Origin of the sequence: Streptomyces endocoffeicus (assembly GCF_016741935.1) — a bacterium.
GTDB lineage: Bacteria > Actinomycetota > Actinomycetes > Streptomycetales > Streptomycetaceae > Streptomyces > Streptomyces endocoffeicus.
In genome coordinates, this window is sequence record NZ_JAERRG010000034.1 from 1 (window position 1) to 83,884 (window position 83,884).

The following is an 83,884-nucleotide window of genomic DNA, read 5'->3' on the forward strand; positions in this document are numbered from 1 at the left end:
TCGCCCTGCTGGAACGACTGCTGCTCCCGTGAGTCCTGGAGATCACCGGCTGACCGGACTCCACCCATAGTTCCACCCGTGGGTCCAGGCGCGTACGGGCCCGTGCCAGCAGGCTCGAGGCATGACAACGACTGACTGGATCACCGACATCGCCCTCCTCCTCGTCGTCTTCCGGCAGCTACGGGAGGGCCGCCTCGACGCCAAGTCGTACGTGATCCCCCTGGGGATCGTGGCCTTCGTCGCGCACAGCTACCTGAACAACGTGCCCACGGCCGGCAACGACCTGGTGCTGATCGGCGCGCTCGTCGCCATCGGCGCGGCCCTCGGCGTCGCGGGCGGCGTCTACACCCGTATACGCAAGGTCGGCGCGCGTCTCTTCATCAAGGCGGGCGCGGTCTCCGCGACCCTGTGGGTGGTGGGCATGGGGGCGCGGATGGGCTTCCAGCTATGGGTCGACCACGGCGGCGCCGACGACGTGGCCCGCTTCAGCCTGGCTCATCAGATCACCACGGGGGACGCGTGGGTGGCCGCGTTCATGTTGATGGCACTCACCGAGGTGGTCACGCGGCTGGGCACCATATTTCTCCGCGGCCGCGTGGCCACCCGGGAGCAGCGGCAGCCGGCCGCGGACGGACGGGTCGCGGCGGTCGCCGCGGACCGGACGGTCTGAGTACGGGTTATCGTCGCGCCGTGTCCGCTTCCGACAATCCCCCAGCCCCCGGGCCGGCTTCCGAACGGGAGCCCGGCCCTCGGGTCGTGCTCCGGCACGACGCCGCTCTCCAGTGGGCCGTCACCCTGCTGATCATCGCCATCGCGGTCATTACCGTCCGGCCGGTGGGCGTCAGCGGCCGCGGCCTGGCCGTGGTCGCCCTGCTGGTGGTCAACTCCGTCGCCCTGCTGGCCAGACATCTGCCGCCCGCCTTCCCACGCCGGGCCGCGCTGGTCTGGCTGACCGCCGGTGTCGTGGCGTCCGCCGGCCTGCTGGAGGTGAGCAACAGCGGCTCCGGCTACCTCTTCGCCTACTTCCTCGTCGGCCACGCCGGCTACCGCCTCGCGCTCAAGCCGTCCCTGGCGGTCGCTGCCCTGTCCAGTCTGCTGTGCGGCGCTGTCTTCTATTTCTACGTCGGCCCCGATCACCAGGTGCTCACCTGGACCTTCGGCCTCAGCACCGGCATCCCGGTCGTGGCCGGAATCCTGGGCCGCGGCAGGCAACAGGCAGTGGAGGCGAGGCTCCAGGCCGCCGAGTCCGCCGAGCGGGCCGCGCGGGCCGAGGCACGAACGGCCGTGCTCACCGAACGCGGCCGCATCGCCCGCGACGTCCACGATGTGCTGGCGCACTCGCTGGCCGGGATCAACATGCACCTGGAGCTGGCGGACGCCTTGATGGACACCGGCGACCTGGAGAAGGTCCGCGCGGCGCACAACAAGGCGCAGCGCCTTGTCAGGGAGAGCCTGAAGCAGGCCCAGTGGACCGTGCACGCGCTGCGCGAGGACTCCCTTCCGCTGCTCGAGAGCCTGACCGCCATGATCGAGTCCTCCGGCCACCGCGAGGTGCTCACCGTCACCGGGGCCGTCCGAGAGCTGCCGGCACAGGTCACCCAGAACGTGCTGCGCATCGCGCAGGAGGCGCTGACCAACGCGGCCCGGCACGCTCCCGGGGCCGAGATCGCGGTGGAGCTGACGTTCGACGCCGCCTCGACCAGCCTTGCCGTCCGCAACGGGCCCGCGACCGGTGAGGCGACCGCGGGTGTCGGCAGCGGCATGGGACTGATAGGAATGCGCGAACGCGTCGCCCTGCTGGGCGGCACCCTCACCGCGGGTCCGCTCACCGAGGGACCGGACCGGGGCGGCTGGCAGGTGGAGGCAGTGATCCGAGGATGACGACGAACGAACCGGCCCAGGAGCCACGGAACCCGCAGGACCCGCTGACCGAGCGCTCGCTGAAGGTGATCGTCGCCGACGACCAGGCCACCGTCCGCGAGCCCTTGGCCGCGGTGCTCGACATGACCGAGGACATCGACGTCGTGGCCGCCGCCGCGGACGGTGCCGAGGTGCTCGCCGCCGTGGCCGCCACACCGGTCGACGTCGTCCTGATGGACCTGCGCATGCCTGTCATGGACGGCACCGAGGCCACCCGCCGGCTGAGCGAGGAACACCCGGGAACGGCCGTGGTCGTGCTGACCACCTTCGCCGACGACGACTCGATCCTGGCCGCCCTGAGCGCCGGCGCCCGCGGCTATCTGACGAAGAACGCGGGGCGCCAGGACATCGTCCGCGCGATCCGGGCCGCCGCCGCGGGACAGTCCGTTCTCGACCACGAGGTGCAGAACCGCCTCCTGGCCACCGTCCGCACGCGCCCGCCGGTCGACGCGCAGCCGCTCCCCCCTGACCTCACCCGCCGCGAACGCGAGGTGCTCACCCTTATCGGCCAGGGCCTGCCCAACCAGGCCATCGCCGAGAAACTCTTCATCAGCGAGGCCACGGTCAAGACCCACATCAACAACCTGTTCGCCAAAGCCGGCATCCGGGACCGCGTCGACGCCGTCCGCCGCGCCATCGCGGCCGGCCTGGCATGACCCGGGCCCCGGTTCGGGCGGTCAGGCCGTCCGTGCGTTTAGCCGGTGGCCGGTGGCCGGCCGCCGGACGAGGCGGGCGGGCTTCGGTCTCGGCGAGGGTGGTGGTGAGCCAATCAACGTCACCCGCTCCCGCCGGGGACGACTCGTTCGCCAGGCACTCCTCGAACGCCCCGGACGCGGCGGCTATCAGAAACAAACTTGACGCCCTCTCAGGGATTGGGCAGGGGCGCGGGGTGGTCGCCGGAGGCTGACACGGAGGCAGGAACGACCCCCGGTGATCATGAGGTGTGGAGTCCCTGATCACCACGACGGAAGACCGTGCCTGCCCGTTCGTCCTCGCTCATCCCGGGCCCTTTGGGTCAACTCACCGACGCCGTACCGCCCGTCTTGGATGACCTCCCCAACCTGCTGACCTGCCTGGCCCGGGTACCCGATCCCCGCCGGGACCACGGGTGCCGTCAACGAACGTGCCATGAGCCCCAAATATGGTTGAACCTTGATGAGTTCCCCAACCTGACCGGCTCCGATCCGGCATCATCGGCGCCCATGGCGCGCCAGGCGGTAGGGATGGATGAGCTGGTCGAGCACTGGACGGTGCTCGATGACGAGACCGACGTCATCGCCGGCAAGCGAGGCGGGACGCGGCTCGGGTTCGCCCCGCTGCTGAAGCACTACACCCGCCACGGCCGGTTCCCCCGCGGGCGTGGAGACATCTCGGATGAGGCGGTCGCCTTCGTCGCCCGGCAGAGGGGCATCCCGGCAGCGGAGTTCGACTCCTACCAGTGGGCCGGCAGCACGATCGAGTACCACCGCGCCCAAATTCGCGAGCACCTGGGCTTTCGAACCTGCTCGGTCGCTGACGCGGAGAAGCTGACTGCGTGGCTGGCCGCGAACGTCGCGCACGCCGAGCGGCATGCCGGCCAGGTCCGGGAGGAGCTGCTCAAGCACTGCCGGGAGGAGGCCATCGAGCCGCCGTCGCCGGACCGGGTCACTCGCATGGTGCGCTCCGCCCTGCACACCGCGGAGGAGTCCTGGTTCACCGCGGTCGCGGCCCGGCTGCCGCAGGAGGTGCGCGAGGCGCATCCTCGGCCTGGTCGCCCCGGCCGACGATCCCGAAGAAGGCGGGGGTGGGGAAACCGGGGAGGCGCGTGACGGGGAGTCGGTGCTGGCCCGGATCAAGGCGATGCCGGGGAATGTGAGTCTGGAGTCGATGCTGCGGGAGATCGCCATGCCGGAGGCGATCCGCGCTGTGAGGCTGCCGGGAGATCTGTTCGCGGATGTGGCGCCGAAGGTACTGGCCTCCTGGCGGCAGCGCGCCGCCGTCGAATCGCCTTCCCACCTGCGTCGGCGCTCGCCGCAGACGGCCCTGACGCTGCTGGCGGCGCTGCTGGCGGAGTGCGAGCGGGAGGTGACCGATGCCCTGGTGGACCTTTTGATCGCCACCGTGCACCGGATCGGCGCCCGCGCCGAGCGGAAGGTGACCAACGAGTTGGTCAACGCCTTCAAGAAGGTGTCGGGCAAGGAGAACCTGCTGTTCGCCATCGCCGAGGCGTCGCTGGCCGAACCCGACGGCGAGGTGCGCGAGGTCGTCTACCCGGCGGTGCGCGGCGGCGAGCAGACCCTGAAGGAGCTGGTACACGAGTACAAGACGAAGGGCCCGGTCTACCGGCGCACGGCGCAGACGACGCTGAAGGCGTCCTGCACCAACCACTACCGGCGCGGCCTGATCGGGCCGCTGAACGTGCTGTCGTTTCGGTCCAACAACGCTGCGCACCGGCCGGTGGTCGACGCCGTGGAGCTGATCAAGCGGTACGCCAGGGCCGGGAACACCACCTACTACCCGCTCGGCGAGCACGTGCCGCAGCATCGGGGCACCACCGGGCAGTGGGCGGAGCTGGTGCACCGCGCCGACAAGCGCGGCCGGGCCCGGACGGTGCGCATGGTGTACCAGGTGGTCACCTTCCAGGCGCTGCGCGAGCAACTGCGCTGCAAGGAGGTGTGGGTCGCCGGCGCCGGGCGGTGGCGCGACCCGGACCAGGACCTGCCCGGCGACTTCGAGGTCCGCCGCACCGAGCACTGCGGCGAGCTGCGCAAACCGCTGGATGCCGGCGAGTTCGTCGCGGACCTGCGCGGGGAGATGGCCGCGGCCCTGGCCGCCTTGGACGCCGACCTGCCCGGCCTGGACTGGGTGGAGATCGCCGAGCGGAAGGCCGGGGCGATCAAGTTCACCGCCCCCGAGGCGGCCGAGGAGCCGGGCTGTGGGGCGGCGGGTCGACCGCGGTGGCCTCCGACTCCACCCACTTCCGCTCGTGGGATCAAACCTGTTCACCGAGTGGCACTCGCGCTGCGGCGGGCGCGGGATCCTGGTGTACTGGCACGTCGAGCGGGGCTCGGTGGTGGTGCACTCCCAGACGCTGCGCGCCTCGGCCTCGGAGGTCGCGGCGATGGTCGAGGGCGCCATCCGGCACGGCACCGCCAGGCAGGTCGAGGGCAACTATGTCGACTCCCACGGGCAGAGCGAAATCGGATTCGGCGTCACCAGGCTCTTGAACGTGGACCTGCTGCCGCGGATCAAGCAGATCAACCGGGTGCGGCTGTACCGGCCGGTCGCCGGGGAGCCGGACGCCTTCCCGAATCTGCGCCCCGCGCTGACCCGACCGATCCGCTGGGACGTGATCGCCGACAACGACGACCAGGTCATCAAGTACGCCACCGCGATCCGCACCGGCACCGCGTCCGCTGAGGCGATCCTGGCCCGCTTCACCCGCGCCGCCTCTCACCCCGCCTACCGGGCCATGCTGGAGATCGGCCGCGCCCAACGCACCCTGTTCGTCGCCCGCTACCTGCACTCCCCCGACCTGCAGCGGGAGATCGAGGAGGGGCTGAACGTGGTGGAAGCCTGGAACGCGGCGAACGCGGCGATCTACTACGGCAGGGGCGGGGAGATCTCCTCCAACCGGCGCGAGGAGGTGGAGATGGCGGCGCTGTGCCTGCGGATCCTCCAGGCGTCCCTGGTGTTCGTCAACACCTTGATGCTCCAGGACGTGCTGGCCGAGCCACGGTGGTCGGCGCTGCTGGCCCCGGCCGACCGGCGCGGGCTCACGCCGTTGTTCTGGCACCACATGCGCCCCTATGGCGAAGTCCGACTCGATCTCGGCGACCGCCTGCGCAGCGGCGTCGCCGAGCAGCCGGGCCCGTCCGCGGACAAGGCGGGGCCCCGGTAGTACCGCGGCACGTGTGTCGGCAGCCGTCGGCCGCTCGCCACTCGATCGAGTGCCCTGGTGCCCGGCGCACCCCGCGGCGCCAGGGCTGTTCGTTTTTCGGCGTGGGGCCGTACCCTTCGACCTGCATCGATGTGGGGTCTCAGTAGTACTCGCCGAAAAAACAACGGAGTAGTCCCTGACCTGGACCGTTTCCATGATGTCGGCGACTCGTTGAGCTGAACGGGTGAATCCGGTGGCGGGAGGGGTGGGCGATGGCGACGCGGGTGTTCTCCGAGGAGGAGCTGGAGGCCCTGCGTACGTTCCCGGCGATCGGGAAGGACCAGCTGATCCGCTACTTCACCCTCACCTCGGCGGATGAGGCGTTCTTGCGGAAGTTCCCGCGTCCCCAGACGGTGCTGGGGGCGGCGGTGCAGTTGCGCACGCTGCCGTGGCTGGGGTTCGTGCCGGACGATATGCCGTCGGCTCCGCGTGCGGCGGTGGGGCGGCTGGCGCGGCAGCTTGGCCTGCCGGTGGAGGTACTGCACGGCTACGGTGCGGCCCGGGGGCAGACGCGGACGGATCATCTGCGGCAGGTGGCGGAGTATCTGGGGTGGCGGTCGGCGAAGTCGCTGGAGCTGAAGGAGCTGGATGAGTTCCTGCTGGCGCGGGCGATGGAGCATGATTCGCCGTCGCTGCTGTTCCGGCTGGGCTGTGAATACCCCCGCTCGGCGAAGGTGATCCGCCCCGGTGTGGTCACGCTGCTGGAGAGGGTCGGCACGGCCCGGCAGGCCGCCGAGCGGGAGACTCACCGCCCGCGTGGCGCACCTGCTGACCCAGGAGCGGGCCCGCGGCTTGGACGAGCTGCTGGTTGTCGCTCCGGAGCTGAAGTCCACGCGCTTGAACTGGCTGGTGACCGGGCCGGTGCAGGCGTCGCCCAACAGCGTGGGCGGCGAGGTGGAGAAGCTGTGGTTCCTGCGGGGCCTGGACGCCGACACGCTCGATGTGTCCGCGCTGCCGGCCGAGCGGCGCCGCCACCTGGCCCAGATCGGGCGCCGCCTGACCGCGCAGGCCCTGGTGCGGCGGGAGCCGAACCGGCGCTATCCGATCCTGCTCACGCTGCTGGCGCAGTCCGCGGTCGATGTCCTCGACTCCGTCGTGCAGCCTTTCGACCAGACCCTGTCGGGCTCGGAGTCGCGCGCCCGGGTCAAGCTGCGCGACGAGCTGGCCGAGCGGGCGAAGGCGTCGGAGGACCGGCTCGGTCTGCTGGAGGAGATTCTGCCTGTCCTGGCCGATGTCGGGATCGCGGATGAGGACGTGGGGGTGCTGCCGCGGGAGAAGATCGGCGTGGACCGGATCCGCGCCCCGCACGCCGCCACCACGCCGCGGCTGCCGCGGGACCACGGGCATCTGCGGCTGCCGGAGGGCTCCTACGTCTACATCCGGCAGTTCACGCCGAAGGTGCTGGAGACCGTGCGGTTCGTGGGCGGCACCGAGGCGAAGCCGCTGATCGAGGCGCTGGGCGTCCTGCGGGAGTTGAACGCCACCGGCGCCCGCAATGTCCCCGACGGTGCCCCGACCGCGTTCGTGCCGGCCCGCTGGCAGGGCTACCTGGATGAGGCCGCGGCGAAGGGAGACGCGACCGCCTTCCGGCACTACTGGGAGTTGTGCACGCTGCTCACGCTGCGCGACTCGCTGCGCTCGGGGGATGTGTACGTGCCCGGCTCGCGCCGCTACGACAACCCCGCCGCCTACCTGTTCACCCCCGCCCAGTGGGAGGACCACCGTACGGAGTTCTGCCGCCTGGTCGGCGAGAGCCCCGAGGCCGGCGAGGCCCTCGCGCTGGTGCGGGACGAACTGGATGGGGCGTTGAACGGCCTGGAGGAGACCCTGGAGAAGGGCGACGGGCCGGTCCGCCTGAACGAGCAGGGTGAGCTGGTTATCTCTCCGCTGAGTGCGGAGGACATTCCCGGCGAGGCCGACGAGCTGCACGCCGAGCTGGAGCGGATGCTGCCGAATGCGCCGATCACCTCGGTGCTGGTGGAGATGGACCGGCACACCGGATTTCTGGATTGCTTCACTCACGCCGGCGGCAAGCAGGCCCGCTCCCCGCAGCTGAAGAGGAAACTGATCGCCTGCCTGATCGGGCTCTCCACGCACCTCGGGCTGCACGGGATGGCCTCCTCCTGTGGCATCCCGTACGACGTGCTGGCGTGGACGGCGGAGTGGTACATCCGCGAGGAGACGCTGCGCGAGGCGAACATCTGCCTGGTCAACTACCATCACCAGCTGCCCATGACAGCCATGTTCGGCTCCGGCACCCTGTCGTCCTCCGACGGGCAGCGCTCCCCCACCCGGGGTAAGTCGATCACCGCACGGCATCTGAACAAGTACTTCGTCTCCGAGGGCATCTCCACCTACACCCACGTCAGCGGTCAGCACTCGACGTTCGGCGAGCAGGCGCTCGAAGCGGGCCGGCCTCTGCTGGCTGCGGCCCAGGACGCCGGCGAGATCCGCGGCGACCTCACGCTGGAGCGGATCTTCGACATGATCGTCGCCATTGCCCGGATCCACGGCTCACCGGACTACCTGGAGCCGCGCTAGGTCTTTCACCTGCTGCGGAGCTGACGAGGCGTATGTCGGGCCGAGCCGGGCAACGTTTGCCCATCGCACCGCCCCACAACGTGATGTGCCGGTAACCCGGGGGACTGACAGGACCATCCCCTGGACGCGGGCTTCCCAGGGGTGGCACGGACAGTCAGCGGAACAGGCGGAAGAACCCGCGCACCTGCTTGACCAGCGACTCCGGCTGCTCCAACGCGGCGAAGTGGCCGCCACGCGGCAGCTCCTCGAACCAGCGCAGGTCGGTGAACCGCAGCTCGGCCTCCCGCCTCGACGGGCGGGTTATGTCGCGCGGGTAGACCGACAGCCCGGATGGCGCGGTCACCTTGTCCCGGAAGTTGGCGAAGCTCTCCCAGTACAGGCGCGCCGACGACGTGGCCGACGCGGTGAACCAATAGACCGAGATCTCGTCGAGGATCGTCTGCCGCGACAACGCGTCCTCGGGATGGCCGTCGTTGTCCGTCCACGCCCAGAACTTCTCGGCGATCCAGGCGGCCTGCCCCGCCGGGGAGTCGGTGAGGCCGTAGCCGAGCGTCTGCGGCCGGGTCGCCTGGATCGCCGAGTACCCCCGGCCGGTGCGCTGCATCTCCTTCTCGGCCTCGAGATTCGCCAGCTCCGCGGGCGTCGGGTCATCGAACGTGCCCGCCGCCACGGATCCCAGGTTCAGGTGCACGCCGGCGACCCGCTCGGGCGCCACCTCGCCCAGCAGCGCGGACACCGCCGAACCCCAGTCACCACCCTGCGCGCCGTACCGTTCGTAACCCAGCGAGAACATCAATGTGTCCCAGGCGCGCGCGGTTCGAGTGATGCCCCACCCGGTCGTCGACGGTTTGTCGCTCCAGCCGTACCCGGGCAATGACGGCGCGACCACGTGGAACGCGTCCGCCGGGTCACCGCCGTGCGCGCGCGGGTCGGTCAGCGGGCCGAGGACCTCCAGGAATTCGAGCACCGAACCCGGCCACCCGTGCGTGAGCACGAGCGGGAACGCGTCCGGCTCCGGCGAGCGGACGTGCAGGAAGTGGATGCCCAGCCCGTCGATGGTGTCGCGGTACTGCGGGAACACGTTCAGCCGCTCGGCGAACCCGAAGTCGTAGTCCTCGGCCCAGCTGCGGCAAAGCTCCTGCGTATACGCCAGCGGCAGCCCCTGTGACCAGTCGTCCACCGGCTCGCGCTCGGGCCACCGTGTCCGTCGCAATCGTTCACGCAGGTCCGCGATCTCGGCTTCGGTGATGCTGACCTCGAATGGCTCGGCGGACATGGCAAGGCTCCTTGCTGGTCAAGGCGTTATCGGATCAGATGCAGGTGGACTGTCAGCGCGGGCTCCCACGCGCGGCGTCGGGTTCGGGGCGGCCGTCGGCGGTAGGGCGCCGGGTCAGGCTGAGGACGAGTCCGGCCAGGGGGAGTGCCGCGAGCACGGCGAGGGCCATCGGCGCCGGCACGATACCGGACAGACCCGCGACAGCGGCCGGACCGATCCCGCCGCCCAGGGCGTTCATGAAGTTGAGCAGGCCCTGTGCGGTGTGGCGGTCGTCCGCGGCGACCAGGTCCGGCGCGAGGCTCACCAGTACGGCTTGGGCGCCGGCGAACCCGCACACGGTCAAGGCCGTGCCGATGACGATCGGGATCGGCCCGGTGGAGATCGCGACCACGAGCACGCCGATGACGGTGAGTGCCGCAAGCCCGGCCGACACCTGCCAGCCGGTGAACCGGTCGGTCAAGGTGCCGACCAGCCGCCCGGCCAGCACCGAGCAGGCGGCGGCCGGGACCAAGAGCACGCCGGCTTCCAGGGGGCCACCGCCCGTGGCCTGCTCGATCAGGGACGGGGCGCGGAACAGCACCCCGTAATAGCCGGCGAAGACGGTCCCGCCGATGAGCCCGGCCGCCAGGAAGCCGCGGGAGGCGATCACCCGCCGAGGCACGAACCCGTCGGGCGTGCTTCGCACGCGCCGCCACAGCCCCACGGCGGCGAGCGCCCCGGCGGCAGCCACGACGAGCGTGATCGGAGCGGGCAGGCCGACCGAGTGTGCCTGCAGCAACGTGATCAACGAGCCGGCGAATACCGACAGCACGGCCGCGCCGACGATATCGAGTGGCCCGGTCGAGCCGTTTCGCTCGCCGCTACCGCTCCGCGTCAGCGCGCGCCTACTCGGCAATGCGGCCAGCAGGAGGGGCAGGGCGAGGACCGGGATCGCGAGCACGGCACGCCACCCGAGCCATGCGGTCACCGCCCCGCCCAACAGTGTCCCGCACCCCGACGCCGTCGCGCTGGCGGCCGCGATGATTCCCAGGGCGCGGATCCGTTGCCGCCCGGGAAGGGCGGTGGCCGCGGCAAAGACGGCGATCACGGTCGCGCCCGCCCCGGCGCCGCCGATCAGTCGGCCGACGATCACGACGGACAGTGTCGGCCCGGCTCCGGCGAGCACGGAGCCCGCGGCGAGCGCCACGACCCCGGCGACGAGGACCTGGATGGGGCTCCAGCGGACCAGCAGCCGACCCGCGACCGGCATCGCGAGCGCGGAGGTCAGCGACCACGCGGCGAGAATCCATGCGGTGGCCCCGAACGGCACCGCCAGTGCGCGGCCGATGGCCGGCAGGGCCACCGACGGCGCTCCCAGTGCCACGTACATCGGCAGCACCAGCATCCCCAGAGTCAGCCCCAGCCGACGCCCGTCCGGGGCGTCGATTCGCTCCGGTGCCGGGGCCCCTGCAGACGGGATCGTCTGCGGCGTCGTCCCCTGCCGAGTATGTCGTGACATGCTAAAGCTCCTTTGGGTGTAACGTTACGGAGCAGTTAGGAGATACGTCAAATGCGGGATGCGTATCACAGCCCATTGGTGGTCCAGACGCCATTGGTGGTCCAGACGGCCGTCGACCTGGCCAACACCTTGAGGCCGATCAAGGGAGAGGACGCGCTCGAGACCGTGGAGCAGCTCCGGGACTTCCTTGACGACCATCCCGCGGCCCAGCCTCCGAGTTCGGCCGCGAACCAAGGGACCGGTCCGCGGCATCTCACCCGCGCCGACCTGGCGGAAGTCCGCGCGTTGCGCGAAACGGTGCGTGAGGTGCTCGAACGGGCGAACGCGGACGCGGTCGAAGCTGCGGCTCTGATCAACGACGGTCTGCGTCGCAGCCGCGCCACCCCGGTACTGCGCCACGAGGACGACCGCTGGTGGACTGAGGTGACGTCCGATACCGACCGCTGCTCGGCGCACCTTGCCGCGACTACGCTCAGCGCACTGGCCTCCGTGATCGCCACGCTCGGTGCCGCTCGTCTCGGCGTATGTGCCGGGCCGACCTGCCGGGCCACCTTCGTGGACCTCTCGCGCAACGGCTCGAAGCAGTACTGCACCCGAACCTGCGCACATCGGGCCAGCGTCGCGGCCTACCGGAGCCGGCGCAGCCCGCGTTGATACCCCAGTCCGAGAACGGGGTTGTCACGCCGCGTAGGCGCGTTGGCGGCGGCAGTGAGTGGCAGTCCCGGGCTCGGGCCTGATGCCGTCTGCGCCACTGCGACCAGGCCGGCCGGTGCGACGCGACGATGACCGGTGCGAACAGCAGCACCGCAACCACGCCGAACCTCACTGACCGTCAACGGGATCATGTCCTCCGGAGGTGGGGGGCGGCCCTCGACGGCGGCGGTGACCGCGAGAACGGCCAGCGCCGCCATGGCGAGAGTGACCCACCGGTGGGGGTCCCAGCAGTACTCGCGACAAAAACAACAGAGTAGGCCCTGACCTGGGGTTCTGATCTCCCCCGAGTTGTGGTGGCCATGCGGCGATGCGCCGGCGGCGGGATCGTGGCGGTGCTGATCACGGCCGAGGGACGGGAGCGGCTTGGTCGTCGTGCTCGCGGAGCATGCGCAACACGGTGGCAGGTGAGGGGTGCTCGCCCTTCTTCTTGCCGGTGGTGATGATGAGCTTGGCGGCGGTGTCGCGCAGGCTTAGGCCCTGCGCGCGCAGGCGGAGGGCGGTCTCCAGCATGTCCGGGTCGGTGACGGCGGCGTCGCCGATGGTCTTGCCGCGTTCGCGGGCGGATTCGTGGCCGTCGAGGGTACGGTCGCGGATGTATTCGCGTTCCATGCCGGACAGCGCGGCGAGTACGGTGAAGACAACGCCGGAGGGGTCGTGCGAGCCTTTCAGCTCACCGGCGAGGAACTCCAGGCCGATGTCGCCGGCCTTCAGCTCCTCGGCGGGCATCACGAGTTCGATGCCGCGGCCGAGCCGCTTGTGCTCGTGGACGACGAGGGTGACGTTGATGCCGGAGGTGCGCATCTGCCGGGCGAGGGTGACGGCGGCCTCTAGCCCGGGGCGCGTGCGGGCGCGGGTGGAGATCTTCTCGGAGAAGATGCGGGTGACCCCGGCCTCGGCGAGCGCGTCGAGCCGGGAGTCCAGGGACTGGCGGGCGGTGGAGGCGCGTGCGCAGCCGATGCGGGGGTGCCCGGTCGGCTCGGCGCCGGTGGTGCGGGGCCGCGGTAGCTCGATCGGGGGTTGCTCACGCTGCCGGACGGGGACGGGCGACCTTGCCTGGACCCGGACGATGCCCGGGCGAAGCCCTACGGCGACGTTGACGAACCGGCGGCCACGCTCGCGGTGGAGTTGCCGCGTCCGGAACCTCCGTCGATCTTCGACGCCACACCTACTCGCGTGAGTTGGCGGGACACCTCGTCGATCTACCTTCGCGGGCAGCAAGACCGGACCATCGCGACTCCACTTCCGGACCGCTTCGCCGGGCGTTGCTCTCGCACGGTGGCGGCCCCGGAGTCCGAGGGATGCGGGGGCGGAGGCGGTCACGGCGGGCGCAGTTCACCGAGGGCGACGGTCCGGAGGCCGGGCACTGCAGACGCACGGCTCCTCTGCTGTCAGGACCCTGCTTGGTTTTGAGGTAGTGCGGCTCGCGGGCGGTGATGTGGTCGGTGAGCCGCTGGTTGTCGTGGATTTCGCGTACGGCTTTGTCATCCGGTTGGTGGGTGGTGTGGACGAGCGTGGCGGGCATGTGGGGGCAGGCGAGGAATCCGTCGATGAGTAGGGCGCCTCGCCAGCTGCCTTGCTCGCCGCGGTCGTTGACCTTGTAGTCGAGGGCGCGGCGGTAGCCGAGGCGGCGTACGGGGATCTGGAAGTGCTCGGGAGAGCAGCCGGTGTAGGCGCGGTCGGCCGCGCAGGTGCCTGTCGGCAGCCCGAGCTTGGCCAGTTCTTCCAGGGCGAGGATGGCGTTGCGGCCCGTCTTCCCGTACGCGGCAAGACCGCCACGATGACGCACTGCTGATGATCTCGTTGTTCCCCACCGTCGCGCTCGCCGCACCCCTGTATGTCCTCATGCGCGATATCGGCTGGCTCACCAGCTACCAGGGACTGATCGTGGTCTACACCGCGCTCAACTTGCCCTTTGCCATCTGGATCCTGCGCAACTACATGCTGTCCATCCCCAGGAAATGGAAGAGGTCGCCTGGCTGGACGGCGCCAACCCACTGCGTACGGTGATCAGCATCATCCTTCCCCAAGCCGCGCCCGGCATTTTCACCGCCGGCATCTTCACGTTCGTCGCCTGCTGGGCCGAGTTCCTCATGGCACTCACCCTCGACAACGACGACCAGCACCGCACCATCCCGGTCGGCATGGCCCTGTTCGGCGGCCAGTTCACCACCCCCTACGGCACCGTCTTCGCCGCCGTTACCGTCGCCGTGCTGCCCATCGCCCTCATCGTCCTCGTCTTTCGCCGGGCCATCGTCTCTGGGCTGACCGCAGGCGCATCGCTCGAGCGGCACCTCCTCGATCGGTTCATCGCACTGGTCCGGTTTGCATCGCCTGTGTGCCCACGACGGTCATCAGCGCGAGCTTCTCGGCGGTGTCGGTCCCGGCGCGTGGGGTGAACCAGAGCAACCGCTGGCGGCCGTCCTCGCTGAAGAGGCTGAGGCAGTTGAGGTCGAGCATGCCAACAGTGGGGTGGACGATCCGCTTGCGCTCGTCTCTGCGCACCTCCACGTCCTGGTCGGCCCAAAGCGCCTGGAACTCCGGCGACTGCTGCAGCAGCTCGTCCACCAGCTTGGTCGCCTCGGCGTCGCCTGGGCTGCGTCGCCCGACTGCCGCGCGCAGGTCGGCAACGAACGAGCGTGACTGCGGGGCGAGGTCCTCCTGCGGGTAGATCTGCCGCGAGGCGGGGTCAGTGAACCATCGGTAGATGAAGCTCGCCGCGCGGCCGTGGTGCACGGACAGGTCGCCGAGCATCGCGATGGCGAGCGGGTTCTGGACCAGAACGGTGTGCAGGTCGGTGCTCACCATCGCCGGGGTCCCGTCGATTCGTGTCAGCAGGTCGAGCATCGCGGGGTGGACGTGTGACGCCGTCCCGCCCTGGTGCGGGATCAGGCGGTTCGCCAACCGGTAAAGATGGTCGCGTTCGTCGCGACTGAGGCGCAGGGCACGGGCGAGCGCGGCGAGCATCTGGTCGGAGGGCTGCGAGCCGGCACCGCGCTCGAGCTCGGTGTAGTACTCCACCGAGGCGCCGGCCAGAACGGCGACCTCGTCGCGACGCAGACCGGGGACGCGGCGCGGCGGATCCGCTCGCGTCGCGAACGCAGGAAGCCACCGAGTTCGGAGTACCTCGTGTTCGACATGGGCACAGCCTCCCTGGGCGGCGCCGTTGGCGCCAGGGGATGTCGTCCCCACCTTCGCAAGCAACTGTCGCGGGCCCGCGCCGCGCCACAGAGTGGACGCCATGAACACCTCACTCACTGACACACTCACTGACTCCGGCGCATCGCCGGTCGCTGGAAAGACGGTCCTGATCACCGGTGGCACGAGCGGGATCGGCGCCGCGACCGCTCGGCTCCTGCTCGTGCGTGGCCACCGGGTCGCCGTCACCGGGCGCGACCCTGGTCGGCTCAAGGCCTTCCTCGACGAAGTCGGCCACGCGGACCGCGTCCTGGGCCTGGTAGCAGATGCCTCCGACTGGGACTCCACGAACACGGCGGTCACCAGCACGGTGGAGCGCTTCGGGTCGCTCGACGCGGCAATCGCGAACGCAGGCGGCGCGTCCGCGGATCACTTCCGGACGGGCGGTGCCGGCGTCATCGACGGCGGCGATCCGGAGCTGTGGGCACCGATGGTACTCGCCAACGTGCTCGGCCCGGCTCTGCTGGCCAAGGCGACCCTGCCCCACCTCGAGCAGTCCCGCGGCCGGCTGGTGCTCATCGGCAGCGTGGCCGGAATCAAGAACAGCCCGGGCAACCTCTACTCCGCCACGAAGTGGGCAGTGGTCGGCTTCGCCGAGAACCTCCGCCTGCACGCCACGACCCGCGGTATCGGAGTCACGGTCGTGAACCCAGGCATGATCGACACCGCGTTCTGGCACGGCCAGGCTCCCCCCATCGCGATGAGCCCGGATTCGGTGGCCGAGGCGATCGGCTTCGCGCTCGACCAGCCGGCAGGCGTCGACCTCAACGCGGTGACGATCCGTCCGATCGGCCAGCCCGTCTGACTCCAGGCGGGCAGCGTCGGTGGCCGGCTAAAGGTCGAGGCCTCCCGATGATGAAGGTCCTACACGCCTCATCCAGAAGACCTCGAATTGTCCGGCCCTACTTTCGCCCGCCCTGACCTGACCACGTTCTGCCGCCTGGACGAACTCGGGCTGGTCGTGACCGGCCAGCGCCTTGACCCTGGCCGTGCGGTACTGGCTTGCAAGGGCGTCGAGCCGGACGACTGGTGCCGCCGCTGCGGCAGCCAAGGCGTACCGCGCGACTCGGCGACCCGACGGCTTGCGCACGAGCCGTTCGGTTGGCGACCGACGACGCTGCTGCTCACGATCCGCCGCTACCGCTGCGCCGGCTGCGGGCACGTGTGGCGGCAGGACACCAGTCGCGCGGCCGAGCCGAGGGCGAAGCTGTTTCGTCGCGGGTTGCGGTGGGCACTGGAGGCGATCGTGGTGCAGCACCTGACCGTGGTCCGGATCGCCGAGGCGCTGGCGGTCGCGAGGAGCACCGCGAACGACGCCGTGTTGGCCGAGGGCAAGCGGGTGCTGATCAACGACCCGGCCCGGTTCGACGGCGTGAAGGTCATGGGGATCGATGAGCACGTCTGGCGGCACACCCGCAAGGGCGACAAGTACGTGACCGTCATCATCGACCTGACCGCGATCCGTGACGACACAGGCCCTTCTCGGTTGTTGGACATGATCGACGGCCGGTCCAAGCAGGCGTTCAAGACCTGGCTGGCCGACCTCGACCCGGCGTTCCGGGACGCGGTCGAGGTGGTCGCGAAGCACGGCTTCACCGGCTTCAAGACCGCCACCACCGAGGAACTACCACACGCGGTCGCGATCATGGACCCGTTCCACGTCGTCCGCCTCGCCGGCGACGCACTGGACCGCTGCCGACGCCGGATCCAGCTCGCCACCTGCGGACACCGCGGCCGAGCCAGCGATCCGCTCTACAAGTCCCGACGCACGCTGCACACCGGCGCCGACCCGCTCACCGACAAACAGAAGACCCGCCTCGAGGAGCTGTTCGCCAACGAGGACCACCTGCGGGTCGAAGCCACCTGGGGCATCTACCAGCGGATGATCACCGCCTACCGCGAACCCGACCGCAGCGCCGGCCGCAAGCTTATGCAGCAACTGATCACCTCGCTCAGCAGCGGTGTTCCTCGCGCGCTGACCGGGCTGGTCACGCTCGGCCGGACATTCAAAAAAGCGGGCCGCCGACGTGCTCGCCCACTTCGACCGACCCGGCACGTCCAACGGTCCGACGGAGGCGATCAACGGACGGCTGGAACACCTACGCGGCTCGGCGCTCGGCTTCCGGAATCTGACCAACTGCATCGCCAGATCGCTGCTGGAGACCGGCGAGTTCAGACCGCGACTACACCCTCGAATGGGATGAGCCCCTTGAGGCCTCGGCCGCCCTGCCCGGCGCCGTGCACGACTCAAGGCCGCCCGAACCCACGGCATCATCGACGCCCTCACCGAGGCGGGCCCGGCCTGCTGGGCGGACAAATTGAGGTTGGCAAAGGCTCAATGAAGGACATCCAGGGCCATACAGCCTGCGGAGTGATCGCCGGTTACCGCCCGGCGAGGTCCTTCTCCTCCAGGATCTTCCGGTCGAGCAGGACCCGTCTGATCCGCTCACTGATGTTGAGGCCAAGACGATTGTCGAGCGTCTCGTACGTTTCGAGGAGGTAGAGTCCCTCGTCGCGAGATTCCACCAGAAACTCAACCCCCGGAAGCATGATGGCCCTCACGCCTTTGGTAAGGCGTGCTGCACCCCCAGCGCCTTTGGTCGATTCAATGAAGCCCGAGTGATACGCGTGCGCTCCTGAGCTCGCGCGTTGGCGTCAGGAACGTAGGGTGCGCAGGCCGGTGCGGATTTCGCTGACCAGGATCTCGGGCTGTTCCAAGGCCGCGAAGTGCCCGCCCTTGTCGGCCTCGCCGTAGTGGATCAGATTGCTGTAGGCGTCTTCGATCCAGCTTCGTGGCAGGCGTGGGATGTCCCTCGGGAAGACGGTCACCGCGACCGGAAGCGTCAGCTTCGGGCCGGCGAGAGTAGCCGATTTGTTCTCCCAGTAGATGCGGCCGGACGACGCCGCGCTGTTGGTGAACCAGTAGAGGGATATCGCGTCGAGCATGTCGTCCATGCTGAGGGCGTCCTCGGCGAGCCCGTGGTTGTCGGTCTTGGACTGGAACTTCTCGTAGATCCAGGCTGCCTGACCAGCGGGTGAGTCCGCCAGGGCGAATCCGACAGTCTCCGGCTTCGTGCGCTGAAGGTGGTTCGACCCACCGAGATCGCCGGTGTAGAGGGCGAGGGTACCCACGGCGTAGCGCTGTTCGGGCGACAAGGTGTCGGGTATCTGTGCGGGAAAGGCGTACTGGGTGTTCAGATGAATTCCGAGAAGCCCCTCAGGTTGCATTGCCCCGAGGGCAGTGGTGACGACGGCACCCCAATCGCCGCCTTGCGCGGCCCATCTCGGGTAGCCGAGACGCTTCATCAGCTCCACCCACGCGCTTGCGATGCGCGATACAGTCCACCCAGTCTCCGTGGGCTTCTGGGAGAACCCGAACCCGGGGAGCGACGGGACGACGACGTCGAATGAATCGGCGGCGTCTCCTCCGAACGAAACCGGATCGGTCAGCGGGCCGATCAGCTTCAGGAACTCGACGATCGAGCCCGGCCATCCGTGCGTGAGTATCAGCGGTATCGCGTTGGGATTCTTGGACCTGACGTGGATGAAATGGATGTCCAGCCCATCAATCTCGGTCAGGAATTGAGGGAAGCGATTGAGCTCGGACTCGAAGCGCCGCCAGTCGTAGCCGCGCTCCCAGTAGTCGATCAGAGATCTGGCGTTCTCTACGCGAACCCCTTGCGACCAGTCGCCCACCGTTTCCGGATCCGGCCATCGAGTCCTGGCCAGTCGCTGCTTCACGTCGTCGATCTCCGAATCCGGGATCGAGACGGTGAACGGGCGGACGAGGGCCGAGGTCGGCGGCGTCGGTGCGGTCATTGCCTTCTTCTCCTGGGCTTCGAAGGACAGCGCAACTCTCCGTTGCACACCAGTGTGCAATCTACTTCACTGCACACTGGTGTGCAACAATGGTGTCGTGCCCACCGAGTCCTCCCGTGTGCGCTCGATGAACGAGACACGCGATCGCATCCTCGACGTCGCCCTCGACATGCTGGGAGAGAACCCCGACGTCGGCATGGGCGACATCGCCTCCGCTGCCGGCGTCGTCCGTCGCACCGTCTATGGCCATTTCCCCTCGCGCCTCGACCTGGTTCGGACTCTCACCGAACGGGCCGTCACCGAGATGACAGCCGTGCTCACCGAAATCAACGCCTCCGGCGCAGGAGCGGACGCGGCGTGGGCCGAATTCGTCGCCCGCCTCTGGCCGGTGGCGCACCGGTACCGAGTGCTGTTGGCGCTGCGCCGTGGCGAGTACGGCGAGGCGATCCACGGCCTGCTCGGGCCAGCCGACGAGCTCCTCGCCGACCTCGTGAAACAGGGCCAGGACAGCGACGTGTTCGCACAGCACCTGCCGGCGGGCATTCTGAGCCAGGTTGCCTACGGCGTCGTGTTCGCCATCGCGGACAGCGACCTGTCGAACGGGACCCTCGGCGCCCGAGCAGCGACGATCACGAGCCTGCTGATGCTGGGAGTTCCCGAGACGCGCGCAATCGCTCTCGTGGGCGACCAGCCCTGACCCGCAGCACTCGAGCGGAGCCGCGGATCGTCCTGCTCCGGACACGGTATCGACACCGCACCCCGCCAAGAATCCGGTGAGAACCGTGTGATCGCGGTTCAGGCTCGACGTTGTGCCTCGACGAGGCGATCGCCATACAGGAGCGTGCCTGCCTGCTTGACATGTCGCAGCACAGGTGAGACTTCCATGCTCTGCAGGCCGGTCAGGGACCCCATGCGGTCCGTGGTGAACTCGAACAGTTCGTCAAGGTCGCGGCAGTGCGCGACGGCATGGATGTTGTAGGTGCCGGACACGGCCGCAGCAAAGGCGATCTCGGGTTCCTGCGCAAGTGTGCGTCCGACGCTCTTAACGGCCGACGGATGTACGCGCAGCCACAGGTTCGCCCGCGTGTGATAGCCCAGTGCGGCTGCGGCGATCTCGACGTCGAGGTGCACGACGCGACGCTCCAGCAGAGCCTGAAGGCGACGTGATACCCGACCTGGAGTGGAGTCCGCCGCCGCGGCGAGGTCGACGAGACTGGCGCGACCGTCTGCGGCGAGAGAGCCGAGGATTTTCTCGTCCTCTGCGGTGAGGCGCACGGGATCGCGGGCGACGACCGGGGCTTCAGTGAAAGGCGGACCTTCACTGCCCAGCATGGCTTCCTGCTCCGGAGACAGGACGCCGTGCAGCGCGGCCCAGTAGTGGCCGCGGCCTCCCATGAACTGACGGAGCATCGCGAAGGCGTTGACGTCGAGTACGGCCGCGGTACGCGGAAGCCGCTTTCCGAGCAGGTCTTCGCGCTGCTCACGGGTCCGTGACTGAGTCGCGCAGGTGATTTCGCAGCCGGCCGCGCTCAAGGCGACCCAGTTGACATCGTCACGCTTGGCGAGTGCGTCGGCGATCGCCGAGACGCTGCCGGGGCGGCAGCGCAGTCGCACCAGCCACCTGCTCTGCCCCAGCGCGCCTGGATTCACCATGCCTGCGACGCGGAGCCCGACCACCTGGCGCCCCTGCATGAACGCCTCGCCCACCGCCAACTCGACCTGCTCTTCGTCAACGCCGGCACCACGAACAACGAGCAGACCCCGATCGGGGCGGTTCCGACATCGGACTTCGTCCAGGTGATGATCACCAACGCCCTCAGTCCCATGCGCGTGATCGAAGCGCTCGAAGACCTCGTATCCCCCACCGGACTGATCGGCGCGATGTCGTCCGGGCAGGGCAGCATCACGAACAACACGACCGCTGGCCGCGAGGTCTACCGCGGCAGCAAAGCGGCCCTGAACATGTTCATGCGCAGCTTCGCGACCCGGCAGTCCGAGACGCAGCGCACCTTCGCCCTCCTGGCACCAGGCTGGATCCGCACCGCCCTGGGTGGGCCGGACGCACCGTTCACCGTCGAGGAAAGCGTCCCCCTGCTCGTGGACGTCCTGCTGTCCAGGCTAGGCATACCCGGTCTGGCATATCTGGACCGATCAGGTCAGACCGTGCCCTGGTGAACCAACCGATCACCACGCCGGGCGGCCTGACGAGAACGCCTCAGTCGGCGCTGCACGCCGGATCCGTCCAGGCGTCACCCGATGCCACCTGATATGGCCGCCCCCGCAGAACACACAAACGAAGAGGCCATGCCGCTCATCGCGATCGAAGAACACTGGATCATGCCCGACGTGACATCCGCGCTGCGCGCCGCGCCACTCAGCGACGAAAGTCTCGCCTTCAACGAGATGGGCGACAACCAGCAACGCCTGGAAGACCTGGCGGCCGGCCGCACCGCGGCCATGGACGCTCAAGGGGTCGACCTGTCCGTCCTCGCCCTCACCCCACCCGGAACCCATCCGCTGTCGCCCGAGAAGGCCCTGAGGCTGAGCCGCGCCGCGAACGATGTGGCCGCCGAAGCCGTCTCCCGCAACCCGACCCGGTTTCGGTCACTGTCCAGTCAGTGCGCGCATGGCTGGCTGGCCGCGCATGAACCTGGCTCCACTCATCAGGACCCAGTTGGAATCGATCATCTAGGGAACCGGGAGGCGCTCTACGGGCGGATCGCCGAGATCAGTCCGCCGGGCCGTTCCTCGCGCTGCGGAGGGGTGCTGATCGGGCGGCCGTAGGCGGCAGCGCGCTCGCGCAGGGTGTGGCTGGCGGCCTCCCAGCCGTGCCCGGCCAGCCAGCCCACCGGATCGTCGGGCATCTCCGAGACCCACATGGACGCCGCCGATCCCGGCACGGCGTCCGCGCCGAAGCGCTCGATCACGCCGCGCGAGCCCAATGTCAGCCCCATCCAACTGCCTGCCGCCGACTCCGCGCTGATCCGGGCCAGCAGCAGCTCCACCGCGTCCTCGGGCAGATAGATCAGCAGTCCTTCGGCGATCCACGCGGTCGGCACGGCCGGGTCGTGCCCTGCGGCGGCCAGCGCAGCTGGCCAGTCCTCACTCAGATCCACCGTGACGGGGATCCGCTCGCAGCGTGCGACGGCCCGCTCCTGGCGCAGCACCGAAGCCTTGAAGTCCAGTGGCGCGGCGGTGTCGACCTCGAACAGTCGGGTGCCCTCGGGCCAGTCGATCCGGAAGGCCCGGCTGTCCATGCCGGCGCCGAGCAGCACGACCTGCCGGACCCCGGACTCAGAGGCCTGCTGCAACAGGTCGTCGAGGAACTTCGTCCTGATGACAATGGAGAACGACACGGCCAGCCGGCGGCGGCGCGCGGCCTCGTCATCGGGCAGCGGCGGCGAGGAGGGCCACAGGCCGCCGGCGGTGGCGAAGGCCCGTGCCAGTGGGTCGCGGAACAGCGCGTTCTCCCGCTCGGTCTCCAGCGCCCGCACCCTGGCCACCCCCACCGCCGTGGCCCACACTCCCGACGGCTGCACCCGCTCCTGCTCATCAGTCACCACGCCAGCCTAGATGATTGATTTCAAGGGGACTGATGAGTGGAGCCAGGTTCATGCGCGGCCAGCCAGTCATGCGCGCACTGACCGACTACGACCACCAAAACCACCATTAGGCGAAGATCAACAGTCACCCTGTGTACGCGACCACACAAAGTGGACCAGAGCCCCACTTCGGGAAGCTCTGCGGTCAGCGGCTGTTCGATTTCTGTGACGCCGATCGACAGTTGGCCATCGCACCGCTTCGACTGCCCAAGGCAGGCCCAAACGCCTGTCGGAGCCAACCGCTCGTCTGAGTTCGGTGACCCGCGTCACATTCTGCTCCTGTCAGCAATCGGGGTGCCGTCTCGTTCAAGGGGCACGCGAACGAGACAGGAGCATCGCCATGAAGTACCGCATCGTCGTACTCGGCGCCGGATACGCCGGGTCCTTCGCCGCCGGAAACCTGGCCCGTCGGCTCTCCCCCGCCGACACCGAGATCACCGTCGTCAACGCCGTGCCCGACTTCGTTGAGCGGATGCGGCTCCACCAGCTCGCGATCGGCCAGGACCTCGCGTTCCGCAAGCTCACCGACGTATTCGCGGGCACTGGGGTGCGGCTGCGCCTGGCGCGCGTCACCGGCGTCGACCCCGAGCGCAGGACCGTCGCCGTGACCGGCGAGCACGGCGACGGCGAGCTCACGCATGACACTCTTCTCCACGCGCTCGGCAGCTCGGTCGCCCACCATGGCGTGCCCGGCGTGGCCGAGTACACCTTCGATGTGACCGGCCGCGGCTCGTCGGCCAGCCTTTCACCGGCGACGGTGACGCGGCTGACCGCGCAGCGGCAGACCGACCACACGGCGTTTATGGACCGTGACCTGTCCGCCGGCGACTGCGTGTACGTCTGGGCTGACGGGGTTCACCTGCGGATACGCCTTCAGGAGACGAAGGCCGCAGTCCTGGTGCTGATGGGAGTGAGGGCCGACGGCACGAAAGAACCAATCGCGATGGCAGATGGCTACCGCGAGTCGTCCGAGGCGTGGGCGGGACTGCTGCGGGACTGCGCCCGCCGGGGCATGCGGGCTCCGGTCCTGGCCGTCGGCGACGGCGCACTCGGCTTTTGGAACGCACTGAGCGAAGTGTTTCCCGACACCCGTCATCAAAGGTGCTGGGTGCACAAGACGGCCAACGTTTGGGACGCGCTTCCCAAGTCAGCCCAGCCCGCGACCAAGCGGGCCATCCAGGAGATCTACAACGCCGAGGACAAGGAGCGCGCGGCCAAGGCGGTCCGCGACTTCGAGCGGGCCCCTACGGGGCGAAAAGCCCCAGGGTCGTCAAGCGGATCACGAACGACGAGGACGATCTCCTGGCATTCTTCGACTACCCTGCCGAGCACTGGATCCACCTACGGACCACCAACCCGATCCGGCGCCTCGCCCAAGCCGTGACCCGGCTGCGCGTCGGCAACGGTGCCGACCACTCCACCCACGTGGGTCCGCTGGTGACCGAGGCCCAGCGCAGGCGCGTCCAGGACTACATCGACCTCGGGATCGCCGAAGGCGCCACGCTCGCCGCCCAGGCCGACCTGCCCACCGACCCGGCACTCGCCGGCGGCTACTACGTGCGTCCCACCCTGTTCGCGGACGTAATGCGCGACATGCGCATCGCCAGCGAAGAGATCGGCCCCGTCGTGGCCCTCATCCCCTTCGACGACGAGGACGAAGCGGTCAGCATCGCCAACGCCACCGACTTCGGACTCGTCGCCGGCGTCTTCACCCGCGACTCCGAGCGCGCCCTGGGCGTCAGCCGCAGGATCACCGCCGGGATGGTCTTCGTCAACAACTACAACCGTGCATTCACCGGAACGCCCTTCGGCGGCGTCGGCCACAGTGGCTACGGCCGTGAGCACGCCCTGGAGACACTCCACGAGTTCGGCTACAGCAAGAGCCTGCGCCTGAACTCCGGGCTGAGCGAGGTGGCCCGCTGGAGTCCGTCCACCGAAGTCTTCGACACCTCTCCGACCGGGGGAGAGCAATGACAGAGAGAGCCTCCGCCAACTTGAAGGCACAGGTCAAAGGGTTGGCGTGACGGTCTCCCGAGGTTCTCACGCTGGTCGGAGGCGGCAGTCTCCGGAGTAGATCGTCTGTCAGCGGTTGACTTCAAGATTCGTCAGGACGAGCAGTGCGCGCAGGAGGTGGGTGGCGCGGGTGGTCTCCGTGCTCACTCGCAAGTCCAGTGCGTCGCGCAGTAGTTCCGGTCAGGAACCCGAGCTGCCGCAGCATCGTCATCCTTCCGCCATCCCGACGGCGGCATCTGCCTCGGCGACGCTCTCCCAGCCCTTCTGCTTGAGTACAAACGCGGCGACGAGGGCGGCGACCACCAAGAAGGCGGCGGAGATGTGGAACGCCGTCTGGACCACACGGTCACCGGGCCCGACGGCGGCTACCGTCTCGACGTGCCGGGCCCCGCCTCGTACGTCCTGATCACCTCGGCCGGAGGTTCCGCCGACGCCAGTAGCGGCAGCGGTTCTCCTGTCCGGGACCGGTCTCGATGTTCTGCCCGTTCTGTTCTTCAGGGCCGGTGACCCGGCACCGCCGGTCTCAGGACCAGGCGATCTCGCCATGGCGGTCGATGAAGCGTCCGGTGCCGGCACCGGGCCCCTCGGTGGCGAGGGCGACGATCGCGTCCGTGCCCTCGGTGACGGTCTGGGAGCCGCTGTGACCGTTTATGTCGGTCGCGGTGTAGCCGGGGTCGGCGGCGTTGACGCGAATGCCCTCGAGCCCTTTGGCGTACTGCGTGGTCAACATCGTCAGCGCCGCCTTCGAGGAGGCGTACAGCGGCACGACGACGCGCGACTCGGACCGGCCGGGGTCGTGGGTGAAGGCGAGGGAGCCCATGCCGCTGCTGACGTTGATGATCACGGGGTCGTCCGAACGGCGCAGCAGCGGCAGGAACGCGGTGGTGGTGCGGACCACGCCGATGACGTTGACGTCGAGGACGGCGCGGGCGTCGGCGGCGGTGAGGTCGCCGGGATCACCGAAGGGACCCTGGACCCCCGCGTTGTTGATCAGGACATCGATCCTGCCCTCGTGCTCGGCGACGTCCGCGGCGGCGGCGGCCACGGACGCGTCGTCGGTCACGTCGACGGGGACGAAGCGTGCGCCCAGCGCGGCGGCTGCCTCCTCACCCCGCTCACGGTCGCGGGCTCCCAGGAGAACGGTGTGACCGCACGCGATGAGGCGGCGGGCGGTCTCGCGGCCGATGCCCTTGTTGGCTCCGGTGATGAAAGTGATCGTCATGCCTTCGATAGTCGCCTTGACGAGGGAGCCGGACCAGGGACACTTCGACGGTGGGAAGACCAGTACCACCCTCGCGCCCCCGCATGTGATCGGGGACGCGGGAGGATGGAGAGCATGACGACGACACCCCCCGGAGCTGGACTGGGCGCGATGATCCGCACGTGGCGGAACCGGCTGCCCCCGTCAGCCGCTGGGCTGCCGGTCGTCCGCAAGCGCCGGGCTGTCGGGCTGCGGCGCGAGGAACTGGCCGACCTGGCCGGAGTGTCGGTCGACTACGTCGTGCGCCTGGAGCAGGGGCGGGCCACGACACCCTCGGCGTCGGTGGTGGCGTCCCTGGCGCGCGCTCTCCAACTGTCCACCGCCGAGCGGGACCACCTCTACCGGCTGGCCCAGATCGTGCCGCCGGCGGACGGCACGATCTGCGACCATCTCCCGCCCGGTATGCAACGGGTACTCGTCCGCCTCGGAGACGTACCGGTGGCCGTGTTCGCGGCGGACTGGCAACTGGTGTGGTGGAACCACGGGTGGGCCGCCCTGCTGGGAGACCCCTTGGCCTCGCCGCCGCGGATGCGCAACTTCGCCCGCGACAGGTTCCCGGTGGACGTCGATCACACCCCCCTCGCGCTGTGGCCGGTCACCGAGACGGACCCCGACACCGCCGACGCCGCCCTCGTCTCCGATCTGCGCCGCGCCACCGGCCGCTTCCCCCGGGACAGCCGCCTGGCCGCGCTGGTCCGCGACCTGAACGCAGGCAACGAGAGGTTCGCCGAGCTGTGGGCGACGGGAGAGGTGACCGCGAACCGCGAGGTCCACAAGAGGGTCGATCACCCGTCGGTGGGCCCGGTCACGGTGGACTGCGATGTCCTGACCGACGGCGACACGGAGCTCAAGATTGTCATCATGACCGCCGCGCCGGGCAGTGAGGACGAGACCAAACTCCAGCTCACCACCGTCGTCGGCCCACCGGCCGGCACGCGCAACTGACCCGCCCCGCCCATCAGCCCACCGACGGCTCACGGTTTTCGTGACGCACCAAACCGTTGCACACGCACCGACGGGTGATCAGGACGGCCCACTGGCGGACTGCCCGGACAGCGCCCTCGTTCCGCCTGGCCACGAACCGCGGTGCCCTGTTGACATCACCCTCGCCGCGCTGGGTGGTCGGTGGACGCCGCTGGTAGTCCGCGAGTTTGGACCGCGTCAACATGGGTACCGCCGCCCTGACCATGAACACCGACCTCGGGCTGAGCGGCGCCGCCTTCGGTTTCGCCACCGGCATCTACTCCGCCGGCTACATCGCCCTCCAGATACCCAGCAACCTGGCCCTGCACCGGTTCGGCCCCCGCCGCTGGCTGACCCTGCTTATGATGTGCTGGGGCGTCATCGCCACCTGCAACGGCTTCGTCCAGGGCGAGGGCTCCCTGATCACCGCGAGGATCCTCCTGGGGGCCGCCGAATCCGGCTTCCTGCCGGGCATGCTCCTCTACCTCACCTTCTGGTTCGCCCCGTCCCGGCGCGGCATGATCAGTGTCCTGGCCAGCCTGCCGCTCTACGGCATCATCGGCACCCCACTGTCCGCGATCACCGACTCCCCGGCGCAGGCCCATTGGCTGACCGACGAGGAACGTTCCGCCGTCCAGGACGCTGTGGGCACCGCCCCACCACCTCCCGTCGGCCCCGCATCCGGCTGACCGACTTCACCGAACGCCTCCGCGACGCACGGCTGCTCACCTTCGCGGTGGCTGTCGGACTGCTCTGGGTGAGATTCGCGGCCCTGACCGCCTTCCTGCCTCTCATCATCGCCGGGTTCGCCACCCGCTACCACACCCACCTCAGCCTGGTGCAGACCGGGCTGCTCGCCTCCGTCGTCTACGTGCCCGCCGTGGCCGTCGCCCTGCTGTGTGGGCCCGCAGTTCCGACCGCCGTGGCGAACGGGTCCTGCACTCCGCGGCCGGCGCCCTGCTCTCCGCTCTCGGCACCGTGATCGCCATCAACGGCGACGGCCTCACCGTCACCCTGATCGGCACCATCATGCTCGCCGCAGGCATCTACGCCAGCCTCAACCTGATGTGGCAACTGCCCATCGGACACCTGGTACCCGGCGCCGCAACCGCGGTCCACGTCGCCATCACCACCACCCTCGGCAACCTGGCCAGCTTCGCCAGTCCCTACGGAAGGTCTCTGATCCATGCTCACGATCGACCACATCTCACTCGGCACCCAGAACCTCTACGAGGGCACTGAACGGCTCTGCCGCGAGACCGGGCTCGGACAGTACGAAGGCGGATGGTTCCCGGGCCTCGGCATCGCCAACCGCATCGTCCCCCTCGGTCCGGACCAGTACATCGAGGTCGAGAGCGTCATCGACGCGTACTCGCCGCAGCGCAACCCCGTCGACAAGTGGTTCTACGACCAGATAGCCGACGGCGACGTGTACATCGGCTGGTGCCTGCGGGTCGACACCCGCGAGGAACTCGAAGCCGTCGCCGCCCGGCGCGGAACCGAGATCTTCGAGACCGGCATCCGCAAGCGGACCGACGGCACCATGACGGCGCCCGCACATACACCGGACACCGTCTACTGCTGGCAACGCGGCCTGCCCAACGTCTTCCACGTCCCCGACATGGCGACACACGCCGCCCGCCAGCCCTGCGAGCAGCCGACAGCTCCCAGGGGGATCACCTGGATGGAAGTGGGCGGGAAAGAAGAGGACATGGTGCACTGGGTGGGCGACGAGGCCAGGAACCTGCCACTCGCCTACAACGGCGAACGCCCTGGCCTGTACGCCGTCGCGATCGGCACCCCCCAGGGGGAGATCGTGATCCGGCGGCCCGCGGTCACGCCCTGGTCCGAACCCGCACCGGCGGTGTGAAAGCCAAGCGCCGATCCAGTGATTGTGCTATGGGGCTGTAACAGGCGCTGACTGGATGGTCGTGCGCGTCAAGGTCGTTGCTGCCGCCGGTGATCGCGTCATTTCCCGCAGCACGTTGAGAAGGAGAGGCATGAGCGAGGTATTCCCTGGTGACGGCGACGTGAAAGTGATTTTCGCGGCCGCCTTTCTGAAGGGCGGTCCGGGCCAGTCGGTGGGATCCCCGACCGGGTCGACGCCGAACTGCGACGCCCCCGCGACGCCCGGGCGCATCAAGTACCGCACATACGGCTGGCGGCAATCGGCGATGTGGCTGTTCTCACGGGCGCGGCCCAACTACGCCCAGGCGCCGGTCGTCTGGGCGGAACTCGAAACGATCGCGCAGGCCAAGCAGTGTGGTCGCCACGATCCCGGTACCGACGACCTGCTGCTGGCCGTCCTGGCCGCCTATGAGGTTGCCCAGCAGTACCCGCACCTGGCACGTCCGCCGGGCGACGGTTACAACGGCGGACGGCTGCTCGCCGAGGCCGACGTCCGCTACCACGACGCACACCACCTTGCCCAGCTCACTGACCTCGGACTCGACCCACATCACCTGCGCTGGTACGTGCCCACGCTGCCCGACGACACCGCAGCGATGCTGCGCAGCGTGTTCCCCGGGCCAGACAACCGTGCCACTCGCCTACTGACCACAGTCAGCGTCGATGTGAGCCAGCTGCGCGGGGATTGAATTGGCTGATCTGTGCAGAGCTTGAATTGGCCTTCTCCTACGGCTACTTCGAAGTGGTACGCAACCTCGCCGCCACTCTGGACTGCGGCATCACCACCGTGCTCGACGCCGGCGGTGCCGACCTCGGCGTCCGCCAAGCCGTGGAGGACGGGCTGATCGAGGGCCTGGCTGCGCATCGCGATCACGATCCTCAGTCAGACCGGCGGGCGCAACGACGGGTGGTCGCCTTCCGGGACCTACGTCGCGTCCTTCGCCGCTCCCCGGGTCGGCCGGAGGGTGTTGTGGACGGTCCGGAGGAGATGCGCAAACGGGCCCGCGAGGTCATCCGGGCCGGAGCCGACGTGCTCAGGGTCTGCACCGCCGGCGGGGTTCTCTCGCCCCGCGACACCGCACGCCACGCGCACTTCCGCCCCGGCCGCGGCGCTTCTGGCGGTGACCGGTGGCGCGGCCTCAGGGCCGGGGCCTGGGGGCACCCCTTGGGGCTGCGGTTCGGTCACCGAGCCCGCCACCATGGAGCCAACCGCCGGCGGTCCCAGTGCTGCTCGGGGATCGAGCCGTCGTCCGCCGATGCGTGAAGCGCAGTTCCTTGCGCCGGAGCCCTACCAATGGACGGTCGACGGGACGCTGGACTACATGGATCGCGCGGGTGTCGCGATGCAGTTGTTGAGCAACATCCCCAAGACCCCGGACGCCCTTCGGGCGTCCAACGACTACGGAGCGTCGGTCGTGGCGGACCATCCGGCGAGGTTCGGTCTGCTCGCGGCCCTGCCCACCGACGACCCTGCCGTCGCCCTCGCCGAAATCGAGCGAGCCTCCAGCGAACTACACGCGGACGGGTTCGCGGTGACCTGCCACTACAACGGGGTCTACCTGGGCGATGCGAGTCTGGAACCGGTCTGGGCCGAACTCGATCGCCGAGGTGCGACCGTGTTCGCCCACCCGGACGCCTACGCCCCGGCGTCCATGGGGCGGCCCAGCCCCTTGCTGGAAGTCGCCTTCGAAACCGCCCGTACGGTCATCGACATGCTCTACGCGGGCATCTTCCGCAGGTTCCCGAACATGCGGCTGATCGTCGCGCACTGCGGCGGTGCGCTGCCTGCCTTGTCCGGCCGCCTGCATCTGCTGGGCACCGAGGCATGGGTGCCGAACCCGAACGGACTCACCCAGAGCGAGATACGGGACCACCTCGCCCGGCTGTATCTGGACACCGCCGCCACCGGCACCATCCACACCCTCGCACCAGCCCTGGCCATGACATCACCCGAGCACATCGTGTACGGCTCGGACTCCGGCGTTCCTTGCAGCACGGAGCACACACTGGAAACCAACCGGCACGCCGTGGTGGACTTCACCGGGCTACCCCGTGATCAACTCGAAGCCATCGGCCGCAATGCGCTGCCTTTGTTCCCGCGAGCCGCAGCCCGAGTCGGCCGACAGGTCACGACGGCCTGAAGATCGCTGCCTTGGAGACCCGAGCCCATGCACTGCCGGCCGCCGCAGTGCCGGCTCTGCTGCGCGCGGGGTGAGCCGGGGCGGGGCAGGCTGGTGGCCAGGAACCAGGTGGAGTTCTCGGACAGTGTGGCCGGGTCAGTGGTGGCCACGAACAGCCCAGGGTCTTCCGACGGCGGGCGGCCATCATCTGGGCCCAGGCGGGCTTGAGGGCCTGCCCCCGGACGGTCAGGTCTTTGAGGTGCCGAAATGTGGTGCACTTCGACACCGTCGTGCGACCCGCACATCTCGCAGGTGTCGGCGAGCAGGGGCAGTCCGCTTATGGCTCCGCCCGTGATCCGTCGGATGGAGCTCAGGGGTGCATGACGATCTTTCCCACGTGCCCCCTGCGGGAGAGTTCTTCCTGCGCCTGAGCAGCCTGGTTCAGTGGGAAAGTCGCGGCGATGACGGGCTGGACCTCGGCCCGACGGGCCAGGTCCATGAGCAGGTCGAAGTGTGTGGGCGTGTGCATCGCGGACCCGATGACCTGGGCGTTGTGCAGATAGAGACGGCGTACGTCAAAGGTCACGTCGTAGCCACCGAGTGCGCCGGCGATGACCCACCGGCCCCCTTCGCGCAGTAGCGGCAGCCCCTCACTCACCAGCTCGCCGGCCACGACGTCGAGTGCGACGTCGATGCCCTCCGGGGCGGCAGTGCGGATCTGCTCGGCGACGTCTCCTGCGCGATCGATGACTTCGTGCGCGCCTGCTTCGCGCACCGCATCGATCTTGGGTCCGCTGCTGATGGCGAGCACCCTTGCGCCGCGCGCACGGGCGATCTGCATCAGCGCGAGGCCGACGCCGCCGGACGCTCCCGAGACCAGGGCGGTTTCTCCCTTCTGCAGTCGGCCTCGCTCGATCATGCCCAGCGCCGTGCCGTACGCGGTCGGCAACGTCGCGAGCTGCTCGTCCGTGAGCGGGGATACCGTCACATCATGTACACGCTCCACCGGCGCTGTCACATACTCGGCGTATCCCCCGTCGCGTTCGCTCCCCATCAGGCCCACCGGGTGGGCGTCCGGCCCTTCGGTCTCGTAGATCGCGGGGTCGACGACCACTCGGCGTCCGACGAGGCCCCCCTCCACTCCGGTCCCGACGGCCACGACGCGGCCGGCCACGTCGGCGCCCTGGGTACGCGGGAAGTCGATCGGGCCGCGCCAGCCCGACATCGCCTTCGGGTCTCCTGGACGGCCGTAGGCGCCCTCCCGAGTCCACAGGTCGGTGTTGTTCAGGGCTACTGCACTGACCTGGACCAGCACCTCCCCTGCCTGAGGGGCGGGGACGGCGACCTCCGTCAACTCAAGGACCTCCGGTCCTCCGTGCCTGGTGATGCGCACCGCTCGCATGAAATCGGACACACCCATCGCTTGAACCTCCTCGCAGGTATACTGATCTGTGAACATCTCCCACCGTACACCGATCAGTGAAGGGGCCCGCAGTGCAGGAAGCGCGGTCTATGACGCCGGCCGGCCGCCGCATCGTGGCGGCCGCAGAGGAGTTGTTCTACAACCGCGGAATCACAGCGGTCGGCGTGGATCTGATTGCTGAGCACTCAGGGGTAACCAAGCGGACCCTGTACAACCAGTTCGGTTCGAAAGACCACCTCGTGGCGACTTATCTCACGGAGCGCGACCAGCGCTGGCGGTCACTCGTCCGTGCCGCCGTCGACGCCAGCGACACTCCCGCCGAGGCCGTCACCGCACCCTTCGAGGCACTGCGGACCTGGAGCGAAACCAACACCCGCGGATGCGCCTTCATCAACGCACTCGCCGAACTCCCGGACTCCTCACATCCCGCGCACCGCATCGCCGCGAACCAGAAGCTCTGGCTGCTGAACCTGTTCAAGGAACTCGCCGTCACAGCGGGCTGCTCACACCCAGCCACCCTCGCTACCCAGCTCCTCGTGCTGCATGAGGGTGCTGTCGCCACGCGGCCCCTCTCGCTCGACAGCCTTCCGGAGAGCACTGACCTGGCACGAGCCCTGGTCCAAACCGGCACATCGCCCCGCCACTAGTAGATTGTCGCGGCTCATTTTTGCTGTGTGGCTGGGTAGAGGTGGCGCAGTTTCACGCGTGCGTCGTCGGTGGTGGAGTGCCAGTCGACTTGGCGCTGGTTACTGTTGGTGCTGCTGCCAGGCGGCGAGTTCGGTGTTGAGCACGGCGAGGTCGTCGATGCGGCGGTCCAGGCACTGGCGGGTGAGGGCGGAGAGCTCGATCTCGGCGGTGTTGAGCCAGGACCCGTGTTTGGGGATGTGGTGGATCTCCAGGCGCTGGGCCAGCGCGAAGGCCTTCCCCGGGTCGAACGCCTCGTAGCGCACCGATGAGTTTCCCGCGCCGCGCTGGTCTATACGCCCGACACCGACGGACGGAAGGCTGAGCCATGCGGAAACTGATCTACGGCATGAACCTGACCGCACGCTCGGCGTCCGGTCGCGGCCTGCGCGATCGGGTCCATATGCCCCCTGCTCCCAGCATGTGGCCGACGAGATGGCCCATGGAGTCCACGACGGAGAGCGACTGCCCGGAGACCGCGGTGGCGGATGCCCCGCGGGCGGCGTCCACCACCGCGGTCTCCGGCGCCACCGCCAGCACCTCGCCCGCCGGGGCCACGACCGCCGCCCAGCCCCCGTACTCCCGCGCCAGCTCCCGCGTGGTGCCCCGCACCGCGCCCAGCTCCAGCGCCGCGGCGGTGAGCCGCGGGTAGAGGTGCAGAGCGCGGTGCAGAGCGGAGCGTTCTTCACTCGCGATCCGGCTGGCCAAGGCCTGGGCGAGCGCCACGAACGGGGTCGTGTACGGCACCACGAGCACCGGCAAACCGGTCTCCTCGCCGACCCGCACGACCTCCGGCGGCACGTCGTCGTAGACGAGGTCGACGGCGATCCCGATGCCCGCCGCCCCCGTCTCGGCGAGTCGGCGGGCCGTCGCGGCCACGGATTCGGGCCCCGGGCGCCCTATGCCGGTGGTGAGCACCAGAGAACCGGCCTCCAGCCACGGCATGGGATCGCACACCTCACTCGCGCGCACCCAACTGATCGGCCGGTCGAGCCCGCTCGCGCCGGCGGCCACGGTCAGCTCGAACTCACGGCGCGCGACGGGTTCCCGGACGGTGAGGGGCATGGGCACGGCTCCTTCCGAGAAGAACAGGCCCCCATTACGCCATGTCCTGCCCGGTCGTCGTACCGCGGCCCCTTCCACGGCGGGGTCTGCCTCGGCGAATACCTCACCGCGCGTCCGACCCAACGAGCCCATGAAGAGCACGGCCTGAACCGCGTAGTTCAGACCGCGCTCGGTGCGTGTTCCTGTAGCTCAGCCCTCGCATATGACCGTGCGCAAGTGGGTGGCGAAGACGTCGGGGATCTCGACGAACCCGGTGTGGCCGCCGGGGAACGTCGTCGGCTCGGTGCCCAGCGACTGAGCGAGCGCGCGGGAGGTTCGGTCGCAGAGCTGTCCGGCGGAGTCGCCGCCGATGCCCACCACGATCCGGGGGGTCGCCGCGCGCAGGACTGCCGCGTCAGGCTGCCAGTAAGTGGAGGCGCGCATCTCGTGCGCGAACCAGCGGCGCTCGTCCGCCACCCGCTGTGGATCGCGCTCCCCGCCGAACATCTGCTCAACCACGGGCTCGGACATCGTGATGCCGGCCTGGGCGGAGAACTTCTTCCAGGCCCCCGTCACGTCGCCCGCGCTCCGGCATCGCCATCCCCGACCGCGACCAGTCCTGGACCGAACGCCTCCGCGCCATCGGGCACCGGATCCACCACGCGCTCAGCACACACCCGATCGTCGTCACCCTCATCACGACCGGCACCACCAGCCCACGCACCACCGAAGCCCTGCGTCCGGTCGAGGAACTGCTCGCCGCACTCCACGACGCCGGATTCGACGACCACGACGCGCTACGCGCCGCCAACCGCCAACACTCCTGAACTCGAACGGCTGGGCCGGGAGTGAACCCGGTCTCCGGGAACCCACACGCCCGGCACGCCGTCTTGGCCGCCGTCACCACAGAGCAACACAGAGGCCAGGTCCGGCAGCCGTCGGTCGCCGCAGGCGACCCGTCCCGGCACAACCTCGGCCGGGTCGAGCATCCATCACCATCTCGTCGCCTCCTGAGACGGAGTGCTCGCGATGAGTTTCCTGCCCGGCGCCGGTCTACAGGTACGGAGGCGAGCGCGGGCTCGGCCCCTCGCGCTTCCGTACGAAGGCGTGCGGGGCCTGGCCTCGTATCGGGAGGTCTGGCCGCCGTTCTTCGCCTGGCAGGCACAGGGCGCCTGCTTCGAGATCGAGGAACTCGAGGTCACGGCGGGCGAGGACGTCGCCTTCGCGCTGCTGCGCTGCGGCACCGAGGAGGAACTTGCCGAGCGGCCCGAGGCCCGGATGCGGCTCACGTTGGGGCTGCGCAAGGAGGAGGGACGCTGGGTCGTGGCGCACGAGCACCACTCCTTCCCCGACCTCCACGGGCCGGACGAACAGGCTCGGGCCGGGCTCGTGTTCCAGAACGCCGGATCCCGCGCCGTCGACGTCGAATCCACGTGCTTGCGTCCCGAGCGGCGACGCTCGGCGCCTGACCGTGCGAAAGGCCTTGCGGGCACGCGATCTCCGCCCCGGGCCGGGCCGTGAGGACGGGTGGACCTCACCGACCGCTCCCCGGTTGACGCCTACCCGAACAGGGCGCTGTAGCCGTTCAGTGCCGGCTGCCCGCCGAGATGGGCGTAGAGCACCTTGGCGTCCCTGGCGATCTCGCCTCGGGTGACGAGGTCGATGAGGCCCGCCATGGACTTGCCCTCGTACACCGGGTCGGTGATCATGCCATCGGTCCGTGCGGCCAGCCGCATCGCGTCCATGGTGGACTGGTCCGGGATGCCGTAGGTGCCCGCGTGGTAGTGCTCGTCGAGCAGGATCTCGTCATGGGCGAGCTCCCGGTCCAGGCCGATGAGCGACGCGGTCCCGCGCGCGATCCTCGCCACCTGGTCCCAGGTCTCCTTCGGCTTGGCCGAGGCGTCGATGCCGAGGATCCGCCGCGGCCGCCCGCCCAGCGCGGCGAATCCGGCGATCATGCCGGCCTGGGTGCTGCCGGTGACCGAGCACACCACGATGGTGTCGAAGAAGACCCCGAGCTGCTGTTCCTGCTCCGCCACCTCGAACGCCCAGTTCGCGAAGCCCAGCCCGCCGAGCCGGTGGTCCGAGGCGCCGGCGGGGATCGCGTAGGGCTTGCCGCCCGCCGCCTCGATCTCCGCGATCGCCTGCTCCCAGCTCTCCTTGAACCCGATGCCGAACCCCGCCTTCACCAACCGCACGTCCGCCCCGGCGAGCCGGGACAGCAGGATGTTGCCGACCTTGTCGTACACCGCGTCCGGCCAGTCGACCCAGCTTTCCTGGATCAGCACGCACTTGAGCCCCACCCGGGCCGCGACCGCAGCGACCTGGCGCGTGTGGTTGGACTGCACGCCGCCGATCGACACGAGCGTGTCGCAGCCCTGCGCCAGGGCATCGGCCACGAGGTACTCCAGCTTGCGGGTCTTGTTGCCGCCGTAGGCGATGCCGGAGTTGCAGTCCTCGCGCTTGGCCCAGATCTCCGCACCGCCCAGGTGCTTGGTCAGGCGTTCCAGACGGTGCACCGGCGACGGGCCGAACAGCAGCGGGTAGCGGTCGAAGTCGTTGAGGGACAAGGGATTTCTCCGATCAGTGAATGCCGAGCCTGCGCCGCGCGAACACCACGCAGCACAGGCTGAGCACGGCCAGGAACATCAGATAGAAGGTCGGCGCGAGCTTGCTGCCGGTCAGGTCGACGAGCCAGACGATCACCAGTGGCGTGGTGCCACCGAACAGCATCACGGCGATGTTGTAGCTCACCGCGAGGCCGGTGGCCCGGTTGGTGACGGGGAACAGCTCCGCCATCATCGCGGGCAGCGGCGCGAAGTAGCCGGCCTTCAACACGCCGATCAGGAACATCACGCCGAGTATCACCGTGAAGCCCGGGGCGGAGACCAGGAACGCGAAGCTCGGGTACACCAGCGCGAGGATCAGCGCGGCGAAGATCAGCATGATCCGGGTGCGGCCGAACCGGTCCGACAGATGACCCACCACAGGAGTCAGGCCGGTCAGCACGATCCCGGTGACCAGAGTGGACGCGAATCCGGTCGACGCCGGCAGGTCCAGTTCCTTCACCGCGAACGTGGGCATGTAGGTGATGAGGTAGCTGATCGCGGTGGACACGGCGAGCGCGCCCATGGCCACGAGCATGCGGTCCTTCTGGGTGCGGAACGTCTCCTTCACCGGCGCGCGCTCTTGGTCCGCGGTCTCGACGAACTCACCTGCCTCGGCGACGTAACGCCGGATGTAGTAGCCGACCGGGCCGATCAGCAGACCGAAGAGGAACGGGATGCGCCAACCCCACGACTCCAGCGCCGCGTCTGACAGCGTGGCCGTGAGCACCGTGCCGAACGCCGACGCGAGTAGCGTCGCGAGCCCCTGGCTCGCGAACTGCCAGCTGGCCATGAAACCGCGCTTCTCGGGCGCGTGCTCGACCAGGAACGCGGTGGCGCTGCCGAACTCCCCGCCCGCGGAGAAGCCCTGGACGAGCCGGGCCAGCAGGATCGCGATCGGCGCGACGAGCCCGATCTTCGCGTACGGCGGCATGATCGCGATGAGCAGCGTCGCGACCATCATGAGCCGGATCGACAGCATGAGCGCACGCTTGCGCCCGGCGCGGTCGGCATACGCGCCGAGCACGAGTGCCCCGAGCGGACGGACCACATAGGCCACCGCGAACGTGCCGAGCGTCAGCACCAGCGACACGGTCTCGTCGGCGGCGGGGAAGAACTGTTTCGAGATCGTCGCGGCGAAGAAGCCGTAGACGAGGATGTCGAACCATTCCAGCGCGTTCCCGATGGACGCGGCCACGATGACGCGGTGCACCTTCACCGGCGCCTCGGGGGAGACCGTCCGTGTGGTCATGGGCGGCTCCTCACGGAAGAGTCCTCGCCGAGGTCCCAGAACAGGCCCGCCATGATGCGCAGGCTCTCCCGCGCCACGGGGGCCAGCAGGTGCTCGTCCGGGGCGTGCTGGGCGCAGGCGGGGTAGGAGTGCGGGATCCAGAGGGTGCACAACCCGAGCTCGCCCGCGAAGGCGGCGTTGGGAATGCTGCCGCCGAGGTTCGGCAGCAGCGCGGGTTCGGTGCCGGTGGTGCGGCTGATCGAGCCGAGCGCCCAGCGCACCCAGGGGTCGTCCGGATCCGTCCGGGTCGGCGGCATGGTCGGGCCGACCTCGACGTCGACCATGGGAAACCCGTGTTCGTCCAGGTGGGTACGGAGGATGACGCCGAGCTTGTCGACTTCGGTGCCGACCACGGACCGGAGCTGGAGTTGCGCGTGTGCGCGGCCGGGAATGGCGTTGACCGGGTTGTCGGGGTTGCCGGCGGCGAGGGAGAGCACCTCGACGCTGTTCCAGCCGACGAGGCGCTCGGCCGGGGTGAGACCGGGTTCGCCCCAGCCGTCGTCGACGGTCGGATCGTCCGGTCCGCCGCCGACCGCGATGTCACGCAGGGCTTCCCGGACGTTCTCGGGGATCTCCCGCGGCCGGAGACCGGGGACGAGGATGCGGCCCCGTGCGTCGACGATGCTGGCGAGCGCGCCCGCCAGCACGGTCGCCGGGTTGCGCAGCAGACCGCCCCAGTTGCCGGAGTGGTAGGAGCCCTCGCGCAGGTCGACCCGCAGGGTGAACGGGGTGGAGCCGCGTGAACCGAGGAACAGCGTCGGCTGTTCCGCGGCCACGCGCGGCCCGTCGGACGCGATCAACACGTCGGCGGCGAGCTCGTCCCGCAACTGGGCGCAGACCGTACGCAGGCCCGGCGAGCCGGACTCCTCCCCGGTCTCGACCAGCACCTTGAGGTTGAAGCCGAGCCGGCCGCGCACGCAGAGCACTTGCTCGAGTGCCGCGAAGTTGATGGTGTGCTGGCCCTTGTTGTCGGCGGTGCCGCGGCCGTACCAGCGGTCGCCCTCGACCACGACCTGCCACGGATCGAGGCCGGTCCGCCACCGCTCCGGCTCGCCGAGGACGACGTCGCCGTGGCCGTAGACCAGCACCGTGGGCATCTCATCGCCCTCGTGCCGGGTCGCCACGAGCAGCGGGTAGTCGCCGGCGGGGTTGTCGAGGACGCGCGCCTCGCAGCCCAGCCGGCCGGTGAGCGCAGGGGCCAGCTCCTCGGTGAGGTAGGAACGCAGCGCCCGTGCCCCGGCCCGGTCCTGGCTTTCGGTCGCGAACGCGACCCGGCGGCCGAGGTCGGCGAGGAATTCCCCGGAATCGTAGTATTCGGTGGCACGATCGATCACGGCAGCACGGGTCATCGTTACCCTTAACATCGGAAACGTGCAATTTACAATGCATCCGGCCGGTGCGCCGAGTTTACGGAGCGGCGATAGGACGGCGATAGAGGGAGCAATTGCACGTTTTCGAAAGGTGTATTGCCCTGGCGGCAACGGCTACGGTCGGTCGCCTCCCCGTCACCGCCCTCGGTGGACGCGCTTCGCGCTGCAGTACATTCTCAGAATGCATCTCCTGCCCACGTCGCTGCGCTACTTCCTCGAGGTCGCGCGCACCGGTTCGATCAGCGAGGCATCGGAGCACCTGCATGTGGCCACGTCGGCGATCAGTCGGCAGATCGCGAAGCTGGAGCAGGACGTCGGGGCGCCGCTGTTCGAGCGCCAGCCGCGGGGGATGGTGCTGTCTGAGGCGGGCGAGATTCTCACCGCCTACGCCCGGCGCAGCGCGCTCGAGGCCGAGCAGGTGCTCGCCGACGTGCACGGCGTCGAGGCCCTGCACCGCAGTACCGTCAAACTCGCGAGCTCCGAGGGGTTCGCGCGCGATTTCCTGCCGGCGGCTATCACCGCATTTCGGGAAAAATATCCGGGGGTGCGGTTCCGACTGAATGTCACCGGCCCGACGGCGGCGACGCGGCAGGTAATAGACGGCACGGTGGACCTGGCCGTCACTTATAGCCTCGGACCGGAATGGGGAATCAAGGTCGAGTATTCGCAGCAGCAGCCGATCTACGCGCTGATGCCCGACGATCATCCGCTGGCGTACCGGGAGTACGTCGAGCTCGCGGACCTGCTGGAGTACCCGCTCGCGCTGATGGACGAGGGAACCACGATCCGGCAACTCTTCGACGTCTGCGTCGCGTTGGAAGGGCTGAGCTTCGAGCCCGCGCTCGTCAGCAACTACTCGGGTGCGCTGCAGAGTTTCGCGCAGCTACGCGGTGGGGTCACCCTGGTCGGTCCGCTGACGGTGCGGCGGCGGCTCGGTGCCGACCGCCTGGCGATCGTTCCCATCCACAACTCGGAACTGAGCCGCCGGAGCATGCAGATCCAATCGATGGCGCGGCGCGCGTTGCCCGCGGCGGTGCGGGCCTTCCTCGCGCACCTGATCGAGCAGATCGGTGATGACATTCTCATGTAGGCAGATCCTCGGCGGCGACCCAGGCCGATTGGCGATACGCGGTCCTGGAGGACGCTGGTCCCGTGTGCCATCACGGGTCTCGTTAAGGTGTTCTCGAGGGGAGGGGCTTGGTGGGTACCGTGGAGATGAGCCGGGCTGAGGCGGTCGCGCTCGTGCGGCGGATCCCACGCAAGCGGGACCAGGGGAGATTCACCGTCGTGCGTCGCGCAGCTTGAGGATGTATGTCGCGGTGAGCGCAACGGCACGGTCTTCGTCATGTGACAGATCCGCGAGGGCACGTGACGTCCGGATCCCCGGGATGTCCGCGAGCGCCTGTGTCAGCCATCGACGTGCAGACGCTCCAAGGGTGCCTCGGGAGAGGCGGTCGAGGAGCCCAGTGGCGATCTGATCCGCCAACTCGGGATCACTCGCCAGGGTGCTCAGTGCATCTGCCGCGTCGGCGTCGTTCCTCTCCTCGACGATCATGTCGAGGAGCGTCGGGACCGCGTCGGCTGCGCCACGTGCCCCGAGTGCCAGAGCCGCGTACCCGCGGACCGCGATGTCGGCGTGTGTGAGGGCGTCCCGCAGCAGTGCGGTCGCCTCACCGTTCGGAATCTCGGCGATGGACTGGACGGCACGTTTCCGCACCTCGGCCGCAGATGAGCCGAGGCCCTCCGCCAACAGTGCCGGCCCGTCCTCGCCCGATTGTGCCAGCGCCCAACGAAGGGCCCCGGCGACGTTCGGGTCCGACTCGTACAGCACGGCCCCGGCCAGTGCTTCCACCGGCACGGGAACCTCCACCGCGGACAGGGCCGCACGCTGCCGCGCCCCCGCGCTCTTCGACCCCAACGCCTGGAGGAGCGCGACGATCTGGAGGACCTCCTCCCAGCCCGCGGGTTGCGCGGCACCGATCCGACGGAGTCGCGTGAACAGCTCCGTCTCCGCCGCGATGCGGTCTCGCGTCTGGCGGATGAGGTCGTCGACGAGCTCCGCGGGCGCAAAGCCGGGGTCATCGAGCGCGCGCCTGACGTCGCGCAGCGACAGCCCCAATGACCGCAGGCTCTCGATGTGGAAGATTCGCCGGATGTCCTCGCCGGAGTATTCCCGATAGCCCGGGTCGGTACGACCCGTCGGCCGCACCAGGCCGAGCGATTCGTAATGTCTGAGCATGCGGGGGCTGACCCCGGACCGTCGCGCGACATCACCGATCAACACTGCCTACCGCCCCTCCTGGCCGCTCCCGCCGAGGGCTACGACGCGCTTCGCCTCCTCGATCGCGAACTCGAATCCGGTATCCGGGTCGCGCCACAGCCGCTCCGTGGCGAGTGCGTGCGCGCACACACGAGGGTCGGGGTCCTTCGTCGCGGCACTCAGTGCCGGCGACATCCCCTCCCCCAGCGCGATCAGCGCCCGGCTGAGGCTCAGCTGCGTCTCGCGTTCGCCGCGCCCGAGCTGTGTCGCCAACGCTACGGCCGACTCGTGCTCCTCGCCTTCGGGCACGAGAACGACCGCTGCCCGCCAGGCGCTCCGGGCCACCTCGTCGTCGGCGTCGGACAGCAGCGCCGGTGTGATCGCCGGCCACGCCCGCCGATCCCCGATCTTGGACAGCGTGTGCAACGCCTGGCTCCGTGCCTGCGCACGCTCCGAGCGGACTTCGTCGAGCAGCACCGGGAGTGTCATCGATGCCGCGTGGCGGGTGAGTGCCCACGTCAGCATGTCGCGCACGTAGAACTCGGGTTCGATCGCGCATCGCTCCATGAGCTTGCCGATGAACCCCGGATCCGGGGTCGTGCCGACCGCCAGCGCTGCCTGCAGCCGGACCGATGAGCTGCCGTTCTCCAGCGCACGGAGAACTCGCATCGTGTTCGTGTCCTCGCTCGGCACGGTCATGGGGACCACCTCCTCGAAGCAGTGAAGACCTTGTCACTGTGTCAAGGTCAAGCGGAGGCGGGCCGAGGGATGGCCGGTCATCCTCGGCCCACCGGTACGCCCCCTTGACTCAACCCTCACTCCTCACTCGGTCGAGAGCAGAGTGGCGGGGACCGCGGCCCGCAGCGCCGCGGCGGTGGCGGCGACGGCCGGGTGCGCGCGGGCTCCGCGTCGGAACGCGACTCTGGTGTGCCGGTGAATCGGCACCCGTGTGAGCCGGACGACGCCGGGTGGGTCGGCTGCGCCGAGCTGCGGCACCAGGGCGACGCCTTGACCGGCCCCCACGAGGGCGAGCACGGTGGCGAAGTCGTCCACCTCGTGGCGTACCCGAGGCGTGAACCCGGCGGCGTGGCAGGCCTGGAGGGTCATCGTGTTGCACAGTGTTCCCGGGGTCGCGGTGATCCAGGCCGCGTCCTTGCAGCCACTGATCGTCGGCCCTTCCGCCCCCTCGGTCCGCGGCGTCGAGGCGGTGGTCGCGAGGTACATAGCCTCCACGCACAGCGGTTCGGTGGCCAGTCCGGGTTCGGCCGGGCAGGGCACGAAGTCGTAGTCGTGGATCAGCGCGACGTCCAGTTCGCCGGCGCGCAGTGCGTCGCCGACGGCCGCCGGGTCGACCTCGCGGACCATGGGCTCCAGACCCGGGTGCCGTCCGACGAGTTCGGTCAGAGCCGCGGGGACGAGGGCGCGGGTGGCGGTGGGAAAGACGCCGATGCGCAGTGGTCCCGCCGGGCCCTGGCGGGCGGCGGCGAGGTCGGCCGCGGCCCGTTCCAGCCGTTCGAGTACCGCTTCGGTGTGGTCCACCAGGTGATGCCCGGCGGGAGTCAGGACCACGCGCCGCCCGGTGCGTTCCAACAGCGGTACGCCCGCCTCGCGTTCCAGGGCGCTCAGCTGCTGGGAGACCGCGGAGGGGGTGAAGGCGAGCGCGTCGGCGACAGCGACGATGGTGCCGCGCAGAGCGAGTTCCCGCAGCAGGCGCAGGCGACGGACATCAAGCATCAGGTGAGCTTACGCTCGCCGTCGGAAATGCGAACTGGACCTGCACGATGGGGTCAGGCCAGTCTCGTCGGCATGATGCCTCACACTCCCCTGGACGGGATCCACGTACCGCTCATCACACCGTTCACCGCCGACGGGCGGATCGCCAAGACTGCCCTGGAACGGCTCGCGCACTCCATGCTCGACGCGGGCTCGGCGGGACTGGTGGCGCTCGGAACGACCGGCGAACCAGCGACCTTGACGCCCCAGGAGAAGACCGCGGTCATCGACGTGTGCGCCCGAGTCTGCCGGGAGCGCCGGGCGGCGCTGACCGTCGGGGCCGGGAGCAACGCCACACTGCACAGCACAACCGCCCTGGCGGAGCTTTCCCGGTGGCCCGAGGTGACCGGCGCGCTGGTACCCGTCCCCTACTTCACCCGGCCGTCGCCGGAGGGTGTCCTGGCACACTTCGCCGAGCTGGCCGCCGGTAGCCCGGTTCCGCTGATCGTCTATCACATCCCGTATCGCACCGGACGGCCCCTCGATGCCCGGGCCCTGCGGGAATTGGGGCGGCTGCCCGGGGTCGCCGGGGTCAAGTACGCAACCGGCGGAATCGACCAGACAGCGGTCCAGCTGCTCGGCGGCCTGCCCGCAGACTTCGCGGTACTGGCGGGGGACGACGTGTTCGTCTCGCCGCTGCTGGCCCTCGGTGCGGCAGGCGGCATCCTGGCGTCGGCGCACCTGGCCCCGGAGCGGTTCGTGGACCTGGCCACCGCCTGGCGCAACGGGGACCTCATGCGGGCCCGGGAGCTGGGGCACGCCCTGGCGGCACTGTCGACGGCCGCGTTCGCCGAACCCAACCCAACAGTGATCAAGGGGGTGTTGCACGCCCAGGGCCGGATCCCCGCACCGGATGTGCGGCTGCCGCTGCTGCCCGCCGAGCCCACCTCTGTGGATGCGGCCCTCAAGTGCCTCGCCGACGTGGGCTGACGGTGTTGCAGCCCCCAGCGCTTGGATCGACCAGGTAGGGTGCGGCCAGCGTCCCAGCGGTCAGTCCGAGAGCGGAGGCCAGGCGGGTCAGCAGTAAGTACCGCGCCAGCAGGGCGGCGGTGACGGTGGCGGTCCGGCGCCCACGGCCTTGAGCAGGGTGTGCGACTGGAACCGACACGCTGTACCGATCGTCATGCAGAGCATGCCTTCTGTTCTCATTCTTGGTTTCGACCCTCACAAGGTGCCCGGTATGGACGGGGACGCTATGCGCGCGGTCCTGGACGAGGAACTGGCCCGCTTTGGCGACCATGCCATCGACGCTTCCATGACGCTGATCGCGCCGGACGAGTCAGCCGAGTCCACGGTGGTCGCGGCGCTTTCCGCACGAGACTGGGACGTCGTCGTCATCGGGGGCGGGATACGCAAGCCCGAACCCCTTGTGACGTTCTTCGAGCAGGTCGTGAACCTGGTCCGGCGGCATGCACCAGGGGCCTCGATCGCGTTCAACACCAGCGGCGGCGACAGCGTCGAGGCGGCCAGACGGTGGCTGTAAAGCCCAGCCCTGGTACTGAACCGCCCTGGGCGCCTCAAGTGACGGACACTTAGGGCTCCTGACAAAAGTGGTGGACTTGACCTGGTCAGAGGTCGGTGTCGCGCACGAGGCCACCGGGTATCGGGACGCAGTCAGCCGCGTAATCGCACGCGAGAAACCCGGCGACGTTGGCGATCATCCCCGGGATACTGATCGCCCATGGATGAGGTCAAAGTCGTTGTCGCCCATTCCGAGCGCGCGACCCTGCGCGTCGGCGACGTGTTCCTGAAGCCGATCAAGCACGCATCGACGTCGAGGTCGAGGCGATGTCCCTCGCGCCGGTCCCGACCCCGGAGGTCCTGTGGCGCAAGCCGCCCGTGCTCGCGATCGCCGCACTCCCGGGGACGACGCTTGGGCGCCTCGGCGGGCCGTCGACCGGGGCGTCGGCGGCGTGGGCCGCGGCGGGCGCCGCCATCCGGAAGCTGCACGCCGCGCCGCTGCCGCCCCGGCCCGGCCGGGCCGGCCGGAGCATTGTCGCGCTGGCGGCGGAACTCGACGAGGAGTGCGAGTTGCTCGTGACGAACGGCCTCCTGCCCGCCGACCTGGTCACCCGCAACCGCCAGGTCGCCGAGGCCGCGCTCCAGCCGTGGACTCCGGCATTCACGCACGGCGACCTGCAGATCGCGCACGTCTTCGTCGACGGCGACGAGGTCACCGGCATCATCGACTGGTCCGAGGCGGGCCAGGGTGATGCCCTGTACGACCTCGCCACCTTCACGCTCGGACACGAGGAGCACCTCGGCGACGTCATCGCCGGCTATGGCACCGACATCGACCTCGACGTGATCCGCGCGTGGTGGTCATTGCGAAGCCTGCTGGGGGTTCGCTGGCTGGTCGAGCATGGCTTTGACCCGTTCGCGCCGGGCTGTGAAGTCGACGTGCTGAGATCCCGGATGTGAGGCTGCGGGCCCGACTGCTACGAATGCGTGTCGACGCATCGACGCGTGGTGGATGTCGTCGCGGATCTCCCAGCGGATACGCAGGCGGCGGAACCAGTGCAGCAGCACGATCGCTCCTTCCACGACCCAGCGGTACACGCCCAGGCCGGAGCCGTGCCCGGTGCCGCGCCGGGCGAGGTGCGGGGTGATCTCGAACCGGCGGACCTTGTCCCGGTAGACCTCGTGGTCATAGCCGCGGTCGGGCTACAGATCCCTGGGGCGGCGCAGTGGCTGGCCGCGCTTGCCGCGGATGTGCGGGACGGCCCGGATCAGCGGGATCAGTTGGGTGACGTCGTTGCGGTTGCCGCCGGTGGTGATTGCCGAGAGCGGGATGCCGTGCGCCTTGACGATCAGGTGGTGCTAGCTGTCGGCCTTGCCCCGGTCCACCGGGGACGGACCGGTGGCCGGCCCGCCCTTCATCGCGCGGATGTGGCTGGAGTCGACCGCTGCACGGGAGAAGTCCAGCAGGTCTGCGGCCCGCAGCTCGGACAGCAGCAGCTCGTGCAGGCGCTGCCAGACCCCGGCCTCGTTCCAGTCCTGCAGCCGTCGCCAACAGGTCATCCCCGAGCCGAAGCCCAGCTCCTGGGGCAGAAACTCCCAGCGGATCCCGGTGTACAGAACGAACAGGATCCCGCACAGCACCCTGCGACTATCCAGACGCTTACGATCTGGACGCCGCGGATTACGCGGGATGACCGGCAGCAGCGACTCGATCCGCGCCCACAACTCGTCATCGATCTCCCACGGTCTGGCAGCGGTCTTCCTCGTCTCGACTGGCTCGCACCCCCTTCGGCCAGCATCAGCCAGAACTGACACACCGTCATTCCCGGAGATCCAGAAACCTCCTTTCGTCAGGAGTCGTTAGGCCGTGTCCTATGTGGTGAGGCGGACGTTGACCCGGTACGGGGCGGGGAACATGGAGCTGGATCGTGCCGGACGGCTTGTGGGAGATCGCCGAGCCGCTGATCCCGGAGCAACGGGTACGGCCGCAGGGCGGCGGAACGGCCAACGCCCCTGATGTGGGGCCGCCTGCACGAAACCGTGCTGCGCCGGCTGGACGACGCCGGCCTGATCGACGTCACCCGCGTCGTCCTCGACACCGCCCGGAAAGGAGCGGTATTCGCCCGTCAGGCGTGATCGTTACGACGGTGTGCTCGCCGGGGAACGATGGCGGTAAAGTCCTCAAAGTCGGCGGCTGGCATCCCAAAGCTGGAAACACATGCGGAATTCCACAGGGCCGCCGCAGGATCCGCAGGTACCGGGGCGGCCCGTCAGCCGGAGCACACCGGCAGGGTGGACATGTGCGGGCGGGACGCAGAAGCCCGCAGGGCCCCGGTGCGCGACGCGCGACCGCCCGACGCCGGGCGACTCGTGCTGATCGGCATGAGCCTCGGCGGCTACCTCGCCCCGAGGGCGGCCGCCTTCGAGCACCGCATCGCCGCGTGCGTGGCGTACGACGGCGTCTACGACTTCCACGCGGTCCTCGCCGCGACCGCCGGCCGTGCCGTGTCGACGCCCGGCGGCATGGAGGCGTTGATGGCGCGGAACACCATGGTGCGATGGGTGGTGCGCAACGGCCGGTGGACCTTCGGTGTGTCCGATGTCGACGTCCTGGTCAGGGCAGCCGAGGCGTACACCATGGCGGGGATCGCCGGCCACATCACCTGCCCGACACTCGTACTCGAAGCCGAGAACGACCAGTTCTTCCAAGGGCAGCCGCAGCGTCTGTTCGACGAGCTGACCTGCCAGAAGGAGCTGATCTCCTTCCGTGAGGACGAAGGCGCGGGCGAGCACTGCCATGAGGGCGCGCTCTCCCTGTTCCACCAGCGCACCTTCGACTGGCTCGACACCCTGCTCGCCGGCTGACCCCCACACCGCGGTGCGGTTCATACACGGCCACGGCGTCCACCGGGTGCGGGGGCGGGGCGAGGACACGCGGCGACTGGTGTCCACCGCGCGGGCGCTGGAGGCGGCGGGCGCGTTCGCCGTGCTGATCGACAGGACGTGGCGGCGGGGCGGTGTGGGCCGGTGGTGCCGCCGTCGACATCCGCGGCACCATCACCCTCACGCGGGCGGCCAGTCGCGCGAGTACGGGACCCGCAGGGCGGCAGCCGGGACGGGGGCCTGGTCGGCCCCGGCGTGAAGGCGGCCGTCGCGCAGGACGACGGCGCCGCTGCCGAGCATGGTGGTGACCAGTTCACCGGCGAGCACCTGCGGGGTCCGGTCCGGGCAGCCATGCACGCACGGGTCGCCACACGGGCCCCGGTGGCGGGCACACAGTGACCGTCACCGCCAAGGATCCCGCCAAAGCCGCGCGACTCGCCGGCGAGCTGGGCGCGCACGCCAGGAACCCGCCCACCAACACCGCCACCGGATACGGCGACGGCATGACCGTGAGTCGTGTCCCGGCCTCGCCCACCTACAGCGCCCTGGTCAACGCGGCCTCCAGCAGCTGCCTGGAGATCTACGGCTGCGGCACGGCCGCGGGCTCGGCCTGGGAGGTCCGGACCTGCGACGGCGCCAACAACCAGCAGTTCGCCCGCGCCTCCAACAGCGAACTCCAGGTCTGCACAGGCTTGCTCACCATGTGCCTCGACTCCAACGGCGCGACGAGTCCGGGCTCCGCTGTGGTGATCGAGAACTGCACCGCCGCATCGGTATCGAGCAGGCGCTGTTCCGTGTGATCGCCTCACTGATGCCTGGGGCCCGCGCGGTACTGCGGCAGACCATCGACCTGGGCGGCACCACGCCGTTCGGAAATCCAGCAGTACTTCGCCACCCCATCCGACCACCCCGATCGCTGCGGCCAAGATGGGCGGAACCCTGGTCAGCGTCCGGGCGGTACAGCGCCGCGTCGCCCTGGCCGGCGCGTCCCGGCTGCTCCAGCGGGACGAGCGGACACGGCTCTACCACATCGACCGGCGGCAGTACTCATCCGGATGGCTGACAGTAGTGTGCGTGGCGCGGTACTTCCCGGGAGGCATACCAACCGCCTTGCGGAAGAGGCGGCTGAAGTCGTCGGGACGGGGAAACCCCCACCGGGCGCCTATGGCGTGAACGGGCACATCCTGCTTGGCCGGATCGGCCAGGTCCTTGCAGCAGTGGCTGATACGTCGGCGCCGGATGAAGTCGGTCACGGTAGTTCCCTGTTCCTGGAAGATACGTTGCAGGTACCGCAGGGAGATCTGGTGCGCGGAGGCGATCGTGGCCGGTGACAGGGGATAGCCGAGGTGCTTCTCGATGAAGGCGCTGATCCGTAGGAAGAGCAGGCTCGGTCGGGTGGCAGACGCTGCCGCCGGTGCGCCGTCGAGGTGCTGAGACAGTACGGCGGTGACCAGATCGATGCCGATACCTCCCAGCTGGACTAGACCGAACGGCGCGTAGGTGGCGTGTGCCTCGGCAGCACCAGTCAAGAACTGGGCGAGCAACCGGCTCATACCGTTGTCGGCAGGAAGCGGCACCGCGAGGAGACGGCCTACGCGGTGGGCCGGTAACGGCAACAGTCTTTGGGGGAACTGGAATGCCAGGCTGTCGGCCCTGCGCACAGCCGTAGGCCGCACGAACCAGGAGATCGGCAATGAGTTGTTCCTGTCGCTGTCGACGGTGAAGACGTACCTGGCACGCATCCAGGCCAAGCTCAACGCCCGCAACCGGGTCGAGATAGCGGCCTGGGCCTGGGAACACGGAGCAGTCCGCGGGAGCCGATGAGACAGCCAGCGGCCAGGGCACGGTGGGCTTGAGGGGCAAGGGCCCGCTCCAGTACTCCGGTTGCAGTTTGAAATTTTCGCTGGTCGGGTGCCTGTTTCTGAGTGTAGCGAGCTGATGCGTCATCATGTGGGCCGAAGTTCGTGACCGGCGGTGTGTCGCTTGGCAAGGTGCCATGAGTCTTCGGATTTCAGCCACAGCACGGGGCGCGAGGGCTGATCCGGTTCTGCGGCCCCCCTTTCCGTTCCAGCCATGCCAGGCGTCACCGAGGGCAAGTACGCCTGTACGGCACGTCGGGCAGGTAGGTTTTCCAGTCCCTTGCGGACAGTCCGGACCCCGCACGCTGACACACTTGCTGAGCAAGGCGGTCGGGGTTGAGGAAGTAGGTCTGAACGGACACGTTGGCGCCGGCGGCGTAGAGGGTGGTGTCGTCGGTGCTGAAGGCGAGGCTGCCCACGAGGTCTCCGGGGGTGGGTAGAGCGGACCCGAGCAGTCGACGGGACGCCACGTCCCACAACTGCACAGTGCCCCCTCACCGCCGACGGCAAGCGTGCTGCCGTCGTGGGAGAAGGCGAGGGCCGTCACCTCTCCGCTCTCGGCCGCCTCACTGTCGACGGTGGTGCCGGTCAGCACGCCGAGGCGGTTACGGGCTGCACTGTCCCAGAGGGTGACGCGCCCCAGGTCGTCGCCCACTGCCAGGTAGGTGCGGTGCGGTCCGAATGCCGCGGCGCTGATCATTCCCTCACCGAGCTCACGGGGTTCCATCCTTCGTGAGGCAACGTCCACGACCAGGCCGGGCTGGGCCACCAGCATGCGGCCGTCAGGGCGCAGGGCCATGTCCATACCGCCCTCGGTGGTGGGGCCTGTGAGCGTGTGCTGATCGGTGCGGACCGAGGTGATGAGCTTTTTCCGGTGCAGGTCCCACACCTCCACGGACGGTGGTGTGGTGTCCCGGTAGGCCAGCAGGGTGCGGGCATGGGCGTCCAAGGCCAACGTGGTGAGCCCGAAGATGTCCGCAGGCTTGGGCCGGAGCGTGATGGTCGCGTATGGGCGACGGGTGGCGATGTCCCACACGGTCAGGTGTGGTCGACTCGGTGTTCCCGACTGATCTGCTTCCCGGACGACACCGCTGGCGACGTACCGGCCGTCGGGGCTGAGTGCCATGAGGTCGGCGCATTCGGATGTGTCCTGCCGGCCCCCCACGGGGCAGTGCTCTGTGGTCGGTTCGAAGACGACCCGGCCGGTGCGGGTGTCGAGTATCTGGAGCCTCTCCGTGCCGTCGGCAGGACGCAGGCGGGCGAGGGTCCGGCCGTCTTGGGACAGCGTGGCTTTGTCGGACTGCTTGGTGTCCCACTGGCTGGTCGTGGCGCGCCCCAGGCTCAGTGTCCGGACGATCATGCCGCCCTGGTTGAGGTAGCGCACGGCTCCCGCCGCACTGTCAAAGGCAAGGCCGACCTGGGCGTCGGTGGTCAGTTTTTGGCTCAGCACGGGAGCATCCGGGTATGCCATACGCCAGACGAGAAGTTGGCGGGCGCCCACGGCGACGAGGAAGGAGCCGTGCGCGTCGAACTGCATCTTGGTCATCCCGTCGGCTTCCAGGTAGGGCAGGCTGTGTCCGGTGGAGAGATCCCACCGACGGATCTTGTTCTGAGCCAGGACCGTGAGGGTCGTGTCGTCCGGAGCGATGGTGAGTGCAGTCGCGGAGCAGGCGTGACGGGCGTTCGACGCCCATGGTGCGTGCATCGCCTTCCGGCCGGTCGAGATGTCCCAGACCTGCAGGGGGCGGGCGTCCGTGCACAGGGCGAGCCACTTGTTGTCACCGCTGATGGACGCCAACCGCAGGGATTCGCCGTCCTGTTCGGGTGTGCGCAACTGAACCCGGTGGTGGCGCAGGTCCCACACCTGGAGGGAGGGGTCTGATCCGTCCGGGCCGTCGTCTTCCACGACGAGCATCTCACCGTCGGGGCTGAAGGACACCGTGTGGGGTGTGTCCAGGTCGAGTGTCGCCGTCACATGTGCAGTGCGCACGTCCCACAGCTTGATTCTGCCCTCGAGCGTCACCAGGGCGAGTGTGAGACCGTTCGGGGCGATGACGACCGAGGTGTCGCCGTCCAGCAGCTTGCCGAGCCCCGGAGAGGAGCCCGAGAGGCGATGGGTGCGCAGGTCCCAGGTGTTGACCCGGTCCGCTGTAACGGATACGAGTGACTTTCCGTCCGCGGTCATGGCGCGTAATACGGTCGGAACGCCGCCGTTGTAGTCGAACTTCGTGCCCGGCACGGAGAAGACGTCCTCCTCGCGCTGTGTCACGGCCCCGAGAAGGGCAGACCGGGTCTCGGTCGAATCATTCAGACGCCAAGCGGCCAGGCTGAGCTGCATCGCTGTGACCGGATCGGAGAAGCGCATGCTCGTGGCGACCGCGGCAAGGCGGCGGGACTCGGCCTCCAGGTGGCGGCGGCCGCTGGTGCGAGTTTGCTGCCAGGCGACGATTCCCGCGATGAGGGCGCACGTGACCAGTACGGCCAGGCCAGTGACGTAGCCACGTCGCCGACGGTGTTCTCCAGTGCGAGCGGCGCGGCCGGCAGTCAGGAACGCCTGTTCCAGCCCGGTGAGCGTGGCGAATGGTTCAGGCGCGGCGAAGTGCTCTTCGGCGACGGCCAGGCGGGTACCCCGGTAAAGGGCTCCTGGGTCACGCTTGAGATCGTCCCAGGTGCGTGCGGCCTCTGTCAGGCTGCGGTGGATGCGTAGGCGTTCCCGGCCGGTGTCGATCCAGGCGCGCAGGCGGGGCCAAGCGGTGATCAACGCTTCGTGGGCCAGGTCGACGGCGTCGTGCTCCAGGGTGAGCAGGCGGGCGCGGGCGAGGTGTTCGAGGACCGTGACCGTGTCGGCAGGTTCGCTGAAGTCGAATTCCGTGCGTGGAGCGGGCCTTCTGGTGTCCGGGGTTCCCTCACCCGGGGTGATGAGGCGCAGCAGAATACGGCGGGCGAGGTCAGCCTGCGACGGGGTCAGATGAGCGTGAACGTCTTCGGCGGTGCGGGCGATGGCGCCGTGGAGACCGCCACTCGCCTCGTATGCCCGGGTGGTCAGCGCGCGGCCTTTGCGGCGGCGCCAGGTCTCGAGCAGGGCGTGGGACATCAGCGGCAGGGCGCCAGGTTCGCCCTCCACCTCGTCGAGGATGCGCGCGGTCAGTCCGCGTTCCACGATCACCCCTGCTGCCTGGGCGGGCTTGGTGATGGCCTCGCGCAACTCGTCACGGCTCATCGGGCCGACCAGCACGGTCGCGTCCTGTAACGCTGCGGTCAGGGCGGGGTGTTCGGCGCAGCGGCCGAGGAAATCGGCCCGCACGGCGATGACGACGCGCAGACTACTCGCGGCATCGGTCGCGGCCAGGAGTCGGTCGATGAACTGATTGCGTTCGGCGGGGTTGGTGCAGAGGGTGTAGAGCTCTTCGAACTGGTCGACGATCAGCCACGTGTCACCGTCGGCGTCCTTGGGTATCAGCCGTTGCCCGTGGATGCGCGGGGGGTGCTCGCCGGGGGTGAGGATGCGTACGGCGGCCGGCTGCGGACCGGTCACCTCCGGGCTGCGCAGGCGCGGGATGAGGCCGGCGCGCAGCAGAGAGGACTTGCCACTGCCCGACGGACCGAACACAGCAGTGAACCGGCGGGAGCGCGTCAGCTCGAGCAGGTGGTTGGTGAGCTGGCCGCGGCCGAAGAACAAGTCGGCGTCGCCGGGCTCGAATCGGACGAGCCCCCGGTACGGGGGCTCGTCGTCCTCGTTCTGGGGGTGAGGCTCGGCCGCTAACTCCGCGGCCGCCTCACGCCACCGCTCCTCCCACTCCGTCTCATCGCCACCACAGGCACGCGCATAGGCGAGCGCGACCGGCAACGTCGACAGCCGCTCACCCCCGGCGGCCTGCGACAGGGTGCTCGCCCCCTGACCCGAGCGCTGCGCCATCACTCGGTAGGTCGGACTCCCCGCCTCCGCACGGAGTTTGCGCAACTCGGCGGCAAACCGCGCAACCGGCCCCGCGCCCGGGTCCAGTGGGCTTTCCGGACGCCCCGCCATCGACAGCACCCCCAACTGCCCGCCCGTCCCCCGTGGACGCGGCGCCGATCGCCCGCACGCTACGACGCCTGTGACAGGAGGGCAAACCACAGGCGCCTTCTTTGGCCACCGTCGCAGAGCCGGAAGCGTGACCTGCAATGGCGCCATTGATCAGGGCGGCAGAGGTGGCTGCCCATTTCATTCCCGGCCCGCTGAACTCGATGACGTAAAGCCTCGCAGCGAGCAGCGCGGCGACCGCCGGGCCGGTTCGACGCCGAGTCGACCGGCCCGGCACCGCGCACGCTCGGGGCAATCGGAACCACGGCAAAGGAACAGCACTGTGACTTCACGTGCGACGCGGGCCAGGTTGATCGGATGCTCGATCGGCGCGTTGACCGCCGCAACCTTGGCGCTGAGCGCCTCCCCGGCCTCCGCAAGCGGTACCTACAGCGGTCGAGCCTACGTCCACGGTGCCGGTGCCTTCTCGAACGACTGGGACGACGAAGGCATCCTGTCGACGGGCACCAACACGGCCTCCAACGCCACCTGCCTGTGGCAGAAGATCCTGTGGGCGAACGGCAACCTCACCTCCGCCTCGAACATCGACGGCGTCTTGGTGGGACCCGGCGGACCAGGCCATTGCCGCACAGCCGGCCGCTGGCCAGTCCACGCCCGGCCAGGATCGCCTCAGCAGTGTGGGAAGGCGCCGGGGTGGGAGGCCGGCGTGCGGCTTACGCCCTGGCCCGGCCGCGGTTCTGGAGCGGCCATCGCGGCCCCGCTGCCGGGTCCCGGCACCATACGTACTGCCGCTCGGGTTCCACGGTCCTGCCGGAGTCGTACAGGGTCGGCTGCCCCTCGGTCAGCCACCAGTCCCAGACGGGCTCCAGTTCGTCGGCCAGGCGCTGCGGCCCGCTCTGGAACGCGACGGCCTGCCCGTCGGGGAGTGTGGTGAGCGTGGCCCAGGAGGCGACGCCGTCGTGGATTCACACGTTCACCCCGTCGTCGTCCACGCCCGTGCTGATCTGCACGTCGGGGAGGTGGATGCGCAGGGCGAACAGCAAGTGCGCATTGTCCCTCAGCGGGCGCAGATCCCGTGCGAAGGGGCGTTCGTCGTCGGCGGGGCCGGTACCGCGCACGTGCAGCCAGCCGCTCGCGGGCGGTGCGCCGCGGGCGGGCATGAATGTGGCCAGCCCCCGCATCCACCCCACAGCCGAGCGGTGGTCCTCGGTGACGGTCAGCGCGACGTGCCCCAGCCGCCCCCACGGGGTGACGATCCTCCCGCCCGGCCGCGTCTGCTCCAGCCACGCCCAGGGGACCTGATCGACGGCATAGACGGAGATCGCCCGGTCGTACGGCGCGTCGGGCGGCCAGCCGTCGGCGCCGTCGGCGGCCACGACCGCCGTGTCGGTGTCGGCCGCGTCGAGGTGTTCCTTGGCCTGCCGACCCAGTTCGTCCGTCCACCTCGACGCTGACCACGCATCCAGGGCCCGGGCGCCAGCCCCACAGGATCGGCTGTCCGCTATGATCAAGCCATGTGCTGCTGTGCTCCCATGACTACAACCGCCGCTTAGCGGCGGTACCGCGGTTGCTGTAACCGCGGCCATTGCCTGCCCCCCGCGGGGCAGTGCCAGGACGTACCGCCGGATCAGTGTCCTGCCGGCAGTCACTCGTATTCCTGTGATGCCGGGTCGTCCTGCCTGATCAGGGAAGTCATGTCTCAGTCGCAGCGTTTCGATTCACAGCACCCGCATGCAGCCGGACCCAGCTCTACGCAGCACCCGCGTGCCGCCACCCTGCTCCTGATGGTCGGGCTCCCCGGGGCTGGGAAAACCACCCGTGCCAAAGAGCTCGCCGCAACCCACCGGGCGCTGCGGCTGACCCCAGATCACTGGATGATCCCGCTGTTCGGCGATTCGATGGCCGACGGCAAGCGCTGGGTGCTCGAAGGGCGGCTCATCTCGGTCGCCCTACAGGCGCTGCGGCTGGGGACCAGCGTCGTACTCGACTACGGGCTCTGGAGCCGCGATGAACGGTCGGCACTGCGCTGGCTTGCCCGGTCGGTCGGGGCATCATGCCAGGTGGTCTACCTGCCCGTGGACAAGGACGTCCAGCTCGCCCGCATCGCGCACCGCCAGGAAACAACACCGCATCAGACGTTCCCGATGAGCGAGGCCGACCTGGATACCTGGCGGGAGCAGTTCCAGGTGCCTGACGCCGCCGAACTCGACGGCGGCGAGATTCCCACCCCACCGGCGGGCTGGCCGAGCTGGCCGGAGTGGGCGGTAGACAAATGGCCCTCGTGCACCGACATCTGACGCGGACGGCCCGCCAATCGGTCACCAACCTTCGGTGATAACGCTCAACCTTCGCTGCGGGAGGCCAGTTCTCCGCGAGGACCGCCCGGCCGGCGCCTCCGCGCTGAGGTGGTCGACCGAAGCGATGGCCGGGACCTGCCGGTCCTCGATGGTGGAGGTGATCCGCTCGATCCGGCGGGCCAGTTCGGCGACGACGCTGGGAGCCACTCGACCAGCGGCCTCCCGTCCCGCCACGAGGACCGGGGCGCCCGGCCGATGCCGGTGCTGCAGACCTTCGTGCCCAGGAAAACCGCGTGGCTGTACTGGAGAGCCGGGTTCTGGGTCAGCAGCAGGTACGGGTGTGAACCAGATACGCGTCAAAGGGGCAATGAGTTGATCTTGAAGCCCTGAAGGGCATCCGCTCACTCGGTGCTGTCGGTGTCCTCGGTGAGGATGCGGTAGACAGCGACGAATTTTCTTGTCTTGACAGATTTTACTTTCGGTTGGAGGCTGGAGTGGTCCTTAACGCCGCAGCGGCCGAAGAACCCGCGGCGGCCGATGCAAGCGCCCGCCCCTCGGCAAGGAGACTGATGTGTCCGGACTTACCTCGATCGCGCCTGACGCCGGGCCGGTTACGACCGGCCATCACGCGCTGTGGTTGCCAAGGACTCGTATTGGCCGCAGGAGGCGCGGTCGCCGCGACAGTGGTTGCCGCTGCGGCAGACGCCGCCGGTGTGTCGCTTGAGATCGCCGGCGAGCGAATTCCGCTGCTGGGCTTCACGCAGCTCGCGTTCGTGTTCTCGGTCGTGGGCGTCGCGCTGGCAGCCGCCTTCCGGCGGTGGTCGGGGCGGCCGGCCCGGGTGTTCGTCCGAACGGCCGTCGCACTGGTGGCGGTGTCATTTCTGCCTGGCCTCCTGACTCCCGATGCCGGCGCCGCCACACGGGTGACGCTGATCGCCACCCACATCGCAGTCGCTGCCATCCTCATTCCTGGGGCTCCGCTCCCGCCTGCGATAGCTGCCGCGCACATCTCGGATGGTGCCGCCGCAGTCGCCTCGACCGGGGCCGCAGCCCGGTGCACTGTGCCGGCGAGACAATTTTTTCTTTTCGACTGGATGGTGGAGTAGTGCTGGACGTTGCTGTGATCGACGAACCCGCCGCGGCCGAGGCGTCCCTGGACCCGATACGGTCCCGCATCCTCGCGGCCCTGGCCGAGCCCGGCTCAGCCGCCATGCTGGCCGTCCGCCTGGGGCTGCCTCGGCAGAAGGTCAACTACCACCTGAAGGAGCTGGAGCGGCACGCTCTGGTCGAGCTGGCCGAGGAGCGGCGCAAGGGCAATGTCACCGAACGTGTGTACCGCGCGACTGCTGCCTCCTACGTGATCTCCCCCAGCGCCCTGGCCGCCGTCAGCCCGGACCCGTCCCGGTCCCCGGACCAGCTCTCGGCCCGCTGGCTGCTGGCGCTGGGGGCCCGGCTGGTGCAGGAGGTCGGTGCTCTGCTGAGCGGAGCCGCCCGGGCCCGCAAGCGGGTCGCCTCCTTCGGCATCGAAGCGCAGGTGCGTTTCGCCTCCGCGGCCGACCGGACCGCCTTCGCCGACGAACTGGCCCAGGCCGTGGCGGCCCTGGTCAGCCGCTACCACGACGAGTCCGCCCCCGAGGGCCGCACCCACCGGGTCATCGTCGGACTCCACCAGATCCCCGGTGCGCAGCCCGGCACCCCGGACAGCCAGGACGACCCGCAGCAGCAAACGGGGGGAACGCCCGGACACGAACCCGAAGCACGACAGGAGAACGCCCGATGACGCACCACTTCAAGATCGAGCAGGAGGCGACCCTGCCGGCGAGCCCGGAGCAGGTCTGGGACGCGATCGCCACCGGGCCCGGGATCGATTCGTGGTTCATGGGCCGCAGCGAGGTCGAGCCGCGTGAGGGCGGCACCGCCGCCATGGACATCGGCGGCAACCGGGAGGAGGCGGTGGTCACCGCCTTCGAGCCCGGCAAGCACTTCGCCACCCGCACGGCCACCGCCGAGGACGGCCGCTTCATGGCCTTCGAGTATCTCATCGAGGGGCGCGCCGGCGGCAGCACCGTCCTGCGCATCGTCCACAGCGGCCTGCTCGGCGACGACTGGCAGGACGAGTACGACGCACTGCGCCGCGGCTGGCCCTTCCACCTCCACACACTGCGCGAATACCTGGCGCACTTCCCGGGACGCGCCGGCGTCCCCGTCTTCGCCATGGCACCCACGGGCGAGCAGCCCGCGCAGGGGGTACGGGCGGCCCTCACCCGCGCTCTGTCGCTGCCGACCACGGTCGCCGTCGCCGCGCGGGCGCACGCCGAGCCGGCCGGCCTGCCGCCGCTGGGCGGTGAAGTGACCTGGTCGGACGACGAGCGCATCAAGGTCCGCACCGACGACGGGCTTTACACCTTCCACCACCTCCCCGGTGCGGTGCTGATGTTCCACCACCTCTTCGGCCCGGACACCAACGGCGCGGAGGCCGCATGGCAGCAGTGGCTGACCGGTCTCCTCGCCGGACACCCCTGACGCGCATCCCTGACGCGCATCCCGGCGCGCGGCAACGCAGGGCGGGCATCGGCGTCCGCCCCACAACTCCGGATCAGCCGCTGCCCAGCACGGTCTCCGGCACCCCACACCCGGTGCGGCGATCCGCCGTGCACACGGCCGAAGCGCGCACCGAGCAGTCACCCCACACCCATCCCGAACACCAAGGAACACTCATCATGCGCACTGTGATCAGTACGGCCTTCATTTCGCTCGACGGCGTGGTGGAGGGCCCGGGTGGCGAGCCCGGCTACCGGAACTCCGGATGGACCTTCAAGGAGGTCGAGTTCGTCCCCGAGGCATTTGAGATCAAGGAGCGGGAGCAGCAGGAGTCCACCGCGATCCTGATCGGCCGGGTCAGCTACGAGGCGTTCAGCCCGGTGTGGCCGGACATGGCGGAGTTCGCGCACTACAAGACGATGCCGAAGTACGTCGTCTCCACCACCCTCACCGAGGACAAGCTCGTCTCCAACTGGGGCGAGACGACCATCCTGCGCTCCCTGGACGAGGTTGTCGCCCTCAAGGAGACCGACGGCGGCCCGATCATCGTCCACGGCAGCACCACCCTGAACCACGGCCTCTCGGACGCCGGCCTCATCGACCGCTACCACCTGCTCGTCTTCCCGCTGCTGCTCGGCGCCGGCAAGCGCCTGTTCAGCACCACGGACAAGGACACCCAGAAGCTGAAGCTCACCGAGCACGAGGTCCACGGCAACGGTCTGCAGAAGCAGGTCTTCGACGTCGTCCGCTGAGGGCGCTCCGGCCACAGGCGCCGCCGTCCGGGCCTTCCCCGGCGGCGTCTGGATCGCGCCCTTGGATTCCGCGGTTGCCGCCCGGTCCTGCAGGCCCGATTGTGCGTGCTCGTTACTGCCGGGCCTCCTTCGGGCCGTGTCCGTCATGTCCGATGGGTACCGGCGCTGCCGCTCGGGGCAGTCAGCCGCGTTGCGGTACACGTGCGCGCGGCAATCACACGTTGGAGCGGCCGAGTTGGACTGCCTTGCCATCGGCACGGAAGACTGCGGCACCGGGGCCTCCTGTTGCTCTATGGATTCGACACCCACGAGCTGTTCAGGCGGCCCCGTCTTCATGCTCTGGCCACGGCAGGATCACCCGACCGGGAATCCACGTTCGACCGTCACCGCTCAAGATCGAAAAGACAACAGCTACTCAGACAGGTGCAGGCACGCCGCGATCGTCAGGGCAGGGCGGTCGCCGTCGGCCAGGTGAGGACCCACAGGCGAGGTGAGCCCGTACGAAGGGCCGAACGGCCCGGTGGACCCCAATCGCGGGAGAGAGCGGATCAGTTGTTCGGCATCGAGATCATGCCGGTCCATGGCGGCAACCACGAGCTGTCAGACCGGCCAGACACCCGACGCGAGGTACTGGTGCGTCATGGTGGTCAGTACCATGGCCTGTTCCCGGGAGAGTTCCGCCGTCAGGTCGTTCACGAAGCATCCAACTTTCCGCAAAAGGCGTCCCGCCGGTGTCACCCATCAGGCGCCCGAGCACGTCCTCGGGCAGCAGTGAGCGAGGGATGCCGGACGGCCGGCGTGGCCGCCGCCCGGCATCCAGGGACTGGTCAGTGGGCGGCGGCGAGTTCTTCGATGTGTTCGGCGAAGCCGTCAGTGGGGAGCGGCAGCTCGACGTCGTCCACGTACTCGATCGCGGTGGGGACGTATCGGACGACCGCTTCGGCGGCCTCGGGGAGCACGGTCATCCGCACGGCGGCTGTGGGCTCCCGCCCCGCCAGGCCGAGGTCCACACGGTGTATGAGGACTTCGTGCTCGTCCGGGGCCAGGGCGTGCCGGTCGGGCACCATCTGCCGGTACCACCAGTCGGCTGCCGGTCCCTCGCCGAGCGCGAGATGGTGGAGGTTCGGCGACGCGGGCGGCGATCCTCTCCTCTGCCGCGGCCAGCTTCTCCGGCGGGTATGGGCGATGCTCCAGACGGGCCTTGGCCAGCATCCGGTCAATCGGTTGGGTGCCCATCACGGCTTCCTTCCTGCTCGTACAGTCCGAGGACCCGGCGCACGTCGACGACCACGGGCCGGCGGTTACGGCGGCGGGACAGGTCGATGGTGCGGTTCTTGACCACCTTCCACGCATACGCCTCGGGCGTCGGCTGGGCCAGCACGGTCGGCCAGGACACCGCGAGTTGCTCAAAAGGCGTGGTCGACGGCTTCCTCGGCGTCCGCACCCGAGCCGAGATGTATCTCGGCCCAGCGCACGTACGCGGCGCGGTAGAGCTGGTGGCACGCCCTGAAGTCCGCCGGGAGAGCGACTACACCCGGCGGGCGCCTCAAGCGCTCCCCCCTCCCGCTGACGAAACGTTCACGGCCTTCGGCCCCTTCCAGTTGTCTCGGGCGATCCGGAGGGCGGCTCACAGCGGCGCGCGGCGTCAAGAGTTCGGTCGCATCCTGCTCGGTGTTGTCCTCTATGACAGCGGGGGCGCGACCAGGGCTGGGTTGGACCGGGCGAGGGCGGCTGTCGCGTCCAGTTGCCACCCTGCTCTGTACGCCTCGGCGAAGTCCTTGTGACCGAGGGCTGTGCGGGTGCGGGTGCTGAGCGTCCGGATGTGCGGGTCGGTGCGATCCTGATCGCCGCGGAGGCGGGCGGCTGCGCCGAGTGTGACGGCTGCGTCGCGGTGTCGGCCGAGCAGTTCGGCGAGGCCGGCGACGGTCACTGCAACGGTCGCCACGATCGGCAGGTCCTGGCTGTTGACCGCTGCCGTGTATGCCCGGGTCAGTGCGTGCGCGGCCCCCGGCCCGTCGGCGAGTTGGAGGCAGAGTTCGGCCCGCACGGTTGCGATCAGGGCTCGGCCGTGGTCGTCGTCGAGTGGCAGTTGGGTGGAGAGTCCGGACTCGGCCGCCTCGATCAGCTGGCGTGCGCGGTCCAGGTTGCCTGTTTGTACCATCAGCCGGGCTTCGCGGGCGTCGAGCAGGATGGCCATGCCGGGGGCTGTGGACCGCAGTGCGCGTTCCCGTGTTGTGGCGATCAACTCGGTTGCCCGTGCGGTCTGGTCGAGTCGTACCAGGAGATCGAACTGGCGCAGGTCGATGTAGATTTCGTCGTGGAGGCTGAGTGCTCCGAACTCGCTCGCCAGTTGCTTGGCTTCCTGCAAGTCGCCGAGTGCTCCTTGGAGTTCGCCGTCGTACTGACGCAGCAGGGAGCGCAGCGGCAGTGTCGTGGCGAGTGCCCAGTGGTCGCCGGATCGAGTGAAGCACTGCAGGGCTGCGGTGGCGTCGGCGCGTGCCTGGTCGAGGTCGCCCTCGTTCTCGGCGGCGTGGGCGCGCGAGATGTGGGCGTATCCGGCCAGCCAGGCATCCGGTCCTTCGGCCAGTCGCTGGATGATCGCCTTGCCCTTCTGGGTCTTGTGCGGGAGGGCGAGTTTGATGGTGACGAGCGCGCCGGTGAAGCCGGGCAGTTCGCCGTGGCTGAGCAGACGTTCGGCGAGGGTCCGCAGGCGTGTGCTTCCTTCCTTGAAGGAGCCACTGAACAGTGCGTTCTGACCGGCTTGGGAGGTGAGCAGCAGTCCTTCGGCGATCTCATGCTCGAGGCCGGGCCTGTCGGTCGGGATGGCGGTTGCCTCCCCGAGCCAGTAGGCGGCGGCGTCGGGGCGGCCGAGCATCTGCCAGTACCAGGTCAGGTCGAGGGCGAGCGCGATTGCCCGGTCGGAGTTGTTGGTGTCGCAGAGGTGTCGCAGCGCGGCGAGCACGTTGTCGTGCTCGCCGCGCAGGGTGTGGAGGGCGTGGAGCTGCTCGGGTCCGCGGGTCAGCGGGTCGTAGTGGGCCACCAGGTCGGCGCAGTAGTGGGCGGCCAGGTTCTGCACGCTGGGCAGGGTGTTCTGCTCGGCCAGTCGCTCCAGGCCGTATTCCCTGATCGTTTCCAGCATCCGGTGCCGCCCGGTGTCGGGGGCGAGTTGCAGCAGTGACCGGTCCACCAGGTCCGCGAGCAGCTCGGGGATGTCGCGGACCAGCACGGTGGTTCCCATGCATACCGCGGCGGCCGAAGCCGGTGTGATGCCGCCGGGCAGGACCGCGATCCGCTCCGCGACAATCCGGGCGCCCGTGGGGAGAAGGTCCCAGCTCCACGCGATGACTCCGCGCAGTGTGCGGTGGCGTGGAAAGGCGGTGCGGCTGCCGGTGGTGAGCAGCCGGAACCGGTCGGACAGCCCTTCGGCCAGGCCGGTCAGCGTCAGTGTGCGCAGGCGGGCCGCAGCGAGTTCCAAGGCGAGTGGCAGGCCGTCCAGGCTGCGCACGATGCGCAGTACGTCCGCCAGGTTGTCCTCGGTGATGTCGAATCCGGGGCGCATGGCGGCGGCCCGATCGGCGAACAGCCGTACCGATGGCGTGCGGCGGGCCTGTTGGAGGTCCGCGAGCGGGTCGGGCAGTGCCAGCGGGCCGAGCGGGACCAGCGCCTCACCGTCGATCGCCAGCGGTTCTCGGCTGGTGGCCAGGACGCGCAGACCCGCGCAGCGGGTCAGCAGCGCGGAGAGCAGGTGTGCGGCCGCGTCGATCACGTGCTCGCAGTTGTCCACGACGAGCAGAATCTCGCGGCCGTCCAACTGGTCGGTCAGCACATCGAGTTCGTCGCCGGAGTTGCTGCGCGGCCTGGCGGAGGCGTCGAACAGTGCGGCGCCGCGCAGTCCGATCGCGGCCAGCACGGCGCCGCCGACCTTGTCCGGGTCGGTGACCGAGGCAAGGTCGATCAGCCAGGCGCCGTCCCGGTACGCGTCGCGGTGACGGCGCGCTGCCTCGACGGCCAGGCGTGTCTTGCCGGCACCGCCGGGGCCGAGCACAGTGACCAGCCGCCCCTCTGCGAGCAGGGTGCCGATCCGGGCCAGGTCGTCGTCACGGCCGATGAAGCTGGTCAGCGGCACGGGCAGATTGTTCGGCGCCTCCCCCGCTGCCTTGGGGGCGGTGGGGACGGGAGCGGGCTGCGCGGCCCGTAGCAGACGCAGGTGCCGTTCGCGTAGGGCGGCGCCCGGGCCGGTGCCGAACTCGTCAGCGAGCGTCTCGCGGAACTCTTCGTAGCGGGCCAGGGCCTCGGCCTGACGGCCCTGGGCGGCGAGCGCGTCCATGAGCAGCGCGACGGCGCGCTCGTACCCGGGGCGCTCGGCCAGCAGGCCGGTCAGCCGGGCGGCTGCCTGCGCGGCGTTGTCCAGGGCCAGTTCGGCTTCGGCAAGGTCGGCGGCGGCCTCGACCGAGGAGTGGGCCAGGCGGGTCGCGGCCGCGGGTTCCACCGCGGCGACGGTGGCAGGCTCGGTGCCAGGTGGCTCGGTGCCAGGTGGCTCGGTCCACAGGGCGACGGCTTCACCCAGCGGAGCAGCCGCGCCCGGCGCGTCGCCGGCGCGCAGGCGTTCCCGGCCGGCGACCGCGAGTTGCTCGAAGCGCAGCACGTCCACGTCGGCTGCGGACACGTCAAGGCGGTAGCCGCCTGCGACCTGTGTGACGGCACTGGAGGAGCCGAACGCCCGGCGAAGTCGCGACACGAGGGCCTGCAGGGCATGTGCGGGATCGGCGGGAGGTTCCTCTGGCCAGATCGCGTCGATGAGGGAGCTCTGTGTGACCGCGCGCCCACCGGCGAGCGCGAGACGTACGACCAGCGCCTGAAGGCGGGGCCCGGGCACCGGCAGGGCAGTGCCACCACGAGATGCCTGGAACGTACCGAGCAACGTGATGCGAAGCCGCGCATCCCCATCCATGGGCTCATCTTTGCGCGAGCGCACCCGGAAGGCCAATTCGGGCACCGTCACCGTGGCGTCCCCGTCGCGATGGCGGCCACCAGGCCGGGCGGCGGTCGTGTGCACGGCGCTGACACGGCCGCGCACACCGAGCCGATCCATGTGAGGCGTGGTGTCAGCGCCGTGTGCGCCCCGTGTGAGCGGCCCGGGCGAGTGTGTGGGTAGCCGCGGCGGACACCACGATCGCCGCGGCGACGACAGGGCTGCCCGCACCGGACGACGGAGAGACGCGATGACCGGAACCACCAGCACCACGACCGCAGGCACGGCCCCCACGAGGAACGACGTCTGGGTACGGACGTGGGGAGCTGCCCCGCACGCCCCGATCGAGGAATTCGGTCCCCTGCCCCCGTTCGCCGACACGACCCTGCGCCAAGTGGTGCGCATCAGCGGGGGCGGGAACCTGGTGCGCCTCAGGCTCACCAACGAGTACGGCACCGAGCCCCTGACCATCGGGGCAGCCCGGATCGCCCTCGCGGCGCCCGACGGCGGCATCCGGCCGGGCAGCGACCGGGCCTTGACGTTCGCCGGCCGGACGGGCGTCACCGTCCCCGTCGGCGCGCCGATGCTCAGCGACCCGATCGAGCCGCCCCTGCCGGCCCTGTCCGAGCTCGCCATCAGCCTCTACCTGCCCGAAGCGGTCAAGAGCGCCACCTGCCACGCCATGGGCGTCCAGACCGCCTGGAGCATCCCGGGCAACGCCGTCGACGCACTGACCCTGCCCGCGCGGGCCACGTCCCTGCCGCTGCAGGCCCTCATCTCGGCGATCGAGGTGCTCCCCGACGGCCCGGCCACCACCATCGCCATCATCGGTGACTCCAACACCGACTGCTCCGGCACCACCCCGGACGCCAACCGCCGCTGGACGGACCGCCTCGCCGAGCGCCTGGCCGAGCGCCTGGCCGTGCAGGATTCAGGCACCGTCTGCGTCTCCAACCAGGGCATCAGCGGCAACCGGATGCTGAACGAGGGCCTGGGCGAGGCGGTGCTGGCCCGCTACGACCGTGACGTACTGGCCACACCGGGGCTCGGCCACGTGGTCATCGCCATCGGCCTCGGCGACATCATCATCTCCAACGCGCCGCAGGACGGCAGCGGCCCCGCGGACGATTTCCTCGCCATGTTCCCCGGCGCGCCGGGGACGGCCGATGACCTCATCGCGGGCTACCGGCAGCTGATCGCCCGGGCGCGCGAGCGCGGCGTGCGCGTCTACGGCGTCACCCTCACCCCGTACGAGGGCGATGAGATCTACACGCCGGAAGGCGATCGCGTACGCCGGGCGGTCAACGAGTGGATCCGTACCAGCGGCGCCTTCGACGCGGTCCTGGACTTCGATGCTGTCTGGCGCGACCCGGCCCGCCCCGCCCGTATCCAGGACGGATTCCATGCGGGCGATCACCTGCACGGCAGTGACGCGGGTTGCCGGGCCCTGGGCGACTCCATCGATCTGACGCTGTTCCAGTGACGCCTGCCCCACCCAGTGCCCCACCCAGTGCCCCTTGAGGAGAACGGAAAATCTTATGCATGACGTAGTGATCGCGGGCGCCGGCCCTGTCGGACTGCTCCTGGCCTGCGAGCTCGGTCTCGCGGGCTGCGACGTCCTGATCCTGGAGCAGGAGGCGCAGACAGGCACCCCCTGGAAGGCGCTTCCGCTCGGAATGCGGGGCCTGTCCGCCGCTTCGGTCGAGGTGTTCCACCGTCGCGGGATGCTGCAGCCACTGCTGACCGCGTCGGGTGCCCACAGCTATGGCAGCACGGACCTCGAGGCGCAGGTGGCGCCGGCGCCGCGCAGCGTGAGCCACTTCGCCGGCATGATGCTCGACCCGGCCGACATCGACACCGCCGCCCTGCCGTACCGGCTGCCCAGCCCCGTGCTGGAGGGCGTGATGACCAGCCTCGAAGCCGTGGAGACGGTGCTGGCCGAACAGGCGGCCAAGGTGGGGGTGGAGATCCACCGCGGCGCGCGGGTCACGGGACTTACGCAGGACGCGGAGGGCGTCCTCGTACAGGCCGGCGAGGACGAGTACGCGGCGCGCTGGCTCGTCGGCTGCGACGGCGGACGCAGCACCGTGCGCGGCCTCGCGGGCTTCGAACTCACCGGCACCGAGCCGCTGTTCACCGGCTACACCATGCTCGCCACCGTCGCCGACCCCGACAAGCTGCAGCCCGGGTTCACCCTCACGCCGACCGGCATGTACGTGCGGATGCCCACCCCCGGGCACATCGGCATGCTGGACTGCGACGGCGGCGCCTTCGACCGCACACAGCAGCCCACCCTCGACCACCTGCAGTCCGTGCTGCGCCGCGTCTCCGGCACCGACGTCACCCTCAGCGACGTTCAGCTCGTCTCCACCTTCACCGACCGGGCGATGCAGACCACCTCCTACCGCCACGGGCGCGTCCTGCTGGCCGGAGACGCCGCACACATCCACTCGCCCCTCGGCGCACAGGGGCTCAACACCGGCATCGGCGATGCCATCAACCTGGGATGGAAGCTCGCCGCGACCGTCCACGGATACGCCCCCGACGGCCTGCTCGACTCCTACACCCAAGAGCGCCATCCCGTCGGCGCACAGATCCTCGACTGGACGCGCGCCCAGAGCGCGGTCATGAAGCCCGACCCACACGCCCAGGCCATCCAGGCCCTGGTCCGCGACGTGCTGGGCACCCGGGACGGAACGACCTACGTCTACAACCGGACCTCGGGCTCCTCCCACCGCTACGACCTCGGCAGCACACACCCCCTGATCGGCCGCAACGCCCCCGATTTCCACTTCACCAACGGGACGCGTCTGAGCGACCTCATGCAGGACGGGCACGGCATCGCCATCGACTTCACCCCCGACAGGCAGCTCGCCGGTGCCACCGCCGACCACGAGAACCTGATCCGGTACGTCTCGGGCCCGGCGAGGAACGAACTGGGCTGCGGCGCCCTCCTCATCCGCCCCGACGGCATCGTCGCCTGGGCAGACGGCCCCGATCCCGACCCCGCAGGGTTCCAGCACACCGCCGACCGGTGGTTTGCTCGCACCGCCAACTAGGGTCCGTCTTCAAACGGATCTTGCCCAGCGCAGGAATGAGGCGAGATAGACCGCTGCTCCGAATGAGGTGGCGGTTTTGTCGTATCTCGTCGCGATGCCGCGGAACCCTTTGAGTTGGTTGAAGCAGCGTTCGACGATGTTGCGTTGGCGGTAGGTGTTCCGGTCGAAGTGGGGTGGTCTGCCGCCGCGGGGCCCGCGGTTGCGGCGGTGGCCTTTCTGGTCCAGCTTCTCCGGAATGGTGTGGGCGATACTGCGGCGCCTGAGGTAGCCACGCAGGCCACGTGAGCTGTAGGCCTTGTCCGCGATCACGTGGTCGGGTCGGCAGCGTGGCCGGCCCCGTCCGGTGCGGGGCACGCCGGTGCGTTCGAGCAGAGGGCGTGCGCAGAGGATCTTGTAGACCATGCCGTTGATGACCTGCCGGTCCGCGGTGCGCGGCCGCCCGGTCGCGGCCCGCGGTATCAACGGAGCGAGCAACTCCCACTCCTGATCGGTGAGTTCATGGCGGCGTATCACATCACCGTGATCCACCATTCGATGATCTTTGAAGACGGACCCTGGTGCACCGCGCTGATACGGGGCCGCGTCGCGTATCCGGCCAGACGACACAGCACGCACAGCCCCGCTCAGCCGAGGATGACCGGCAGATCGGCGACGCCGTTCATCAAGAGGCTGGGAAGCCGCTGCGGCTCGGTGTCCGTGTCGGCCAGCCGCAGGCCGGGGAACCGCCGCAGTAGGCTGCCCACGGCGATGGCGCCCTCCAGCCTGGCCAGCGGCGCGCCCAGGCAGTGGTGCAGGCCGTGTCCGAACGCCAGGTGCGGCGCGGCGGGCCGGGTGATGTCGAACCGGTCCGGCTCGGCGAACCGCCCCGGGTCCCGGTTGGCGGCCAGCAGCGACACCACCACGACGTCCCCGCGGGGAATGGTCACGCCGCCGACGGTGATCGGCGCGGTGGTGACCGAGGGAACGGGCGTCTGCTTCGGACCGTCCTGCCGCAGCTGCTCCTCGACGACCGCGGGCAGACGGCCGGGCTCGGCCCGCACCAGCCGCAGCTGCTCCGGGTGGCACAGCAGGGAGTACACGGCGCCGCTGATGAGGTTGACCGTCGTCTCGTGTCCCGCGAGGAGCAGTAGGAAGACCATCGAGCTGAGTTCGTCCTCCGACAGCCGGTCCTGTCCGTCGCGCACCGCGATGAGCGCCGACAACAGGTCGTCGGCGGGAGACCTGCGCTTCTCGGAGATCATGCCGCGCAGGTAGGCCACCATGTCCGCGGCCGCGGACAGGTAGGTGTCGGCGGGGTGTACCGAGCCGTTGATGACGATCGACGACCAGCCGCGGAACGCCTCGCGGTCGGCCACGGGGACGCCCAGCAGTTCGGCGATCACCGTAATGGGCAAGGGGTAGCACAGGCCGGCGACGAGGTCGACCGGTGCACCGTCCGCACCGGCCTCGTCCAGCGCGTCGAGCAGACCGTCGGTGATCTCCTGCACCCGGGGCCGGAGCCTCTCGATGCGGCGGACCGTGAACGCCGCCGTCACCAGCTTCCGCAGCCGGGTGTGGTGGGGCGGGTTGGCGGTCAGCACGCTGGTGTACATGGCGGCGTGCAGGTCGGCCGGTGTGGCCTTCGCATGCGGTACCACCTCGGGGTCCTTGGCCATCGCCGGATGCGCCAGCAGTGCCCTGGCCTCCGCGTAACCGGTGACCAGCCACACCGGGACGCCGTTGAACAACGTGAAACGCTGCACCGGACCGGACGTGGTGAGCGCATCGAGGGCGGCACTCCGGGCCGTCCCGGTGGTCTCAGTGAAGGGCGAGGGAACTGGACTGCCGACGGCCATGGAGCCTCCAAGTGAGATGTTCCTGAGTCTTCAACTGGTTTTACACGACTGCTCGTTGGTTCCTCATGCGGCACGACGCAAAGCAGGAGGTGGGCCGTTGATGTCGGTAGCGTTGAACTCGAGGGAACGGCGGTCAAGGCCAATTCGATCTACCCGGGTTCAGCACGGTCCTGGACGAAACGTAGGCCAAGACCATGCGATCGCGGACAAGGCCTACGCCTCCCGCGGGTTACGCGCCTACCCGCGCAAGCGCGGCATCGGCCACACCATCCCAGAGAAGCGGGACCAGCAACGCCACCGCCGAAACCGCGGCCGTCGCGGCGGCCGCCCGCCGCAGTTCGACCACGACATCTACCGCAACCTGTCTCGGATCCAAACGCCGCACTCGTGTTAGCGCTGAGCAGGGATTGGCTGACCGATGTTGGTATTCGGTCTTCACTCCGCGGCGAAGTCGTCGCTGCTCAGCGCGTAAACGGTGCAGGGACGGCCCAGGACGCTGTCTTCGCGTAGAGGTGTGAATCCCAGGCGGCGGGCCACGGTGGTGGAGGCGGTGTTGCCGTGGTGGATCATGGCCGTGATCTGCCCGAGCCCGAGCGCGCCGAAGCCCCATGCGAGGACGGCACGTGCTGCTTCCGTGGCGTAGCCGTTGCCCCAATGCGCTCGGGCGAAGGTCCACCCGATCTCGGTCTCGCCCAGCGCCTCCCACCAGTTGAGGCCGGAGCGCCCGATCGCCTCGCCGGTGCTGGTCAGTTCGACGGCACACAGGCCGTGGCCACGCTGAACCCACTGTTGGCGGATGTCGCGGAGACGCACTGTGGCCTGCTCGTGGGTGTAGGGCCCGACGAACTGGTTCACCTCGTCATCGGAGTGGAGAAATACCCACCAGTCGGTGTCGGCTTCGGAGAGCGGGCGCAGACGGAGGCGTGGTGTGGTGAGCACTGGCCTCAGCCCGTCGGGCGGCAGATCACGTCCGCTGTCTGTCGTTGCTTCCATTCGAGGTCCTCCCTGTCTCTGACCGTGATCAAGCATGGAGGCTGATGTGAGGGTCGGTACAGCATCGGGTCGGGAGGTGGTGTCGGCGGAGGGCAGCAGGGCGTTGACCCCGGCCGTTCCCGGCCGGGGTCAGTTCGTGGGTTGCAGGTCAGCCGGGAGAAGTTGCTCGGTGAGCAGGCGGCGGACCCTGGCCAGGCGGTCGGGAGCGGTGAGCCAGGAGTCCAGGAGTTGCCAGCCGTGAAAGTAGCTGAGGACGTACAGAGCCATACCCGTGGCCCGTAGTGAGGCAAGTGCCGCGCTAATCTCGGCGTCGGAGAGCAGAGCCCAGCGGGACAGATAGGCGGCCAGTTCGGTGTCCGGACGGCCTTCGGCTGCCAGGAGCGCGGTGTTGGCCCAGACGCCGAACAGGATGTTCTGCACGTGGTGGATGGCGGCGAAGTCGCTGCCGTCGGGGGCCATGCCGTATGCCGCGAGTACGTTGTCGGTCAGCCACGCCTGGGCCTCGTCCCCGGGGAAGACGATGTCCTGGGCATGCAGGCCGAGCCCTTCACTGATCACGAAGCTGGGTCCGAGCATGAACCGGATCTGTTGATCGAGGCGGCCCTGTTCCTCGACGAGCAGACGTTCCTTGAGCAGGGACTCGGCGATGTGCCCGGGGTGACCCTCGTGCGCGACGACATACAGAAGATCGGCGAGATTGAACGGCAGATCGCTGTTGATGTGCAGGGTTGACCGCACCCCGCCCTCGTACTCCCCGGCCGCCCGGAAATGCGCACCGGAGACCAGTCGGCATCGCACCACCTCGTCCGCGGGCAAAGGCGCGATTGCGCTGGTGCGCCGTCGTGTCTCGGTGACGGCTCTGGCGACGAGGTCGGGCAGTCGGTCCATCCGCTCCGGCGGCAGTGTGTGGGCCGCCTGCCAGGCATGCAGCCGGTCCGCCAGGGAGCCGGCGCCCCGTGGCAGCGCGGCGTGCAGCTGGGCATGAGCCTCCTCGAACAGCGTTTCTGGCAGCCATTGCGCTGAAACCCCTAAGCATTCGTGGGCGTACTCCGGCAGCGCCAATTTCTCGCCGGACAGCCGCCGAGCGACTGCCCGCAGTGCCCGAACATGGGCGGCCAGATACTCGGCGTGATGGGGCGGGAACGGCACCTGCTCCAGCAGCGCGTCAGCGTCGTCGGCCAGCCGTCCGGCCGAGGGCGGATCTTCGCTCTCCGCCTGTGCACGCCACTTCTGCGCCCCGCGGTAGATGAGCACCGTGCCCGTGGCGCTCCCGGCCATCTGCCGGTTGACGCGCAGCGCCAATAGCGCATAATCGCGCAGCCACTTCCGTGACGTTACTGACATTGCTTCCTCCCTGTCCCTGAAGCCGAGTTCCGCCACGAAGCTAGCTGTACGATTCTCCGTACGGCGTACGGAAGGAGCGCGAAGAGTGCCTCAGCCACGTCCCCCGGCGATCTGGTTCACCGACGAGCCCAATCCAAAGCCTCGCCTCTCCAGACAACGGATCACCCGCGCCGCGGTGGCGTTGTTGGACGCCGAGGGATTGGAGGGCCTCTCCATGCGGCGTCTCGCGGCCCGCCTGGAGGCCGGCACCATGTCGCTGTACGAATACGTCGGCAACAGGGAGAACCTGCTCGACCTCGCCGTGGACGAGACCATCGCCGAGATCGAAGTGGACGGCGTCGACGATGCGCCCTGGCGGGAAGCCCTCACCCGCCAGCTGACCCGCAGCAGACACGTTATGCGGCGTCACCCCTGGCTGCCCGCTCTGATGTCCACCCGCCCACTGTTCGGCCCTCACGCCCTCGCACGATCTGAGCTGGTCTATTCCGTGCTCAACAGGGCCGGACTCGACGGGGCCCGGCTCACTGCGTCCGTTTCGTCGCTGACCTATTACGTCCAGGGGTACACCGCCACGGAGAACCTATGGCGCAGCAGCCATCGCGACCCCGCCGCAGAGACCGAACTGCGCCGCCAGGCCCAGCAGTACCTCGATCGCCGAGAAGAACTCCACCCCACGCTGGCCCGGCACGCCGACCTCGGCAACGATGACTTTGACGGCTCGTTCCAACTCGGTCTGGAAATCGTGCTCGACGGGATCGAAGCCCGCATCGGCACGTAGCTTCTACGCGACCACGACGCAGTAAGTACCGGCATTCGAAGGTTGGCCGTTTCGGGCCGGTGACGGACCCGTTTCTCATGGTGCTCGGCACAATGACGGTGCTGTCGGCTGTGCTGCGCGGACCTGCGCCGGCCTCGTCCCGTGCGTGCTGATCACGACGCAAAGGCGTCACCAGAGGCCCTTTTCGGTCTGCTGAGGATCATGGTGAGGTCCATGGACTCACCGACGGTGGGGCTACCGGGCTTACCGGGGTACACCTTCCCGGTCGAGTCGATGACCTTCGCCCCCAGGTTGCCGGGGTCGTCGTAGGTGGCGTCGCCGGTGCTAAGGATCGTGAACTCCGCCGCGACCAGGCGCTGCCGTCGGGGGCTGCGAAGGCCTCCAGCGACGGTTTGGCGTTGTCCTCGTACTTGGTCAAGGTGACGTCGGCCTGGACATCGTTGCCCGTGGCACCCATACCGGGCACTCCCTCCAGCGAGAGGGTGTCACCGACCTTGGCGCTCCTCGGCGTTGTGCTGCTGGGCGGGACGTCGGCGATCTGGGCCGCTCTCGCTGCTGATCTCCTCAGCCCGATCCTCGCCGACGTGACCGGGATGCACCGCCACACCGCACTCCGCTGGGTCACCTACGCCCGACGCGACTGGGCCGAGTACCTCGCCGCACGCACCGGGGAACATGGGCAGGGTGTTCGCGAGCAGGGCTGGTCAGGGCCAGGACGCATCGGCTGGAGACCGTCCCCGGGCAGTCGCCACGTGAAATGAGTCGCGGCTGATCTTCCCCGAGTTACCCGGTGCGGCGCGTGATCAAGACCTCCAGACCGTCCAGGATGCGCTCCAGACCAAAGTCCAGCGCCTGGTCCCGGCCGTCCTGTGAGGCCATGGCCGCGGCGAGCGCAGGGAAGCGGTCGGCGTGCTGGTGCACCAGGGGCCCGAGGAGGGCCAGGAGTTCCGTCTCGGGCGAGCCGCCCGGCCGGGCCGCACGGGCCTGCTCCGCGATGCCCCGGACGTGGCCGGTCAGCAGCACCGCGGCGTCCATCCGCTCGGAGCCGCTCAGCCCGTGGCCGTCCAGGGCCGTGACCACCCGCTCCAGCCAGCCGAGTTCCTTGGGGCCCATCACCCGCGGCCCGACGGTGGCGTCGAGCAGCCACGGGTGCTCGGTGAACGACCGTGCCAACTGCTTTGCCCAGGCCGCTAGTTGCTCACGCCACCCGGGCCCGTCCACGGCCTGCGGCGGTTCGCCGACCGCGGCCTCCACCATGAGCGCGACCAGCTCCGCCTTGCCGGGCACATAGCGGTAGAGCGACATCTTGGTGAAGTCGAGCAGCCCGGCCACCTTTTGCATCGAGACGGCGCCGAGACCCTCGGCGTCCGCGATCTCGACGCCCGCCGCGGCGATCCGCGCCAGGCTCAGCGCGGGCTTCGGCCCCCGGGACGGCTTGGCGGGTGGCCCCCAGAGCAGCCGCACCGCCTCGTTCGCTTCCTCGCCCAATTCCCGCTCCGTCTCGTATTGCCTGCTGCCCTTGCGAGGCGACCTAACTGCGTCTACCGTACACAGAAATAAATAGTGTCCCTCGGACACAGTTAGTCGAGCAGTCACGGATGGAGTGTTCACGTGCGCACGAAGGTCCTGATCTCAGGCGCGAGCATCGCCGGCCCCGCACTGGCCTACTGGCTGGGGCGGTACGGCTTCGAGACCACCGTCGTCGAGCTGGCCCCCGCCCTGCGCGGCGGCGGCCAGGCGGTCGACTTCCGCGGCAAGACCCACCTGACCGTGCTGGAGCGGATGGGCGTGCTCAACGAGCTGCGCACGCTCGACACCGGCGGCAGCCCGATGACCTTCGTCGACCAACGCGGCCGTCAGATCCTCCACCTGCCGGCCGACTTCGCGGGCGGGGACGTCGAGGTCCCGCGCGGAGAGCTCGCCCAAGTGCTGTACCAGCGCGGCCTCCCGCGCACCGAGTACCGCTTCGGCGACTCGATCACCGCCCTGGAGGAGACGCTCACCGGCGTCCAGGTGACCTTTCGGAACGGCGCGCCGCGCGAGTTCGACCTGGTGATCGGCGCCGACGGGCTGCACTCCAACGTCCGTCGGCTCGCCTTCGGCCAGGAGGAGCGCTACGTCCGCCACCTCGGCTACTACGCGGCCACTTGGCAACTGCCCAACTACCTGGGTCTGCCTCCCAGTTCAGTCGGCCTCAACGTCCCCGGCCGGCTTGCCGCCGTCGGCGCCGACCACCGCGACCCGGCTCGGGCGGGTGCCTTCTTCGTCTTCGCGTCGACCGAACTTCGTTACGACCGCCGCGACGTGGCGCAGCAGAAGGCGCTGATCCGGGATGCCTTCGCAGGCCTCGGCTGGGAGGTGCCCCGGCTGCTGGAGAGCCTGGGACAGGCCCCCGAGCTGTACTTCGACTCGATCAGTCGGTCCGACGTTCCCACCTGGTCCACCGGACGGATCGCCCTGCTCGGCGACGCCGCCTGCGGGGCCACCATTGGCGGGATGGGCACAGGCACCGCCGTGGTGGCGGCGTACGTGCTGGCTGGCGAGCTGGCCCGGGCCCGCGGCGACCACCGCACCGCCTTCGCCCGTTACGAGCACGTCCTGCGCGATTACGCTCAGGGCTGCCAGAAGGGCGGCGACCGCACCGGCCGGTTCCTGGCGCCCGGCACCGCGACCGGACTGCGGGTGCGCAACGGGCTGCTGAACCGGCGCTGGATCCTCGACAAGATGCTGGAGATGGGCAAGCAGATCAGCAGCGTCGACCTGCCCGACTACGCGGCCGAGCTGTCCAACGCCGCGGCGTTCAGCGTCGTGGGCGGACGGGTCGGCCCTCGGGCAGCACGCCGCCGGCGGTGACCACCCTGTCGCGGGCGGCTCGCAGGGCGGCGGTGCAGCTGTACGCCATCGGTCCTTGGCCGGACAGGGCGCTCTCGGCACTGAGCAACACCTGCCTTCGGCACTCGCCGACGAAGCCACCCGTTGGCTCCAACGTGGGCGGGAGGACGGAATAGTGCGCGGTTGGAATAGCCCCCTCCCTCCAGTAATCAGGGGCAGCGGTAGAGCGCGCGGGAGCGTCGGCCGGGGCGAGGACACGACAGCCATGGCCTGGCATCCTGAGTGAGGAGAAGTGGCAATAGCGGCTCACCGGCGCCGACCGGCGGGCCCTGTCCCGGCTGTTCTGGACCCATGTGAACTCCTACGGCCGGTTCGAGCTGGACATGAACTCCCACCTCGCATCGGTCGCCGCCGCGGCGGCGACCAGGGTGCCCGGCCCCCGCCCCGCGCGCGGAGTGCCCACTGCCCAGTCGCCGGGCGGCTGGGCAGGCTCGGTCTGAACGGCCTCCCGGCTCTCTTCGCTCCGGTACGACCACATCAACTTCCTCGGCCGCTACTCCTGCGCCCGGCCTCCGGCACCGGGCCTGCGGCAGTGTCGCGACCCGACCGCATCGCCCTCGTGATCCGGCACGTCAGGGGATCTGGGCCTCGATGTGGGCGAGGTGGGCCGCGAGGATTTCTTCGAATGCGGCGCTGCGGTCCGCTCCGAGGGGGCGGATGTCGCGGGCGAAGTGGGACAGGGCGGGGAAGCGTTCGGGGTCGGCGCCGAGCACCGCGACGCGGAACTGCTCCATGCCCTGTTCGTACTCCTTAGGGGTGATGGTGCTGATACCGGCTTCGGAGGCGATCAGCGCGGCGAGGAGGATCACGATGCGGTGGTATCGCACCGGGACCTCCTCGTCGGGCAGGCCGGACGCACGCAGGGCCTGCAGCAGCTCTTCCATGACCCATCGGGATCCGGTGCCGCCGGACCCGTAGCGTCCCCACACCGCGGCGAGTTGGGGTTGCTCGCCGAATGCCTCGCACAGGTGCAGGGCGAGGGCGGTGACGCGCTGCTTCCAATTGCCCTCGGGGCGGTAGCCGTCCATGACGGCCAGCAGGATCCGGTCGGCGACCGCGCGCAGCAGTTCGGTCTTGTTGCGGAAGTGCCGGTAGAGGCTGGAGGAGTCGGTCCCGAGCGCTGCGGCGAGTTTGCGCACGCTGAACGACTCGGCGTCGCTCGTGCGCAGCAGTTCCGCCGCCGTGTCCAGGATCTCCTCGGTCGACCATCGCCTTCGGCCGGTCATCTCGCCCCTCTCGTACGGACCCAGCCTAACCCATGCACTTGTCGATGCACGCAGCGCGTGCATAATCGAGTGCAATACAGGGCTCGGCGGCGACGACACACCCGGCGCCCGGCCGGGAGGGGAGAAGGACGCATGAGCGAGACCACTACCGCGATACGGCCTCCGGAGCCGGACTTCTCGGCGATCACGACCGAGGAACTGCGCGCCTACCGCGACGCGGAGAACCGCTTCCGGGCCTCCGGCACGGCGCGGACGATCCTCGGGGAACCGAATCCCGGCGCCGCTATCGTCTGGCAGGAGATCGCGCTGCCCGGCCGCGACCTACCGGTCCGGGTCTACCGGCCGGCCCCGACGGGAGACGGCGAAGCCGCGGCCCGAACCGGCCTGCCACTCGTGGTTCATGTCCACGGAGGCGGCTTCGTGGGCACGGCGGTGCAGTGCGACTGGACCAACAGCCACCTCGCCGTGAGGCTGCCTGCCCTCGTCGTCTCGGTCGAGCACCGCCTCCTCGCCCCCGGCAGCTCGCTGTCGAACGCCGCCGACGACGGCTGGGATGTGCTCGAGCACGTGGTGCGGCACGCCGCGCAGTGGGGCGTCGACCCGGCGCGCGCGGCCGTCTTCGGTGAGAGCTGCGGCGCGCTGATCAGCGCGCTGACGGCCGTCCGGGCCAGGAACGCCGGCCTGGGGCTCAAGGCGCAGGTGCTGGTCAACCCCGCAGTCGACGTGACCGGGACGATGTTCGACTATCCCTCGATGGCCGAGTACGCCTACAGCCCGTCCCGGGCCTTGCCACTACTGCGGCTGTTCCAGCGGCTCGCCGTCCCGCCGGGAACCGACGCCAACGCAGTCTCGCCGCTGTACGCGGACGGCCTGTGGGGGCTCGCCCCAGCGCTCGTGGTGGTGCCCACCCAGGACGCGGTCGCCGACCACGGTCGCCGCTACGCCGAGCGGCTGAGCCAGGCAGGGACCCCCGTGCGGCTTTCCGAGTACCCGGGAGCACGGCATGCGTTCCTCACCCTGCCCAGCGTGGAACCACAGGCCGAGCCCGCCCAGGCGGAGATCCTCGCGTTCCTCCGCGCGGCCCTGGGAAAGTGACGGAGGAACGCCTGCTCTCCACCCCTGGACCCGACAGCCCAGCAGTCTCCCGACTCGGCCTCGGCCTCATGAGCATGACCGGCGTCTACGGCCCCACCGACCCGGACGAGGCCGCGGCCACTGCGCCGGAGGCCCTCGATCCGGACGTCACCGTGTCCGACACCGGCGACGTCTACGGCGACGGAGTAAACGAGGAACTCCTCGGCCGGACCCTCGCACCGCATCGCGACCGCGCCGTGCCGGCCACCAAGACCGGGGGCCGGCGCACCGTCGAAGGGCTGGTCCCAGCCGACTCACCCGACGATCTGCGGCGTGCCTGCGAAGCGTCGTTGCGCCGGCTGCGCACATCACATAGACCTGTACTACCTCGCCCGTATCGGCCCCGCCGTCCCCGACACCGGGGCCCAGGGGACCCGGTACAGCGGCCACGGCATCGCCCTGATCGACCAATGAAGAGACATGAAGGGAACTGACGAGAGAAGCGCCCTGATGACGCAACCACCCCATGCACGAGGACCGCTCCCAGGCGCGGGTCGACTCGGCCGTCACCACCTACCTGGTCGTGTCGTCCGTCATCGGAGCGCTCGGCGTCCTTGCCTGGCTCACGGCGGCCCGGGCCGTCAAAACAGGAAAGCGGTGGGCCCGCCACGTCGCGACCGTGATGTTCGTGCTCGGTGCCAGCGCCGGACTGGCCGAGCTGCTCACCAAGGACACCTCCGGCGCGACCGGACTGCCGCCGGAGCCGGGCCGGGCCGGGATAATTCCCTGCCAGGCGGGCGGTTTCGCGGTCACGCCGCTGTGGAGAAGAAGGCGACCGACATGACGACTCCTCCCCTCGACTCCGCACGCAACCACCGCGACCGTACAGAGCCGCACCAACACCAGCCACGACCACCGCGCACCATAGGGAGCGACACAGTGCAGCGCATCGGCATCATAGGAGTGGGCGAGATCGGCAAGGCCATCGTCGAGGGCCTGCGCAGCGGGGGCGGTGCGTCGCCGGAGGTCTTCCTCTCTCCCCGGGGAGCCCGCGTCGCCGCCGAACTGTCCGAGCGCTTCGAGGGCGTCCAGGTATGCGCCGACAACCAGGAGGTGGTGGACCGCTCCGAGTTGGTGATCATCGCCGTGCGCCGTCAGGATCACCACGAGGCCCTCGCCGGGCTCAAGGTGGACGACGACAAGACCGTGGTCAACCTGATGGCCGGCGTCGCCATCGACGACCTGCGCCGAACCCTCGCCACCGGCGCCCCGATCGTCCGCGCCATCCCGCTGCCCACTGTGCGCGAGCGCCGCTCCGTCACCGTGACCTGCCCCTCGCACCCGGTGGTGGACGCTCTCTTCGAACAGCTGGGCGGGGCGCTCCCCGTCGCGGACGAGGACGCCTTCAACGTCTTCTCCGCACTGACCGGAACCCTCACCACCCACTACGCCTACCTCGCCACGCTCACCTCGTGGGCCGTCGGCCACGGCATCGCCCCCGACGCCGCCGACCGGTATCTGCGCGGTCTCTTCCAGAACGTCGGCCGCTCACTGAACGACGAGACCCGCCCTCTGCATCAGCTCGCTGCCGACCACGAGACGCCCAAAGGGAACAACGAGCGGGTCCGCACCACGTGGTTCGATCCGGCCAACGCCGCAGCCCTCAAGGAGGTCCTGGACGGCCTCCTCTCCGATCTGAAGCAACAGCCTCCCGGCTGGGACCGGCGTCCGTGACCGGGAACGGCGACCCTCTGCACGCCCCTCACAAACGGTGCCGTCCTTTGCGCGAGCAAGATCGACAGCGGGCCGCCGAACCCTCGTCGATCCCGGATTGGCTCTCAGAGGTCGTTTTCTCCCGTTGTTTCATCCCGGAATCTGCGGTTGGTGGGTCTTTGCGGAGTCGCGCCAGAAAGTGGTGTTCTCGCCGGTGAGGCGGCGGGCCATGAGGGCGGTCATGGCGAGGTGGATCATGGCCTCGGAGCGGGCGGGAAGGGTTTCGCAGTCACGGGCCAGGCGGCGGTGGAGCATCAGCCAGCCGTAGGTCCGCTCGGCCGCCCAGCGTTTCGGGATCGAGGCGAATCCCCTGGTCCCGGGGTGCGTTGGGTGATTTCGAGGTCGATGCCGAGGCCCTTTTCCTCTGGAGTTTGAGGTGTCCCTTCCGTCACGCTGATGGGGATGCCCGAAATTCTCCAAGGCCTGCTCGATTCCCCACTTGGGCGAGGGTGAACGATGAGCCCGAGGCCACAATCCGGACCGCCTTGGCTCAGCCCAGCGCGTCCATCAAGGCGGTCACATAGGCATCCAGCCGCTCCTCCACGGCTCGCGCCGTCAGCTCCGCCCTCCCCGCCTCCCGCCATGACTGCGCCACCAGCTGCACCGCTCCTGAGATCGCCAGCCCGTCCAGCACCCGCCAGTACAGCCGCTCGCTCGCGGCCGCGGCCAGCACCCCGCCGGCCTCCTCATACGCCTCGGCGAACCGCAGACCCCACCCCGGGCCGTGCAGCAGCGCGAGATTGGTGGAGCAGTGCGACACATCGAGATCCGCCGGGCCCCAGGAGGCCTGTGCCCAGTCGACGACGCCGGTGATCCTGGCACCTGCGGGCCTTGGGGACGGCACGTCGAACAGCACGTTGCCGGGGTGGAAGTCCCGGTGCAGGAACCGCCCTTCATAGGTCGGCGCGGGCCTGCGGACCACGTCGATCGCCGCAGCCCATACCGCCGCGTCGGCGCCCTTCGGAACGACGACAGTGTCCGCGGTCGTCAACGCCACATACCCCCGGGGCCGCACGGCGGGCCGCACCGCGTGGATCGCCACGAGTTGACGGGCCAGCACAGGGACACGCGTCTCCAATCCCTCATCATCGAGGACCGTCCGGCCCGCCAGAGGCTGTCCCGTTGAACTTCCGCACGTGCCCTGATCCGACTGGGCCCAGGTACTGCTTGCACTGCAGTATCAGGAGCCGGTCTTCGTCATTACGGGCGGTTACGTCCACGCCGAGGTCCCCCACGCCGCCGACCCGGCCGCGGTCAAGGGTCCGGGCGCGGCCGGGGGGAGCCCTTCTGCTGTCCCGGGCATCGTATTTTGCTGCTGTGCGCCCCTGGTTCGCGCCCCGCGCGCTGCCTGAACGTGGTCCTGTCAAGGACACGCCTCGCAGAGGGCAACCCGCGTTCGCGGATCCGGCCCGGGATGCGTGTGACGGGGACCTGGACGGCGAGGGCACAGCGTGGACGGCACCAACAGAACTTCAGATGACCCGGGCGCAGTGGCCCGTGTCCGGCTGGACGGCCACCTGCGAGCCCTGCCCAGCGCAGGCGTCGACCCCAAGCCGCCCGGAGACGGCCCTACCCTGCTGCCGGAAAGTGCCGTGCAGGACAGTGCTGCCCAAGGGGAGGTGCAGGATCCGGCTGGTCCGGTGCGGCAGAGTGCTGCGGCGTTCGCGGCCGAGCTGATCCGGCTGCGCGCTGGTCGGGGGCTCTCCCAACTGGCTCTGGCCCGTCGCATGGGTTACGACAAGTCCTACGTGAGCCATGTCGAGCGTTGCACTCAGGCCCCTACACAGCCGTTCGCCCGCCAGGCCGACCATGTCCTGGGCTCCGGTGAGGCCCTGAGCCGCCTTTGGCATGCCTATCACACCGCCCACGCTGCCAATCGGCGTCCATACCACCCGGCCCCGTCACCTGTCTTGCCCGCGCCCCACGACACCGGACGCCCCGATGAGCCGGGCCAAGCGACCGAGCACGACAAAGCTGGTGCTCCGGACGGCCGTACCACGGTCGGTGACGGCAGACAAGCTCCCGGTGAGGGCAGCAGTGTTTCTGCCTCAATCGGCCTGCACGGAGCAACCAGTGTGCAGGTCGTCGAGTACAGCACCCAGCACTTGGACCAGTTGCCGCCGCCCGCCCCCATCACGCTGCATACAACCCTGCCGCGGGATGTCGCCGACTTCACCGGCCGCACCGAGGAACTCTCCCACCTCCTACACGCAGCCGAGGAAGGGCAGGCGCCGGTCATCACCATCCACACTGTGGACGGCATGCCCGGAGTGGGCAAGACGGCTCTGGTCATCCACACCGCCCACCTCCTGGCCGGCGACTATCCCGATGGCCAGCGCTTCGTCCGCCTCGGCACCCACGCCCCCGGGGCCGCCCCCGCCGACCCCGCTGGCGTCCTGACCCAGCTCCTGCTCAGCTTAGGCATCTCCCCCCGCAACATCCCGCAGAGTTTGGAAGAGAAAGCGGGCATGTGGAGGGATGCACTCACGGGCAGACGCATGCTTTTGATCCTCGACGATGCCGCCAGCGCGGCGCAGGTCGAACCGCTCCTGCCCGCCTCGAAAGACTGCCTGGTCCTCATCACCAGCCGCCGTCGGCTGCCCGACCTCGACGGTGCCAGCCCCCTCCCCCTGAACACCCTCCCTCCGCTCCAGGCCGCCAATCTGTTCATCCGCATCTCCCGTCGCGCACCCACCGCATCCGATCGCTCAGCCGTCACTCAGGCAGTGGAACTGTGCGGCCACCTCCCCTTGGCCATCACCCTGCTCGCCGGCCGCCTCGCCCACCACAGGGCTTGGAACATCAAAGATTTCACCGACGAATTCGCGACCGCCCAGGACCGCCTGGCTGAGCTGGAAGCGGGTGATCGAGCCCTCGCCGCCTCCTTCGACCTCTCCTACCAGCACCTCACTCCCGACCTCCAGCGTCTCTACCGACGGCTGGGCCTGCACCCCGGACCGGACACCGACCCTTACGCCACCGCGGCCCTGGACAACATCCCCCTCGCCACCGCCCGCCGTCGCCTCAACGAGCTCTACACCGCCCACCTCATCGACGAGCCCGCCCCGCACCGCTACCGCCTCCACGACCTGCTGCGCACCTACGCCCACACTCTCGCCCGGCAGGCCCCCTCATCCGACCGCGGCCAAGCGGTGACCCGCCTGCTCGACCACTACCACCGCACGGCCCGAACCGCCGACCACTACCTCAGCACCGTTCCCCGCCAGGACAACGCCACCGCGCCACCGCCCACCACTGCTCCCGTTCTGGCCACCCGCAGCGATGCCCTGGCATGGATGCGCGCCGAACTCCCCAACCTCCTCGCGGTTGCACACCACGCAGCCACTGACCGCTTACCTCACGCAGCCGCCCTGGCCCGCACGATGGCCGCCTTCCTCGACCAGGAGGGCCACTGGGCCGAAGCCATTGCCCTCCACCAGGCTGCCGCCCACACGGCCCACACCCTCAACTCCCCTGACACCGAAGCCCACGCCGTCCTCGACCTGGGCTGGGTACGGCGGCGGACGGGCAACTCTCCAGCGGCTGGCGAGCTGGCCCAGCAGGCTCACGACCTCTACCACAGCCTCGACAACCGCCTCGGCCAAGCCAACGCCCTGCGCGCCCTGGGCCTGGTACGGCAAATGACAGGCAACTATCCAGAGGCGGCGCAGTTGGCCCGGCGGGCTCACGACCTGTACCACACCCTTGGCAACCGCCTCGGCCAAGCCAACGCCGTGCTCGACCTGTGCCGGGTACGGCGGCGGACCGGCGACTACCCGAAGGCCGGGGAACTGGCCCAGCAGGCCCGCGACCTCTACCACAGCCTCGACAACCGCCTCGGCCAAGCCAACGCCCTGCTGGACCTGGGCTGGGTACGGCGGCTGACAGGCGACTATCAGAAGGCGGGAGAGCTGGCCCAGCAGGCCTACGACCACTACCACACCCTCGGCAACCGCCAGAACGAAGCCTGGGCCCTACTTGAGTTAGGCCAAATCAACAGAGATACGAGGAACTACATAGCGGCTGCCGATCTTCTCGAGCGCTCCCGCGCCCGCTTCCACAAGCTCGGCGACCGTAAAGGCGAGGCTGAGGCCCTCACCGCCGCCGGCGACCTGCAGGCCGCCGCTATCGGACCGGAGCCCGCACTCGCCACCTACCAGCAAGCCCTCACCCTCGCCCGCCAGATCCACAGCCCCCTGGATCAGGCCCACGCGCTTGAAGGCACAGCCAGCTGCCATGCCGCCCTCCACCACCATCGCGAGGCCATCCAATCCCTGCGCGACGCGATCACGCTCTACCAACGTCTCGGCGTAGCCGAAACCTCTCGCGCCGCCGACCACCTCAAGCAACTCGAAGCCGTACTCCACGAATCTGATCACCGTGGAGGAGGGAAAGAGCCACAGCCCTGAGCACTGCCAGGCAGCATCGGTACCTGGGTGTAGTCAGCCTCGCGGCACCAGCTCTGCGGTCGCCGCCGGAGCGTGTGTCACCTCCGCGGAGGCCTCCGCTCCGGCCGCCGACAGCCTGCGGCTCCTGCGCGCCCCCGGCGCGGCCAGGCTCGCCGACGAGGACAACGCTGAGGAATGGCCAGCGGCCATGGCGGACAAGTACCGAGGCGCCAGGCGGGAGTCGTGGCACTCGGCATGGCGGCCCGGCTATGCGGCACCCGGACCGCGCTGGCGGCGACACGATGTCGTCTATTCGGTGGTCAGTTCCTCGAGTTGCAGGCGCAAGGTGGTGGCAGTCGAGTCAAGGGCCGAACTCAGCTACCTGTGAAGCGGACCGCATGGGCCGACGCCTGCGGATCGGTGGCCGCCAGCAGCCGGGAGCCCTCCGCTTCCAGCGCCTCCCGGTCAGCGATCCCGAGCCGCCCGAACGGCTCGACCAGCACCGCCGCCTCACCTCGCCGCCGCTCGAACTG

The 83,884-nt window shown here is 69.4% G+C and carries 78 protein-coding genes and 16 pseudogenes; 55 read left to right on the forward strand and 39 right to left on the reverse strand.

Features of this window, described 5'->3' with window-relative positions:
- Positions 1-121: 121 nt before the first annotated feature.
- The 7 genes and pseudogenes from JK364_RS45785 to JK364_RS45810 all read left to right on the forward strand — a co-directional run bounded on the left by JK364_RS45785 (position 122) and on the right by JK364_RS45810 (position 8,380).
- Positions 122-670 carry a hypothetical protein gene (locus JK364_RS45785; protein ID WP_201857378.1) on the forward strand — a complete coding sequence of 183 codons (549 nt, stop codon included), beginning with the start codon at positions 122-124 and terminating at the stop codon, positions 668-670.
- Between the two features lie 20 nt (positions 671-690).
- A complete protein-coding gene (locus tag JK364_RS45790; RefSeq protein WP_201857379.1) occupies positions 691-1,881 on the forward strand; it encodes a sensor histidine kinase in 1,191 nt (396 codons plus the stop codon).
- Positions 1,878-2,576, forward strand: a complete 699-nt coding sequence (locus tag JK364_RS45795) for a response regulator transcription factor (protein ID WP_201857380.1) — start codon at positions 1,878-1,880, stop codon at positions 2,574-2,576. Before JK364_RS45790 ends, JK364_RS45795 begins: the two co-directional genes overlap by 4 nt.
- Positions 2,577-3,122: 546 nt before the next feature.
- Positions 3,123-3,728 (forward strand): DUF4158 domain-containing protein, encoded by a 606-nt coding sequence (locus tag JK364_RS45800; protein WP_201857381.1) that lies wholly within the window; start codon positions 3,123-3,125, stop codon positions 3,726-3,728.
- A gap of 950 nt (positions 3,729-4,678) precedes the next feature.
- Positions 4,679-5,800 (forward strand): Tn3 family transposase, encoded by a 1,122-nt coding sequence (locus JK364_RS45805; RefSeq protein ID WP_230993535.1) that lies wholly within the window; start codon positions 4,679-4,681, stop codon positions 5,798-5,800.
- A gap of 251 nt (positions 5,801-6,051) precedes the next feature.
- A pseudogene (locus tag JK364_RS58240) lies at positions 6,052-6,543 on the forward strand (DUF4158 domain-containing protein); the annotation flags it as partial.
- A gap of 52 nt (positions 6,544-6,595) precedes the next feature.
- Positions 6,596-8,380: a Tn3 family transposase gene (locus JK364_RS45810; protein ID WP_307841602.1), complete on the forward strand. Its 1,785-nt coding sequence runs from the start codon at positions 6,596-6,598 to the stop codon at positions 8,378-8,380.
- Between the two features lie 154 nt (positions 8,381-8,534).
- Here JK364_RS45810 and JK364_RS45815 read toward each other — a convergent pair whose 3' ends face one another.
- Together JK364_RS45815 and JK364_RS45820 are read right to left on the reverse strand one after the other, a co-directional pair.
- Complete coding sequence (locus JK364_RS45815) at positions 8,535-9,656, reverse strand: epoxide hydrolase family protein (protein WP_201857384.1); 1,122 nt, start codon at positions 9,654-9,656, stop codon at positions 8,535-8,537.
- Positions 9,657-9,708: 52 nt separating this feature from the next.
- A complete protein-coding gene (locus tag JK364_RS45820) occupies positions 9,709-11,154 on the reverse strand; it encodes an MFS transporter (protein ID WP_201857385.1) in 1,446 nt (481 codons plus the stop codon).
- Positions 11,155-11,232: 78 nt separating this feature from the next.
- Here JK364_RS45820 and JK364_RS45825 point away from each other — a divergent pair, with 78 nt between their 5' ends.
- Positions 11,233-11,808, forward strand: a complete 576-nt coding sequence (locus tag JK364_RS45825) for a CGNR zinc finger domain-containing protein (protein ID WP_307841608.1) — start codon at positions 11,233-11,235, stop codon at positions 11,806-11,808.
- 399 nt (positions 11,809-12,207) lie between these two features.
- On the opposite strand, the gene JK364_RS45830 is transcribed toward JK364_RS45825, so the two are convergent.
- Both JK364_RS45830 and JK364_RS56150 read right to left on the reverse strand, forming a co-directional pair.
- Positions 12,208-13,086 (reverse strand): recombinase family protein, encoded by an 879-nt coding sequence (locus tag JK364_RS45830; protein WP_230993537.1) that lies wholly within the window; start codon positions 13,084-13,086, stop codon positions 12,208-12,210.
- The gene (locus tag JK364_RS56150; RefSeq protein WP_230993538.1) at positions 13,034-13,654 is read right to left on the reverse strand and encodes a hypothetical protein; all 621 of its coding nucleotides are present in this window, start codon (positions 13,652-13,654) and stop codon (positions 13,034-13,036) included. Before JK364_RS56150 ends, JK364_RS45830 begins: the two co-directional genes overlap by 53 nt.
- A gap of 5 nt (positions 13,655-13,659) precedes the next feature.
- Between JK364_RS56150 and JK364_RS56155 the strand changes: the two genes are divergently transcribed.
- Together JK364_RS56155 and JK364_RS45835 are read left to right on the forward strand one after the other, a co-directional pair.
- Positions 13,660-13,875, forward strand: a complete 216-nt coding sequence (locus tag JK364_RS56155) for a hypothetical protein (protein WP_230993539.1) — start codon at positions 13,660-13,662, stop codon at positions 13,873-13,875.
- A complete protein-coding gene (locus JK364_RS45835) occupies positions 13,827-14,264 on the forward strand; it encodes a carbohydrate ABC transporter permease (protein ID WP_230993540.1) in 438 nt (145 codons plus the stop codon). The genes JK364_RS56155 and JK364_RS45835 overlap by 49 nt, the downstream gene beginning before the upstream one ends.
- On the opposite strand, the pseudogene JK364_RS45840 reads toward JK364_RS45835, so the two are convergent.
- A pseudogene (locus tag JK364_RS45840) lies at positions 14,173-15,005 on the reverse strand (helix-turn-helix transcriptional regulator). The gene JK364_RS45835 and the pseudogene JK364_RS45840 sit on opposite strands and share 92 nt — an antisense overlap.
- A 101-nt stretch (positions 15,006-15,106) precedes the next feature.
- On the opposite strand from JK364_RS45840, the gene JK364_RS45845 reads away from it, so the two are divergent.
- From JK364_RS45845 to JK364_RS45855, 3 genes and pseudogenes are all read left to right on the forward strand, one after another.
- Positions 15,107-15,868, forward strand: a complete 762-nt coding sequence (locus JK364_RS45845; protein WP_201857387.1) for an SDR family oxidoreductase — start codon at positions 15,107-15,109, stop codon at positions 15,866-15,868.
- An 87-nt stretch (positions 15,869-15,955) separates the two neighbouring features.
- Positions 15,956-17,267: pseudogene (locus JK364_RS45850) on the forward strand (ISL3 family transposase).
- A 4-nt stretch (positions 17,268-17,271) separates the two neighbouring features.
- Positions 17,272-17,381 (forward strand): annotated as a pseudogene (locus JK364_RS45855) (IS5/IS1182 family transposase); the annotation flags it as partial.
- A 64-nt stretch (positions 17,382-17,445) separates the two neighbouring features.
- Here the strand turns inward: JK364_RS45855 and JK364_RS45860 are convergent.
- Positions 17,446-17,589, reverse strand: a complete 144-nt coding sequence (locus JK364_RS45860; protein ID WP_201857388.1) for a hypothetical protein — start codon at positions 17,587-17,589, stop codon at positions 17,446-17,448.
- Positions 17,590-17,718: 129 nt separating this feature from the next.
- Complete coding sequence (locus JK364_RS45865; protein ID WP_201857389.1) at positions 17,719-18,882, reverse strand: epoxide hydrolase family protein; 1,164 nt, start codon at positions 18,880-18,882, stop codon at positions 17,719-17,721.
- Positions 18,883-18,979: 97 nt separating this feature from the next.
- Here JK364_RS45865 and JK364_RS45870 point away from each other — a divergent pair, with 97 nt between their 5' ends.
- Complete coding sequence (locus JK364_RS45870) at positions 18,980-19,579, forward strand: TetR/AcrR family transcriptional regulator (RefSeq protein ID WP_201857390.1); 600 nt, start codon at positions 18,980-18,982, stop codon at positions 19,577-19,579.
- A gap of 98 nt (positions 19,580-19,677) precedes the next feature.
- Here JK364_RS45870 and JK364_RS57290 read toward each other — a convergent pair whose 3' ends face one another.
- Positions 19,678-20,589 carry an Lrp/AsnC family transcriptional regulator gene (locus JK364_RS57290; protein ID WP_307841603.1) on the reverse strand — a complete coding sequence of 304 codons (912 nt, stop codon included), beginning with the start codon at positions 20,587-20,589 and terminating at the stop codon, positions 19,678-19,680.
- Between JK364_RS57290 and JK364_RS45880 the strand changes: the two are divergent.
- Together JK364_RS45880 and JK364_RS45885 are read left to right on the forward strand one after the other, a co-directional pair.
- A pseudogene (locus JK364_RS45880) lies at positions 20,548-21,057 on the forward strand (SDR family oxidoreductase); the annotation flags it as partial. The gene JK364_RS57290 and the pseudogene JK364_RS45880 sit on opposite strands and share 42 nt — an antisense overlap.
- Positions 21,058-21,186: 129 nt before the next feature.
- Positions 21,187-21,666: an amidohydrolase family protein gene (locus tag JK364_RS45885; RefSeq protein WP_230993541.1), complete on the forward strand. Its 480-nt coding sequence runs from the start codon at positions 21,187-21,189 to the stop codon at positions 21,664-21,666.
- On the opposite strand, the gene JK364_RS45890 is transcribed toward JK364_RS45885, so the two are convergent.
- Positions 21,591-22,442: a class I SAM-dependent methyltransferase gene (locus JK364_RS45890; protein ID WP_307841604.1), complete on the reverse strand. Its 852-nt coding sequence runs from the start codon at positions 22,440-22,442 to the stop codon at positions 21,591-21,593. The two genes, JK364_RS45885 and JK364_RS45890, sit on opposite strands and share 76 nt — an antisense overlap.
- 382 nt (positions 22,443-22,824) lie before the next feature.
- On the opposite strand from JK364_RS45890, the pseudogene JK364_RS58245 reads away from it, so the two are divergent.
- The 3 genes and pseudogenes from JK364_RS58245 to JK364_RS45905 form a co-directional block, all read left to right on the forward strand.
- Positions 22,825-23,142 (forward strand): annotated as a pseudogene (locus JK364_RS58245) (oxidoreductase); the annotation flags it as partial.
- 69 nt (positions 23,143-23,211) lie between these two features.
- A pseudogene (locus tag JK364_RS58250) lies at positions 23,212-23,879 on the forward strand (IS256 family transposase); the annotation flags it as partial.
- A complete protein-coding gene (locus JK364_RS45905) occupies positions 23,865-24,458 on the forward strand; it encodes an aldehyde dehydrogenase family protein (RefSeq protein ID WP_201857442.1) in 594 nt (197 codons plus the stop codon). The pseudogene JK364_RS58250 and the gene JK364_RS45905, both read left to right, overlap by 15 nt.
- Before the next feature lie 246 nt (positions 24,459-24,704).
- Here JK364_RS45905 and JK364_RS57295 read toward each other — a convergent pair whose 3' ends face one another.
- Both JK364_RS57295 and JK364_RS45910 read right to left on the reverse strand, forming a co-directional pair.
- Entirely contained in the window at positions 24,705-24,839 is a 135-nt protein-coding gene (locus tag JK364_RS57295) for a hypothetical protein (protein WP_269146395.1), read from the reverse strand.
- Between the two features lie 181 nt (positions 24,840-25,020).
- Complete coding sequence (locus JK364_RS45910) at positions 25,021-25,719, reverse strand: SDR family NAD(P)-dependent oxidoreductase (RefSeq protein WP_201857391.1); 699 nt, start codon at positions 25,717-25,719, stop codon at positions 25,021-25,023.
- Positions 25,720-25,824: 105 nt separating this feature from the next.
- Between JK364_RS45910 and JK364_RS45915 the strand changes: the two genes are divergently transcribed.
- The 8 genes from JK364_RS45915 to JK364_RS45940 all read left to right on the forward strand — a co-directional run bounded on the left by JK364_RS45915 (position 25,825) and on the right by JK364_RS45940 (position 30,770).
- Entirely contained in the window at positions 25,825-26,703 is an 879-nt protein-coding gene (locus JK364_RS45915) for a helix-turn-helix transcriptional regulator (protein WP_067136177.1), read from the forward strand.
- A 221-nt stretch (positions 26,704-26,924) separates the two neighbouring features.
- Entirely contained in the window at positions 26,925-27,410 is a 486-nt protein-coding gene (locus JK364_RS56180; protein ID WP_230993542.1) for an MFS transporter, read from the forward strand.
- Between the two features lie 68 nt (positions 27,411-27,478).
- Positions 27,479-27,703 (forward strand): hypothetical protein, encoded by a 225-nt coding sequence (locus tag JK364_RS56185; RefSeq protein ID WP_230993543.1) that lies wholly within the window; start codon positions 27,479-27,481, stop codon positions 27,701-27,703.
- Complete coding sequence (locus tag JK364_RS56190; RefSeq protein WP_230993544.1) at positions 27,700-27,963, forward strand: hypothetical protein; 264 nt, start codon at positions 27,700-27,702, stop codon at positions 27,961-27,963. The genes JK364_RS56185 and JK364_RS56190 overlap by 4 nt, the downstream gene beginning before the upstream one ends.
- The gene (locus tag JK364_RS45925) at positions 27,908-28,591 is read left to right on the forward strand and encodes a VOC family protein (protein WP_201857392.1); all 684 of its coding nucleotides are present in this window, start codon (positions 27,908-27,910) and stop codon (positions 28,589-28,591) included. The genes JK364_RS56190 and JK364_RS45925 overlap by 56 nt, the downstream gene beginning before the upstream one ends.
- 130 nt (positions 28,592-28,721) lie before the next feature.
- Positions 28,722-29,318, forward strand: coding sequence for a hypothetical protein (locus JK364_RS45930; RefSeq protein WP_201857393.1), 597 nt, complete (start codon positions 28,722-28,724; stop codon positions 29,316-29,318).
- A 26-nt stretch (positions 29,319-29,344) separates the two neighbouring features.
- Complete coding sequence (locus JK364_RS45935; RefSeq protein ID WP_201857394.1) at positions 29,345-29,893, forward strand: amidohydrolase family protein; 549 nt, start codon at positions 29,345-29,347, stop codon at positions 29,891-29,893.
- Complete coding sequence (locus JK364_RS45940) at positions 29,886-30,770, forward strand: amidohydrolase family protein (protein WP_230993545.1); 885 nt, start codon at positions 29,886-29,888, stop codon at positions 30,768-30,770. Before JK364_RS45935 ends, JK364_RS45940 begins: the two co-directional genes overlap by 8 nt.
- A 349-nt stretch (positions 30,771-31,119) precedes the next feature.
- On the opposite strand, the gene JK364_RS45945 is transcribed toward JK364_RS45940, so the two are convergent.
- A complete protein-coding gene (locus JK364_RS45945; protein ID WP_201857396.1) occupies positions 31,120-32,169 on the reverse strand; it encodes a zinc-binding dehydrogenase in 1,050 nt (349 codons plus the stop codon).
- Positions 32,170-32,261: 92 nt separating this feature from the next.
- Here JK364_RS45945 and JK364_RS45950 point away from each other — a divergent pair, with 92 nt between their 5' ends.
- Positions 32,262-32,819: a TetR/AcrR family transcriptional regulator gene (locus tag JK364_RS45950; protein WP_201857397.1), complete on the forward strand. Its 558-nt coding sequence runs from the start codon at positions 32,262-32,264 to the stop codon at positions 32,817-32,819.
- A gap of 99 nt (positions 32,820-32,918) precedes the next feature.
- On the opposite strand, the gene JK364_RS45955 is transcribed toward JK364_RS45950, so the two are convergent.
- The 3 genes from JK364_RS45955 to JK364_RS45965 form a co-directional block, all read right to left on the reverse strand.
- Positions 32,919-33,122 carry a transposase gene (locus tag JK364_RS45955; protein WP_201857398.1) on the reverse strand — a complete coding sequence of 68 codons (204 nt, stop codon included), beginning with the start codon at positions 33,120-33,122 and terminating at the stop codon, positions 32,919-32,921.
- 76 nt (positions 33,123-33,198) lie between these two features.
- Positions 33,199-33,921, reverse strand: a complete 723-nt coding sequence (locus JK364_RS57300) for a PucR family transcriptional regulator ligand-binding domain-containing protein (RefSeq protein WP_201857399.1) — start codon at positions 33,919-33,921, stop codon at positions 33,199-33,201.
- Positions 33,922-34,110: 189 nt separating this feature from the next.
- The gene (locus tag JK364_RS45965) at positions 34,111-34,476 is read right to left on the reverse strand and encodes a hypothetical protein (protein ID WP_201857400.1); all 366 of its coding nucleotides are present in this window, start codon (positions 34,474-34,476) and stop codon (positions 34,111-34,113) included.
- A 77-nt stretch (positions 34,477-34,553) separates the two neighbouring features.
- Between JK364_RS45965 and JK364_RS58255 the strand changes: the two genes are divergently transcribed.
- Both JK364_RS58255 and JK364_RS56205 read left to right on the forward strand, forming a co-directional pair.
- On the forward strand, positions 34,554-34,727 hold the full coding sequence (locus JK364_RS58255; RefSeq protein ID WP_372462077.1) for a hypothetical protein: 174 nt from the start codon (positions 34,554-34,556) through the stop codon (positions 34,725-34,727).
- Positions 34,728-34,995: 268 nt separating this feature from the next.
- A pseudogene (locus tag JK364_RS56205) lies at positions 34,996-35,256 on the forward strand (nuclear transport factor 2 family protein); the annotation flags it as partial.
- A gap of 203 nt (positions 35,257-35,459) precedes the next feature.
- On the opposite strand, the gene JK364_RS45980 reads toward JK364_RS56205, so the two are convergent.
- The 3 genes from JK364_RS45980 to JK364_RS45990 are packed head-to-tail and all read right to left on the reverse strand — an operon-like array spanning position 35,460 to position 39,161.
- Entirely contained in the window at positions 35,460-36,470 is a 1,011-nt protein-coding gene (locus tag JK364_RS45980) for a 1-aminocyclopropane-1-carboxylate deaminase (protein WP_201857402.1), read from the reverse strand.
- Positions 36,471-36,483: 13 nt separating this feature from the next.
- Positions 36,484-37,758 carry an MFS transporter gene (locus tag JK364_RS45985; protein WP_201857403.1) on the reverse strand — a complete coding sequence of 425 codons (1,275 nt, stop codon included), beginning with the start codon at positions 37,756-37,758 and terminating at the stop codon, positions 36,484-36,486.
- On the reverse strand, positions 37,755-39,161 hold the full coding sequence (locus tag JK364_RS45990) for a M20 family metallopeptidase (protein ID WP_307841605.1): 1,407 nt from the start codon (positions 39,159-39,161) through the stop codon (positions 37,755-37,757). The genes JK364_RS45985 and JK364_RS45990 overlap by 4 nt, the downstream gene beginning before the upstream one ends.
- 187 nt (positions 39,162-39,348) lie before the next feature.
- Between JK364_RS45990 and JK364_RS45995 the strand changes: the two genes are divergently transcribed.
- Positions 39,349-40,257 (forward strand): LysR family transcriptional regulator, encoded by a 909-nt coding sequence (locus JK364_RS45995; RefSeq protein WP_201857405.1) that lies wholly within the window; start codon positions 39,349-39,351, stop codon positions 40,255-40,257.
- A 189-nt stretch (positions 40,258-40,446) separates the two neighbouring features.
- On the opposite strand, the gene JK364_RS46000 is transcribed toward JK364_RS45995, so the two are convergent.
- From JK364_RS46000 to JK364_RS46010, 3 genes are all read right to left on the reverse strand, one after another.
- Complete coding sequence (locus JK364_RS46000) at positions 40,447-41,451, reverse strand: MerR family transcriptional regulator (RefSeq protein WP_201857406.1); 1,005 nt, start codon at positions 41,449-41,451, stop codon at positions 40,447-40,449.
- 3 nt (positions 41,452-41,454) lie between these two features.
- Positions 41,455-42,126: a HEAT repeat domain-containing protein gene (locus JK364_RS46005; protein WP_201857407.1), complete on the reverse strand. Its 672-nt coding sequence runs from the start codon at positions 42,124-42,126 to the stop codon at positions 41,455-41,457.
- A 123-nt stretch (positions 42,127-42,249) separates the two neighbouring features.
- Positions 42,250-43,161 carry a LysR family transcriptional regulator gene (locus tag JK364_RS46010; protein WP_201857408.1) on the reverse strand — a complete coding sequence of 304 codons (912 nt, stop codon included), beginning with the start codon at positions 43,159-43,161 and terminating at the stop codon, positions 42,250-42,252.
- Between the two features lie 72 nt (positions 43,162-43,233).
- On the opposite strand from JK364_RS46010, the gene dapA reads away from it, so the two are divergent.
- The 3 genes and pseudogenes from dapA to JK364_RS46025 all read left to right on the forward strand — a co-directional run bounded on the left by dapA (position 43,234) and on the right by JK364_RS46025 (position 45,621).
- Positions 43,234-44,130 carry a 4-hydroxy-tetrahydrodipicolinate synthase gene (gene dapA / locus JK364_RS46015; RefSeq protein WP_201857409.1) on the forward strand — a complete coding sequence of 299 codons (897 nt, stop codon included), beginning with the start codon at positions 43,234-43,236 and terminating at the stop codon, positions 44,128-44,130.
- A 202-nt stretch (positions 44,131-44,332) separates the two neighbouring features.
- Positions 44,333-44,683, forward strand: a complete 351-nt coding sequence (locus JK364_RS46020; RefSeq protein WP_201857410.1) for a hypothetical protein — start codon at positions 44,333-44,335, stop codon at positions 44,681-44,683.
- 198 nt (positions 44,684-44,881) lie between these two features.
- A pseudogene (locus tag JK364_RS46025) lies at positions 44,882-45,621 on the forward strand (phosphotransferase family protein).
- Positions 45,622-45,654: 33 nt separating this feature from the next.
- On the opposite strand, the pseudogene JK364_RS46030 reads toward JK364_RS46025, so the two are convergent.
- A pseudogene (locus JK364_RS46030) lies at positions 45,655-46,398 on the reverse strand (IS5 family transposase); the annotation flags it as partial.
- A gap of 188 nt (positions 46,399-46,586) precedes the next feature.
- On the opposite strand from JK364_RS46030, the pseudogene JK364_RS46035 reads away from it, so the two are divergent.
- Together JK364_RS46035 and JK364_RS46040 are read left to right on the forward strand one after the other, a co-directional pair.
- Positions 46,587-46,764, forward strand: a pseudogene (locus JK364_RS46035) (IS5/IS1182 family transposase); the annotation flags it as partial.
- Positions 46,765-46,995: 231 nt separating this feature from the next.
- Positions 46,996-47,526, forward strand: coding sequence for an alpha/beta hydrolase family protein (locus JK364_RS46040; protein WP_201857411.1), 531 nt, complete (start codon positions 46,996-46,998; stop codon positions 47,524-47,526).
- 198 nt (positions 47,527-47,724) lie between these two features.
- Here JK364_RS46040 and JK364_RS46045 read toward each other — a convergent pair whose 3' ends face one another.
- Positions 47,725-47,901, reverse strand: a complete 177-nt coding sequence (locus JK364_RS46045; protein ID WP_201857412.1) for a hypothetical protein — start codon at positions 47,899-47,901, stop codon at positions 47,725-47,727.
- Positions 47,902-47,939: 38 nt separating this feature from the next.
- Here JK364_RS46045 and JK364_RS46050 point away from each other — a divergent pair, with 38 nt between their 5' ends.
- Entirely contained in the window at positions 47,940-48,344 is a 405-nt protein-coding gene (locus tag JK364_RS46050; RefSeq protein WP_201857413.1) for a ricin-type beta-trefoil lectin domain protein, read from the forward strand.
- Positions 48,345-48,566: 222 nt separating this feature from the next.
- On the opposite strand, the gene JK364_RS46055 is transcribed toward JK364_RS46050, so the two are convergent.
- Positions 48,567-49,097 carry a helix-turn-helix domain-containing protein gene (locus JK364_RS46055; RefSeq protein ID WP_201857414.1) on the reverse strand — a complete coding sequence of 177 codons (531 nt, stop codon included), beginning with the start codon at positions 49,095-49,097 and terminating at the stop codon, positions 48,567-48,569.
- Positions 49,098-49,206: 109 nt separating this feature from the next.
- Here JK364_RS46055 and JK364_RS46060 point away from each other — a divergent pair.
- Positions 49,207-49,368 (forward strand): annotated as a pseudogene (locus tag JK364_RS46060) (response regulator transcription factor); the annotation flags it as partial.
- A gap of 2,466 nt (positions 49,369-51,834) precedes the next feature.
- Positions 51,835-52,110 (forward strand): hypothetical protein, encoded by a 276-nt coding sequence (locus JK364_RS56210; protein WP_230993547.1) that lies wholly within the window; start codon positions 51,835-51,837, stop codon positions 52,108-52,110.
- Here JK364_RS56210 and JK364_RS58260 read toward each other — a convergent pair.
- Together JK364_RS58260 and JK364_RS56225 are read right to left on the reverse strand one after the other, a co-directional pair.
- Positions 52,108-53,577: pseudogene (locus JK364_RS58260) on the reverse strand (nSTAND1 domain-containing NTPase); the annotation flags it as partial. The gene JK364_RS56210 and the pseudogene JK364_RS58260 overlap by 3 nt on opposite strands.
- 815 nt (positions 53,578-54,392) lie before the next feature.
- Positions 54,393-54,938 (reverse strand): methyltransferase domain-containing protein, encoded by a 546-nt coding sequence (locus JK364_RS56225; RefSeq protein WP_230993550.1) that lies wholly within the window; start codon positions 54,936-54,938, stop codon positions 54,393-54,395.
- Between the two features lie 273 nt (positions 54,939-55,211).
- Between JK364_RS56225 and JK364_RS46080 the strand changes: the two genes are divergently transcribed.
- Positions 55,212-55,724: a P-loop nucleotide/nucleoside kinase family protein gene (locus JK364_RS46080; RefSeq protein WP_230993551.1), complete on the forward strand. Its 513-nt coding sequence runs from the start codon at positions 55,212-55,214 to the stop codon at positions 55,722-55,724.
- A gap of 21 nt (positions 55,725-55,745) precedes the next feature.
- Here the strand turns inward: JK364_RS46080 and JK364_RS46085 are convergent, their stop codons facing one another.
- On the reverse strand, positions 55,746-55,931 hold the full coding sequence (locus JK364_RS46085; RefSeq protein WP_201857416.1) for a hypothetical protein: 186 nt from the start codon (positions 55,929-55,931) through the stop codon (positions 55,746-55,748).
- A gap of 362 nt (positions 55,932-56,293) precedes the next feature.
- Here JK364_RS46085 and JK364_RS46090 point away from each other — a divergent pair, with 362 nt between their 5' ends.
- The 4 genes from JK364_RS46090 (at position 56,294) to JK364_RS46105 (ending at position 59,017) form a co-directional block, all read left to right on the forward strand.
- Positions 56,294-56,830: a DUF6069 family protein gene (locus JK364_RS46090; RefSeq protein WP_230993563.1), complete on the forward strand. Its 537-nt coding sequence runs from the start codon at positions 56,294-56,296 to the stop codon at positions 56,828-56,830.
- Positions 56,830-57,504 (forward strand): ArsR/SmtB family transcription factor, encoded by a 675-nt coding sequence (locus JK364_RS46095; protein WP_201857418.1) that lies wholly within the window; start codon positions 56,830-56,832, stop codon positions 57,502-57,504. Before JK364_RS46090 ends, JK364_RS46095 begins: the two co-directional genes overlap by 1 nt.
- The gene (locus JK364_RS46100) at positions 57,501-58,247 is read left to right on the forward strand and encodes an SRPBCC family protein (protein ID WP_201857419.1); all 747 of its coding nucleotides are present in this window, start codon (positions 57,501-57,503) and stop codon (positions 58,245-58,247) included. The genes JK364_RS46095 and JK364_RS46100 overlap by 4 nt, the downstream gene beginning before the upstream one ends.
- 197 nt (positions 58,248-58,444) lie before the next feature.
- A complete protein-coding gene (locus tag JK364_RS46105) occupies positions 58,445-59,017 on the forward strand; it encodes a dihydrofolate reductase family protein (RefSeq protein ID WP_201857420.1) in 573 nt (190 codons plus the stop codon).
- Positions 59,018-59,844: 827 nt separating this feature from the next.
- On the opposite strand, the gene JK364_RS46110 is transcribed toward JK364_RS46105, so the two are convergent.
- The 3 genes from JK364_RS46110 to JK364_RS46120 all read right to left on the reverse strand — a co-directional run bounded on the left by JK364_RS46110 (position 59,845) and on the right by JK364_RS46120 (position 63,683).
- On the reverse strand, positions 59,845-60,084 hold the full coding sequence (locus tag JK364_RS46110; RefSeq protein ID WP_201857421.1) for a hypothetical protein: 240 nt from the start codon (positions 60,082-60,084) through the stop codon (positions 59,845-59,847).
- A 149-nt stretch (positions 60,085-60,233) separates the two neighbouring features.
- Positions 60,234-60,413 (reverse strand): hypothetical protein, encoded by a 180-nt coding sequence (locus JK364_RS56230; RefSeq protein WP_230993552.1) that lies wholly within the window; start codon positions 60,411-60,413, stop codon positions 60,234-60,236.
- A 285-nt stretch (positions 60,414-60,698) separates the two neighbouring features.
- Positions 60,699-63,683, reverse strand: a complete 2,985-nt coding sequence (locus JK364_RS46120) for an ATP-binding protein (protein ID WP_307841606.1) — start codon at positions 63,681-63,683, stop codon at positions 60,699-60,701.
- A gap of 556 nt (positions 63,684-64,239) precedes the next feature.
- On the opposite strand from JK364_RS46120, the gene JK364_RS46125 reads away from it, so the two are divergent.
- Both JK364_RS46125 and JK364_RS46130 read left to right on the forward strand, forming a co-directional pair.
- Complete coding sequence (locus tag JK364_RS46125) at positions 64,240-65,472, forward strand: SGNH/GDSL hydrolase family protein (protein WP_201857422.1); 1,233 nt, start codon at positions 64,240-64,242, stop codon at positions 65,470-65,472.
- 55 nt (positions 65,473-65,527) lie between these two features.
- Complete coding sequence (locus JK364_RS46130; protein ID WP_201857423.1) at positions 65,528-67,048, forward strand: FAD-dependent oxidoreductase; 1,521 nt, start codon at positions 65,528-65,530, stop codon at positions 67,046-67,048.
- A 9-nt stretch (positions 67,049-67,057) separates the two neighbouring features.
- Here JK364_RS46130 and JK364_RS46135 read toward each other — a convergent pair whose 3' ends face one another.
- From JK364_RS46135 to JK364_RS46150, 4 genes are all read right to left on the reverse strand, one after another.
- Positions 67,058-67,579 carry a transposase gene (locus JK364_RS46135; protein WP_372462076.1) on the reverse strand — a complete coding sequence of 174 codons (522 nt, stop codon included), beginning with the start codon at positions 67,577-67,579 and terminating at the stop codon, positions 67,058-67,060.
- A gap of 92 nt (positions 67,580-67,671) precedes the next feature.
- A complete protein-coding gene (locus JK364_RS46140) occupies positions 67,672-68,883 on the reverse strand; it encodes a cytochrome P450 family protein (RefSeq protein WP_201857424.1) in 1,212 nt (403 codons plus the stop codon).
- A gap of 435 nt (positions 68,884-69,318) precedes the next feature.
- Positions 69,319-69,876 carry a GNAT family N-acetyltransferase gene (locus JK364_RS46145; protein ID WP_201857425.1) on the reverse strand — a complete coding sequence of 186 codons (558 nt, stop codon included), beginning with the start codon at positions 69,874-69,876 and terminating at the stop codon, positions 69,319-69,321.
- Between the two features lie 129 nt (positions 69,877-70,005).
- Positions 70,006-71,220, reverse strand: coding sequence for a hypothetical protein (locus JK364_RS46150; RefSeq protein WP_201857426.1), 1,215 nt, complete (start codon positions 71,218-71,220; stop codon positions 70,006-70,008).
- Positions 71,221-71,305: 85 nt separating this feature from the next.
- On the opposite strand from JK364_RS46150, the gene JK364_RS46155 reads away from it, so the two are divergent.
- Both JK364_RS46155 and JK364_RS46160 read left to right on the forward strand, forming a co-directional pair.
- Positions 71,306-71,998: a TetR/AcrR family transcriptional regulator gene (locus JK364_RS46155; RefSeq protein WP_201857427.1), complete on the forward strand. Its 693-nt coding sequence runs from the start codon at positions 71,306-71,308 to the stop codon at positions 71,996-71,998.
- 482 nt (positions 71,999-72,480) lie between these two features.
- Positions 72,481-72,759: a hypothetical protein gene (locus tag JK364_RS46160; RefSeq protein WP_201857428.1), complete on the forward strand. Its 279-nt coding sequence runs from the start codon at positions 72,481-72,483 to the stop codon at positions 72,757-72,759.
- A 22-nt stretch (positions 72,760-72,781) separates the two neighbouring features.
- Here the strand turns inward: JK364_RS46160 and JK364_RS46165 are convergent, their stop codons facing one another.
- Positions 72,782-73,486: a TetR/AcrR family transcriptional regulator gene (locus JK364_RS46165; RefSeq protein WP_201857429.1), complete on the reverse strand. Its 705-nt coding sequence runs from the start codon at positions 73,484-73,486 to the stop codon at positions 72,782-72,784.
- Between the two features lie 123 nt (positions 73,487-73,609).
- On the opposite strand from JK364_RS46165, the gene JK364_RS46170 reads away from it, so the two are divergent.
- A complete protein-coding gene (locus JK364_RS46170) occupies positions 73,610-74,851 on the forward strand; it encodes an FAD-dependent monooxygenase (RefSeq protein ID WP_201857430.1) in 1,242 nt (413 codons plus the stop codon).
- 611 nt (positions 74,852-75,462) lie between these two features.
- Here JK364_RS46170 and JK364_RS46175 read toward each other — a convergent pair.
- Positions 75,463-76,116, reverse strand: coding sequence for a TetR/AcrR family transcriptional regulator (locus tag JK364_RS46175; protein WP_201857431.1), 654 nt, complete (start codon positions 76,114-76,116; stop codon positions 75,463-75,465).
- Between the two features lie 132 nt (positions 76,117-76,248).
- Here JK364_RS46175 and JK364_RS46180 point away from each other — a divergent pair, with 132 nt between their 5' ends.
- The 5 genes and pseudogenes from JK364_RS46180 (at position 76,249) to JK364_RS46195 (ending at position 78,924) form a co-directional block, all read left to right on the forward strand.
- The gene (locus JK364_RS46180; RefSeq protein ID WP_201857432.1) at positions 76,249-77,211 is read left to right on the forward strand and encodes an alpha/beta hydrolase; all 963 of its coding nucleotides are present in this window, start codon (positions 76,249-76,251) and stop codon (positions 77,209-77,211) included.
- Positions 77,212-77,285: 74 nt separating this feature from the next.
- Positions 77,286-77,501 (forward strand): annotated as a pseudogene (locus tag JK364_RS57785) (aldo/keto reductase); the annotation flags it as partial.
- A gap of 22 nt (positions 77,502-77,523) precedes the next feature.
- Positions 77,524-77,664, forward strand: a complete 141-nt coding sequence (locus JK364_RS57790; RefSeq protein ID WP_307841610.1) for a hypothetical protein — start codon at positions 77,524-77,526, stop codon at positions 77,662-77,664.
- 52 nt (positions 77,665-77,716) lie between these two features.
- Positions 77,717-78,034, forward strand: coding sequence for a hypothetical protein (locus JK364_RS46190; protein ID WP_230993553.1), 318 nt, complete (start codon positions 77,717-77,719; stop codon positions 78,032-78,034).
- A gap of 95 nt (positions 78,035-78,129) precedes the next feature.
- Positions 78,130-78,924, forward strand: a complete 795-nt coding sequence (locus tag JK364_RS46195) for an NAD(P)-binding domain-containing protein (RefSeq protein ID WP_307841609.1) — start codon at positions 78,130-78,132, stop codon at positions 78,922-78,924.
- Between the two features lie 129 nt (positions 78,925-79,053).
- Here JK364_RS46195 and JK364_RS46200 read toward each other — a convergent pair.
- From JK364_RS46200 to JK364_RS56235, 3 genes and pseudogenes are all read right to left on the reverse strand, one after another.
- A pseudogene (locus tag JK364_RS46200) lies at positions 79,054-79,316 on the reverse strand (IS5 family transposase); the annotation flags it as partial.
- A 137-nt stretch (positions 79,317-79,453) separates the two neighbouring features.
- Positions 79,454-80,074: pseudogene (locus tag JK364_RS46205) on the reverse strand (aminoglycoside phosphotransferase family protein); the annotation flags it as partial.
- Positions 80,049-80,411, reverse strand: coding sequence for a restriction endonuclease (locus tag JK364_RS56235; RefSeq protein ID WP_307841607.1), 363 nt, complete (start codon positions 80,409-80,411; stop codon positions 80,049-80,051). The pseudogene JK364_RS46205 and the gene JK364_RS56235, both read right to left, overlap by 26 nt.
- Positions 80,412-80,414: 3 nt before the next feature.
- Between JK364_RS56235 and JK364_RS46215 the strand changes: the two genes are divergently transcribed.
- Positions 80,415-83,372, forward strand: coding sequence for a helix-turn-helix domain-containing protein (locus JK364_RS46215; protein ID WP_201857434.1), 2,958 nt, complete (start codon positions 80,415-80,417; stop codon positions 83,370-83,372).
- Positions 83,373-83,884: the final 512 nt, after the last annotated feature.

Bases quoted from the DNA above. Each gene is read 5' to 3' on its own strand.
- JK364_RS45795 (WP_201857380.1), top strand. From the start codon at position 1,878: ATGACGACGAACGAACCGGCCCAGGAGCCACGGAACCCGCAGGACCCG.
- JK364_RS45930 (WP_201857393.1), top strand. From the start codon at position 28,722: ATGAGCGAGGTATTCCCTGGTGACGGCGACGTGAAAGTGATTTTCGCG.
- JK364_RS46090 (WP_230993563.1), top strand. From the start codon at position 56,294: ATGTGTCCGGACTTACCTCGATCGCGCCTGACGCCGGGCCGGTTACGA.
- JK364_RS45800 (WP_201857381.1), top strand. From the start codon at position 3,123: ATGGCGCGCCAGGCGGTAGGGATGGATGAGCTGGTCGAGCACTGGACG.
- JK364_RS46140 (WP_201857424.1), bottom strand. From the start codon at position 68,883: ATGGCCGTCGGCAGTCCAGTTCCCTCGCCCTTCACTGAGACCACCGGG.
- JK364_RS45925 (WP_201857392.1), top strand. From the start codon at position 27,908: ATGCTCACGATCGACCACATCTCACTCGGCACCCAGAACCTCTACGAG.
- JK364_RS45865 (WP_201857389.1), bottom strand. From the start codon at position 18,882: ATGACCGCACCGACGCCGCCGACCTCGGCCCTCGTCCGCCCGTTCACC.
- JK364_RS45950 (WP_201857397.1), top strand. From the start codon at position 32,262: ATGACGCCGGCCGGCCGCCGCATCGTGGCGGCCGCAGAGGAGTTGTTC.
- JK364_RS46180 (WP_201857432.1), top strand. From the start codon at position 76,249: ATGAGCGAGACCACTACCGCGATACGGCCTCCGGAGCCGGACTTCTCG.
- JK364_RS45990 (WP_307841605.1), bottom strand. From the start codon at position 39,161: ATGTTAAGGGTAACGATGACCCGTGCTGCCGTGATCGATCGTGCCACC.
- JK364_RS45915 (WP_067136177.1), top strand. From the start codon at position 25,825: ATGGAGAGCATGACGACGACACCCCCCGGAGCTGGACTGGGCGCGATG.
- JK364_RS57300 (WP_201857399.1), bottom strand. From the start codon at position 33,921: ATGCCCCTCACCGTCCGGGAACCCGTCGCGCGCCGTGAGTTCGAGCTG.
- JK364_RS45945 (WP_201857396.1), bottom strand. From the start codon at position 32,169: ATGGGTGTGTCCGATTTCATGCGAGCGGTGCGCATCACCAGGCACGGA.
- dapA (WP_201857409.1), top strand. From the start codon at position 43,234: ATGATGCCTCACACTCCCCTGGACGGGATCCACGTACCGCTCATCACA.
- JK364_RS46150 (WP_201857426.1), bottom strand. From the start codon at position 71,220: ATGTCAGTAACGTCACGGAAGTGGCTGCGCGATTATGCGCTATTGGCG.
- JK364_RS45985 (WP_201857403.1), bottom strand. From the start codon at position 37,758: ATGACCACACGGACGGTCTCCCCCGAGGCGCCGGTGAAGGTGCACCGC.
- JK364_RS46190 (WP_230993553.1), top strand. From the start codon at position 77,717: ATGCACGAGGACCGCTCCCAGGCGCGGGTCGACTCGGCCGTCACCACC.
- JK364_RS45995 (WP_201857405.1), top strand. From the start codon at position 39,349: ATGCATCTCCTGCCCACGTCGCTGCGCTACTTCCTCGAGGTCGCGCGC.
- JK364_RS46080 (WP_230993551.1), top strand. From the start codon at position 55,212: ATGGTCGGGCTCCCCGGGGCTGGGAAAACCACCCGTGCCAAAGAGCTC.
- JK364_RS45835 (WP_230993540.1), top strand. From the start codon at position 13,827: ATGGAAGAGGTCGCCTGGCTGGACGGCGCCAACCCACTGCGTACGGTG.
- JK364_RS46105 (WP_201857420.1), top strand. From the start codon at position 58,445: ATGCGCACTGTGATCAGTACGGCCTTCATTTCGCTCGACGGCGTGGTG.
- JK364_RS46005 (WP_201857407.1), bottom strand. From the start codon at position 42,126: ATGACCGTGCCGAGCGAGGACACGAACACGATGCGAGTTCTCCGTGCG.
- JK364_RS46010 (WP_201857408.1), bottom strand. From the start codon at position 43,161: ATGCTTGATGTCCGTCGCCTGCGCCTGCTGCGGGAACTCGCTCTGCGC.
- JK364_RS46055 (WP_201857414.1), bottom strand. From the start codon at position 49,097: ATGAGCCGGTTGCTCGCCCAGTTCTTGACTGGTGCTGCCGAGGCACAC.
- JK364_RS45910 (WP_201857391.1), bottom strand. From the start codon at position 25,719: ATGACGATCACTTTCATCACCGGAGCCAACAAGGGCATCGGCCGCGAG.
- JK364_RS45845 (WP_201857387.1), top strand. From the start codon at position 15,107: ATGAACACCTCACTCACTGACACACTCACTGACTCCGGCGCATCGCCG.
- JK364_RS46110 (WP_201857421.1), bottom strand. From the start codon at position 60,084: ATGGTGCCCGACCGGCACGCCCTGGCCCCGGACGAGCACGAAGTCCTC.
- JK364_RS56155 (WP_230993539.1), top strand. From the start codon at position 13,660: ATGATCTCGTTGTTCCCCACCGTCGCGCTCGCCGCACCCCTGTATGTC.
- JK364_RS46175 (WP_201857431.1), bottom strand. From the start codon at position 76,116: ATGACCGGCCGAAGGCGATGGTCGACCGAGGAGATCCTGGACACGGCG.
- JK364_RS45815 (WP_201857384.1), bottom strand. From the start codon at position 9,656: ATGTCCGCCGAGCCATTCGAGGTCAGCATCACCGAAGCCGAGATCGCG.
- JK364_RS46145 (WP_201857425.1), bottom strand. From the start codon at position 69,876: ATGGAAGCAACGACAGACAGCGGACGTGATCTGCCGCCCGACGGGCTG.
- JK364_RS46020 (WP_201857410.1), top strand. From the start codon at position 44,333: ATGCCTTCTGTTCTCATTCTTGGTTTCGACCCTCACAAGGTGCCCGGT.
- JK364_RS46125 (WP_201857422.1), top strand. From the start codon at position 64,240: ATGACCGGAACCACCAGCACCACGACCGCAGGCACGGCCCCCACGAGG.
- JK364_RS46130 (WP_201857423.1), top strand. From the start codon at position 65,528: ATGCATGACGTAGTGATCGCGGGCGCCGGCCCTGTCGGACTGCTCCTG.
- JK364_RS45820 (WP_201857385.1), bottom strand. From the start codon at position 11,154: ATGTCACGACATACTCGGCAGGGGACGACGCCGCAGACGATCCCGTCT.
- JK364_RS46135 (WP_372462076.1), bottom strand. From the start codon at position 67,579: ATGGTGGATCACGGTGATGTGATACGCCGCCATGAACTCACCGATCAG.
- JK364_RS45885 (WP_230993541.1), top strand. From the start codon at position 21,187: ATGCCGCTCATCGCGATCGAAGAACACTGGATCATGCCCGACGTGACA.
- JK364_RS46100 (WP_201857419.1), top strand. From the start codon at position 57,501: ATGACGCACCACTTCAAGATCGAGCAGGAGGCGACCCTGCCGGCGAGC.
- JK364_RS45785 (WP_201857378.1), top strand. From the start codon at position 122: ATGACAACGACTGACTGGATCACCGACATCGCCCTCCTCCTCGTCGTC.
- JK364_RS45940 (WP_230993545.1), top strand. From the start codon at position 29,886: ATGCGTGAAGCGCAGTTCCTTGCGCCGGAGCCCTACCAATGGACGGTC.
- JK364_RS56180 (WP_230993542.1), top strand. From the start codon at position 26,925: ATGGGTACCGCCGCCCTGACCATGAACACCGACCTCGGGCTGAGCGGC.
- JK364_RS45805 (WP_230993535.1), top strand. From the start codon at position 4,679: ATGCCGGCGAGTTCGTCGCGGACCTGCGCGGGGAGATGGCCGCGGCCC.